The organism is Cellulophaga sp. L1A9, assembly GCF_009797025.1.
GTDB lineage: Bacteria > Bacteroidota > Bacteroidia > Flavobacteriales > Flavobacteriaceae > Cellulophaga.
Genome location: NZ_CP047027.1, coordinates 57,672 through 173,014, shown reverse-complemented (window position 1 = coordinate 173,014; position 115,343 = coordinate 57,672). Strand labels below are relative to the sequence as shown.

The window sequence follows — 115,343 nt, the reverse complement described above, 5'->3', positions numbered from 1 at the left end:
AATCTTGATTAGATACTTTTTTTATCAGCTTATTGTTTTTGAAATAAAAGTGATTCTCTACTGTAGGCAGCGCTTTATCTTTAGGTGACTCTTTCTCTATGACTAGTATGGTCTCCATAGTTTCACTCATGTAGATTTCAAAGTCATTTTTTGTAGTTTCATCTTCGTTTTCTACCGAAATCATTATCGGGATACTTTCTGCAGAATTATAGACTATTAAGTGTTCATTACCATGAACTAATTCAAGTTTAAAACTAGGATTTTCCTCCCAAAATGAATAATCTATCTGTTCGTAGATTTTAATGATGGCATTAATTTCTGGAGAAGCTTCATTTCTGTAAGAAAAATTGTTTAGGGGCACGGGCACTTCAAGTGCAGCTAGTTTTTCTAGTGCCTTATCTCTTTTATTCAGTTCTTCCTGTACAGATTTTAGTGGCGTGTTTTGTTTTGGTACTTGATCATTACATGAAAATGCTAATGCAAGGCATGATAATAGTAGGGTTTTTTTAATCATTTGTAAATCAATTTGGGGTGTGATTCTTAGTGGATTATTTCTAGGTTGGTGTTTGCTTTTAAGGTTTCAATTTTGGCAGTAGTAATAGGGTTGTTGCTTAGAATAATTGTGGTTAAACTGTCCATTTTCGATAGTTGAGATAGGTCTATATCAGTAATGTTATTATAGGTGAAGTCCATCCGCTTTAGGTTTTTCATCTTCCAGACAATTTCAGGAATCTGGTTGAGGTAATTATTACTGAAATCTGCCGAAACATAGTCTTCTAATTTTTCTTCTCCAGTAACCCTCAGAGTAGTTTCTAATTGTTTTAAGGTACTCGTTGTGCTGGAGGTCATAGTATAGTCTCCTGTATTAATTGTTTTAGAAACTAAAGTAAATTGGTCTGTTTTGTTATTGTATTCGTTTCCTAGGTTGGGTTTTACATAAAATTGAAACAAAATGAAGAACCCGAAAATAATAAGTCCTATTCCTAAAAAGCCATAAAAAACTCGAGCGCCATCAACCCCTAAGACATTTTGAATAATTCTGTGTTTTAGTTTTCGATGCGAATAGTCTTTATGCTTATTTTTAATGGAGGCATAGACCGTATAGCTCCCGGCTAACAGGGCAATTATGGCGAGTAAGAGCAGTACGGTTTTCGGTTCCATAAATTATGTGTTTTAACGCAATGACACCAAATGATTGGACGTTATTCGTCTTCGCAAATAAGGTGTTCCTATTTGATGATCTATAATTTTAACGCAAAACTTCGTATTAAATTCTATACAAGACACTATTTAGTCGCAGTATCCACTGGAAATAATTTCCTGAATCGCTCTGGGAAATTAGCTGTTAAGCTCATTTCTTTTTCCGTAAACGGATGAATGAACTGCAAGGAGTAGGCGTGTAGGTACATGCCTTTACCATTCAAAATTAAGGATGCTGTGCCATATTCTTTATCTCCTAAAATGGGGTTTCCAATACTAGCAAGATGTTTGCGCAATTGATGCCTTCGTCCGGTTTTAGGATCTAACTGTACTAAATTAAGCATACCAAAGCGTTCAGAAGGCGCGGATGCTATCACGGAGTATGTAGAGCAAGATGGTTTGTCATCTATTGTAGTGCTTATTTCTCCTTCCGCATTCATAGTGCCTATGGTTACGGCATAATAGGTTTTAGCTACTTCTTTATCTTCAAACATTTTGTTTAAAGCACGGATGCTACTGCTTGTTTTTCCGGCTAATAAAATACCGGTGGTGGCATAATCTAAGCGGTGAACCGGTTGTGGTTTTGTAGCATCAGGGAGGGCGCTAGGACTAAGATTTTGCACCAGTGCATTCGCAATGGTTTTAAAGCTATTGCCACTCACTAAAATACCTGCTGGTTTGTAAATAATGGCCAAATAATCATCTTCAAACAGGACCTTTAATGGAAAAATTAATGTTTTGCTCGCAGTAGTTTCTTCAGGAATGAATAATTCTATACGCTCGCCGCCATGAATAAAGGTAGCGGTAGTTGCTACGGTACCATTAATAGTAATGTACTTTTTTTTGATCGCTTTTTTTAAGGCAGATTTGGTCAAGGCAGCACTAAATATTCCCACGCCATATTCTTGAAACCGAATAGGAGTAGGGCGTGGCGGGACGATATGGATTTCTGTTGGTTTGATAATTTAGTTAACCGTTAGATTCATTTACTTTATAGACATAATTTCTAATGCTATTTACACAGCAAATTGCCAATATAAGATCAGCAAAAGTATCGTTTTTAACATCAATTTCTGTTGTTCTAATCCTTCCGATAAAATTGGAATTGCAAGATAGCATTAATCCGAAACCATTAGGGCTTAAACGTAATTTAAGATTCTTGTGTGCATAGTATGATTTATCGGAGGTAGCTATACATTTTATGGGATTGATAAATCTCCAATACTCCTCTTTTTCAGTATCGATAATATCAAAATCTAAATAATTATTTCCTTGTAGGGTGATTTTTTTATGGTGAAAGTCTAGCACAAATAACTTTTCTTTTATGTTCTGCTTTGAAATGTTCAGAGAAGCTATTTCCTTATTAAAATCATTGGTAATTTCAATTCGTTTCAAATTTCTAAGAAAGACATTTCTATATACCAATTTAAGCTTAAAATGATGTAAATCGTTCAATGCTATAATATTTGACATCGTAGGGTATTATATAAATTGAGAACGTTTTTAAGTTTAATTAAAGGAGGTAAAGCAGTCTTTCTAATCAATTTCAGAATTGTAAACTAAAAACAAAAGCAGATTACAGTTTAGGAATTAGGTTCATCTAGAGCCAAATTTTCGTCATCAAGTACCATTTCATGCGCTACGTTTTCGTGTAATTCCTTTAATAATGAATACGTAAAAGCCATATTATTTTCTTTGCTGCGTCTTGCCCAAAAACAGTAGGTATTAATAAGTCTACTATCTACAGTAGACCTAGTGTTTTCATAGTACGTGGTGTAGTTTTCGTCACTTAAAACCGCTCTAATTTCATCAGTAGTTTTTTCTGAAATCGCATTTAGAAAGTCTCCATTACTTTCTTCATAATAATATACATCATTAGCCTTTTCGGCTATTTTATATATAGTAGCTAAAAAATCTTTATCATCTTTTATATCTTCATACGATAATAATAGACCTTTAACTGCGGCATAGGCGCCAGAAGCTTTATACAGGTTATTTTTTCTTAATAAAGAATATGCCATTTCTTTTAGTTCTGGAGTACACAACTTTTCTAACGATTCAGGACTTCTATCAATTTTAGAAACCATATGAACTACAAAACTTGATTCCGAATCAAAGATATCTAGGACATCATGAGAGGCAGGGTAGAGTACGCTACTATTTTCAATACCTCTATAGACGTCATACTCTTTTAGATTAAAGTCATCAAAAAAATATTGAACTAGCTTTCTATTGTTTAAAGAAAACCAGGACGTGCCTTCCAAAAGAAATAAAAGCTTATCCTTATCCAGATAATAGGTCTCTCGTTCATTCTTGAAATAATCTTGAAATCCAATCAAACCTTGATTAAAATTCTTTAAGGAATCTATTAGTATTTGTTGGTCTTTGGTTTCTAGTTTTAGTTTAGCTATTTCGTCTTTAGTTGCTTTAGACTGACAAGAGAGTAGGAAGACAACGAATAAAGCAATACTTATTTTTTTTATCATTTTGGGGGACTATTAGAGTTATGTGGTTCTGGGCCACAAGGATCTCCTAATGTAAACGTAATTTAGAAAAAAATAGTATATGATGCATTTTAGCGCTTCCAAAGTTACAGCTTAATCAGATGTTTAGCATTTAGAACTCAGCTTTGGTAATTTGAAGCCTGTTATTTTATTTAATTTATATACCATATCGTTTTAACATTCTCTAATTTTACCGCTCAACATATTTAAGGCTTCATGATACAATACAACCCCAAAGATTGGATAACATTTATTTTTAGATTTCACAAATCAGATACCTTTAGAAAACTCATCCCTATGATGATTTTTATTGGCTTTTATACGTATGGAGTTGGGTATTTAGAATTAGAATACTGGAAATTGTCCAGTAAAAACCATTTGTCCAATATAACCGTGATGCATAGTATGTTGGGGTTCGTGATATCTTTATTGTTAGTATTTAGAACCAATACGGCCTATGACCGTTGGTGGGAAGGCAGAAAATTATGGGGAGCCTTAGTGAATAATAGTAGAAATTTAGCGCTTAAATTAAGTGTAATTTTAAAGAATGACCAAGACCGGTTTTATTTTAAACGTACCATACCTAGTTATGCCGCTATCTTAGTAAAACATTTAACCAACAAAGAAACGGGCTTACAGCTTTATGATGATTTAGACCTAGAAATAGATCACCACAAACACCGCCCTAACCAAGTGGCGAAAATGATTTACCAGCGCGTGTATGATTTGTACGAGCAGAAAGTAATTACGGGCGACCAGCTTATTGTTTTAAATAGCGAAGTACAATCGTTTACGGATATCTGTGGCGCATGTGAGCGTATTAAAAACACCCCTATCCCGTATTCGTACAGTGCCTTTATTAAAAAGTTTATCTTTTTCTATGTGATGACCTTGCCTTTTGGTTATGTATTTAGTTTAGGGTATTACGCCATTCCGGTGGTTATTTTTGTGTTTTATGTATTGGCGAGTTTAGAATTAATTGCAGAAGAAATTGAAGACCCCTTCGGGTTTGATGCCAATGATTTACCGATTAAAAAAATAGCGGAGAATATTGAAAAACACGTCGGTGAGGTGCTTTAAAGAGCCTATGCCACATTTAGTATTTTTATAAACTTGTTTTTAACGGTGTCGTCATATTTCTCCATATAGTTTAGTCTGGATAACTAGTACTAAAGAGTATGGAAATCGTATGTTGACTAAAAAAGATATAATGAAAACGTATACAATCACAGATCAAAGGAAAATTAAGGAATTAGCTAAAAAAACGAAAAAAGTCACGATTATTTCTACAGGAATTATATTGACTTTGATTATAGGTTTTACCGTTTTTTTATTCTCAGAAGACGGAGCGAAAATCCCTGTGATTCCCTTAATTTTAGTAGTCTTATTATTTGCGGTGCTTTTTTCTCTATTAGTAAAACAAATAAATGATATGTTGTTTAAATTAAGCAAACATAGATTTGTTACCATCGGCGATGAAGCAATTACCATAGGTACAAGTGCAAGGTTTATGGAGGAGCTTAATTATGTGCAAAAGTATTTTTACAATCGGGTAAACCGTTTTGGTACGCATGATGATAAAACCTTTTATGCGCGTAAAATTAAATCGATCAATCAAACAAGGAAAGGACTTCGGTTTAAGGTTTCTGGTTTAATAGGCGATGTGGTAACCATACCCAATGAAATAGATAAGCTTCACGAAATTAAGCAAGAAATTAATAAGATGATGTATGCTTCCAATAATGCATTGAAAATAAAATAGCTTTGTTCTACTTAATAACCTTTTTTTATTGTAAAATTTGGAAGAACATATGATGAAACCTACGTTTCTATATTGTCTAAGATTAAAGAAGAATTTTCTTGTTTTTAGATTCAGTTCTTGGTTGGCAGTTGTTTTTTAATTTTTCTATACTTTTCTTTAATCCGCAATTTTCTAATGTGTTTAAAACCTCATCTATTGTCTTCCTTGGGTTTTTAAGTCTTTTTACCATTTTGCTAAAAGCTTTACAGGCTAGTTTGGGGTTGATATCAATTAAATTCGAAATCAGCTCGTCAGGATTTTGTATTTCTATATCATATTTTGATAGTTCTTTCTTAGGAAAATCCTTTATGTTAAATGTAACTATTAAATCAGCATTACATCTTATAGCACAAGCCACTACGTGTCTGTCATCTTTATCTTTGAGTTTAATACTTGGTATTAGGTCTTCAAAGTTTTCAACGTTGGCATCAGGAAAAGCTTGATTCATAGCTTTAATAGTTTGATTTAATTGTGCTTTTTTCAAATCTGCCCGATTTTTCAAAAGATTTCGTAGCCACTCATCCTGAATTATATCAGACCATTTCGCTTTAAACAAACCCTCTGCTGCGAGAGATAATAAGATATCTCTAATTGGCGCTGGATATAAAACACAGGCATCTAATACAACAGTAAATCTAGGTGAATGTATCATTCGTAACCAAGGTTTAAATCTTGCGCTTGATTGGATAAGAAATCAAGTTGAGCCTCTCTTTGTTTAGCGAGTTGTTCTTTATATTCCATAATATCATTTAATAAAATTCTTCTATGACTACCTACTTTATTAAAGGGGATTTTTTTAGCTTCAAGAAGTTTTATTAAATGAGGTCTTGATACATTCAACATATCAGCAGCTTGTTGTGTACTTACTTCCGAATTAGAAGGGACAATTGAAATTGTTTTTCCTTCAGCCATATTTTGAATTATTGCAGAAAGTAATGTCAGAGCCTTTTTAGGGATAGTAATAAATTCTCCGGTCTCTTGTATTTTTATTTTAACCCCTTTTTTACGAGAAGATTTTATTCTTTGTGATACAACTTGAAAACCTTGTAAAGATTTTAATGCAATCTTTTGGTCATCTTTTGTAGTTCTTCTGATTAAAGGTTCCATAATAATTAATTTAATCAAAATTAATCGAAATAAACGAAATAAACAAAATATTCGAAATGTTTTTAATAACTGCTAACGCTTGAGCTAAGCGAAGGGAGGGGGGAAGGAAACTTTTCGATATAGTCTTAATACGAAGCTAAAGCTTTTTGTTTTGATTTATTTTTATTTTCCAGAGCAAAAGCGGAAAGATTTTGCGGACATAGTAAATATACGCAAAACATTAAATTAAATACCATACCTCGTATTACTTCATTGGTATTGTTAGGCAACGTATTTTGTTTTTTCTAACTGCTGTTTTGACCCCTATAAAACAAGAGTAATCTTTTAAATTTCGTTTTCAACTTCAGCGTCAGAGAGTTTAGTATTAAATTCGCCTGCTTTAAAGAAAGCCGAATCATAACTAAAACTCCCGATGTCCGTTATTCGTTCAGTTTTGTTGTCCAGAATAAAATTTAACGTTTCACTCATAGCGTTGGCAGAGTTCAAAGCTAAAGAACCACTAACTTCTTCAAAATCCTCCATATCAGGTGTGATTTCTTCAATTCTAGATATCAGTCTTTCAACTGTCTTTACATCGGAGTCAAGTCCATTTGCGTTCTGCTTACACAAGATGAGTCCATCTGTGAGTAAATCTAAGTCTCCCCATTTACATTCATTGTAGAAAGTTTTATAATCAGGTAGAAGTTTTTCACAAATTTTAATAGCAAAATCTAATCTATGTTCTGAAGAAAGAACAACTATATTTTTTATTAGTTGTTCACGGTATTCTGTCCAGTTCATTTAGTTTGTTGATATGTTGCCTAACATTAAATATAAGAAATCGTAGGGCAGGTGATAAGCACTCTCGTTTCGGTTTGTTATTAGCTAAATATAAATATTTTGAGTTTACCTTTTCCTTTATAAACGCCAAATTTTATCTTTAGCGGCCTTTGTTAATATTCACGGACCTTTCGGCGAGCACAAACGCCCTATGTTTTTTATACCGCGTTGTAGGGCGTGTTTATTTTTTTTATTTTTTTTAGTCTTTTCAAAAAGAATCCTTTTTTAAATTCCCAACCATATTCTATCACTTCATTTAATTTTAAATAAGTCAAAATCAGATTTGAACCGTCATTTTTAAGTATTCTAGCCTGGTTATCAAAGTATTCTTTTGTGTTAATTTGAATTTTATTGAGCTCAGGAATTATTTCATTAAAACTGTTTTTTGCATCTATATCAAATTCAATAGGGTACTTAAAATCAAAAGGGACGTCAGGAGTGTTTTTACAAATTAGGTCACCGTACATATGTCTAAATCCATAACCAAAGAACCATTTATTTTGTTCTATTAAATCATCTTTTTTGTAAAATTCAGGGTTTTTTCCAGTTTTTCTACCCCAAAAGAATTCAAAATCTCCTAAAAATTCAGTTTCAAATCTAATTCTTGCATAATTAAAGTCAATTTTATCAAGTAAATATTCAAATTTTAAAATGAATTCAGACCAATCATTTCCACCACTTAAATTTTTATAAGTAGTCCCAAAAGTTGTTATTGGATTCTCGTAATAATATGGGGATTCAATTGATTTAGTGTTAAACATCTCAGCTCTTATCCAAGGATAATTTTCGTCAGGTTTCATATCTAATATGGTTTTATGAAATGATTTAACATCATTCAATTTAATCATTCCATAAACTATTGAAATATGTCCCATTTTGTTTTTTATGCCCTATAACAGTCTTGTGTATGAATAGTTGCGATTTTTAAAACGCAATTTTCCAATGTTTAAGGTTCGTATTTTTATATTTTATACACATTCTATATTGTTGAATTTAGCAATTTTTTATATGAATTGCTGGTAATAGTTTTTCAATTTATTAAAGTCTCTTTTTCCAGCTGTAAGGATTGTTTATTTCCGTTTCTTGAAAAAAGAATATTCATTGAGTCCATTTCCTTGATAGGATTATTAAATAAAATATTACAAGCATCTTTCGATATCAATTCTGAAAAATTCAAATCATTAACGCTTACTATTTCATCGCCCAATTGAACTCCTTTTTTTTCAGCGTTAGAATTTTTATACACGAGAGAGACAATTGCTTTTTGGTCAATTATACCAGTTTGAAAACCAAAATTTTCCAATACTGTATTACTGTATTCTTTTTGCTTTATCATATATATGTTATTCTCATCATAGCTTATGATAATTTTGAAATTTTTAAAGAATTTATTGCCAATTTTTGGAAAGTTTTCGTCAAAGGTCACAATCTGATTTTGCAGTTGTAAATCACCTATTTCAATAGAATTTACTTTTGAATCTACATAGTTTTTGTTTTCGCCTTTACCATATATTGCAGTAGAAGCCTTACCATAATATTCAACACTTTTATTGGTGTCAAGAACATTTGAGTAAAAATCCAATGGTAATTTAATTCCACCATTAGAGCCAGTGTCAAATTTCACACCTTTTCTTTTTATTTACTTTAACATCTATATTAGGCGAATAATATCCTTTTTTTTCATTTGTTTTGAACTTAATAATATCAGCGCTTTCGGGAATTTTAAAATTATCAATATTGTCAGTGAGGCGAATTACCCTTTTTTCATAATCTATTTCCCAAATGGCATTCTTGATTAAATTATTTCCAATTACTCCATCTAAATTTAGACAACCAATTTCGAAACCAGCGCTTAAATCAGTTGTAAGGGTTTCAATTTTTTTAAAACTAATTCCTCCAACAATAATTTCATTAACTATAACATAACTTTCCTGTTTTTTGTTACCATTAACATCCATTCCCATTGCAGTACGAATACTTTCTAATTTAAGCTCTTTAGTTATGTTTTCTGAAAGAACAGTTGGCATTCCTGTATCAAATAGGAAGTTGTATTCTATATCATTAATTGAGGCTTTAATAATTGGTACTCCGTAATCAAAATTGAACGGAATCTCTTTAATATAGTTAGTTTTTAACAATTCATTTCTTGGAGTAAAACTAGATAAAACAAAAAATAATAGTAGATAAGTAAGTAATTTATTCATATGTTTTTTGGTTTCTTTTAAATTATTTCCAACAGCTCGTATATCAAAAGTAGCGCTCAAATAACTGATTACTTTTCGGATTAAACAAAAATCGGATTTTTAAATTTATTATTTATTTTATTTTTGGGAAATCGTCAAATTTAAAAATTTGGCTACTTCCTAAAATGCTTAAACCTTAATGTTTGCAAAGACTTGCGCTATTTTTTATATACACGGTTACCTGCTGGCTTTTCCATTGCTTAATTCCGTTTCGTAGTCGTTTAAGGATTTCCAAATTGATTGTATTTCTGGCCACACATTATCGGTAAAATTCGTGTCCGTATTTACAATTAATATCTTTCCAATTTCTGTTTTAGGATTGAAATACATAGCTGTCATTACTCCTGGGTCAGAACCATTATGACCAATCAGTTCTTCCTTCACACCCAAGAATTCATCTCTAAACTCCATAAAGATTCCAAATTCTCCGTCAGTTTCTTCACGCGAAAATTTTTGTTTTTCAAACAATTTATCATAACTGTCCTTTTTTAGCAAAACTCCTTTGCCTTTGTAACCCTTAATTAATTCAGATAAGAATAATCCCAAATCTTCACTTGATGTAATAAATCCACCATCAGCATAAGTAATTAGTGAATAATCGGCTATCATCATTTCCTTGTTCGCAAACAATTTAGAACGTTTTGCGATGTCGATATCTTCTGATGACCAACCAGAAGCTAGCATATTTAATGGGTTTAGTATGTTGTCCTTTGTAAAGGACTGATAATTCTGTCCAGTTGCAGATTCTATTATTTGTGCACAAAGAGCAGCAGCAATATTTGAATATTCCCTATGTTCTCCCGGTTTTGTGTCAGAAAATGTGTCTTTAGTGTACCACTTTCCGTTTTCAGTCAGGCTATTTTGAATAAACTCTAACAATGAAATCTTTGTTTCGGGTTTGTTAAAGTAATCAAATACTCCTTCATTATCTGCGTGTTCAGATTTTTCTAAAACATATGATTTTCCGTAAATCTCGTCTAGGTCAATTATTGAAGATGTATGATATGCCAGATGCTTAATTAAAATTGGATTTTCAGGATAATTTGGATTGATAATTTCAAAAGGCAAATATTTATTGATAGGGTCATTAATATTTAATTTTCCCAATTCTTGTGCTTTTAAAATGGAAATCCCTAAAAGTGTTTTTGATATTGAGGCAATGTTTTGAATTGTACTTGATTTGTAAGAATTATGTCCCTCAATATCTGTAAATCCAAATCCTTTATCATAAATTAATCCATTTTCGCCTACCACAGATACTGAAAACCCGATAATTGCATCTTTATCGTAAGCTAGTTGCAAGTTGTTAGTCAATGTATCGTTTATTGCAGTATTATTTTTTTCGGTCGTGTTTTTGGTCTCATTTTTCTGTTTACACGAAAATATAATTGTAAAAAGGAAGATTATTAAAAATAGCTTTTTCATTTTTGGGTTGACTGTTTGATTTCTTATTATTTTTTTCAGCTTGCAAGTAACTTATATATATAGTTAATTACTCCTAATATACTCCCTATAAAAGTAATTGCTATTTTTTATAGTTGTCCGCGGTTTTCCACATGGAGCGTAAGAAATTGGTTATTTTTCTAAGAGTTGTTTATTTTTACGGTTGTCGTGCAGCTTTTTTAGTGTTCATTTTTTCATTAATAAAAATCATAATAAATACTCCATTCTTCGGTTTCCTTGTTTTTTGCAAACATAAAACTACCACTGTCTACCACATTTAAATTAGCTTTTCCGTCAGAAGAGATTTGAAAAACAAATTCAAAACCTTCACCAAAACCATCAGAATCGCCAATTCCAGGTTGGCAAAAAGAAGGATAACCACCTATTTTATGTTCGTAAGTGTGTTCAGTTATATCATAATAACAATCGATAAAACCGTCATTTTCCAATTTGATTATTTCATCTTCCAATTTTCTTGATAGTCCACCACCATCCCAAATGGGGAAATCTTTTTCAATAAATTGAGGTTTTAACGGAAATGGTTTTAAAAAAGATTCAGGGTTCTTTAAATCTTTAATTTTTATTCCTTCTAGCGTCTTATATTCTCTTAGTAACCAATTATCTCCCATTTTTTCAAGACAGTCGGGAAATTCCTTAGATATAAATACCGTAATTAATTTTGTGTCTTGAATATTTTTATGAATTAAAGGAAGATTTTGGATGTGAAATTGTCCCAATGGAATCATTAAATCACCATTTTTATCAGTCGGGATATCCTCATCTTCATAAAAAGCAAAAACGCGTCCAATCCAACTTTCTTCAATCGTGTTTTCAGGTCTAAATCCACCAGTAGTAAACTTCGTTATCGGTTTTGCTATCTTATTTTGAATTTCCTCTAGTGTCATTTTTTCGTAATTACTGGCAATATATGGATAAACGTATTGGTACGTTTATCCACACTTTATGTATACTAATCTATTGGATTTGTTTTTGATTTAAATGTAGGCATACCACGCGGTGAATATTCTAAGTTCAAGGCTATTAAATGATTGTATCTTAAATAAGAAATCCCATTCTTTTATTTAGACTCTAACTATACTTATTTTTCGATTCTAATCAATGTATCTTTTTACATTATTTTGAGAAATATAATTGGACAGAATTTTCAAAACAGCCTCCATTGCTATCGAATGAAACCAAACTAGAAGTTAAAATCAATCCGATACCTACCGTATTATTTTCTTTTTAGATTCTAGCACTAGGAGTAAAACCATTGTTAATGCCGCAGGGTAAATACAAAAAAAGGTTCTTACTAGTACGTTAAAGTGTTGTACCCATTTGCTTGTAATTGAAGCATCCGTACTGAGGCCGTTGAGGTAACATTGAGACCTTCAAAAAGCATCTCTTCTGATACTCCTAATTTTTCCATGGCGACGCTGCATACGCTTACCTTAACTTTTCCCTTATATTTTTGAAACAATTCTTCTAATTCAGAATCTTTTACCAATTGGGTAACAACCTTACCTTTGACCACAATCTCATAATCTTCGATTAAGACACCATTTTCAATGAGCAAATCATACATACTTAATACCCCCTTAAAATGCTTTTCTGTAGTAAGGATAAAAGCATATTTAGGTGTCTTTTGTAAATCTGTAATAGCTTGTGGGTCTAATTTTTTCTGACCATGGGCTACTTTAACAGTAGCAGCCATTACCATGATGATGAATAGGGTTCTAAAAATATTGCTCATGATTTCTTTTTTAAGTACATGTTAGTTTATCTAAAAATACAGAATTAAATTACCTTTCTTTAGCTAGGAGAAATATTATAACACAGCATTTTACGTTTCCATTGGGGCGTCTACGCGATTGTAGTACGTTTTTATTCGATCGTTTATTATATCACTTACTTCTTTTGCTTTATCAACTATCATAAAATGCGCTCCATTTTCAACTAAAATTGTGTTTTCTCCTTTTGGTGGAAGTAATTTATCTTTCGTCCCGCCTATTTTAATCAAATTATTCAGTCGCGATTCGTTACTCCAATTCATTAATTCTCTAATTGCCCATTTTGTAAAATTCAAATCTGTATCGTCTAAAATTGAGTTCAACAATTCTTTGTTTTCAGTTCCGAACATAAAATGAGCAGCTGCCTTTGGTGGATTTAATAATTTTTCAGGAATTAGGTCAATCAATTTAGATTTTCCAGCAAGCTTAATAATTCCACTTAATTCGGTTCTTGTTTCTACAGACGATATTAAAATGGTGAGTTTGGGCTTTGTTAGTTTGCTTATTTCTGTTGCAATTAATCCTCCGAAACTTACTCCTAGAATACCAAACTCTGCTTCATTTCCAATTTCATATTCTTCAATCAACCGTTTTGAATACCCAATCAGAGTTTCATTCTTCTTTGGCTTAATCCAATCAACTGGAATTAATTCGTGTTCAAGAGTTAAATATCTAAACACTCTTTTATCAGCACCAAGTCCACTAATTCCATATATTTTCATTCAGTTCTGAAGTTGTTTTAAATGTTCGTTAAAGGACATGGTTTACAGAAGTTAAATATAAGAAACGTAGGCTAGGAGATAAGCACATTCGTTTTGGTTTATTATTTGGCGGACTTTGTAAGCAAGTACAAACCTTTTTGAAAGCCTTAGCCCTATGTTTTTTATACACTGCTGTAAGCCGTTTTTCTATGTTTTGTTTCAGTTCAATAATTCATTTAGCCCTTCTTTGTCAAATAAAATTCGCCCAACTTTAATGTCCGACCAACCTTTTTTAAGTTTATAAGTAAAGGTTGGTTTGTCCTCTATAAGTTCGCAATCTATGTAATAATTTGATATTTGGTTACTAGAAACATTTTTCAATTCTTGAATGTGAGTTGATATAAAAAAATATGAATTTTTAAATTTACTCAGACCATTTATGGTTGTTTGGCAAATTTCGTACGCATCTTCTACATTTGTACCACTAAATAGTTCATCGAAAATCGCAAAACATTGTTTTCCATTTGAAGCGTTTTGAACAACATTTTTTAGATTCATTATTTCTGTCATAAAATGACTGTAACCATTTAGAATATCATCACGTCTATTGATTTGTATAGAAAAGTGATTACAAAACGGAATTTCTCCAAAAGATGCAGGTATTCCGATTCCTAAATGTCCAAAATATATGCAAATACCAACAGCTTTCAGAAAAGTTGACTTACCTGACATATTAGGTCCGTTTAATAAAATTACGTTGCTCTCGGTCTCAAAATCGTTCTTTACAGGTTTATTGATTAATGGATGATAAAAGTCCTTTAATTTAATGTGTTTCTTGTCAAAATTTGGAAATTTAAAATTATTTTTATTAATTCCTAAATTGATTGATAGATAAGCCTCAAACAGAAATAAATTTTCCCAAAAAGGCGCTATCAATTCCTTTTCTTTCAGGTCATTAATTTTTTCAGTTAACTCTATTACATGTTTATCTTTTAGCCTGTCTTCTCTAATAATATGTTCGTATTTGTGAAGTTCGAAATTTGATAGAAATTGTAAAATCTGGTTTATTTTAGAGCTATATTCTTTTGGGAATTGTTCTAAATCTAGTCTTAAAAAATATTTTGATTGTAGACGATGAAAAAATAAGACTAATTGATTGAATCTACTTATGTATCTAGTTTTTTCTTGTTTAGAGGCAAATAATTTGTACTTAAGTTTCTTTTGCGATAAGTCTTCTATTTTTTCTTCGTCGAGAAAATAATATACTTCATTTAAGTATAATACAGTATAGGAGTAATCTTTTAAAACCTTATTGTTTGCAGTAAAACCTTTTAATATGTTTTGACGTTTGATAATCTCGTTCGTCGATTGTAAAGGTGTTTCTAAAATTTTAAGAATTTTATTCTTAGCGAACTTATTCAGAGAATGGTCGAACAATGGCAAAAGTTCTTTTTCTATATTTAAGTCTTTTAAATTGTTCATTCTATTGTTGGTAGGATGTTTATCATAGTCGCATTTAACGTTCAGTATAAGAAACGTAGGCTAGGAGATAAGCACTTTCGTTTCGGTTTATTACTTAGCTAAATATAAATATTTTGCTACATTACAAATATACATAGACCTTTAGATTTAGTACAAACGCCCTATGTTTTTTATACCTTATTACCTATAATATTTTTAATTTTTCTGCTATTTCAAGTTCCCATTTTTTATTATCTTTAAATTTTTCATTTAATTCTTCAACGGATAAATCCCTAAGATTAAACAATTCAGAAGATTTTTCGAAACCTATTTTGTTCCCAATCTCAATAAATCTATTTTCACTTATTTCATCTTCTAGATATTGGTCAAATAGGTCAATCATAATACTTAGTAGTAGCAAATTCCAATTTTGTCCATAATCAAAATAAATTTCATCATTTTCAAGTTCAAATTTGACTATTTTGCTCATATTATTATTCTCAAATAATGCATAAAACGTCTCACCAGAATCGAAAATTGGTGTAATCTCAAAACCAGAAAATATTTTATAATCCATTGTAGGGAAATAGAAATAAGCTCCTTTAGGGTCTTCAACCAAAAATTCTAATTCATCAATGTTTCCAATGTTAGATAAAAATTGTTTTGAAATTCCAAAGCTTATCAATCTTTCATTTCTTTCTTCTCTAGATATCAGTTTTTTCATATTGTAGGTAACTTAAAAATATAGCAGGTACTCCCTACAAAAGTAATTGCTATTTTTTATAGTTGTCTGCGGTTTTCCACATGGAGCGTAAGAAATTGGCTATTTTTTTAAGAGTTGTTTGTTTTTACCGTTTTACTACAGCTTTTTTAGTGTTTATTTTTAGTACGTAAAGTAAACTAAGTAGCATTATACACCTCGAAATTACTTTTTAGCATCAAAATTACATCAAATATAAAGCCTGCAATGTACGGTAGGTATTTTAGAAGGCCAACAACACCATTATGGTTGAAAATAAAGAATAGTACTATGTCTTAAAATCTAATTTTCATTCCATAATATTTGAAGTTTTGTCTTCTACTAAGGCATCTTTTTTTATCAGTTGAAAAAACACTTTTTCATCACCACGTTGAAAGGACCAAAATAATAACGTACTCATAATTACTATCATTGCTACACCGTAAAAGTTACAGAGTAGCAGTATTAAAAAGACAGAAATGTAGAGCAGAAATTCATACCTGAATTTAGTTTTCATAGTAACTTTTATCACATGATTTTTTTGTTCCAATTCTACATAGGCTATATAAGGTTTAAATAGCCCTTGATTTATAAACTTACCTAAAGAGAAGTTAAATAGGTTTAATGGGGTGGAGTCAATTGTTAAGCTGCTTTTATTGACTTGTATAATTTCATAATGTTTATGATGGATTAATCTTTCTAGAAACTCATCTTTGGTCATCTTAATTTCAAAATCATCTTGCAGTATTAATCTAGAATGGAAGTTATTGCTTAATCTTTCAGTTTCTTCATCAATGCCTTCAAATTTTTCTATTTCATTAAATATTGGTTTTGTTAGAAAAACAGAAAGTTTCTGGGCTACTTCCATGACATTTTCACGTTTTTTAAAAGTTGCTATAGTATACCTTTTATAATTTTTCATAACAACATTTAACTGAAAATAGGTAAAAAGACCTTTTATACTTCCTGATGCTCCGCTAGGAACCTTTTGATGTTTTTGATAGCCTATAATTTGTATGCCTATAATTTTTTTAATTTTTTTCTCTTTCCTTGAGAAATCAATACTACTCAATTTAAATTTCCCATTATTTTTATTAAAGTATCGTTTGGTGCTATGATCTGTATAAGCGAACAAAAAAGTAATAGATAGTAGCAAACTTATACAAATGTAAATCACATAAAACCAGAAAGAGTTTGACATCTTCAAGTCTTCTATAAAAAGGTCATAAAAAAGTACACCCCATACCCCAAGCAACAATAGTTTAAAGCATAAAATAAGAATCTTAATACCTATTGTTGGTTTTAAATACGCAACTCCTTGCTCCTCTATATAATGAGTATTACCATCACTAACCCTTAGTGGTTGTTTATCTATAGTGGGTGTGTCTTGGGATTTTACTTTTTTGCTTGTTGAAGTACTGAACATATAAGAAACGTAGGGATGGTGTTAAATTAGAGGTTATAAATGTCAACTAGATCAACTATAAATTTTTTATTCTTTTTAAATAATACTCCAAGGATCAAAACCCGCAGCTTCAATGGCAGGAGCTATAACCTCGCTTAAAAATTCTTTTTCCTCCGTATCCAAATCGTCCCAAGGGAGCTTATCAACGATATTCTGGATAGCTGTAAGCTTAGATTCTTTGGGGGTGTTAGCGTTTACAATTGTGCTGAGTTTGTCAAGAAAATCATTGGTTGAAGTCCGTAATATATGAACTACTTCGGCATCAGATTGGTTTAATCCTCTTTCTTCCCAATACTGTTTCTTTTCATAAACAGCAGAGTTTTTTATGTTTTCTACGGTCTCTTTAAATTCTTTTGCCATATCAAAGTTTAAGTTAGTACTACTGGTTTCTGTAGGATAGCGGATGGTAATTTTTCTTCCATAAAAATAAACAAAATCAGTTTTCTAAGGACCTCTGCATATGGCGGAATTACAACTTCTGCGAGCGAGTCATTAAGCCATCGCATATTTATGTTGCTATCTTTATCAGAAGTTACCTCTAAAAAACCGCTACCTCCTTGTTGTCCTTTTTGCTTTAACCAAGTAGTTAGCGCCGTGTGTATTTTGTTACCACTAATCACGGAGCTTTGATAAATTAGTACTTTTTTATTTGGTAGAACTCAAGGGCTATAAAAATTTATTTCAAGATTATATATTTTCGCAGCAGCTGTTTTCTAAAAACAACCCTACGCTAAAAAGAAAGCACTTAGCATTGGCTTACTCAATAAATAGGAGCTGCGTATCACTACTATAACTTTCTTTACCGTCATAGGGAATGGCAATTTTTTCGGTTTTAGTTTTAAGATTATAGGTAATTAAGCCTTCTTTCGCATAAAAATATAAAGAGCCATTATGTATTTGAATATTCGAGCTAGGCTGGTGATTGACCTTTATTTTGTTCAAGACGGTATCTTCAGTAGCCATAGAAAAAATCAGCTTATCGTTGGTATACCCATATAAGGTTTCATTTATTTTTTCAAAATGTTTGATATCGCCCTCAATTGTTTTTTTCCAAGTTAGGCTGCCGTCAGTTGCATTTAGACAATATATGCCGGATTCATCCCCGTTAGTTTCTGTAGCAAAATAAACGGCATTGTTCGCTACAAAAATCTTATCGCCTACTTTATAGTATTCTTCATCAAATACAAACTCCCATTGTTGCTCAAATGCTTCAGGCAATAGACCAACTATTTTATCACCGCGACTAAAAGGAACAATAATTAAATTTCCGTCTGTGGCTGGTTTTCCAAGGTTGGTACTAAAATTCTTTTGGTATAAAGCTTTACCGGTAGCTAGTTCAAAAGTATTTATTAGCGGATCATTGTTTATGGATACTATATCATTTACAATTAACCTTGGTTCATAGCTATGCGGTGATCCTAAGCTATAGTTCCATGCTAATGTACCGTTAGAAGCATTTATCGCATAGACGTTACTATTGGTTCTAGAGGTAAGTACTAATTTGTTGTTTACCGGAGTTAAGGATTGAGAGGTAAAGTGTAATTTTTCCTGGTCCATACCTACTTTATCTTCCCAGAATAGTGTACCGTCTGTTGCCTTTATGGCATAAATATATCCTGTCATATAGGCGGTAAACACAACGCCATCTTTATAGAAAAACTGATTGCCACCGTTGCTAAGTCTTAACGTATCTGCAGGCGTAAAAGACCACTGCCTGTCTAAATTTAAGTTGTAGCATTCCAAAGTGCCATCATACCTATTTATAAGTAACAACTCTTTAACTGCTGTATTGTAGGTTAGTTTTTTGTGGGAAGTATTATGCAACCAGTCTTCTGCGGTTAAAATAGTGTTGTTAGAAAAATTTGATTCATCGGGTTCATTTGATTCAATAGCAGCCATAATTTCTTGACCGAAAGAATAATTAGTGTATGTGACAATGAAGAGAAGAAGGATTAGTTTTTTCATGGGTTGTTTTTAAGTTGTTGCTATGATTATACTGGACGTTTACAATGTTTATTTTTGGTTATTTATTTGGACTATTTTTTTCAAGATCATATTCAGTAATGAATTCCTTATACAACTGTTCTAATTTAAGTTCACTATTTAGTAAGTTTTTGAGATGTAAGACAATTAGTTTTTTACTTTCTTCAGAAGCTACAAAAAGGTTTGGATACAAATAATCCATAAGCTTGTCCATTTTGGTATCTATAAGTTTTGAAGTAGATTCTATTTCTATGAGTCTAGACATCATTTTAAAATCAATTGCATTTATTTGATTTTTCTTGTAAAATTCCAATCCGGAATTACTCAGCGTAATCCCTTGAATACCTCCACCTTTTTCAATAATAAGATCGCTAATCGTGATTGTATCAGCACTATATTTCTTAATGGAATCTATTAACACGTTCTGTGTTTCTATAATACTTTTTAAATTTGAGAAATTGGATTGCACTTCGTTGATAACGGTTTCTACAGATGTCCTATAATACGCTCTCGCTTGGCTATTTTCTTTATAGTTGCTAATAAGTAATGCAATGAGCACGCCAGCCGTAATTATCGTAAGTTCTTTTAGGTAGCCTTTGATTTTTGATGCTATTAATTTGATCTTCATTTTAATGTTTAAAAATAGATGTTTAGGTTAATGATTTTATTCAGAAATTAGTTTTCTATTCACATCATACATATCAAAATTAGGATGTTTCCAAAATTTTTCAAGACCATTTTGGTTGATATACGCTATTTCAGAAGCATAGATTGGATAAAGGCCGGCAATGGTAATATTATAATCTAATCCAACGTCTATATTCGTGAAGTCTTTTTTATCTAAAATTGATGGCGCAAAAACAAGAAATGAATCCATATTAGATTCTTCAGATATTTTTTCTCTAAAGTTGATGGTATTATTATAACTAAAAGGACAATTACCTCTTAAGCTATTTGCTAAATATCCAGCCACTTGTGCCCAAGTCGTGTCTTTAGAATCAACCGTTATAATTAATTCTGGTCTTCCAAATTTCCAGGCAGGATGATCTACGAGGGAAAGGCCATAGGTAATTCCAGTGATCATTCCTTTATCAGGAACATCTTTATACACTATACTCGTAACACCCGCAATTCCATCTATTTCAGATACGTTTCTAAAGTATTCGGGTTCGACCTGAAAAATTCTGTCTAGATGATCCATGAATTTTTCAACAGGAGTTTTATTCTCAGGTAATTCTTGTGACATAACTAATAGCGTCTATTTTTTAAAGTAGTACTCTTAGATGAATTAACATCGAGGAGCAAAAGCTGCTTCTAAAAATAACTATTATTTTCTTTATTAATTCAGCATTTAGACGAAGAAATTGAATTGTTTTCTATAGTTGATTTATTTAGGGTCATTCAGAACTAAGGCTATAATGGGTATATGCCGTAGTTGTAGATCATCAGAGTATTGTATATTTCCATGGTTGAAATTATTGCCGCATAAAAAAAGTGTTGGCTGTAGTTCGTTTGACAAAACAAACTACAGCCAACACTTTAGAATACGTTACCCTAGAGAGGGACTCATAACAGCTATCGTTTATAGCTTATGCACTTTCCGCATTTAGCTCTTGCATGATTTCCGCAAATAATTGATACGATTTTATACGGTCTTCTGCACTGTAAATATTGGTCACCGCAATAAGCTCATCAACCTTCGTTTGGTTTAAAAATTCGGCTACCTGTTTTTTTACAGTTGCTTTACTGCCTATAAAAGAATATTTAAGCATCTGGTCTACTGCAGGGTGTTTTGCCATTTCTTTTAACTCGGGCGTCATAGCAGTAGGCGGTTGCATAAAATCTCTTTTTCCAGAGAGCAAGCCAATAATTATTTTGTATAGCGAGGTAGAAATACGTTCTGCCTCTTCATCGGTATCTGCTACAATAATATTAACCCCTGCCATAGTGTAGGGTTGTGCTAAATATTCTGAAGGCATAAATTCTTCATGGTAAATTTTTAAGGCATCAAATAACTTAGCGGTAGCAAAATGACTCGCAAAAGCATAGGGTAATCCTTTTTTTGCCGATAAATGCGCACTATCTGTACTAGAGCCTAAAATATACAATGGTACTTCTATACCTTCGGCCACCGTAGCACGTACTTTAGCATCTAAATTATCGAACGAAAAGTATTTCTGTATTTCGGAAATCTCCTCCGGGAAGGTAAATGCTGCTTGTCTATGATCTGAACGTATGGCGTGCGCGGTTTCTTGATCGGTTCCTGGGGCTCTTCCTAAACCCAAGTCTATGCGGTTAGGATAAAGCGCACCTAGAGTTCCAAATTGTTCTGCTACTATAAGCGGGGAGTGGTTTGGGAGCATAATACCCCCAGAACCTACGCGAATAGTTTTGGTGCCTTCTGCTACATACCCAATAAGAACAGCGGTAGCCGAACTGCCAATGTAGGCGGAGTTGTGGTGCTCTGCTAACCAAAAACGGGTGTAGCCAAATTCTTCTGCTTTTTGAGCCAGCTTAAGGCTATTTTTAAAGGTCTCCTGTAAAGTACTGCCTTTTGAGAGTATCGCAAGGTCTAATACGGAGTATGCTATAGGTGTTGTGGACATAATGTTTTTTGTTTTGTAAAAATGATACAAAGGAATAGATTCTTCAAAAGAAAATCTAATGATAATTTCATTGAATTTAGTCGTTTTGAAGCCTTAGAAATTACAACAAAGGTCTAAAATGTATTTAAGAGAATACCTTAGCTAGGAATATATTTTTCTGTTTTTTTTGTAAACAGATGACCGCTTGGTTATGAGTGTGTTATAATTAATTTTTTGTTCAAAATTCAATCAATACTATGGGTGTCTAATAGGTATTCTAGGGCGGTATCTAATACCTTATCTTCTTTAGCGGCAATATCTTCTGCTGTATTTTTTACGTACATGTCCGGGATATGCCCAACACCGTCTAAGCTTTCGCCATTTGGGAGTAAAAATTTCTGGATAGAATACCTATAATGCCAACCGTTGGGTAAAAAGCGCATATTGCTTACCGTAGAGAAATCGCCCGCGGTGGTATCACCAATTTGAATTACATTTTCGAAAGATTGCATATGTAGCAAAAAGATCTCTCCTGCACTAATGGTCTTCCTATCCGTGAGCACTACAATAGGTTTAGAAAATGTTTGGTTCGCATCATAGGCAGTGTAATAGTTCTTTTTTGCATCAAAATCATCATGGTTTGGTCCATTTCTGGTAGCTACCGAATAAATCAAATGCTCCCCATCTGAAAAAGCTTTTGCAATTGCGGCGGCATACCGATCATCTCCTCCTGTATTTTGCCGTACATCTAGTAGAATAGCCTCCACATTTGAAAATTCCTCTATAATGGTATGGATAATTGAGGGGTTTTGGCCATCCATTGCGCCTAAGTAGATATATCCTATGTTTTTGCCCTTTATCATCCCGTACGCCAATTGCTCTTCAGACCTAACTTCTTTTAGCGCTTCTACATAGGTAGAGCGTATCACTTCTTCACTAATTTCAGCAATAGATTGCTCGTTTAAAGCATAGCCAGAACGGTAGCTATGTCCGTTACCATCATACAAGACCGTATGACTATCGTCTAAATTTTCAATGAGGCTAGAGAGTAGGTCCCAAAAATCGGTTTCCGAGAGTTCTTCATTTACCCTAGGTTGATAGCTGCTGTAGAGGGCATCCCAATCTATATTTCGGATGTCAAATAAGCTATAGTGCTGGTCAAAATCAGTCCAGAAAAGTTCAAAAGTAGTGTTATTGGTCAGTGGTTCTTCCTTGGGTAAAAAAGTTTTGGCACAAGAAACGAGTAGTACTAGAGTAGCTATTAGGATGGTCTTTTTCATATTAAAATTTATAAAGTACACTTGTAGAAATGCGGTTAGAAATGCTTTTGTATTCTTGTTCTTGGTCTACCTTTTGAAGACGGAGGTCATAGTTTACATTCCAATTAAAATGTGCTAAAATTTCCCTACTATAATTGATGTTCCAGGTAATGGCCTTGTAGCTTTCAAATGAAACTAATTTTCCATTAAAAAGAATAGCTGCAGGATTGTCTTGGTGTGCTATGATAAACTCGTCGATGCCATTGTATGGAGGTCTACTCAAAAATTGTACTACAGGAATAGCCACCGTAGTTCCTATTCGTTGTCTGTCCTTTATTTTGGTTTCTACTGCTCCAGAAAGCGATAATCCATTAGTGGCGATATAGCTAAAAGCATCTTGGTCTTTCCAATCTAAATAGGTTATTCTCAAACCATAGGCACCACCTAAATAAAATTTTGTTACAGCATCTGGAGCAGCTAAATTTTTTAAGTATGAGATTCCTACATCCACAAAATAGTGAGCGCTAGTGAAGTCATTATTAGCGCCAGATTTTAAAGAATTATTTCCGTAGGTAAGGGCAATTTTTAAAATATTTTCCTTTCGTTGTTCATAAAATAAAGTATAAAATAGTCCTTGACCTTTCTGGTGTAAAGGCGAGAAATTCTTATCGCTGATATGATCAAAACTATAGCCTATACCTATGCCTATATAATGGGTAGGAAAAGAATCTTGGGCTTGTGCAAATACACTAGTGTTTTTATAGAAGAGTAAAAAGAATAAGGTAAGCGCTGTTTTCATGAGTTCTTAAGGTTTTGATTGATAGCTCAATAGTACGATCAACCAAAACATTAGGAGTCCCAAAAAGTTAGAATATGATTAATTAGGACTCATTCTTTAGCGCTTTAAACTGATTGGGAGTATATCCTGTATGCTTTTTAAAGGCAGTGTAAAATGTAGATTTAGATTTAAAGCCCGCCTCTAAACCAATGGCAACAATGCTATACTTGTCAAAGTCTGAATCTAGTAGCATTTGTTTGGCATCGCTAATGCGATAATCGTTAATTAATGAAGTGAAATTGGAATGAACGGATGCACTTATTAATTGTGAAAGATAGCCAGGACTAACCTTTAGTTTTTCGGCAATCAGGTCCCTGCTTAATTCCGGATTTCTATATAATTTCTCTACTGTCATTAATGCGGTAAATTCCTGAAAATAGTTGTTTTGAGGTTCAATGGAAGGTTCAGAGTTCTCCGTAGCGATAACGTCATTAGGTACTAATTCTGGACGTTTGCGTAATTCATGAATTTCTGATTTATCTTGAGAGAGTTTTAATTGTAGTAGTCCTCTGAATATGAGCCAATACACGTAAAATGAAACCCCTAACCACACAGGGTAAGTAATATCACTATGTGGAATAGGGTATAGATCATCGGGAATAAAAGTATTAATTACCCAAATGAACAATAGACCAGCATTAAATGCCCATATATTTTTTAACCATTTTTTTTCATCAGGACTAATCGCGCTTCTCTTAATAATAAAATAGGATATAGTGATCAATGCGGTATTGAATAGGATAGACGTATAAAATTCGGTTTCATACACCAGTCGGTAGTTATTGGCAATCAAGTCCCATTCTAGAAGCTGAAAATCTAATTGCAAATCAATAATAGAATACAGGAGCCAAAAGAAGAAAAATGGTACGGTAAGAATCCAAATTTTTTTGCTCTTCGCATAGCTGTTTTTTGTAGATTTTAAAAAGTAAATCAACATGGGAATATAAAAGAGAAAAAGCCATGGGATATCATCTCCAAAATAATCAATGAAATAATATTTTTCATCAAAATCTTTTGCGACCAAAAGTTCTACCACGCCAATATAGGATAACAAAAAAGTACTGTACGCTAGATATTTATTTGCTTTAACGCGGAAGGTTTTCTGAGTTAAAAGAACTACAGCGAAAAGCAGACCTTGTATTAAGCTTACAAAAACTAGAATTTCTAGCACATTTAAATTCATTCCGATGAGGTGAAATTTTTATACTTTTTTTAGTGTGATGTGTTTGTGTATGAGATGGACGATCTTCAATTTTTCATTATTACCTCATAACGATATTTGAAAATGAAGTTCCATAGTTTTATTCATTTTTCGTGTTAAATGCTATCTCTCTAAAAGCTTCAGGATCCTCTTCTGCAAAAGGTTGAGGCTCAAGATGCGCATGCCCTTCGTCATACATTTTTCCCGTATCTTTTTTTATCTTATACCAAGACTCTTGCGTTTCAGAAACCAAACGAACAGCATAATGATCTTCTTTTTCACGGATGATCAATGTACCTTCATAATCCTTAAGGGCAGACGCATCTAAATTAGGGATGGCTTCCAGAACAAAAGAACTATTTTTCTTAGCGACTTCCGTTTCTTGGTAAAACGGAATAGCATTTGTGTTTGTAAAATTTTCAGGATTTGCAACAGTATTAGAAAACTGTGCGCCCGTCATAAGGTTAACACCCATCGTATATTGAAAAATAGAATTTATGGGCAAGTAGAGTACAGGATTAGAAAACACTACATAGACTTCTTTGCCGTTGGTTTGTAGGCTAGTCGTAGAAAAATTAACTAGGCTAGCTTTTTTATCTAAAGCTGTTAATGCTTGTTGGATGATAGAATCTTTCCCTAAATTCACCAGTGTTCTGACCTCTTTATTCATTTTAACTTTCTCTCTTTTAGGGGATTGGGCATTGCAACAGGAAAAAACCATGATGAAGAGAATAAGAAAGTGGACTGTAATTTTTTTCATGACTTGGTTTTAAAAAGCAGTTGCTATGGTTTGAACGCTAGCGTATGAAAATAAGTATTTAAAATAACATATGTTTTTTAAAGAAATAAAAGGCCCTTCTATAGACAATATGCCTCGTTATTCTTGCGGTAATTGACCATTTTTATGCGCTGCTGCCATCTCAGAAGGAGATACTTCTCCGTCATGATTGGCATCTATCAAATCAAAAAACTCATCTAAGCCCATTTGGCGGTACAGTCTATCTTTAACATAATCTTCTACTTCGTTTTTAGACACACTCCCGTCTCCATTAGCATCAGTACCATCAAAAGCAAAAGAAGGTGTAACTTGGGCTAATTCTGCGGAACTTAAAGTGCCATTTTCATCGGTATCAAATTGATCAAAATACGCGACTAAACCCACTTTTCTTTCTGGTCCCATAGCAATAAACTCGTTCATTTCTGCTTTGGTAACGGTGCCATCTCTATTAAAATCCGAAGCACTTAAAGGACCATTTGGGCCAGGACTTCTAGGACCGTCTTTTAGCTTATTGTTTTGATTTTTACATGCAGCAAATGAAATAACGATAAGGGCTAGTACTATGTTTTTTAATATGGTCATTATTAATTTTTAAAGAGTTATTTTCTTCGTAAAGATTGTACAAGAATATACAGCACAATGAGCACCGAAGGAATGAATACTAAAACTACGGGAAGCAGCAGCAATGTAATAAGACAGCCGTCTCCAGACCAAGCTCTGTTCCCTTTTAGGGTATGATACCTGAAAAAATAATACCAATAATGGCTTATGCAAATAGCAACCAACTTACCAATCTATCTTTCATACTTATGTTTGGATTCTTAGCGTCCAATACACGGAGCGAATGTACTATTAAAGATAGCGCTAAAAAATCAATTAGATTCCCAATTTGGTGTTATGAAAAGGCTAAAATAAGGTATAGGCTACGCTTTAAGATCTAAAAAATACTTATTGATGAAGAATTAGTGTAAGCTAATCACTTTAGTGATTTTCCAAGTATCGTTGGTGTGTTGCCACATGATTATAAATTTACTGGGTATAGAAATAGCTTCTGGTTCCTGATTGTTGTAGAATTTATGATAGCCTATTTCTACCGCGCCATAGTCTTTTATAGGATATACTTCAATACTACCTTCAACTAAGGTTCTAGTTACTTTTCCACATATATTTTTTTCTGTTCCTTCAATAATTTTTTCCTTGGACGTCATCAAGCCCCCTTTATCGTGGTAAAATTCAATATCCTCCGAATATATAGAAGCTTGTTTTACTAAATCGCAGTTGTTGTAGGCGTCAAAAAAAATAGCATCGTGTGCAACAATACTTTGGTACAGCGCAGCGTCTACAGGAGAATATTTAGGAATAGTAATGGAGTTGCCTTCTATTTTGGTTGTTTTGCAAGAAATAAGGAAGAGTAGGGGTAGTGCACTACTCCATAAAAATTTTGCGGTGTTCATAGGACATCTTATTTTCTTAAAGACGAACTAAAAGTGTAGTTGTTACAGTAGGTTTTAAATTACCATGAATGTATAGGGTTGACCAACCTCTAGCGGCTTTTTAAAACTAAAATATGATGCAATTTTCACCCTTTGGGACTGTTTTTATAGGTGTAAATTCTCAAAAAAAAATTAGTGTTCTGTTTTTAAATTTCCAAAAACTAGAGCAGTCAATAGCAGTCCTATTCCAGTTCCAGTACATAAACCTTGAACTAAATCTGATAAGCTTATATAATGAGAAAATACCTGAGAAGCCGCAATTGCAAACATTCCAAGGGCTATTAAAATAAGTATTTTTCTTTTGGATATTTTTTTCAATGTAATGGATTTTACAGAATTAGTATTCCTTTTTTAATAATTGTTACCGTATGACTCTCAATTTTGTTACGATACTAGTATTTAATACTCAATTTACTAAAAAAAAAGGAGACAAATACTATTCCTCTCCTTTTAACATTAATTTTATTTTAAGGTATTTATCTTGTCAAAGAATAGCGTCCCAAATTTTAAAGGTAGAAGGGTTCCTCTCACTATATCATCAATAGTTTGGGTCATCGATAAATTTCCAACGCTGTTTTCAACTTCAAAACCAGCACCAAAACCTATCATATTGTAAACGAAAAACTCATATTTTTTTCCTTTACTTTCAAAGGATAATTTATGTAAATCACTATTTTTAGTAGCGTCACCGCTTTCTCCGCCACTTTTTAATTGAAAAGACATTGATTGTTTAAGGTTGTCAGTTAATTTTCCTTTTTCAAACTCCAACGTATTGATATTTTGTTGGTCAAACTCCCAATGCTCTGCTGAAGTTTTGCTATTGGAATTGTATTCTATATAATGAAATTTATGATCTTGTACTACTAATAAATGATGATTGGTATTTTCAACCACGATACCAGTAAGCATTGTTTTTGTGGTGTCTGCAACTGCACCTAAAATACTTTTAGGTTTTTTACAGGCTGCAATAGCATTAAAATCTCCTCCAACAATAGCAACAATAGGCTTAAAAGTATGCTCATCTGCTTTAAAGTCTTTAAAATAGGTGTCAAAATTTTCTGTGACATCTTTCTCCGCTTCTACATAGTTATTTGCTAAAGCATCGAATTTACCTGTTTTTTTCATGTAAAGAAAGTACGCACCAATGCATACCATGATCAGTAATGGAATAATGTAAGTCATAATTTTTAGGTTTATTTGATTTTTTTAATGGAATGGCTATTCAATTTTTTTTTATTTATCAATGTGGACATTAATAAGTAGCCCAAGAAACAGCCGATAAATAGGATTAGAATAGGGGAGGTATACTTGATACCTTCTTTGAAATATAGGAATATGGAAAAAACACCAAATACAATGGTTCCTTTCCCGAACAAATATTTCAATCGTATTCTCATATTTTTTTTAGGTGTATTAAATAACTATAACACAGTAAACGTGTTTATAGAAGATTAGTTGTGCCAATTTTATGGAATTTTATAACTAGAAATTACATAGAACATAAAGAGCCCTTGATAGTTAAGGAGCTATAAGAAACCTTTAATGAGCAAGATTCCGTGTAATTAAAAACTGAAATACGCAAAAGGTGTATTGAGGAATTGGAAGGATATGGTTTAAATCAACACTAAAAACAAATACTATTTTCTAATACTACCTGAGTACCCAATCTCATCTATGTAACGAATGCGCTATAATCCACATATTCGCTTCTTAATTGGTGAGGTGTTTCTTTTTTATTCGTTAGGTTCAATATGGATTAAAACGTGCCCTAAATTTGGTATTTCTTTTCGTAAATAGTCTTTTAATTTATGAGCAATATCGTGACCAGATTTTACGGTAATTTCACTATTTACAATGGCATGTAAGTCTACATGAAATTTCATTCCAGATTTTCGGATAAAACATTTTTCGGTACCTAAGACTCCTTCAACTTCAGTAGATTTAGCTCTAATCTCTATAATTAGGTCATCATAAAGTTGCTCATCCATCACTTCGCCTAAGGCGGGTCTTAAAATTAAGTAGCTATTGTATAAAATAAATACGGAAGCAAATAGTGCAGCCCAATCATCTGCAGTTTCATAACCTTCACCGAATATGATGGCTATAGAAATTCCGATAAATGCCATGATTGAAGTTATAGCATCACTTCTATGGTGCCAAGCATCTGCTCTTAATGAAGAACTATTTGTTTGCTTACTTTTTTTAATGACAATTTGATAGGAGATTTCTTTCCAGATTATGATTAAACTAAGCACAATTAAAGTCCAAGCTTTTGGAGTTTTATGAGGTGTTTGTATGTTTTCAATGCTTTCAGAAGCAATTATTGTGGCAGAAACAACAAGAAAAGCAACGACAGCAAATGTAATTAAGGGCTCTATTTTTCCGTGTCCATAAGGATGGTTTTCATCGGCAGGTCTTTTTGCATATTTAAAGCCTAATAAAATCATGAAAGAAGTGAAAATATCAGTAGCCGATTCAATAGCATCTGCAATTAGCGCATAAGAATTCCCGAAAAATCCGGCAAACCCTTTTATCAAGGCCAATGCTGTATTTCCAATTATACTGAAATAAGTGGTTCGTATTGCAGTCTCTTCGTTATTCATTCCTATTGAGGTATATCAACTCAGAGAGTCGGTAGCAGATTTACAGTTCACTGCCTGTTTGAAGTACGAAATTAGGTATTTTAAAGCCTAAAGAGAAAGGTAATCTATTAGAGTTATAAAGATTGGATATGTTTTTTTACTTGAGTGATGTAATTGCTTGGGAATAAATATTTTACGGATAGCACGTTTATCAAGAAACCAAAGTACTTTGTTGGACATTAACTTTGTTAAAGTCTAAATTCTGTTTTGTTTTCATTCGTATCAAAAATATGTGGGTAGTGTTCTTTTATATTTTTTTTCATAAAATTAAGTGGCACATCTTCAAAATAGCCGTAATCGTCTGTGTATTCCATAAACCGAGATCCTTCGCTAGTATACAGTTGTAAATAAGAATTGTTTTCTCCGTCAAATTCTAAAGGTTCCACCTTCAATTTCTCACATAATGATTTGTTAAATGCGGGCGACATTTTTAACCATTTATTCCCGAGATAGACGTTAACCATTCCGTGTGGTGTTAATTCATTTGAGCCAAATTTTTCGGTTAACCTATCTACGGCGATATGATTTTTAACTTTCCCTAAATGCAATCTAGCAGGTATTTCTAAGGCACGAAGACAAGCAATTAATAGTATTGATTTTTCAACACAATTTCCTGAATGCTTTTTAGCAATATGACTTGAAGTGTACTTTTCTTTTGAAAGACTTATACTGTAAGGGTCGTATTTCCAATAATCACGTACTTTGGTATATATTCCAATTGTTTTTTCTTTATCAGATAGCCTGTCATTTTTAAATTCAGAGATCAACTTTTGAACGGATTCATTTTCAAAGTCAAAATAATAGGTAGCTGCTAAATATTTCATTTTCGTTGAAGTCAATTTTTGCTTGTAGCTAGCGTTAACTATTATTCGCGCAATACTATTTTAGGTAGATTTTTTCATCAGTTTCTTTTAATTAAAAGCTGAATACCTAATCCGATAAACACATATCCGCTTACTTTTTTCATTATTTTTCCAATCTTGTCATTTTTCCTTAGTGTATCTGTCATAAAAGATGCAGAATAAGCCAGAAATAAGCACCAGATGGTTCCGGTCAATAAAAATGTACCGCCAAGAATAAGAAAAGGGATAGCACTATTTACATGTTCAGGTTTAATAAATTGAGGTAATAGCGATAGGAAAAAGATAGCAATTTTTGGGTTTAGTACATTCGTTAGAAACCCTTCTCGATATATTTTCCATAAATCTACCTTTTTAAATTCAGCTTTTTCACGGTCAAATAAATTAGATTTATCCATAAGCATTCTAATACCTAAATAGATTAGATAAGCAGCTCCAGTCCATTTTACAATAGTAAAGAGTATAATTGATTTGGCTAATAGTACTGATAACCCAAATGCGGCAAGTATAATATGAATTACAGCACCACTTCCAATTCCAAGGACAGAATATATACCTGCTTTTTTTCCTTGAGCAATACTGCGCGTAATTATATAAATAGAATCTGCTCCTGGTGTCAAATTCATAATAATTCCAGCCAATAAAAACCCCAAATAGTTTTCAATTCCGTTCATTTCATTTTTTAGTTTTTACCCGCTTGCAGTGAACAGTTTTATTCGTGTGTATGTGATATAGTTTGAAGATAGTATTTTTTAAGAAAAAAAAGCTAAAATTTTCTTTCGAACTTGCTATCCAATTGCATAGTCTAATTGAAATGTCGTTAAAAAATAGTTGGTATTCCTTATAGGAATTTTTGGATCACCAATGTTGTATAGTATTTGAATTACTGATAATTTGGGTGCTATTAAATGCCTCTAAATTGTTTTTTTTGTAGTATGCTATTTATAAGTTTTCCGTTTAGATAGTAATGTGTTTTTATATCCGTTGCATTTTTTAGCCCCTCGCCAGCAAAGTATAATGCTAAAGATTTGAACTTCAAATGGAGCATCAGGGTATTTCTTTTGAATAGCTGCGAATAGCTCTTTGGTGTTTTAGTTAGTAAGCTCATGTATTTTTAATACTTTACTAATAGCAGCATAGCTAATAAAAATTATCCTCAAAATTATGAACACTTCAAATACAATGATTTCTGTAATTTTTGTTTAGAAATTTTTGAACAGTAAAGTATTTAAGTTGATTTCCGTACTACTAAAATTTTGTAAATAGTGCCTTAATTTAATTTCTTATAAATTTCAATGTTATGGAAAATGGTGTCATTGTGGCTATAGGTATTTACTTGTTTGTATGAATTTTCAGTGCGTTCTATAGGGATAATATAGGTGTCATAGTCACTTTTCATAGTATAAGACATAGAGGTTAAGACTTCGGTAATGGTGTCATTTTTAAAAGTGTAGATACCATATCCGTGCCACTCAGAAGCATCCGCAGCAGGGTTTGTATTCCAAATAACGTGTCCGTCTAAATAAATTTTATGTTGCACCTTAGAGGTATCTGTAATAAGGGTGTCTCCATTTGCAACGTGATAGAAATGGCTTAATTCCCATACGCCTTCAATTGGATCAATGGGTGCTACTTCTTTGTCTTTTATAGGGGAATTACAAGAAGTACAGATGATGAGCATACCTAAGAAGTACAAAAGGATGAATTTTTTTAAAGAATTGATTTTGGTCATGTTTAGTAGGTTTTTAGGGTGAAAATTGAAATTTTAAGGTATTTTCTTATAGATAAGATTTAGGATAAATATTTGATAAAGGACAAGGGGGCTCTAAATAGTTATAATACAGGTATATTTACTTCATCTGATGTTAACTGTATTGTCTTAGTATCGTAGATAGGTTTTCTAAAAATATCGTACGTACCACTTAAATATTTAAACTGAATTTCCATATTCACTGGGTTAATAATTATAGTTCCTTTCTTTTTAGGCTTTAATACTGTTTGTTGCCAAGTTGATGCCCTAAATTCTTTAGCGTTATATATTACATTCTCCACCTTTAATTTTTTAATTTCAATAGTATTTGAAGTACAGTTAGAATACGAGGGCTTAGCTATTAATTTCCAATCCATAATACCAACATCCGGTGAAACATAAACCTTGTAGGAAACAATAAGGGAATCTTTTAGTCTTATTTTTTCTTTTGAAACTTCAGCAATCAAATAAATGTTTTCATGAGGAGCACTAGGCACACTAGTACTATTAACCGCTTCACTAACGTTTATGGTAATAGGGACTGTCTTATAATTTTTTTCCTCAATAGTAATTTGGGCAGCTCCTATAGAAAAAGTACCTAAAGCTTTTGGATTAATGATATAACTATAGACTGTTTCTAAATTCTTCACGCCATTTATTATGGTAGTACTCATTGCTCTCATGGGACCTCCAACTACTTTAAAGTTTTCAAATTCTGGAGGTGTAAATGTACTCGCATTTTCTTCTGCGTTAATGGAAAATTCGACCCGCAAATGCTGATCTATACCTATTGCTTTTTTATCAACTTTAGCTATAAACTTTATTTGTGCAGATAAAAGACCCGTAAGAAGTACACTTATTAAGGTTAAAAAATGTAGTAATTTCATTTAAATTTTTTAATAGTTTGTTTTAAATTAAACAGATCTAATGTGCTTTGTTTTTTGGATGTTAGGAGTATAGAAATAGCACAGGAAAACCGAAATAAGAAAAAATAATACAATAATGGGAAGTATACTATTGGCGAATCCAAACATTCTACTCAACATAAAAGATTCGCTATCTGCTGTAACAGTTATCCATCCTAAAAAATGTAACATGCTATCCGTTATTTGATGTTGCCGGGTATAGTTTGAATCATAATATTCTAAACCCATCATTGCTATCGCAGATAGGAGGTAGGTAATAAAAAAGAAGCCAAGAACATCTTTGTTTTTCTTATTTAGGATTGTAGCAAATAGAATATTTAAAGCGGTGATAACCAATAACAGTACAATTCCCGCGGTAACACTATACTGTTTAGTACCCGCTGTAATTGCAAATGACATGTAACCATAAAATAGCGCAAAAAATAGGAGGTTAAATAATCTTAATAAATTTTGACGGTACTTTTTAAACATAATTCAATATTTCTTTACTTTTTATAAGGCCACATTTTTACGAATAACATCTGGTTGTACCGTATTATTTTGATCAAATTCAAAATACACTTCTCCTTGGTTTAAATAATCAATTAATTCTGGATGCGAATTCTTTAAGATCTCAACAGGACCTAGAACTAAACTGTCTGGGATAGTATTAGAAGGGCTTATCTCTTTTAAATACCTGCTAAATAAGGCTTGACTAATTTTTGTGGTATCTACAAAAGTATGGGCATACAAAGTAAACTCTTTTGGTTCTTTGTAATACAAATATTTGTTTTTTGAGTTTCTATCTAATCGTTTTTGTGCTTTAGAATAAATTTTAACAAAAGTATTGTTTTTGCCATGGTAAAAATTTTCATAAAGCTCTTTTCTATTATAATTAAAGTTTACAGCACCTAATGTTTTTCTTAAAAAATTCTGGTTTGTTAGCGTAGCTTTTAAGGGGATGTCAATTCTCCAAATTTCATTGTACTTTTGGCTGTATCTTATGATTAATGGATGTTCAGAAGTTTGTAGTGCAATATCCATGTTTTTGTCCGTCGTAGGTGCATTACATGAACTACATACAATTGCAATAATAAAGATTACGATAGGCTTCATAAATCGATGATCAGGCATGTATGCTTACTATTTTAAACGTAGTACTACGAGTTATTAAAATAATTTCTACCTATAGAAAAAAGATAGTATAAATACTAAAACTCTACATTTAGACTTTTAGTATTTATACTCATACCTAAGTCTTTGAACTTTTCAATTTTAGATAAATTGAGGAATTCATTTTATTCAAGTTTTTTTTCAGCTTCCTCAAAAAAAAACATCACCGCCTTGATTGGGGATTTCTCTAGTTTTTTGATTAAAAAAATGAATACTTGTTTCGCTGTATGCTATCGGGTTATCAGTACTAACAGGATCATAGCCGAGGAGTGTAAATGCGGACTCTTGAAGTTTAAAGATGAACCTCCAATGTTAGGCTTGCTATTTTTGGGTTAGGTTACAGTTTGTACTAGAGAATGCAGAAGCATTAATCTATGGCGATTCCGCAATAGTAGACTACCGGAAATATTTTTTTTAATAAACGGTAGTCTACGAAAATGTGTTTGTCTTCAATAAGAATAGATAATAAAATACGAATCACCTTAAAATTAGAGTCATAAATATAGCAAAGATCTGGTAAGGCATATTTTCCATTGCCGAAAAGAATCCAAATCCAATAATGTTAACAGTACTGCTAGCAAAAAATGACGCTAAACTAATTTGTTTTTGAGCGATATTTCAATAGCGTACTTAATTAATCATTTTTAGTAAAATAACCTTCATTAGATACGGCAGCATCACTTACAACGATACTTGCTTTTTTAAACCAAACTTCAGCATAGTTTCCGTCTTCATATTGTTTGTGAATGTCGCCTCCATGCGTTTCTGCACCAGAACACCAGTTTTTATTTACTTCGGGAGACTTTCCGTTGGTTTGGTTGTATGCACCAAGCTTAAAGAAACAGCCTTCGCCTGTGTACGCCTCTTTGCGTTCTACTCCGTCTTGACCAATGGGTACAAATAATTTTTGTGTTTGTTCAGGAATAGCTGCTGTGGTTGTGTATTCAGATTCGATTAAGTTTTTTGTAAACGTTTTAGTATCATGTCCTTCACTAGTAAATGTTAAGTTCATAATCCCATCTTTAACTTCAATCTCATAACTAAATTCCTCACCTAAAGCTATTCCGTCCTTAGGTTCTTCTGGGTAAGTGTTTTCTTCACTACCAACAACAGAAAAGTCATTGCCCCAAACAGCTGTAGAATAATCCCATCTTTTAGAATTATCATCACCAGCCGTATTAATTTCATAATGCCAAAAAACGGAACCTTTGGTATGACCAGGGAATTTTTTGTAAAATATTTTAAGCGGTTCATTTTCATAGGCATCAGCACTATGAATCTGACCTACTACTACGGCATACGAAGCAGCTACTCTGGCATCACCGGTTGCAGACACATTCATAACTTTAAGCGTAGCTGTTAATTTATCATTAGCAGTCTTTGGATACCATTTTTTTATTTGTGCCAATTCCGTTCTTGTATTATTTGATGTGCCATGCGTGCTTCCTGCATTAGGGGCCTTAAAAACAATCCAATCACCAGCACCATCGTTTTCGGTATAAAAGAAATCTTTGTTTTCAAAATTATTTGCAATCCCTGCATTTGAACCGTCACCTAAAACTAATTTCCAATCATTAAAAAAGGGAATAACGTCACTTGCATAAACGGTTTCTTCAACGACAACTTCTTTAGTCTCTTTATTTTTTTTAGGGGAATCACCACAACTATTTAATATAGAAAATGAAGCAAGAATTAAGAAGGTTGTTACTGATGTAATAATTTTTTTATTCATTTTATTTTTGTTTGATTTTTGACTTTGTTTAATTGAATATAAAAGTGAACTCGTAATCCGTAGCGCATTTAAAAGTAGTGAACTTTTAATTAAAACGGAACCGAAGCTTTTAGCGGAATTCATAAACAGCGATAAAACCTTCTGATTAAGCCCGAAGCCCTTTTTTTATAGGTTATAAAATTAATTTTTAGAGTCTTGCAATATAACGAGATGTATATTTTAGGTTCAATTATAAAAGGGATTATGATTTTTTAACGTCAATATAAAAATTACGCCCTACTTTAAACGCAGCGATATCTCCTTTAAGTTTACTCGTATTCCATTCCGTCGTAGGTTCAATCCAAAGCGTTTTATCTCCAGCAGAAACTTTTAGGGGTAATGCAAAACCATTAACCACATGCGTGTAACGGTATTTTAATTTTTTACCATCATAGTGGTATTCTAAAACGGGTATTTCAATAGTTCTCAAATACTGATCAAACACGGTGCTAAAGTCTATACCTGCCATTTCAGAGATATAATTTTCTATTTGAGCAGTGGTAACTGTTTTATGGTAGAAATCTTTGTTTAAGCCTCTTAAAATACTACGCCATTTTTTATCATCATTTAGTACTTGGCGGATGGTATTTAATAAGTTAGCCCCCTTGTAGTACATATCACTACTTCCTTCATTATTCACATTATAGGCACCAATAATTGGTCGGTCATTTTGTATTATTTTTCGGGTGCCAATAACATAGTCTTCTGCGGCTTCTTTCCCGTAATAATATTCTATAAATAGGCTTTCGGAATAGGCGGTAAAGCTTTCGTGAAGCCACATATCTGCAATATCTTTATAGGTAATATTGTTGGCAAACCATTCGTGACCAGCTTCGTGAATAATAATGAAATCAAACTTCAGTCCCCAACCAGTATCTGATAAATCGCGGCCTAAATACCCTTTCATAAATTGGTTTCCATAGGTTACAGAACTTTGGTGTTCCATTCCTAAATATGGTACTTCAACCAACTTAAAACTATCTTCATAAAACGGATAGGGGCCAAACCAGTGCTCAAAGGCTTTCATCATTTTTGGGGCATCTTCAAAATGAATTTTGGCTTTTTCTAAATCGTCCTTTAAAACATAATAATCCATATCTAAAGTACCCTTTTCTCCTGGGTATTTTTCGCCAAAATGCACATAGTCGCCCACATTAACATTCACCCCATAATTATTTATTGGGTTTGCTACGTACCAGTTGTAAGTAGTAGTGGTTTCATGCTCTTGAACAGATTTTAACCTCCCGTTAGATACATCCATTAAACCCTTAGGTACAGTGACGCTAATAGCCATACTGTCTACTTCATCATACATGTGGTCTTTATTAGGCCACCAAACGCTAGCACCTAAGCCTTGACATGAGGTAGCAACAAAATCTTTCCCATTGTTATCTTTCTTCCATGAAAAACCACCATCCCAAGGTGCATTTTTAGCTTCTCTCGGTTTTCCAGAATAATACACGGTGATTTCATTTTTGTCTCCTTTTTTCTGCTCTTTTTTTAAGGTGATGAAATGTGCGTTTATTTTTGATGAGACAATTAATTCTTCTCCATCCTGAGTTACCTTTTCTATTTGTAACGGTGGTTGTAAATCTATTTGTAAGATTTGATGTGCTTCTAAAACCGTATATTTTATGGTGTTACTACCTGATATAAATTTATCTTCTGGTTTGATAGTGACTTTTAAATCATAGAAATTTAAATCCCACCAAGCACGTTCAGGGGTGATGCTCCCTCTTAAGCTGTCTTGTGCTGTAAAATAATCTTTGGCCTGTAATAAGGCTTGACTATGGCTTGAGATACTAAGGAAAAGGAAAAAAAGTACTACTGTAAAATGTTTCATGGTACTACGCTGCTATAATTATGTGGCTAAAGTTAAGCTAATTTTTAAAATTTGTCGGCTTTGTCCTACAGGATTGAAATAGTATTAGAATTTTTAAAAATTGCTTTCGGAATAAGTACCTTTACTCTTCAACTTAAACATAACTTAAAAATGAAATGTTACGCTACAACATTAGCAATAGGTTTTCTATTCCTTTTATCATTCGCATCTACTCCCGCAACCGCACAAGATAAAAGTCCGTTTATTGGCAGATGGGATATGATCATCCAACAAGAGGGCAAAGCATTACCTTCTTGGTTAGAGATTACAAAATCGGGAAGATCTACATTAGTAGGGCGGTTTGTATATGCTTTTGGGAGTGCTAGACCAATTGCCGAAGTAAACGTAAAGAATGATGTCTTTAGTTTTGCTATTCCGCGCCAGTGGGAGCCGGGAGATAAAGATATGAAGTTTGAAGGGGCATTAACTGGTACCACACTTTCCGGAACTATGGTGTATTCTGATGGAAAAAAATACAAATGGACGGCTACACCAGCAAAAGTAGCGGTATATAATGAAGCTATTGTTTGGGCTGCGCCAAAAGCACTTTTTAATGGAACCAATTTAAACGGGTGGAGCGCTATGGGCGATAACCAATGGGTGGTGAAAGACGGAATTTTAACGAGTCCAAAATCAGGGTCTAATTTGGTGTCTGATGAAAAGTTTTTAAATTTTAAATTACATCTAGAATTTAAATATCCCTCAGGAAGCAATAGTGGGGTGTATTTACGTGGTCGCCACGAAGTGCAAATTGAAGATAATATAGGTTTAGAGCCTTCTGCTATTTTATTCGGAGGTATCTATGGATTTTTAACGCCTAATGAAATGATGGCTAAGCCAGCAGGAGAGTGGCAATCCTATGATATTACATTAAATGGAAATCGCGTGAGTATTGTCGCAAATGGGAAAGCTATTATAACCGATCAAATTATTCCAGGAATTACGGGTGGTGCTTTAGATAGTAATGAATCTGAAGTAGGGCCTTTGTTGATTCAGGGTGATCACGGTCCTATAGAGTTTAGGAGCATCGTGATTACGCCAGAACTTAAATAAGGCATATTGCTGACTTAATTGAAAACAAAAAACCACGCCTGAGCGTGGTTTTTTGTTTTTGATTTTTTATAATTAACGCAGGATAGCGTTCGGGAAAACCACAGGGCTTTCAAAACCATCTTTTCCTACTGATGAAATTCCGAAGAAGAAATTATCAATGACAATACCATCTAAGAGAAACTCGGTTACATTACCTACATAGCGGCTATGATCCCAAGTAGGAGAGGTAGTATCTCTCCAATATATTTTATAGCCTACAGCGCCATCAACCTTACTCCATTCAAATTTTGCCGCAGGGGCTACAATACCGCCAATTTTCACTTCTTTTGGTGCAGGAGGTGCCCACGCCAAAGAAGCAAGGTTTATTGCATTAACAGCCGTTAATTTTTTAGCATAGCCAAAGTTTACATGTTCAAATACGTCTCCATAATTAATGCCATTTTCAGTTCTTATATCTTGGTGTTGTTGGGTATAGTTTTCATGAGCTTCCATAATACGGATACCCGCAAAACCGGCATCGTTAAAAGGTCTATGGTGTCCGCCACGCCCAAAACGATCTAAGCGGTAAATCATCATTGGATTCATTTCTGGCATGTAGGTTTTTACATTTTTGTGAATGTAACGCGCTAATTGTCTAGAAATTCCGTCTACTTCTCCGCCATAAAAACGACGCATTTGACGTTGTTTATCTGTTTCTGTAGCAGGAACAGGCTCTGAGAAAATTCTAAAATCACGATTGCTTACCACGCCATCTACTCCAGTGATATTACCAATCATATCATTATTGAAAATTCCAATAATATCCCAACCTTTTTCTACTGCATATTTTGCTAGTCCGCCACCGCCGAAAAGTCCTTGCTCTTCTCCGGATAGTCCTACATAGATAATACTATTCTCAAATTTGTATTTAGAAAGCACACGAGCAGCTTCGATTGTACCTGCCATTCCACTTGCATTATCATTAGCACCTGGGGCATCCGTCGTAAAATCCATCGTATCACTAGCACGAGAATCAATATCACCGCTCATAATAATATAGCGGTTTGGGTATTTGGTCCCTTTTTGTATGGCCACCACATTTACTACCCAAGCATCTTTAGGTACGCGGGTACCCATATCTTTGGTTACAAAATCTTTCTGATAAAAGACATCAATACAATCGGAGCAGTTGCTTGAAATTTCACTGAATTGAGATTTAATCCAGCGTCTAGCAGCACCAATTCCTCGTGTGTTAGAAGTAGTATCGCTAAAAGTATTTCGGGTACCAAATTCGGTTAGCGTTTTTACATCTTGTTTAATTCGGTCTTCAGATACGGCATCAATAATAGCATAGATACGTGCATCTGTTTGCGCTAAAATAGGGAGAGTCGCAAAAACGGTAAGGAGGCATAGAAGTAATTTCTTTTTCATTTTTTGAGTGTTTGAGTTTGTTTAATCGTGTATGGTTTTCTTAGTCATAAAAAATAAGCCAATGAGTGGCCCAATGCTTAAAAATAAGAAAATTAAAGTTGGATTTATTTCTGCTGCTAAAACGGTAAGCAGTTGAATACTAATAATACTTATCGCAAAACCAAAGCAATTAACAAGTGTTAATCCTGTTCCTTTTAATTCGGGGGGTGCAGCGTTTGCAATTAAACTAGAAAACTGAGGAGAATCTGCGGTTACCGCCATACCCCAAAGACTCCACCCTATTAAAAATAAGAGGGCTGGTAATTCAAAAAGCAAGGGAGAGACGACGCAAAACACGCCAGAAAGCAATAAGGCGTAATAAGCTATTTTACGACTTCCAAATTTATCGGCCACATAACCGCCCAATACACAGGAGAGTCCGCCTAAAGCAATAATTACAAAAGTGAGTAGGGGAATTGAAAATGTGGAATTGTTAACGGTCAAATAGGTTTGTAAAGCAAAGGGAGTAAACGCCCAAAAAGCATATAACTCCCACATATGGCCAAAATAACCTAGTGCCGCTTGCCTAAATTTTGGAATTTTAAAAAGCGAGATACCTGCTTTTATTTTGATGTTGGTACTTCTTTTTCTGAAAGGGCCATTAGGAACAAATAAAACCACTAATAAGCCACCAATTATAGCTATAGTAGACGTGATGATCAAAACAGTATCCGAATTACTATTTAATTCTAACCCCTTTAACAAGTAGGGAAATGAGGTTCCTAAAACTAGGGCACCCACCAAAAAGCCTAAAGCTTTCCCGAGTCCATTTTCATAATAATCTGCTGCAATCTTCATCCCGATAGGATAAATGCCAGCGAGAAAAAAGCCTGTTCCAAACCGCGCAAAGAGTAATTGCCATTTAGAAAGCACCTCTGTAAAAAGACTCAAATTACAAGCAGCAGCAAGCAGGGCGCAGATAAAAAATACTTTGGAAGGAGAAAACCGATCTGCAATCATTAAAAAAGCAAAAAGTAATGTTCCGGTAATAAAACCAAATTGAACAGAGGATAATACGTATCCAATAATTTCAGGACCTAAACCTGTTTTTAAAGCAATATCATCTATAATAGCATTGCCTGCAAACCATAAAGAGGTGCAGGCAAATTGTGCTAGAATTAAAATAGGTAAAATATGCGGTTTATGCTTCAAAAGTCATGATTTGATCATTTTAGTCGTAGAAAACTTAAAAACTAATCAATAAATCGCTTTAATAATTTTCGAACATCTTTGGTGCCATCTACATAATATTTAGCAGATGTTTTTTGAAGTCCAACTTTTACGGTTACGGCAGATTCTGGTAATTCTTGAAACATAAATTCATCGGTCCAATCATCACCAATAGCAAAAACAAAATCATAATCATGTTTCCCATACATACGTAAGGCGGCACGACCTTTGTTGACATTACTACTTTTAATTTCCATTACTTTATTGCCGTTTAAAACACTTAAATCATCATTAGCAATTAAGCTTGTAAGCACCGTATTTAACTCTGTTGCTCTTTTCTGACCAAAATCAGGATCTGTTTTGCGGTAATGCCATGCTAAAGAATAGTTCTTTTCTTCAATAAAACTACCAGGAGTTCTATCTACAAAAGATTCTAGTACGGGTTGAATTTTTTCCATCCAATCTTTCTTTACATTCTCTAGTAAGCTAAAGTCAGCACCATTTTCGGAGATCCACACCCCGTGTTCTACAATCATGTTGTATTTCTTAGGCAAGAACCATTTGGTAAAAGTTTCTTTATCACGACCACTGATTAAATACATATCTGTATTTTCCTGAGAAGAAATAGCATCTAATAATTCATATAATTCTTCGTCTGGACTCGCTTTTTGCGGATTGTTGTGAAAGCCCGCTAAAGTGCCATCATAATCAATAAATAATAACCTTCTTTTGGCATTTTTATAATTATCGGTAATTCTATCTAATAATTTAGCCGAAAGTTTTCTAGAGACATAGCTACTACTATTGTCTTTTTGTTCTTTTAAGGAACTCATAAAATCATTTGCCCATCGTTCTACATTATAGCGTTCTAATCTTTTTTGTAGAATATCATTCCGTTCTTGTTGCTCTTCTATAGGCATCTGTATGGCTTGATGAATAGTATCTGCAATTTGTTCAAAATTATTTGGGTTGATCAATAAAGATTCATTCATCTCATTTGCCGCTCCCGCCATTTCACTCAAGATTAATACCCCCGTTTTATCTGTTCTAGTAGCTACATATTCTTTTGCCACCAAATTCATACCATCACGGATTGGTGTTAACCATGCAATATCACAAGAGGTGTATAAATCGATTAAATTTTCAAAAGGCATTGATCTGTAGAAATACCAAATAGGCGTCCAGCTTACGGTAGAAAACTCTCCGTTAATTCTACCGACAAGTTCATCTACTTCTCTTTTTAGCAATTGGTATTGTGGCACATTACTTCGTGAAGGCACGGCAAGTATAATTAAACGCACCTTTTCCTTGTATTGAGGGTATTTAGTTAGAAAATATTCAAAAGCGTTCAAACGCTTTGCAATACCTTTAGTATAATCTAAACGGTCAATAGAAAGTAAGAATTTTGCGTCTGGAGTAGATTTTTTATGTTCGTTTAGGCGTTGCTGTAATTCAGATTGATTTTCTGGTGTCAGTTGTTCATGTTCTTTGGCAGCTTCGCTGAACTTTTTGTAATCTATTCCCATTGGGAAAGAATCTACTTTAATGATTCGGTCTTCAAGGTATACGTCATTAAAACTAACATCTAGGCCTAGAATACGACGCACAGAACTTAAAAAATGACGTTCGTAGTCGTAGGTATGAAAGCCAATTAAATCAGAGCCTAACAAACCTTCGAGAACTTCTTTACGCCAAGGTAAGGTTCTAAATATTTCAAAAGAAGGGAAGGGGATATGTAAAAAGAAACCTATAGAGATATTAGGTAGTTTTTCACGAACCATTTGTGGTACTAACATTAACTGGTAATCATGTACCCAAATAGTGTCATCGTCTTCTGCTTTTTCTACGATAGCATCTGCAAATTTCTGATTTACTTTTTTATACGTTTCCCAACTATCTATTTCGAATTCTGAATATTCTAAAAAATAATGGAATAAGGGCCAAATGGTTCTATTGCTAAATCCATAATAAAAACCATCCACTTCTTGTTGCGATAAATTGACCTTTGAAGATCCGTGTTTGGCTAAGGCTGCATCAATATCGCCCACCAATTCTTCAGGAATTTCTTCATCGGTTAAACCACTCCAACCAATCCAAAGGCTATCTCCACCAGAGTGTACAGATTTCATTCCTGTAGCCAATCCCCCCACACTTGGTATAGCGGTTATGCCTCCATTATGAATTTGTAATTGTATCGGTAGTCTGTTTGAGATTATGATAGTTTTGCCCATAATTCGGTTCTTTTTGCTGTTTTTTAGAATTAATTTCTCTAAATTTCGTGAAAAAGAAGGGCAATGCCAATTTTATTAGCCTTTTGAGTTAGCAATTTATTGATATGGATAATTTAGACTACGGAATAATAGGAAATTGCAGGAGTGCAGCATTAATTTCTAAGAATGGTTCAATGGATTGGTGCTGTTTACCAGAATTTGATTCGCCATCAGTGTTTGCGAAACTGCTCGATGAAGAAATAGGAGGGAGTTTTGGGATTGAGGTAGAGGACTCTTATGAAATACATCAGTTTTATGATGCAGAAACAGCAATATTAATCACGAAATTTACGGAAGGCGAAGAAAATTGTTTTGAAATTCATGATTTTATGCCACGCTATCATAAAGATGATGATGCATTTTTTGCGCCACCAGAAGTGATTCGTTACATAAAACTTGTAGCAGGGCAACCAAAATTTAAGGTGGTTTATAATCCCAGGTTAGAATATGCACAAGGAAAAACAAAATCATACATCAAGAAAGATTTTATAGCGAGTTTAACACACGATGTAAAATTTGATACGGTATTTTTATATACATCTTTTGATAAAGAAAAAGTACTTAATGGAGAAGAAATAACCTTAGAAGATAATGGTTTCTTTCTTTTAGCTTATAATGAAAAAATATTTACACCTACAACGGAAAAAGTATTTTTAAACTTAGAGCGTACACGTATTTATTGGATGGATTGGTCACAAAAAACACCAACCTATAAGAAGTTTGACAAAGAAATTAAACGTAGCGCATTAACTTTAAAATTACTTAGTTACGATAAAACAGGAGCTGTATTGGCTGCAGCAACAACGTCCTTGCCAGAAACAATTGGAGAGGTTCGTAATTGGGATTATCGGTTCTGTTGGATTCGTGATGCCTCCATGGTGATAAAAGTAGTCTCTCAATTAGGACATAAAAATGTAGCCAAGCGATATTTACAGTTTATTATAGATTTGATTCCTGATAAAGATGAAAAGCTACAGATCATGTACGGGATTAACCGAGAGAAAAAGCTAACAGAGCAAACCTTAGAGCACTTAAGTGGTTACAAAGGCTCTAAACCTGTTAGAGTAGGTAATGCAGCCTACGAGCAGGTTCAGAATGATATTTATGGGATTCTAATGGATGTAATCTATGAAATGATTTCTCAATTCAGTATAGACATCCAAAATGGCGAAGAACTTTGGGGAATTACCAAAGGTATTGTTTGGATTGTAGAAAAGCACTGGGAAGAACCAGATAAAGGTATTTGGGAGTTTCGTTCAGAAGATAGACACTTTACTTTTTCTAAGGTCTTATGCTGGACAGCCATTGATAGAGCGATAAAAGTTGCGGAGCTGTTAGATAAGAAGCATAAGATTGATAAATGGAGGCCTTTAGAACAAAAAATTAAAAAGGATATCATGGACAATGCTTGGAATGAAGAAAAGCAAGCTTTTACACAATCCTATGGTTCTACAGATATGGATGCTTCGGTATTATTAATGGAATCTTATGGGTTTATAGATGCTAAAGATCCTAAATACGTAAGTACAGTTTTAGCGGTAGAGAAAGATCTGTGTAATGACGGTTTATTGTATCGTTATAAAAATGAAGATGATTTTGGAGAACCTTCATCATCCTTTACAATTTGTACGTTTTGGTTTATCAACAGTCTGTTTAAAATAGGGCAGGAAGAAAAAGCATTGAAAAATTTTGAGCAATTATTGAGTTACAGTAATCATTTAGGATTGTTTAGTGAGGATGTAGATTTTAAAACAAAACGTTTGTTAGGGAATTTCCCGCAAGCATACTCACATTTAGCATTAATAGAATGCGCAATAAACTTTTCTAATAAAGCATCCGAAGAGAGCGTATTAGAATCTATGCGTGATTAATTGAAAAAAGTATACTTATAAATAAACTAGTTTTTGATGTTGCACATGCAGCGGATAAAACTAGTTTTTTTATATCGTAATTTGTCGATTAGGTAAAGGATTACAATGGGGATATAAGAATATAGGGTTATGAGGTAGCGTAGCACCTCGAAATTATTGAAAATAAAAAAACCGCTCGATTAAGAGCGGTTCTTCCTTCTGTATTAAAAAACAAATAATAATCAGAATTAGTCAAAGGTATAACCGTTGTCTGCAGCTACTTTATCCGCAATTTTTGTGCGTAAAGCTACTACGTTAGGATTATTGGTATATTTTGTAAAACGCTTAAGGCCCATTAACATCATACGTTGCTCATCTCCTTCAGCGAAAGAAACGATAGCTTCTTTACCTTTCTGAATGATAATTTCTGTAGCGTTGTATACATATAATTGAGTCATTGCAATTTGAGTAGCTTGCGCATCTTCTCCAAATCGTTTTGCATTTTTCTCTGTTCTTAGTATGGTAGATTCTGCCATATATACTTCAATCAAGATATCAGAAGCAGCCAACATCAATTGTTGGTGGTTTTCTAATTCAGCGCCATATTTTTGAACGGCAGAACCAGCAACCATTAAAAATACTTTCTTCAATCTCTTTAATAAATCTTTTTCTTCTGCAAAAAGTTCAGAAAAATCTGGAGTATCAAAAGATGGGATACCCATTAATTCTTCACCCACTTTAGTTGCAGGACCTAAAAGATCTACATGACCTTTCATGGCTTTTTTAACTAACATCCCTACTGCTAACATTCGGTTAATTTCGTTAGTACCTTCATAGATTCTAGAAATTCTAGCATCTCTCCAGGCAGATTCCATTGGCGTATCAGCACTAAAGCCCATTCCACCAAATATCTGGATTCCTTCATCAGCAGTACTTTGTACGTCTTCAGAAACGGCTACTTTAAGAATAGAACATTCTATAGCGTATTCCTCAACACCTTTAAGTTCTGCTTCTTGATGAGTATTTCCTGCAGCTTCACGCATAGCAATTCTATCCTCGATGTTCTTTGCAGCTCTGTAAGCAGCAGATTCATCAGCATAGCAATTGGTCGCCATAGTTGCTAATTTAGATTTAATAGCACCAAAGTTTACGATAGGTGTTTTAAACTGAATACGCTCGTTAGCGTATTTAGTAGCTTCACCAATAACTCTACGTTGTGCATCTAAACAAGCTGCTGCTAATTTAATTCTACCTACGTTAAGCGCATTCATCGCAATCTTAAATCCGTTTCCTCTCTCGGAAAGCATGTTTTCTACAGGAACCTTAGTTTCATTAAAGAAAACTTGACGGGTAGAAGAAGAATGAATTCCTAATTTTTTTTCTTCATCACCTAAAGAAATACCATTACTAGGGTCATTCTCAACGATGAACCCTGTAATATTTTTGTCGTCTTCAATTCTAGCAAAAACTATGAATACACTACAGAAACCTGCATTAGATATCCACATTTTTTGACCAGTAATGTTGTAATGTTTACCATCTTCAGATAAAACTGCCTTAGTTTTACCAGAGTTGGCATCAGAACCTGCACCTGGTTCAGTAAGGCAATAAGCGCCAAACCATTCCCCAGAAGCTAATTTAGGAACATATTTTTGTTTTTGCTCCTCAGTACCATATAAAGTAATTGGCATAGTACCAATACCTGTATGTGCACCAAAAGCAGTACTAAAGGAACCTGTAGCACCGGAAATATAATCACATACTAACATGGTAGATACAAAACCCATACCCATTCCTCCGTAAGATTCTGGAACGGCTACGCTTAATAAACCAAGTTCACCCGCTTTACGCATGGTTTCCTCAGTATATGCATAATCTTTTTTCTCAAAACGTTCCCAGTGTGCCCAAAGTTCGCGGTCTACGAATTCTTTAGTGCTATCACGCATCATTTTTTGCTCTTCCGATAAATCTTCTAGCGTAAAGATATCTTCACAATTCGTTTCTTTTACTAAAAACTGACCGCCACGTAGTATTTCTTTTTCTGCCATTGTTATTAATTTTCTTATCTCTAACCCTTTCCAAAGGAAAGAGAACAGATAGGTGTTATTTTAAGTTAAGATTTTTTTATTTTTCTCAAAAGTCTTCCTTTTGGGAAGATTTAGAGGGGATGTATTATTTCAAAAATTCATAGATTCCTGCAGCACCTTGCCCAGTACCTACACACATGGTTACCATACCATATTTTCCTTGCATATTTCTCTTACGCATTTCGTCAAAAAGTTGTACGGAAAGCTTAGCTCCTGTACATCCCAATGGGTGGCCTAGTGCAATTGCACCACCATTTACGTTTACGATATCTTGATTCAATTTAAGTTCGCGCATTACGGCAAGCGATTGTGAAGCGAAAGCTTCATTTAACTCAATTAACTCAATATCTTCTTGCTTCAATCCGGCTTGCTTTAAGGCTTTTGGAATTGCTTTAACGGGACCAATACCCATGATACGTGGCTCAACACCAGCCGCAGCATAGTTTACCATACGTGCAATTGGTTCAATATTTAATTCTTTGACCATTTCTTCACTCATCACCATTACAAATGCAGCACCATCACTCATTTGTGAAGAGTTACCAGCAGTGACGCTACCGCCAGCAGCAAAAACAGCTCTTAAGCCAGCTAATGCTTCTTTACTCGTTCCTTTTCTAGGTCCTTCGTCTTTGTTAACGGTATAATTTCTTGTAGCTTTTTTACCGTTTTCATCCACGTAAATTTGTTCTACATCAATAGGTACAATTTGGTCTTGAAAACGATCTTCCGCTTGCGCTTTTAAAGCTTTCATATGAGAGTTGTAAGCAAACTCATCTTGATCTTCACGAGATACTTTAAATTGGTTCGCTACAGCTTCTGCCGTATTTCCCATTCCCCAGTAATAATCTTCATGACCAGATTTTACTAAGTCATAATTTAATTCTGGTTTATTTCCTGTCATAGGAACCGAACTCATACTTTCTGCACCCCCTGCAATAATACAATCGGCCATTCCCGCTTGTATTTTTGCTGTTGCAATACCTATGGTTTCAATACCAGAGGAACAAAAACGATTTACCGTAACTCCAGGAACATCTACAATATCTAATCCCATTAAAGAGATTAAACGCGCCATGTTTAGTCCTTGAGAACCTTCTGGCATTGCATTTCCTACAATAACATCGTCAATTCGTTTTTTATCCAATTGCGGCAGCTCTTTCATCATGTATTGGATGGTCTCTGCAGCTAATTCATCTGATCTTTTGAATCGGAAGACCCCTTTTGGAGCTTTACCGACTGCTGTTCTATATGCTTTTACTATATATGCTGTTTTCATAATCCTCTCCCCAACCCTCTCCAGAGGAGAGGGAGTTTGTTCGGGATATTTTAAAAGTTATACTTCATTTAACTACTTAAAGGTTTCCTTTATTCTCCCCATAGAGGAGATGCCGTTAGGCAGAGGGGGCCTTAGTTTCTTAAAGGTTTTCCTGTTTTCAACATGTGTTGAATTCTTTCTAACGTTTTGCGTTCTGTACAAAGTGACAAGAAAGCTTCACGCTCTAGATCTAATAAATATTGTTCTGTAACAAGTGTTGGTTCTGATAAATCTCCACCAGCCATTACATATGCTAATTTATTTGCAATTTTTTCATCATGTTCACTGATGTATTTACTGTCTTCCATAGAATCAGTACCTACTAAAAACATTCCTAAAGCTTGCTTTCCTAAAACTTTAATGTCTTTGCGTTTTACCGGTTGTGTGTATCCACCTTCTGCCATTAATTTAGCATGTGCTTTTGCAGTTGCAATCTGACGGTCTTTATTCACTACCACGATATCTTTACCTTTTTGTAAAATACCTAAATCAAAGGCTTCGTATGCTGAGGTAGATACTTTAGCCATACCAATGGTTAAGAAATACTCTTGAAGTACATTTAATTCTACATCATTTTTATGGAATTGGTCTTGTGCTCTTACTGCAAATTCTTTAGAACCACCACCTCCAGGGATGACGCCGACACCAAATTCTACTAAACCAATATAGGTTTCTGCTGCTGCAACAACCATATCTGCATGTAACGAAAGTTCACAACCACCACCTAGTGCCATTCCATGAGGAGCCGCTACTGTTGGTATTGCAGAATAGCGCATACGCATCATAGTATCCTGGAACATTTTAATCGCCATATTCAATTCATCATACTCTTGCTCTACAGCCATCATGAAAATCATTCCGATGTTAGCTCCTACAGAGAAGTTTGGCGCTTGATTTCCAACAACTAAACCTTGGAAATCTTTCTCAGCAATATCAATAGCTTTATTTAAACCTGCCAGAACATCTCCACCAATGGTATTCATTTTAGATTGAAATTCTACATTCAGAATTCCGTCTCCTAAATCTTCTACTACAACACCGCTGTTTTTGAAAACTTCTTTAGATTTTCTAATGTTATCTAAAATGATAAATGAATCCTGACCAGGAACTTTTTCTATAGATTTTTTAGGAATATCATAGAAATAGGTAGCGCCATCTTTTACCGCGTAGAACGATTTTGTTCCGCTCGCAATCATATCATTTACCCATGCAGCAGGAGTCTCTCCTTCTGCTTTCATAATTTCAAGTCCTTTTTCAATTCCGATAGCATCCCAAATTTGGAAAGGTCCGTGTTCCCATCCAAAACCAGCTTTCATAGCATCATCAATCTTATAAAGCTCATCGGTAATTTCAGGAATTCTATGTGATACGTAAGCAAACAATGCAGCAAAACTCTTTCTGTAAAATTCACCAGCTTTATCTTTTCCAGCAACCAATACTTTAAATCGATCAGCTACCTTATCAATAGTCTTTGTTAACTCTAAAGTAGCAAAACTTGCTCTTTTACTAGCACGATAGTCCATCGTATCTAGATCAAGCGTTAAGATTTCTGTTTTCCCTTTCGCATCTTTAGATTTCTTGTAAAAACCTTGACCTGTTTTACTACCCAACCATTTGTTTTCCATCATGGTATTGATGAAGGTTGGAAGTTTAAATAGATCTAATTTCTCATCGTCCTTGCAATTTTCTGCAATTCCATTGGCAACATGTACCAAAGTGTCTAATCCTACCACATCAACAGTTCTGAATGTTGCGGATTTAGGACGACCGATAACTGGTCCTGTTAATTTATCTACTTCCTCAACTGTCATTCCTAAATCTTTTACCATATGGAAAAGACTTTGGATGCTGAAAATACCTATTCTGTTACCAATGAAAGCAGGTGTATCTTTAGCGATTACAGAAGTTTTTCCTAAGAATTGCTCACCGTAACCATTCAAGAAATCTAATACTTCTGGCGACGTTTTAGGTCCAGGGATTATTTCGAAAAGTTTTAAGTAACGTGCAGGATTAAAGAAGTGCGTTCCACAGAAATGCTTCTGGAAATCTTCACTACGCCCTTCACTCATAAAGTGAATTGGAATACCAGAGGTGTTTGAAGTTATAAGTGTACCTGGCTTTCTGTATTTTTCTAAATTTTCAAAGACCATCTTCTTAATGTCAAGTCTTTCAACCACCACCTCAATAATCCAATCTACTTCTGAAACCTTTGCAATATCATCTTCAAGGTTCCCTGTAGTGATACGATCAGAAAATTTCTGATTGTAAATAGGAGAAGGTTTAGATTTTAGGGCTGCGATTAATGAATCGTTTACTAATCTATTGCGAACCACTTTGTCTTTAAGCGTAAAGCCTTTAGCTTTTTCTTTTTCATTCAGTTCTCTAGGGACAATATCTAGTAATAATACTTCAACTCCGATATTAGCAAAATGACATGCTATGCCACTTCCCATAATTCCAGAACCAACAACTGCTACTTTCTTAATGTGTTTATTCATCGAATTCATTACGATTAAATTGTTTTTGAATCTTTAGTGTAAATTTTCTTGTCTATAACCAATTTATTAATGGTATCCATAACTTGGAAAAAACCATTTAATTGATCTTCTTGAACGTTGTCTTTAACCACTTCATTAAAGCGAAGTACAACATTTTTTGAGTCCACTCTTTTTTCTAAGCCAAATGGTGTTAAGTGTATTAAAACACCTCTTCCATCATTCGGATTGGGTTTTCTAACAATTAGCCCTCTTTCTTCCATACTTTTTAGTATTCGAGAAAGACTAGTTGCCTCCATTCCCATTTTAGGGCCTAATGCAGTAGAAGGGGTTCCTGTTTTGGGATCAATGCTTAACAGCGTGAAGCCTACCGCCATAGTAGTTTCGAAATTTTTCGCTTCTTCGTTGTACATTCTGGCAACTGCTTGCCATGTAGCTCTTAAAGCATAATCTATTGTAAGCTCCTTCATACATTATTTATAGAACTCAAATATAGTAAAATTTATTATGCATGCATAATAAATTTATGTAAATTTTTTGATGTCGAATGTTATTTTTTTAAACCACAATCTAAAATAATACAATACGATAAGGTTTTAACCTACTGTAGCCTAATTAATTATAAAGTTTGATTTCTTTTTGTGATAAATTTCTCACCAATAACAATAGGGAGGAACACACAAAATTCATTTTATCGTTTTATCCTAGATTTTGGTAAAAAAATGAATTTATTGAACAGGGAAGGGGCGTTAAAATGCAAGGTTTCCATGTGTTCATATATTTTACACTAAAACAAAGCGTATAGCATCATCTTAAGGTAAAATAAAAAAACAGTGCCAATACGAAGTCAGTTTATATTACTTACGGTATTGACACTGCCGAGTTTTTCTGTTTTTAGAAATGATACAAACGATTAATGTTCGTAAATGTCATTGTACAATGCTATGTATTTCTCTTTAACAATTTTACGACGTAACTTTAAGGTAGGTGTTAAATGACCGTTTTCAACGCTCCATGCATCTGGAGTAAGTCGGAATTGCTTTATAGTTTCCCATTTGGCAAAGTTCGTATTGGCTTCATCCACTTCTTCTTGAATTCTGGCAATAACCTTTTCATTCTTAACAAGGTCTTCATTATTCTTTATTTCGACATTATGGATTTTAGCCCAATTTTTTACAAATTCAAAATCTGGTTGTATAAAAGCTGCAGGCATTTTTTCGCCTTCACCAACAACCATAATTTGATCTATAAATCGAGATTGTTTAAATCTATTTTCTAATAACTGGGGAGCAACATATTTACCACCAGAAGTTTTAAACATTTCTTTTTTCCGATCGGTGATTTTTAAGAATCCTTCAGTGTCAATTTCACCTATGTCTCCCGTATGGAAATAACCATCGATGATTACTTCTTTGGTTTTTTGTTCATCTTTAAAATAGCCCATCATTACTTGAGGCCCTTTGATGCAGATTTCGCCATCACTAGCAATTTTCACTTCGGTTTTATCTATTGGTTTTCCAACAGTTCCTATTTTGAAACCATGATTACGCATATCGTTCACAGAAACTACCGGAGAAGTTTCTGTTAGACCATAACCTTCCATAACGCCAAATTCTGCGGCATTAAAGATACGTGCTAATCGAGGTTGTAAAGCTGCACTTCCGGATGCCATTACAGATAATTGGCCTCCTAAAGCTGCTTTCCATTTACTGAAAATTAATTTTCTCGCTAAGGCTAATTTTTGCTCGTACCACCATCCATTCTGCCCGTATGGCTCATATTTTAAACCAATGTCTACGGCCCAAAAGAATAATTTCTTTTTAATACCAGTTAACGAAGTTCCTTTTGCAATAATCTTGTCATACACTTTTTCTAATAGCCTAGGAACCGCAGTCATCACGTGTGGCTTTGTTTCCTGAGCATATTCACTTATTTGGTCAATAGGGGCGTAGTAAATTGCAGATCCACAATATTGGTATAAATAGATTAGCATACGCTCATAAACATGGCACAAAGGTAAAAAGCTTAAGGCTCTTGACTCACCAAGTTGAATAGGAATTCTCTGGAAACTACCCAATGCATTACTCACAATATTTTCATGAGAAAGCATTACCCCTTTAGGTTTACCTGTTGTTCCCGAAGTATAAATTAAAGTGGCTAAATCTGTAGTCTTCACAGCTTTCTTTAGTTCATCTACTTCATTTTGATTGGAAGTATCTTTTCCTAAGTCTAAAATTTCAGACCAGTTTTTACAATCGTCTAATTGATCAAAAGAATAGACTTCTTTTAAATTAGGGACCTCATGCCTAATTGCCTTTATTTTTTTATATACATCTGCACAGGAAACAAAACAGTATGTTGCCTCTGAATGATTTAAAACATAGGCGTAATCTTCTTCCGATATTGTTGGGTATATTGGAACGTTTTGGGCTCCCAATTGAAGAATACCAATATCCATAATATTCCATTCCGTCCTGTTCGTAGAAGTTATAAGTGCAATTTTGTCATTAGGTTGTACACCTAATCGTAATAAAGCTCTACTAATGGCATTCGCCTTGTCTAAATACTCTTTTGTTGATGTTACAACCCATTTCCCATTTGTTTTAGTAACTAGAGACTTTTCAAGGTCGTACTTTTCTAGTTGATAATAAGGAAAATCAAAGAGTCGGGTTATGTTTTGCATAGGTTTAATCTGAATTTGTATTGCAAATTAAGAAAAAAAGCGACTTTAAAATTGAGAATCACATAAATATTAACGTTTGTACCACAAAATTTAATAAAATAATTTTTCCCTATTCTTAAAATTAATTCTTTCTTTCATCTACAATATTCTGCAATTTAACTAGTTATAACTGTAAACTAACTAAATGTAGGAAAAATCTTTCCTAATTTTCGTATATTTGATTTATTCCATACTTAAAACCCGAATCGATGAAAAAACGCTACCCTAAGCTAAATCCTACCTATTTTATAATTTTAATGGTGCTCACTTTTAGTACTACGAAAGCACAAACACCATTTGAATGCGATTTTAATGCGTACCTATTTCAATATAATGATATTTATGCGGTTGATCTAGCTTCAGGCGGATCTTACATAGTAGCAGAAGATATAACTCCTGGCAGTATAAATGCAGCAGCATATAATTCTGCAGACGGATATATATGGGGTTATTTATCTTCTCCAGCGAAGTCAATTGTCCGTATTGGAAAAGATTTTTCACCCGAAATTTTTGAGATTCCAGAATTACCGGACACGAAAAATAAATATGTAGGAGATATTAGTATCGATGGTATTTATTATTTCAAAGCAGGTGGTACTTCCTATTATGCCATAGATTTAAATCCAACATCTGATACCTACCTTGAATATCTTGGTTCTTTTACTTTAAATAAAAATATTAGTATACATGATTGGGCCTTTAATGCAGTGGATAACAAATTATATGCGGTTGAAAAAGGGTCCAATATTTTGTATAGGATTTCTGTTGATACAGGAAATGTTGAAGAATTGGGTGTTGTGCCTATTCTTTCGGGATTCGATTATACGTATGGAGCGGTGTATTTTGATGTGGATGGTAATTTCTATATCTCAGCCAATCAAACTGGTTCTGTGTATAAAATAAACAATGTACAGGCGATATCAAATAGTACTATGGTTTCCAATATATTCGCTTTTGGCCCAGCGAGTGCAAGTAATGATGGTGCACGTTGTCCTACAGCACCTGTGCCGCAAGAAGATTGTATAAATGGCGTAGATGATGATGGTGATGGATTGGTAGATTGTGATGATCCTTCCTGTTCTGGAATAAGCTCTTGTCCGACAATTACCAGTACTTCAGGAGGTAATGACGGAGGCTTAGAAAGTAATGATCGCTTATCGAGTGTAATCAATAAAAGAAACTTTGATAGAGCAAATACAAATTATAAGTTTGATAAGGCTACAGCCAAAACAATTAAAAAAGGTTTTAATTATAAGCGAAAAGGTGGGTTTGTGAGTAAAAAAATTCCTTTAAAAGCTTTAGTTCCATTGGGTATTATTGGAGAAACCTCTACCATAGAATCTTCTCCGGCCGATTTGTTAGCATTGACAAATGCTTCAGATATATTTTCTGTAGATTATTTAAAAGATTCAGAAACGATTAGTGCTTTAATGGTTATAAAAACGGAAGACAATGTGTATGAACACAGCAAGTTTATTTGTGATCGTTTTCTTGGGGCGCAATTATTATCTGTTTCTACGATTCAATTGCGAGAAAAAGATTTTATTAAATCTATCATCAAACAAGCAGATGGAAGCATAGAATTTGCATTGACATTTTCTGCAAGAGTGAATGAAAATGATGAATTTATGATAGAATCTCATTGGAATATTGATGCTTATGAAAAGAATACAGCCTATTATAATTTTCAAATATGGTCTAATTCGGTTGATGATTTATTAAAATTAGGAGACGAAATATTAAACCTTTTAGAGGCGAATGGTGCAATTGCCGATTACAAGGGATCTACACCACCTCCAGTTTTTGTAAGAAGCGCTAGTTACACTAATGGTACTATAAACTTACAGCTTACCAACAATAATAATAGTACGTCTATTACTATGGATGGTGGAATGAAAAAGACGGAGACCAGTGGTACAGATAACTTAAACTTAGCGACGACTATTGCTTCAAGGGTAGAAAGTATTACCGTAGAGACAGGAGCTTTGTTTGATTTTGGATTTAGAATACAAAATGCACAAGGCGATACGCCAGATGATCTTTTTGTTGCAGATGCCCCTTGGGGTTTAGATGATTCTTCAGATAATACGACTATCGAAACATATGAAGTACTGCAAAACGAAGTTAATTATGCTTATACTGGCTATAGAATTGAACGTAACATTCATGCGAAAGGCACAACGGCAAACTATTTGGGTGTATACCGTGCATTTGACACCGCGCTTTCTTTCAGGCAGTAGATTTATCTGAATATCAAAAATTATCTTTTAATGCCTCAGGAACAGGAACTGTAGAAGTGAAAATTTTGAAAGGTGATGGCGCATTTTATACTACTGAAATTGAATTAAATGAAGAAGATAAAACGTTTGAAATTCGTGCTTCAGATTTTAAAAATGAAGCAAATAATTCGGCAGACTTTACAAGTCTAAAGGTGGTGTTGTTTAATATGCATTCCACAGACGGTAGTGTCCAAGAAAAAGAAATGACTATTTCAGAGATCGATTTTAATAATAGATCAGAAATAGAAGAGGAGGTCATTATAGAAGAAGAAACAACTACAAAAGCATTGGTATATCCTAATCCTTTAGAGGCTTCTACGAACTTGTATTATACATCAAATACAGATGACACCTATACTTTAGAATTATTTTCTTTAAACGGAATTTTATTGGGGAATCATACACAAGAAGGAACAAGTGTAGTAGGACAGAATGAAATTACGATACCGCGTAAGAATCTAAGTCCGGGAGTATATTTTTATAAATTAGCAAGTAGCAGTCAAATATGGAGTGGAAAAATTGTTGTTAAATAAGGAAGGATTGATTAATAATTGCTATGAATAGGAAGAGCCATCAGGCAACTTTTGGCTTTTCTTTTTAGTTTAAATACTCTTTTAATTTTAAATAAAATGTATTCTGAAATTTTTAAAAATGAACCCTTTATATATTCATAGTTTATGTTAACTGTTAAAAGAATAGCAGCCATAGATTAACAGAAAAAAGTGCCTAAATACTAACCCTATTTAAAAAACAGGCCGTCTAATTTATTTAGACGGCCTGTTGCATTTTATAAGTTTTTAATTACTGTTTTTCAATCCATTCTTTTGCATTTACAAAGGCTTGTAACCACGGGCTCACTTCATCTTTCCTGTGAGAAGGATAATGTGCCCAGTTCCAAGGGAATGTAGAGCGTTCTATATGCGGCATAGTCACTAAGTGTCTTCCTGTTTTATCACAAAGCATAGCGGTGTTAAAATCACTTCCGTTAGGATTTGCAGGATACCCTTCATGACCATATTTAGCTACAATTTCATAATTAGATTCTGAAAGAGGTAAGTTGAATTTACCTTCTCCATGAGAAATCCATACGCCTAGTTTTAAACCTTCTAAAGAAGAAAGCATTACAGAATTGTTTTTCTGAATTTCTACAGATGTAAAATTGCTTTCGTGTTTATGAGAATCGTTATGCGCCATTCTACCATGGGTATGATGTTCAGGATTAATCAAATCTAGCTCCATGAATAACTGACAGCCATTGCAAATACCTACAGATAAAGTATCTGGCCTTGCAAAGAAATTCTTTAAAGCCGTATTTGCTTTTTCATTGTATTTAAAAGCTCCAGCCCAACCTTTAGCGCTTCCTAACACATCTGAATTAGAGAAACCACCAACCGCTCCAATAAATTGAATTTCCTCCAGATTTTCACGTCCCGAAATTAAATCGGTCATATGCACATCCTTTACATCAAAACCAGCTAAATACATAGCATTAGCCATTTCGCGTTCAGAATTGCTTCCTTTTTCTCTTAAAATGGCGGCTTTTGGCCTTTTTCCTTCAATTTTAGGCAATTTGCCTTCATAGCCAATTGGGAAAACATACGCTAAAGCTTGATGCTTGTAATTGTCAAATCGATCTTTTGCTAAACCATTTGCAGTTTGCTTATTGTCTAATAAATAGGATGTTTTAAACCATGTATCCCTTAAAGAAACAATGTTTAATCCCATTTCCATGTTTCCATTTTTAATAGTCAAAGTACTTTCTTGGGTTACCGTTCCTATCTTTTTAAAGTCGATACCTGCAGCGGTTAATACCGTTTCAATAGCGTCGTTTTTAGCTTGAAATATAATTCCTGCATTCTCAGCAAAAAGTAACTTTATGGTATCTTCTTCACCTAAACTAGATAGGTCTAGTTTAGCTCCTAAATCTACATCAGCAAAACACAATTCTAAAAGTGTTGTAATTAATCCGCCTGAAGCAACATCATGACCTGCAGTAATTTGATCTTCTTTTATTAATGTTTGTAACGTATTAAAAACAGTTTTTACGTACTCAGCATCTGTAACCGTAGGCGCTTCATTACCTATTTTATTTAATACTTGAGAAAAAGAAGAACCTCCTAATTTATAGTTATCTTTAGATAGGTTGATATAGTAAATAGCGCCACCGTCTTTTTGTAAAACAGGTTCTACTACCTTCGTAATATCATTACAATTTCCGGCAGCAGAGATAATAACGGTGCCGGGAGATATAACATCTCCGTCCTTATATCTTTGTTTCATGGAAAGTGAATCTTTCCCAGTCGGTACATTAACCCCTAAAGCAATAGAAAAATCTGAAATAGCTTGTACCGCTTCGTATAAGCGCGCATCTTCACCTTCGTTTTTACAAGGCCACATCCAGTTTGCAGATAGTGAAACCGATGCTAACCCATCTTTTAATGGCGCCCAAATAAGGTTTGTAAGCGCTTCGGTAATACTATTTTTACTTCCTGCCGCAGGATCAATCAAGCCTGAAATAGGAGAGTGGCCAATAGAGGTAGCAATACCTTCTTTACCTTTGTAGTCTAAGGCCATTACACCACAGTTATTCAAAGGTAACTGTAAGGGGCCTGCGCATTGTTGTTTTGCTACTTTACCACCTACACAACGGTCTACCTTATTGGTAAGCCAATCTTTAGACCCTACGGCTTCTAGTTGTAATACATCGTCTAAATAGTCGTGAAAAAATTCTAATGAATACTGTGCGTTATCGTAATTTCTTGTAACCGTTTTATCGGTCATTACTGTTTTTGGAGAACTACCAAACATATCTTCCAAAGCTAAATCCATAGGTTTCTCACCTGTTGTTTTAGATTCAAAAGTAAAACGGTCATCTCCTGTAACATCACCCACTTCATACATTGGCGAACGTTCCCGTGCTGCGATGCGTGCTAGTAAGTCGATATCTTTTTTTCCGATAACTAATCCCATACGTTCTTGAGATTCGTTACCTATAATTTCTTTTGCTGATAAAGTAGGATCGCCAACCGGCAATTTGTCCAAATCTATTTTACCACCAGTTTCTTCTACTAATTCTGATAAGCAATTTAAATGTCCACCTGCACCATGATCGTGAATTGAAACAATGGTATTTACATCGCTTTCTACCATACCACGAACGGCATTGGCAGCACGTTTTTGCATTTCAGGATTAGAACGTTGTATGGCATTTAATTCTATGGATGAGCTAAATGCACCAGTGTCTGCACTAGAAACAGCTGCACCACCCATACCAATTCGGTAATTGTCGCCACCAAGGATGACAATTTTATCTCCAGTTTCTGGTTTGTCTTTTAGGGCTTGATTCGCTTTTCCATACCCAATACCGCCGGCTTGCATGATTACCTTATCATAGGCTAATCTTCGGTTATCTTCAGTATGTTCAAAGGTTAAAACAGAACCTGTAATTAAAGGTTGTCCAAATTTGTTACCAAAATCTGAAGCTCCATTAGAAGCTTTAATTAAAATATCCATTGGGGTTTGGTACAACCATTCACGTTCTGGCATTCCTTTTTCCCATGTTCTATTTTCTTCTAAACGAGAGTAGGCCGTCATATATACTGCAGTCCCAGCTAAAGGTAAAGACCCTTTTCCCCCAGCTAATCGATCTCTAATTTCTCCACCAGCACCAGTTGCAGCGCCATTAAAAGGCTCTACTGTGGTTGGAAAATTGTGAGTTTCTGCTTTTAATGAAATAACAGAATCAAAGTCCTTTTCTTCGTAGAAGTCGGGTTTATCTGCATTTTTTGGTGCAAATTGTACCACTTTAGGTCCTTTTACAAAAGCAACGTTGTCTTTATAAGCAGATACAATCGTTCCTGGATTTTCCAATGAGGTCTTTTTAATTAACTTAAAAAGAGAAGATGGCATTTCCTGACCGTCAATAACAAAAGTACCATTGAAAATTTTATGTCGGCAGTGTTCTGAGTTTACTTGACTAAACCCGAATACTTCAGAATCGGTTAGTTTGCGGCCTAGTTTTTTAGAAAGTGTATTTAAATAGCCCACCTCTTCCTCACTTAATGCTAAACCTTCTTTTTGGTTATATGCAGCAACATCTTCAATTTCAAGAACTGCTTCTGGTGAAATATCAATGGTGAAAATGGTCTGATTTAAACCCTTATATTTTTGTAAGAGCATTGGGTCAAAGGCGGTATCTGCTTCGTTTGAAGCAGAGAACTCTTCAATTCTAAGGATACCTTCGATACCCATATTCTGAGTTATCTCGGTAGCATTAGTGCTCCAAGGTGTGATCATCGCTGCCCGTGGGCCAACAAAAAAGGCGTCAAGAGACGCCGTATTTATTTTAGGTTGGTTGCCAAACAACCACGATAATTTTGAAATATTTTCTTCTGATAGTTCGTTTTTGGTTTGTACTGCAAAAACGTTACTGGTGACATCCCCGAAAAAGTGAATCATGTGCGGTCTAAATTGTTCGTTTTAAGAAAGCACAAATTTACATTTTTTTCGTTAATTTATTTTCAGGAATAGTTAACAGTTTTCAGATGAATTGTTGATTACTTTTTAATAGTGTTTATGCTGGTTTTTCAGCTATTTTTTCTAACAGTGCCATATAAAAGCCATCATACCCACTTTCTGAAGCGTAAATCTTGTTTTCTTTGATTAACCTAAAGTCTCTTCCTTCCTCAGAGGCTAAGAACGATTTTACTTGTTCATTGTTTTCTTGTGGCAGAATAGAGCAGGTAGCATATACCATTTTTCCTTCTGGTTTTAGCATTCTACTATAACTACGTAAAATTTCTTGCTGTGTTGCTTTTATTTTTTCTAAAAATTCTGGCTGTAGCTTCCACTTTGCATCTGGATTTCTACGCAAAACTCCTAAGCCTGTACATGGGGCATCAATCAGAATACGATCTGCCTTGCCATATAGTTTTTTTATTACTTTGGTAGAGTCTATAACTCTAGGTTCTATATTGAAAGCGCCATTACGTTTTGCTCTACGCTTTAATTCTTTAAGCTTGTTCTCATAGATGTCCATGGCAATTAATTGCCCTTTATTCTCCATTAAGGCAGCAATATGCAATGTTTTACCACCAGCACCAGCACAAGTATCGATTACTCGTTGCCCTGGTTTTACATCTAAAAATTCTGCAACTAACTGCGAAGAGGCATCTTGTACTTCAAACATTCCATTTTGGAAAGCATCCGTTCTAAATACATTACCACGCTCTGCTAATTTTAGCGCATCTGTATAGCCGTTTATAGGCTCACAATCTATACCGTTTTCTAATAAATTAGCTCTTAGAGCTTCTTTTGTTGTTTTTAAGGTATTGGCTCTTAAAATAACATCAGCTTGTTGGTTTAAGGCGTGAAGCTCTTTAGTCCAACGTTTTTCTCCTAAAGATTTTTCTCCTATTTCATCCATCCAATCAGGAACAGATTCTTTGAATTTTCTAATTTTGGAAAGCTCATCAAAACGCCCCTTAATCTTACGAGTAGGCACTGTTTCTATCTGCTTCCAATCTGGGAGCTCTATACCTCTTAATACAGCCCAAACAGCAAACACTCTAAACAGATTAGGTCTACTAAAAGGTGCTTTAACTTCTGCAATTTCTATATATAATCGTTTGTAACGTACAATTTCATACGTGGTTTCTGCAATAAAACCTCTATCGCGAGCACCCCAACGTTTATCAAACTTTAATACTTTCTGAACTACTTTATCAGCATATTCCTCTTCATTGAAAATGAGGTTTAAGGCATCAACAACAGCAAATACCAAATTTCTATGTAGCTTCATTTATTTAAATCTTTTTGTTTTAACTAAAAATTAAGGCTGCAAAGGTATTGTATTAGAACCGATTCCCTTTAATTTTGATTAAAATTATCGTTACCAGAGTCTAGATTAGATATTAATCGAAAAAAAGAACCATTACCTCTTGGTTTTTATAAAATTTGAGTGTTATGAAATACGTATTTTTTGTTTTATTGTTTATGGTGTTGGCGTCTTGTAATCAAGAGGTTACGTCTAATCAGTTTTCTTCGGTCACTGTTGAAACTATTTATGAGGATTCTTTGAGTATTAGAGCCATAGAAATCATAGATCATACCCTTGCTTTTTCTGCAAACAAGGGATTTGTCGGAACGGTAGATTTAAACTCAGGGAAAGTATTTGGTACTAATATTCAATATGATTCTATTCGTCCCGAATTTAGAAGTATAGCACACACTTCTACAGATGTTTTTGTGCTCTCTGCAGGAAACCCTGCCTTGTTATATAAAACAGGAGATAATGGCAAGTTTGAATTGGTATATAAAGAAGAGGATGAAAATGTTTTTTATGATTCGATGACTTTTTGGAATGATAAAGAAGGAATAGCTATTGGCGATAGTATGGAGGGTTGTCTCTCAATTATTGTAACCCGTGATGGGGGATTAACATGGAAAAAGCAGGAATGTTCAGTTTTGCCTAAAGGAATAAAAGAAGAGGGCGCTTTTGCTGCTAGTAATACAAGTATAAAAGTGATTGGTACCAAAACATGGGTGGCAACTACAAGCGGGCGCATTTTTTATTCGGACGACAAAGCTAAAACTTGGCAGTTTATAGAAACACCTGTAATTAATAAAGAGGCCACTGAGGGTATCTATTCTCTTGATTTTTATAATGAAAAAATAGGTTTTGCAATTGGTGGAGATTATACGAAACCCGAGGAAACAATAAAGAATAAAGCTTTGACTATCGATGGTGGCACTACATGGTCGCTCGTTGCTGATGGGGCTGAACCAGGATATAAGAGTTGTGTGCAGTTTGTTCCTAATTCAGGGGGTAAAGGTTTAGTTGCTATAGGTTTTACAGGAATAAGTTATTCTAGTGATTTGGGAGCTACTTGGAAGAAATTATCTGATGAGGGCTTTTTTACGCTTCGTTTTAAAAATGATTCTGTAGCCTATGCTGCGGGAAAAGGAAGAGTATCTGAATTAGTTTTTAACTAAAAAAAAACCGCTTTGAGTTACAAAGCGGTCTATCAATTTTAGTTTAATTCTTTAAAATGTATACCTAGCAGTAAGTTGATAGTTTCTTGTTTCACCAGGTAATGCTCCAGCAAACATTGCTTTTATATAATACCTTGTATTAAAAAGGTTATCGACATTCAGTCTTAAATCCCAGTGTTTACCAATTCCGTAACCTAAAGCAGTATCGAAAAGTACATAACTATCTACATGAGCATCAGTTAAACTATACCCATCAATTGTTCTTTTACTTTCATAACTTACTCCAAAATTAAAACTTAATGGATTTTTTTCTTTTCCTAATAAGTGCTTGTATTGACTCCAAATACGAGCATATGTTTTTGGCACACCTTTAGTTTGTTCTGTTGTAACATCTTCTCCTTCCAATGTTTTTGGATCCTGAAAAGTTGCATTAGCATTGAATGATAAGAAATTTGTAAACGAATAATTTACATCTAGTTCAATTCCTTTAGTTCTGTTTTCTTGATCATAAAAATATTGAGTAACATCTACATTATAACTGCTAGAATCAGGATCATCATCATAATCATCATTTGTATATTGTAGGTTTGTTGTTGCAGTCTGGAAAAACACTAAAGAGGCCAATAGGTTGTTGTCAGTGCTTTTATAACGTACACCAAAATCAATAGACGCTGATTCGGAATCAGGACGATCATCGCCATCTAATGATTCCGTAACACTATAGACTGTTCTGCCTACAGCGTAATTTCCGTATACAGATAATTGATCCATAGCTCTATAGTTTAAACCTAGATTGTATGCAAAACCAGAATCATCAAAATCAATAAGTTGTCCGTCATCATATAAATTTTGATATTCTTGTTGCGTGCCTAAGTAAGCACCTCCTAGGCGAGCAGTAAATTTATCATAGTAAATAACTTCTTGGAACCCAACACCGTAACCTTGTACTGTTTTTTCATACTGAGACCTTAAAATAGGATCGTAATCCCATATATTTCCAGAATCCCAGTTAGGGTCTCTAATATCAAGAATATAAGGTACAGGTGTAGTTGCTCTACTATCATCGGCATCCCAAGTAGAATATTGACCATAGTCAATAGTTCTATTTTCGTAATTTATACTTAATAAATGTTCACCACTTACTGCATTATCTGCTCCCCAAGTTTTTTGAAAATCACCAAAATATTGAATCATTTTTTCTTGAGCATCAACAATTCTATATTCTTGACGTCTTGCAGCGTACGGATAAATTATATCGTTTAAAATTAATGGAGAACGAGCACCGTCATGAATTAAACCACTATTTTGATAATAAGAATAATTTAGAGCACCAGTTTGTCTAACGTAATCAGAATTGTATTTTCTATATAGAAATTGATTTGTAATATTCAATGTCTCTGATGGTTGCCAGTTATGACGGAGTTTTATTCTAAATTCAGCTCCTTGATTTGGTGTAGCTAAAGGAGATACTAATGTAGCGTCACCTATATCAAAAGGTTCATACCCATCCGTAGTTAATAATGAGTTTGCTAAAACTTGTCTTTGCTCATCTGTTAGTTGTATACCTGCAAATTCACCATCACTATCTAGTGCAGTGTCATTTACTAAGTTTTCCCAATCATAACCACCATTATTAGGGTCACCTAATAGATCTGTAGTTATTAAGCGAACAGGGTTACCTGTAGCATCTATTTGAATAGCATCTTTTATGTACGCACTTGATAATGTAAATTGATGTTTAGCTGTTTTATAACTTAAAGCGCCATAAGTCTCATATCTTTCCGTAGATACAGCTCTATAGCCATTTTCGCGTTCACTAGCGCTTACAAAACGATAGCTTATTTTATCAGAAAGAGGGCCAGTTAAATCTACCATAGCGCTATAATGATTCCATTGACCAATCCGTGTTTCAATGATATATTGCTCAAAATCTAAGGGCTTTTTCTCAATTAAATTTATAACACCACCTGCAGCTCCCATACCGTAAAGACCTGCTGAAGGACCTTTTAAAACTTCTATTTTTTCAATATTTGTTTGTGAACGAACGGGGTTAAATGTGTTTCCTAAACTACCACCGCCATACATTCCGTCATACGCGTAGTTAGCATCTAAGCCTCTAATAATTAAATTGTCTCCAATACCATAGTTATTACCAGCTTGTGTAACGCCACTTATGTTTCTTATGCTTTCTTGTATAGTACTATTTGCTTGTTGTGTTAATAATTCACCACTAACAACTACGACAGGTGCTGGTGTGTTCATTAAACTAATATTAGACTTAGTGGCTGTTTTAGAGGTTAAGATAATATGTTCCTTATCATAATGACCTTTGACAACAACTTCATTTAATTCTTCAGAAGTTTCTATCAATGTAAGTTTTAACACTAAAGGTTTTTGAGCTGTTAATGTTATATTTTTTTCTATTTTTTTATGTGTTAAGGATGAGGTAATGACCGTGTAGTCTCCAATAGGAACATAAAAGCTAAAATGGCCATCAGGATCAGTAGATGTACCATAGGTTGTATTTTTCAACATTACAGAAATACTAGATAAAGCAACTCCATCTTGAGATGTAATAGTACCTTTTATTTCATTTTTTTGATTTCCATTTTGTGCTGTCAATACTTGTGATTGAATTAATAGGGTAATAAAACAGACGAGTTTTGAAATTGTTAAAAATATTGTTTTTCCAATTTTCATATTAGATTCTTTTTGTTGCTTTAAAAAAGCTTTTTTAGATGTAAATAATTAATTTTATTTCCCTTTTTTTTATTCTTTGAAATTAAAATCGGGGGCAAATATATCACTTCATTTTTATTTAGACTTATTAAAAATAATATTTTTTGACAAAAAAATCTCTTAATTTTTTAAGAGATATGATGGCATGTATGAAGTGCTTAAAACAAGAATGTTAACGAATTTTATATTTAAATTTTAATATGTTTTGTATCGTGGATTATGAATGTGTAAAATTGTTAAGTTAACTTTTAGTCAAAAAAAATCCGTTAAGTTAGAACTTAACGGATTTTGAATTATTTATCGCCTTTATGCTTATCTCTATATTGTTTGATCAATTTTCGTTTAAAGTCGCCTTCAGAGCGAATTAAAAGTAAGGTCTTCTTAGCGGAGATTACTTTGGTTATCTTTCTAAGGTAGGTTTGTTCTAGCTCTTCCTCTTCTTTTTCATACTGAAGATATTTGTCTAATAGTTTTGCAGAATCACTTTCTGATAGTTTTTCAGACTCGTCAAATTTCTTTCTAATTTCGTCGTGACCTTTGATGTGTAGTTCTTCTCTTTTTGATTGGTATTCATTATAAATAGGCCAAAAAGTCTGAGCTTCTTTACTTGAAAGGTTTAAGCGTTCTGTTATAAAAGCAATTTTTAGCGTTTTTATTTTATCCCAATCTTTTTGTTGACCAAAAGAAAGCGAACACGCAAACATAAGTAGTATTAAGGGGATTATTTTTTTTAATTTATTCATTGTTGTCAAGATTAAATTCGTCAAAGTCATCAATATTATTTTCTAAATAGTCCATCACATTTTCATTGCTCAAATGGTTGTCTATAACATCGTAAATTTCTAATTCGCCTACAGGAATAACCTCTGCAATATCATAACTACTTAAGCTAGATTCATTACTGTCAAAATAGCTTTCGATATCTGCGTCTGCTAAATCATCAAAACTTAATTCCGGAGTTTTATTTAAGTTTAAACCAATGGCGATAGTAACCGCTGCTGCTATTGATGCTGCAGCGTAATAATATTTTTTGTAAGATTTTAAAGTGATAACTTTAGGTTCTTTAACGTCTAGTCTATCCTCTAATTCTTTATTAAATTTCTCAAAATAGCCTTCAGGCACTTTAAAACCTTCATTATTAGATGTAATAGTTTCTTCCTCAGGTAAATTATCGAATAATTTAGCTGTGAAGTTATCAAAATAACCTTCTGGAACCTTGAAACTATTTTCTGTTTTTTTCATTGCTATAGTTTGACTATCAATTTATTAAAAGGTTTAATCTTCTTTTAAAAATGCTTCTATTTTTTTTGATGCTAAGTGGTAGGATGCTTTTAATGCCCCTACCGATGTTTCAAGAATCTCTGACATTTCTTCATATTTCATTTCTTGATAATATTTCATATTGAAAACTAACTTCTGTTTTTCTGGTAATGTTGCAATTGCTTTTTGTAATGCTAATTCAATATAATCACCTTCAAAATAAACATCAGATTCTAAATTGGCAATCATTTTTTCTTGAATTTCAGAACTACCAATATTTAGTTTTTTGCTTTTCGAATTCAAAAATGAAAGTGCTTCATTCGTTGCTATGCGATACATCCAAGAATACAGCTTGCTTTCTCCCTTAAATCCTTTAATGTTTTTAAACACTTTTATAAAGGTGTTTTGTAAAACATCATCAGTATCATCGTGATTTAAAACAATACGCCTAATATGCCAATAGAGTTTTTCTTTATAAGTATTCACCAACAATTCAAAAGCCCGTTTTTGCGTGGCCTCTGTTTGTAATTGTTCTACTAAGAGTGCTTCTTCTATCAAATTTTAATTCCTTAGACGTTAATAGGACTCTAAATTTATAAAAAGGTTTAATGGAGAAGAGTTTATTTTTGAAAAATTATAAAGATTGATTATTTCTAATTATCTCTATTCTAGGTTTTAACCTCCTTTTTTCATTATAAAAATGTGTGCAAAATTCTTTTTTAAATTTTAAGATATCATTGTTTAAGTCTATGAAATCTTCAATTTTTTTGTCACTAATATTATGTATGATATTTTGGTTTTGACCATTCTTGTAATAAAACGACTTGTATTCTTTTGTATTATCGGGATTTTCAAGAACTAGTGCATGAACGATTTCATTTCGTTTAATTCTTATTTGATCTAATCGGTGAAGTAATTCAATGTAAATTTCTTTTTTTTCTATTTTGGATTTTCTGAATTTCTTTTTCATATCAGAAATTTTCTGCCCAGTTCTAGAGTTTGCAAAAAATTCCATTTTATCTTCTGTAAGCCCTAATTGATAACTTATGTCAGATATAATAAATTCGACTTCAACAAAATTCACTACAATTTCACCAATTTTCTGTGTAATGCTTTCTGAATTCATTCTGTAACCATATTATTAATTCTACCCCAAGGATTGCATCGTCACTAACTTTTTATAGGTTCCGTCTTTGGCGATAAGTTCGGCGTGTGATCCTTGCTCTACGATTTCTCCTTTTAGTAATACGACAATAGTATCTGCGTTTTGTATGGTAGATAAGCGGTGTGCAATAACAATAGAAGTACGATTGCGCATCATTTTCTCTAACGCATCTTGAACCAAACGTTCGCTTTCTGTATCTAAAGCAGAGGTGGCTTCATCTAGAATCATGATGGGCGGATTTTTTAATACAGCTCGTGCAATAGATAAACGTTGTTTCTGCCCGCCACTTAATTTATTTCCGCTATCTCCAATGTTGGTATCATAGCCTTTTGGTAAATCCATAATGAAGTCGTGTGCGTTTGCAATTTTTGCGGCCTCCATAATTTCTTTATCTGTAGCATTCTCTTTTCCTAAGCTAATGTTATTTCTAACCGTTTCATTAAAGAGTATAGAATCCTGTGTCACTAAACCTAAAAGTCCGCGTAAGGATCCTTTGGTATAGTCTTTAATATCAATTCCATCAATAGTAATACGGCCTTCGTTAACATCGTAAAAACGAGTAACGAGATTAGCAATGGTACTTTTTCCACTCCCTGACTGCCCTACAAGGGCTACAGTAGACCCTTTAGGAACGTTTAGACTGAAGTTTTTAAGTACGTATTCATCATCATACTTAAAGCTAATATTTTGTATTGCCACGCCAGTATCAAAGGAGCCTTTTTCCACGGCATTGTCTTTTTCTGTAATCGGATTTTCTGTTTCTAAAATTTCAAGAATACGTTCTGCAGCAGCATCCCCTTTTTTAACTCCGTAAATTGCTTTACTGATGGCTTTAGCTGGTGTTAACACCCCATAAGCTAAACTCATATAGGTAATGAATGAAGGTGCGTCTAATGTCTTATCAACTAAAACCATTTTCCCTCCAAACCATAATAAAACACCAATAGTTAAGATTCCTAGAAATTCTCCTGTGGGTGACGCTAAGTTTTGTCGGTTTAATAATTTATTTGAGAAATTGTAAAAACGTGTGGTAGATGCAGAGAATGTTTTGTAAAAACGGGATTCTGAATTGAAAGCTTTAATAACTCGCAAGCCACCAAGAGTTTCTTCAACAACAGATAAAAATTCTCCTTGTTCGCGTTGTACATCGTCAGATTGTTTTTTTAGGGACTTTCCTATCAAAGAAATAACATAACCAGAAAGCGGAATAAAAATAAAAACAAATAAGGTTAGTTGAGTACTTATTATAAACATTACCGTAATAGTGAAAATTATGGTTAAAGGCTCACGAACAATCAACTCTAAAACAGATAAGAATGAATGTTGAATTTCTAAGACATCAGAGGTAATCCGAGCAATAACATCTCCTTTTCTCTTTTCTGAGTAAAATGAAATAGGAAGCTCCGTAATTTTTTTATACATCGCATTACGAACATCTTTTAAAACGCCATTTCTTAAAAATGTAATGAAATACATGGCAAAATAATTTGCCAAATTTTTTAATAGAAATAATACAATTACAAGGCTAATCACTAATACTAAGGCTTTCATTTCATCCTCTGCAGCATATTGAGTTACTTGATAATTCATGTAATTCATGTAATAATCTTTCAAGTTGCTGATTCCTGTGTATACTGGAAGAACTGTTACTGCTTCATTTTTATCAAATAAAACATTAAGCATTGGCATCAGCGCGGCAAAAGATAGCGCGCTGAACAATGCATATAATATGTTGAAAAATATATTTAGATAACCGTAAGTACGGTAAGGCTTCGCATAGCGAAGAATCTTTTTGTAATTCTCCATTAATTCAATTTAAGTTCACTCAGAATACGAGTGACTTTAGCTTCTAATTGGGCGTTAACTTCTTTAAAATCAGAAGCTTTTTCTAAGTTTGTGTTGATGCTAAAATAGAATTTAATTTTAGGTTCTGTTCCACTAGGTCTAGCAGCCATTTTGGTACCGTCTTCTGTAGTATAGATTAACACGTTAGATTTTGGAATATCAATGGTTGAAACTTTGCCTGTCTTAAGGTTTTTAGAGGTTGATGTATTGTAGTCATCCACAATAATAACCTTTGAACCATCAATAGCCAATACAGGGTTTTCTTTAAAATCAATCATCATTTGTTTGATTTCCTCTGCGCCTTGCATTCCTTTTTTGGTTAAAGAGATTAGTTTTTCTTTATAAAAACCATAAGCTACATAACAATCAATCAAATCTTTATAGAAAGAGCTGCCATTGGCTTTTGCGTTTGCAGCAATCTCACAAGCTAATAGGGTAGAGGTAACGGCATCTTTGTCACGAACAAAATCGCCCACCATATACCCGAAACTCTCTTCACCTCCACCGATAAAATTTTGGTTCGGGAAATCTTTAATCATTTTGCCTATCCACTTAAATCCAGTTAAAGCAGTTTTGTATTCTACGCCATAGGCAGTAGCCATAGCTTCCATCATAGGAGTAGAAACAATAGTAGAAGCAACAAATTCATTGCCTTTAAAACCATCTTGTTTTGCTTTTTCTAAAAGAAATTTGGTCATTAAAACCATGGCTTGGTTTCCGTTTAGGATCTCCATTTCACCATCAAGGTTACGCACTGCAATTCCTAGTCTATCACTATCAGGATCTGTACCTACAACCATATCTGCTCCAATAGCCTCGGCTTTTTTAATCGCCATAGAAAGCGCTTCTGGTTCTTCTGGGTTTGGAGATTTTACGGTTGGAAAATCACCATCGGGCTTTGCTTGTTCCTCAATAATTGTTACATTTTTATAACCAGCACGTTTTAAAACTTCAGGAATAGCGGTAATTGAAGTACCGTGTAAAGAAGTAAAAACTATTTTAAAATCGTCTTTACCTTTGGCGTTAAAACTACCTTTTGCAACAGATTCGGAGATAAATGCTTCATCTACTTCTTTATCTATTAACTCTATTAAGTCTGGATTGGCCTTGAAATTAATATCCTCAAAAGAAAGCGAATTAATTTCAGCTACGATTTTTCCGTCTTGTGGTGGTACAATTTGTCCGCCATCTGTCCAATATACTTTGTAACCGTTGTATTCAGGAGGGTTGTGAGAGGCAGTAAGTACAATACCAGCGTGGCAATTTAAATGCCTAACCGCAAAAGATAACTCTGGAGTAGTTCTTAATTCTGAGAATAAGAAAACTTTAATGCCGTTAGCAGAAAATACTTCGGCCACTGTTTTTGCTAAAGTGTCACTATTATGTCTACAGTCAAAAGCAATAACTACTTTCAGCTCTTCGCCTTTATAAACTTCGTTTAGGTAATTGCTTAGTCCTTGTGTACTTTTCCCTAAAGTATATTTATTTATTCTATTGGTTCCAGCACCCATTACACCGCGCATACCTCCAGTACCAAATTCCATGTTTTTATAGAATCTATCTTTTAGTTCTTCGGTGTTATTGTCTATTAAGTCTTGAACCTCTTTTTTTGTGTCAGCATCAAAGAAATCGGTTAACCAGGTTTTGGCAGTATTTAGTATGTTGTCCATAAAAGTATAGCTTTAGGTTGTGTCGTAAATTTATTTAGAATATTCGTTTAAAATTGTTTTATTTAATTCTTCTGCTATGGTATAGCGTGTTTCATTTGTTTTTGATCGTACCATTATTTCACCTAAAAAACCAGCTAAGAATAATTGTGTGCCAATAATCATAGCGGTTAATGAAATGAAAAATTGTGGTCGATCTGTAATCAATCGTCCTGTTTTATGGATAAATAATTTATCAATACCCAAATATAAGGCAAAAGCAAATCCTACAAAAAACATTAATACACCTAATGCGCCAAATAAATGCATAGGACGTTTTCCGAATTTGGAAACAAACCAGATGGTAATTAAGTCTAGAAAGCCGTTGATGAAGCGTTCCATGCCAAATTTTGTTTTCCCGTATTTACGGGCTTGATGTTGTACTACTTTTTCTCCAATATTAGAAAAGCCTGCATTTTTTGCTAGTACAGGGATATAGCGGTGCATTTCTCCTGAAACCTCAATATTTTTTACCACTTTACTATTGAAAGCTTTAAGTCCGCAATTAAAATCGTGAAGTTTTACCCCTGACGTTTTACGAGCAGCCCAATTAAAAAGCTTAGAGGGCATGTTTTTACTTAAAACGGAATCATACCTTTTTTTCTTCCATCCAGAAACAAGATCAAACCCTTCTGTTTTGATGGCATCATATAATTTTGGAATTTCATCAGGGTTGTCTTGTAAGTCTGCATCCATGGTAATAATAACCTCACCTGCTGCTGCTTTAAAACCAGCATGCAATGCTTGTGATTTCCCATAATTACGTAAAAAACGGATGCCTTGTACTGCGGGATTAGTGACAGATAAAGCGGTGATTTCTTTCCAAGAAGTATCGGTGCTTCCGTCGTCGATAAAAATAATCTCGTACGAAAAATTATTGCTTTCCATGACAGAAACAATCCAATTGTGTAATTCTTTTAAAGATTCTTCTTCATTAAGAAGAGGTATAATAATAGATAAATTCATGCAATACTTCTGAAAATCTTTTCAAAAGTACGGATTAATATAAATTTTCAGTCTTTTTTAATATCAGACCTGCAATTAATGCCGTAAAAAATCCAACGATAAGGTTCATTACAAAAATAGCAGGGTACATAATCCAAGTGAATTTGCTTTGCATTTCTAAAGCATTTCTAAAGCATTTTCAAGGTCTTTTGAAGACATTGATGGATTGCTTTCTAACATTGTTGTTTTAGTGATCTGTGCAGTGTGTTCCCAAAAGTCAGGGACTATGACCGTCGTAAGTAAGTAGTTGAAAAGCATAACAATAATACTGGCAACTACTGCTGTTATTGCTCCTATTGCCAAGGCTTGTCCCAAAGATAAATAACCATCCTTGCTTTTTTAAAATTGTAGATAGCAAGAACTACAATGACAATAAATATTGAGGTTTGAAAGATGGGTTTCAGAGGAGTGGGGTCATAAAGTAAATCGCCAGCCATAAGCATTAGCGTAAAAATGATACCTATAAGGACTTCTAGAGTACCATAAATTTATCCGAATTTTCCTGTGGTCGATTTGTTTGATTCCATTTCGTCTCGTTTTAAGTGGTTCTACTAATCAGTGTTACTTTAAAGAGAAATGTTAGAATTTATGCAGCTATTTTTAAGTTCATTCTAAATATTAAAAACAGTAGCACTGTTTACTTAGTTTTTAAGACAATACCACTAAGAAGTGAAACTACAAAGCCAATACATAGGTTGAAAAGTAAAATGACAGGATATCTAATCCAAGACATTTTGCGTTTCATTTCAATATTGTCATTTACTTGTTCAGGAGTTATTGTTGGGTTTTGTTCTAAGAGCAAAATTCGATCATAGACTTCCGTTTTATCCCAGAAATCAGAAAGGATAAAATTAGTGAGGAGGTAGGTAAATAATATAGTTACGAGCGCAGAAACCAGTGCCGTGATCACGCCAACACCTATTGCTTGTTCTGTAGTTAAAGAATTATTTTTCTTTTTAAAAATGTAAATACTTAGGATAATGGGAGTAATTAATACAAGAAGTCCAATTAAGGATATTTCTACAGATTGATTATAAAGCATATTTAAGGAAATCAACACCGCTGTAAAAATCATCCCTATAACTCCAGTTATGATGCCATATTTAGTTCCGAATTTTAAAACTTCAATTTGATGTGGTTTCATGCGATCCTGTATAAAAGTGGGTGATTTTTTTGATTTAGCGGTTTCTAACTATGGTTCCTACAATAAATGAAACTAAGATGCCAAGTAAGGAAAACTTAAGAATGCTACTGATAATGCTAAAAATAGAACTCGTTGCCTGGATACGGTCACCTTCGCTCATCATTTTTTCTACATCACCACTTTTTCCATATAAATTAGCCCATTCTAAAGCTGTTTTTCTTTGGAATTCAGGATCTATGTATAGGTCGTATAAATAAGATTGAATAGCGTATAAACCACCAACAATAACCATAAACATAACACCAACAATTAAGGCTTCTTTTAAATTAATACTGTTATTTTGACTTTTCTTATACTTTTTTATGGTATAAATGATAGCTAAAACTTCAAAAACAAATGCAATTAAAAAAGTGGAGTAATACACTTTACTATTAGCATCAGCTAATTTCGGAATTAAATCGAAGATAATTCTTCCGGCCCCGAATATTAGGGCTATTGGTAAAACTATTTTTTTAATTGCACTAGAATTATCTGCTTCCAAAATTTAATTATTTTTGACTTTAATAGCGCAAAAATAGGCTTTAATTTTTGGGAAAGAATGACCAAGAATATTTTTTATTGAATTTTTACTGATTAATAATTGTAAGTTTAAGAAAAAAACATAAATTTGCAATCTCTAAAAATAGAAGTTATTAAGTTTTTTAAAAATGAAAAAAGATATACACCCACAGAATTATAGATTAGTTGCTTTTAAAGACATGTCTAATGAGGATGTTTTTATTACTAAATCTACTGCAGATACGAAAGAGACGTTAGAATTTGAAGGTGTAGAGTATCCTTTAATTAAATTGGAAATTTCAAGAACATCTCACCCTTTTTACACAGGTAAGGCTAAATTGGTTGATACTGCAGGACGTATTGATAAGTTTAAGAACAAATACAAGAAGTTCGAAAAATAATATTTTTGCTAATTTTAGCAATAAAGTCACGTTCCGTTAAACAACGGAACGTGACTTTTTTTATTTTTACCAAAAAAATACTAACTGATGAATTATATTCTTTTTGATGGTACTGTACGGAACGCGCTTTTGCCTTTTACTTTTACAAGGCCTGTAGCAGATATTAGGGTAGGTATTTTTACTATTCGTGAAAAGTGGGAGAATTATCTAAAGAGTACAACCACGACGATAACGGAAGAATATTTATCAGATAAATATCCAATGGTAGAATTGGAGGAGAATGTATTGATTAATGCATCATTTCTTCCTAATGTGGAATTGGCGAGTATGGTTACTGAGCTATCGGAAAACCAAGCTATATTTTACGACGAAGAAGTTATTGCATTTTATACGAAGGATTCACAAGAAGAGGTAGATCTAAGTGCTTACGAGGCTATTGAGTTTGAAGGCGAGATTATTCGTATTGAAAATACATGGGATATTTTTTCTAAGAATGCAGCAGCCATTCAAGAAGATTTTGATTTTATCCTCCAGGAACGAAGTAGTCAGCCAATTTCTAAAACAAATACGGTCATCAATCCAGAGAATATTTTTTTAGAAGAAGGTGCAGTAGTAGAATGTAGTATTTTAAATGCATCTTCAGGCCCTATTTATATTGGGATAAATGCCGAGGTCATGGAGGGTTCTATGATACGTGGGGCATTTGCACTATGTGATCATTCTACAGTAAAAATGGGTGCTAAAATCTATGGAGCAACAACTGTTGGTCCGCATTCACGCATTGGGGGAGAAGTTAATAACTCAGTACTATTTGGTTATTCCAATAAAGGGCATGACGGATTTTTAGGGAATTCAGTGCTTGGAGAATGGTGTAATCTAGGAGCGGATACAAACAATTCTAATCTTAAAAACAATTACGATGAAGTTCGTTTATGGAGTTATGAAACAGAAAGTTTTGCTGAAACGGGACTTAGATTTTGTGGCTTAATGATGGGGGATCATAGTAAATGTGGCATTAATACCATGTTTAATACCGGTACGGTGGTTGGTGTTAGTGCTAATGTATTCGGATCTGGTTTTCCTAGAAATTTTATTCCTAGTTATAGTTGGGGTGGAGCTTCTGGTTTTACCACTTACTTGACTAATAAGGCATTTGAAACGGCTAAAATTATGATGTCTCGTAGGGAATTGGAGTTTGATGAAAAGGAAGAAGCTATTCTAACCCATGTTTTTGAAGAAACCAAAAAGTGGAGAAATTACTAAACGATGAAAAAGAAAGTTGCATTTTATACTTTAGGATGTAAATTAAATTTCTCAGAAACATCTACAATTGCGAGAGATTTTCAAGAAGAAGGTTTTGATCGTGTAGATTTCTCAGAACGCGCAGATATGTACGTGATTAATACCTGCTCCGTAACAGAAAATGCTGATAAACGTTTTAAAAGTATAGTGAAACAAGCTCAAAAGATCAATCCTGATGCTTTTGTGGCTGCTATTGGTTGCTATGCGCAATTAAAGCCAGAGGAATTAGCGTCTGTACATGGTGTAGATTTAGTTTTGGGAGCAACCGAAAAATTTAAAATCACTGATTATATTAATGACTTGTCTAAAAATGATTTTGGAGAAGTGCATTCTTGTGAAATTGTTGAGGCAGATTTTTATGTAGGTAGTTATGCGATAGGAGATAGAACCCGTGCCTTTTTAAAAGTGCAAGATGGTTGTGATTATAAATGTACATATTGTACCATTCCTTTGGCGCGTGGAATATCACGTAGTGATACTTTGCAGAATGTCGTGAAGAATGCCAGGGAAATTGCTTCACAAGATATCAAAGAGATTGTATTAACAGGAGTAAATATTGGTGACTATGGAAAGGGAGAGTTCGGGAATAAAAAACACGAGCACACTTTCTATGATTTAGTAGAAGAGTTGGATACTATTGAGGGGATTCATAGGCTTCGGATTTCAAGCATAGAGCCTAATCTATTAAAAAATAAGACCATAGATTTCGTGGCAAAGAGTAACTCTTTTGTGCCACATTTTCATATCCCATTGCAGAGTGGTAGTGATGAAATCTTAAAATTAATGCGGCGCCGGTATTTAAGCGGATTGTATGTAGACCGTGTTGCTAGAATTAAAGAAGTGATGCCGCATGCTTGCATTGGTGTAGATGTTATTGTTGGTTTTCCAGGAGAAACAGATGAGTTGTTCTTGAAGACGTATCACTTTTTAAATGATTTGGATATTTCATATTTACATGTTTTTACCTACTCAGAACGCGATAATACTGTTGCGGCTGAAATGGAAGATGTGGTTGCTAAAAATGTACGAAGCAAACGAAGTAAAATGTTACGTGGACTGTCTGCTAAGAAAAGAAGGGCTTTTTATGAAAGTCAGTTAGGTTCGCTTAGAACCGTACTTTTTGAAGGAGAAAACAAGGAAGGGTATATTCAAGGGTTTACAGAGAATTATGTAAAAGTAAAAGCTCCTTGGAATCCGGAATTAGTAAATCAATTAAAGCAAGTAGAGCTTACCAGTATTGATGAAGATGGTTTAGTGCGCTTTGTATTTGTCGATGAAAAAATAAAAGCATAAAAAAACCGCTCTGTGTAAGAGCGGTTTTTTTATTAGATACGAATACCAATTGGCAACATATCTTTATATTTCCTGCTATTTTTTCTGAGAAATCCAGCAATTTGCGGACTTGTGGGTACAACACGTAAATTTCTTTCTTGAATTACGTTTAACACGGCTTCAATGAATTGTTCTTTAAAGCCTTCTTGAGTTATCATTTCAGGGATAATCAATTTAGTTAGAAAAATCTTTCGTTCCTGAGCAGAATATTCAATCTTTGCTAAGTGCCCATTAACTGTTGTTTCAAATTGACGTAAGAAACTATTGTCTGTAATGTTTACTTCATTCATATAGTTTTGATTTTAGTTCATTAAAAATAACCCATACAAGGTTCTCAAGTTGTAAAGGTTGATTGGTGATAAGTTCTTAAAATAAATGTTTAATATAAAAAATTAGCAAGAGCATAAAATTACTTTATTTTTAGCTAATTTCCTAGTTTTCTGATAGTTTACTTTGTTATGACTCAAATAAAAATACCTGTTTATTTAATGCCTGGAATGGCAGCTTCTTCTTTAATTTTTGAACATATAAAGTTACCTGAAGATTTATTTACGATTCACACCTTAGAATGGTCTATTCCCGAAAAGGGGATTTCCTTAGTAGATTATGCGAAATTAATGTGTGCGCAAGTAACAGCACCTAATCCGGTATTGATTGGGGTATCGTATGGTGGTATTTTAGTTCAGGAAATGTCAAGATTAATAAGCACTAGAAAGGTTATTATAATTTCTAGCGTAAAATCGAGCTCAGAGCTGCCGAAACGCATGCAGTTTGCTAAGTATACCAAGATTCATAAATTGCTACCTACGGGGCTTGTAAACAATGTTGAGTTGTTGGCAAAGTATGCTTTTGGGGAAACAGCTACGAAGCGATTGGAATTATACGAACGTTATTTGTCTATGAGAGATAAATATTACATTGATTGGTCTATAGATAATACGGTAAATTGGAAAGAAGGTGCGCCAATTCCTAATTTGGTTCATATTCATGGAGATAAGGACCCTGTTTTTCCTTTGGCAAACATTAAAAGATGCATTCCAGTGAAGAATGGTACACATACCATGATTATTCACAGATATAAATGGTTTAATGAGCATCTTCCTACAATTATTTTACAAAACGAAAGTTCTATTTAATATCTTTGATGTATAAAACTATGGTAGCTATGAAATTTTTAAAAAATACGTTGATGCTTTTGGGAGTATTGTTTGTGGTAAGCACATTAATATTTGCAGTGCAAAATTCTGCTGATGAAAATCAGCTATTAGATGAACAAGTGGCTACGTCAGAAATAGCGACTGGTTATAAAATAACAGCAATAGATATTCCAGAAGATTTAAATTTCGCGGGTGAAATAGTTCCTTTTGACGATCCTGAAATCATGGAGCGTGTAGATCGTGAATTTTTGGTGAATACCTACTGGCAGTCTAATGCACTTTTATTAATGAAACGTGCCAATAAATATTTTCCAATTATAGAACCTATTTTGGCCAAAAATGGAATTCCAGATGATTTTAAATATTTGGCAGTAGCAGAAAGTGGTTTGGAGAACGTGAGGTCTCCGGCAGGTGCTTCCGGTTTTTGGCAAATAATGAAAACCACAGGTAGAGAGTATGGCTTAGAGGTCAATGACAATGTAGATGAGCGTTATCATATTGAAAAGGCTACAGAGGTTGCTTGTGATTACTTAAAAAAATCAAAAGCTAAATTTGGTACTTGGACTTTAGCTGCGGCATCGTATAATGCGGGATCTTACGGGATACAGAAATATATGGATGCTCAGGATGTAAATGCCTATTACGATTTGCTTTTAGGACAAGAAACAGGACGTTATGTGTTTCGTATTTTAGCAATCAAAGAAATTCTTTCTCATCCACATAAGTATGGTTTTGATATAGCGAAAGAGGATATGTATACACAAGTGCCAACATTTAATGTAGAAGTAGATGTACCTGTTACTAATTTTGCGGATTTTGCGAAGCAATATGAAATCAACTATAAAATATTGAAACGTCACAACCCTTGGTTGCGTGAGCCACACTTGAACAATAATTCTAGAAAGAAATATATAGTTGAAATTCCGAATAAAGGATATTACAAGACTTCTAAATAAACCGGAAGTTTACTATTTAAGCATAAAAAAAGCTTTAGCACCTGCTAAAGCTTTTTTGTTTTCTATTAATATTGAAGATTAAATTTTCTTCAATTGCTCTTTCATCATTTTAATTTGATCTGAAAGCATATTCTGTTTGTCTAATTTTTTAGCCTCGTTTAAAAGCATTGTAGCTTCTCTTTTTCTTCTTTTCTGCATAGAGATACCAGCAAGGCTTAATTTAGCCATAGCAACGTCGTAATCCATCGTCAAGCCAAGTTTTAAAGCTTTTTTAAAGTATTTCTCAGCAGTAGTTAAATTTGTTTGGGAAAAAATGATCCCATGCAAGTAATTGTAATACCCTTGTTGCTTTAATGTTAACGCTGCTTCAGGGTTTTTAATTTTAGATAACCATTTCTCCGTTCCTGCTAAATCTTGCTTACGCATTCTTAAAAAGGCTAAGAGAATAATTTCGTTTCTAAAATAAAGGAATATAAAAATTAATGAGAACAGGATTAAAAAGATACCATTACCAATGTTACCCTCTATAAATTGGTATACAGCATATGCTATAATTAAGCCTGCAATTATTAATTTAAAAATTTTATTAAACATGTTATTTGTAAATTTGTAAAGGAGTTAGTTTTTGCTTCTTTTATATATTTTGGCAAAAGTAATAAAAACAAACTAAAATATTTTTTAAATTAGATTTGTCAATGCGAAAAGTCTTTGTATATTTGCGCCCAGTTTTGGATGAGCGATCAACAAAACGAAAATTGAATTAAAAGGATACTAAAGATATTATAAGATGCCCGGACAAAAAAGAACATATCAGCCATCAAAGCGTAAAAGAAGAAACAAACATGGTTTTAGAGAACGCATGGCGTCTGTAAATGGAAGAAAAGTTATTGCTAGAAGAAGAGCAAAAGGAAGAAAAAAATTAACTGTATCTTCAGAAACAAGACATAAAAAATAATGATTCATTTGTTATTTTAGATATTAGGTGTTACTTTTTTATAAGTAGCACCTTTTTTTTTGCCTATTTTTAAAAATTATTAGCGAACACTATATAATACAAGTACAATGCCTAAGAATAAAAATATCAAATCTGTTTTATTAATTGGATCTGGACCAATTGTAATTGGACAAGCATGTGAGTTTGATTATGCTGGTTCTCAATCGCTTAGATCTCTACGTGAAGATGGAATAGAAACTATTTTAATTAATAGTAACCCAGCTACGATAATGACTGATCCGACAATGGCAGATCATGTTTATCTAAAACCGTTAACCACAAAATCTATCATTGAAATTCTAAAAAAGCATCCAAATATAGATGCGGTGTTACCCACAATGGGAGGTCAGACAGCACTGAATTTATGTATTGAAGCTGATGAAAAAGGGATTTGGAAAGATTTTGGAGTAGCACTTATTGGGGTTGATATTGATGCTATAAACATCACAGAAGACCGTGAGAAGTTTAGAAATTTAATGATTAAAATTGGTGTGGGGATGGCACCACAGGCAACAGCAACCTCTTTTCTAAAAGGAAAAGAAATTGCGCAAGAATTTGGTTTCCCGTTAGTTATTAGAGCTTCCTATACTTTAGGAGGGGCAGGAGCATCTATAGTATATAAGCCAGAAGATTTTGATGAATTATTAAGTCGTGGGTTAGAAATTTCTCCAATTCATGAAGTAATGATTGATAAAGCCTTAATGGGCTGGAAAGAATATGAATTAGAATTATTACGCGATAAAAATGATAATGTCGTTATTATTTGTGCGATTGAAAATATGGATCCTATGGGGATTCATACTGGAGATTCTATTACAGTAGCACCGGCAATGACTTTATCAGACAAAACGTATCAAAAAATGCGTGATATGGCAATTCACATGATGCGCAGTATTGGCGATTTTGCCGGAGGATGTAATGTGCAGTTTGCAGTAAGTCCTGATGAAAAAGAAGATATTATAGCGATAGAAATTAACCCAAGAGTATCGCGTTCTTCGGCTTTAGCTTCAAAAGCGACAGGGTATCCCATCGCAAAAATTGCTACAAAATTGGCAATTGGGTACAACTTAGACGAATTAGATAATCAAATTACAAAATCTACATCGGCGTTATTTGAACCTACTTTAGATTATGTAATTGTAAAAATACCACGTTGGAATTTTGATAAGTTTGTAGGTTCAGATAGAACGTTAGGCTTACAAATGAAATCTGTTGGAGAAGTAATGGGAATAGGGCGTTCTTTTCAAGAGGCACTTCATAAAGCGACACAATCTTTAGAAATTAAAAGAAATGGCTTAGGGGCAGATGGAAAAGGATTGAAAGATTACGATAAAATCATTAGTAAGCTTACAATTCCAAGTTGGGATCGTGTGTTTATTATTTATGATGCAATTCAGTTAGGTATTCCATTAAGTAGAATTCATGAAATAACTAAAATAGACATGTGGTTCTTAAAACAATATGAAGAACTACATATATTAGAAAAGGAAATAGAAACTTTTACCATTGAATCTTTACCTAAAGATATTCTGTTGGAAGCAAAGCAAAAAGGTTTTGCGGATCGTCAGATTGCACATATGCTAGATTGTTATGAAAGTGAAGTGCACAAAAAGCGTACGGAGTTAAATATCAATAGAGTATTTAAATTAGTAGATACATGTGCGGCAGAGTTTAAAGCATTGACGCCATACTATTATTCTACTTTTGAAGAAGAAATAGAAAGACCAGACGGAACAAGGTATGTTGCAAATGACAGTATTGTTACGGATAAAAAGAAGGTTGTAGTCTTAGGATCAGGACCTAACCGAATAGGGCAGGGGATTGAGTTTGATTATTGTTGTGTTCATGGGGTTTTAGCAGCTGCGGAATGTGGGTATGAAACCATCATGATTAACTGTAACCCTGAAACCGTATCGACCGATTTTGATACGGCTGATAAATTATACTTTGAACCTGTTTTTTGGGAACATATTTACGATATTATTCTTCATGAGAAACCAGAAGGAGTTATTGTTCAATTGGGTGGGCAAACAGCACTTAAATTGGCTGAGAAATTAGAAAAACACGGGATAAAAATTATCGGCACCAGCTTTAAAGCACTTGATTTAGCAGAGGATAGAGGAAGTTTCTCTAAAATGCTTGAAGAAAATAATATTCCTTTTCCTCAATTTGGAGTTGCAGAAACAGCAGAGGAGGCATTAGCACTTTCAGAAGAATTAGATTTTCCTTTATTGATTAGACCGTCCTATGTTTTAGGAGGTCAGGGGATGAAAATTGTAATCAATAAACAAGAATTAGAAGAGCACGTTATTAACCTCTTAAAACAGATACCAGGGAATAAGCTTTTATTAGATCATTATCTTGATGGCGCTATAGAAGCAGAAGCAGATGCAATTTGCGATGGAGAAGATGTCTATATCATAGGGATCATGGAGCATATTGAGCCCTGTGGAATTCACTCAGGAGATTCAAATGCAACGTTACCTCCTTTTAATTTAGGTGAATTTGTAATGCAACAAATTAAAGATCATACCCGAAAAATTGCGTTAGCCTTAAATACGGTAGGACTTATAAATGTTCAATTTGCAATAAAAGACGATATTGTATACATCATTGAAGCTAACCCTAGAGCATCACGTACGGTACCATTTATAGCTAAGGCATATAAAGAACCTTATGTAAATTATGCGACTAAAGTAATGTTAGGAGAGAAAAAGGTAAAAGATTTTAATTTTAACCCTCAACTAGAAGGTTACGCAATTAAGCAACCTGTTTTCTCTTTTGAGAAATTCCATAATGTAAATAAAAACTTAGGTCCAGAAATGAAAAGTACTGGAGAAAGTATTTTATTTATTGATAGTTTAAAAGATGATGAGTTTTACAACTTGTATTCTCGTAGAAAAATGTATTTAAGTAAGTAATAAAAAATACTTTTAAATTTAAAAAAAAGCTTGAGCAACCTGCTCAAGCTTTTTTTTTGCTCAATCTCTTGATCACTACTGTTTATCTGTGCTTTCAGGAGTTATGTTAGTATCCATCATATTTTGGATCTCTTGATCTGCGATGTTGGGGATTACCACATAAAAAGTAGTTCCTTTTCCTGTACCTTCAGATTTAGCATAAATAGTACCGTTATGTGATTCAATAATCTGCTTAATCATATAAAGACCTAAGCCGGTTCCTTTTACGTTGGCATGAAATCGTTCAAAGGGAGAGAAAAGCTTTTTTAAAGATTTTTCATCCATTCCAGAACCATTATCTGAAACGGAGAACTGTATGTTGTCTTCGTTTTCTTGTGCTTTAATATGAACTACGGGTTCCTTTTGGTCACCCATGTACTTGATAGCGTTATCTAACAGATTACCAAAGACTTGTATAATTCTATTTCTGTCACCATAAATATTAGGTAGGTCTTCTTCTACAATGAGTTTTACCTTGGCCACTTTTAATTTTCCTTTGACTAAGGTGGTGGATAATGCTACAATTTCATTAACATCAAGTATTTCATTTTTGTTTTCAATTTTACCAATTTTCGCAATTTTAGTAATATCTCCAATAAGGTTATTCATCGTATCACATGAAATATTAATCATCTCTAGGTACTGCTCTAATTCAGGATAGTCTTTCATTACAAACTCCATAGGAATAAGGCTTGCAATACCTTTAATACCGCTTAACGGACTTTTAAGATCGTGCGAAACGGCAAAAGTAAAACGTTGAATTTCTTCATTTTTAGTGGTTAACTCATCAGCTATTTTTTTAAGTTCTTTCTTTTGTAGTTGTAATTGTTGCGTACGCTCGTCTATCTCTTTTTCCAGTGTTAATTGATATTTTTTTATGTTTTTAATCCGAAGATAGAGGACTAAATAGATGCCTGAAATTAACAGCACTATTAGGAGTAAGCGAAACCACCAGGTTTTCCAAAAAGGAGGTGTAATTGTAATATGTAGGGTAGTTTCATTGTTATTCCAAATCCCATCAGAATTACTAGATTTTATGCGGAGTGTATAATTACCTGGCTCTAAACTGGTGTAAGTAGCATTTTTTTGGTGCCCTACATAATTCCAACTCGTTTCAAAACCATCAAGAAAATAAGCGTAGTTAACCTTATCATGATGACGAAAAGTTAAAGCGTTGAACTCAAAAGTAATTACATTTTTATCATACGACATGGTAATAGAATCTACTTGTGAGATGTACTGTTTTAAAATTTTAGATGCATCACCTGCATAAACAGGTTTGTTGAATATTTTTAGACTGGTAATATTTACTTTAGGGGTGTCTACCCTTTTTTTAATGTCTTTTGCTTGAAATAAATTGAAGCCATTACTACCACCAAAAATTAACTCATTGTTTTTGGTTTTATAGAAAGAATTGGAATTGAATTCGTTGCCTTGTAAACCATCATTACTATCATAATTTATAGATACCTCACTTTCAGGATTGTATTGAATAATTCCAAAACCCGTACTTAACCATAATAAATGATTTTCGTCTTCTATAATTCCTTTTACGGCATCATTTTTTAATCCATTTTTACGGGTGATCGCTTCAAAATAACCAGTAGTAGCATTGTATTTATTTAACCCTGCTTGAGTACCAACCCATAAAGTACCCTTGCTGTCTTCTACAATAGCATTAATGAAGTCGTTACTTATGATGTGTTCATTCTCTTGACTATTATAACTGGTGTATTGCCACTCTTCATTTATTTCAGTGAGTTTAAAGAGCCCAGATATTTGTGTTCCAACCCATATATTTCCATTTTTATCTTCGGTTATAGTGGTGATGGTAGAGACTGTATTTTTACTGACGTTATTTTTAAGGTCAATGTTTTTATGTGTTTTAGTTTCTGGAGTATAGCATTGTAATCCACCGTGAAATGTTGCAATCCATATTCGCCCTTTGCGGTCCATCATTAGATTAAATACATTGTTTGACAGCAAAAAGGAATTTTCTTTTGTCAATACCTTATACTTTTTATTCTTAATATCAAATACGGTAATTCCTTTACCCCAAGACCCTAACCATAATTGACTTTTTTTATCTTGTAGTATACTGAGTACTATGTTGGTATCGAGATTTTTATTGTCTAAACTATATTTTACAAATGTATTGGAGGTTCTGTCCCAGTAATTTAAACCACCTCCATCCGTTCCAATCCAAAGGTGATCATTAGGATCATTTATATCTTGAATAAAACAGTTTACATTATTATTGTTTAAAGACAGAGAATTAAAAGGTTGGTTTTTTATATGTTTAAATTTATGATAAATTGGATCGTAAAAGCTTAGGCCTTTTTTGTAGGGTCCTAGCCACATAATTCCTTTACTATTGTATATAGACCAAATAGAGTTGCTAGAGATTGAATTTATATTTGTATTGTCATATTTTAAATTTGTCACTTGTTTGGTCCTTTTTGAGTAAATAAAAAGACCATCATTTTCACTGCCTATCCAATAATCACCATTTGGAGCAGTTGATAATGATAAAATAGGATAGCCATTGCTTATTTTTTTTCTTTCTGTGTTTAAGGAATTGTCATTTTTGATCTTTAATTCAATTAGTTCACCATTATGTAAACCAATTAAAAACTGAGATGGGTTTTGTTGTAGTACACTTCGTATTCTCTGACTTTCGTGAAGTTTTGATAAAACCTTTAAGTCATTATTTAATATCCAAATGTCGTTATCGATGATGACTAAAGTTTTTTCATTATTTAATTTTGCAATTTTTACAACATAATTGCTTATTATTACCTTGTTTGTTACTTCTTGATATTTGAACTCTTTGGTTTTACCGGTCTTAATATGGTACTTAAATAGGCTGGTAGTGGTTCCTAACCAAAGAAAATCTGTGGATTTAATAATAGAATAAAAATGTTCCAATTCTAATTTTTTGCCCTCACCAATGAATGGATAAGGCTTTAGGATATCCATGTCGCGGTGATAGATATTTAAACCCTGAACGGTACCTATATATAATTGTCTATTGTCGTCTTCGTAAATATCTTCAATATACCCATTGGTAAGGCCTGTTTTATTATCAAGAGCCTGTTCGTATATTTTAAAATTTTTACCATCGTATTTATTGAGTCCATTTCTAGTACCAATCCATAGGTAACCATAACTATCTTCATAAATTACGTTAGCAGAGCTTTGAGATAAGCCTCCAGGTAAGTGTTGAAAAGATATAGAGGTTTGATTGGATTGCGCAAATGCAATCTTACAACATAGTAATAGTAGAGATGACCATAACACTAGTGTAGCTGATTGCTTGGATAAAATCATAATAACAGTATAGAATTATTTACTAAGTAAGTTAAAACCTACAATTTACGGATGTTCGCTGTATGATATAATTTTTTGTTGCCTATCAATGCTATGTTGTGGTAAAAAGCTGGTTTATAGAAGAGTAGGTGATCAGTATTTTTAAATGTATTATACTAAAATAGCCAATGCTTATTTGGCTATGGTTAGCCATTGTTGGCTAACTGCATAAAACGGAGGTTTTTCCCTATAAAAAAGGGAAGCTCTATTCGCGTAAATAGACATGAGTTTCATTCCATTTGGTACGACCATTTTTTATAACTGGTTTTACTCATAAACTCTTGTCGTTTTTTTTATCAAATTTGCCTACGCTAGTGCTTGGGTCTTGATGAACAGGGGTTTGATTAGTAGGTATTTGTTTTCTTAAAATGAAGAGATAAAAATCTTTAAAATCGGCATCTGAAACCACCTTGTTTTTAGTTGTTAGAACGATTACTGCTAAGGACCTTACGGTTTATTTTTCGTTGGATATAGCTTTTTAAGCCTTGGGTGTGGCATCAATGAAGATTCTAATGCAAGCTTTAGCTCTTTTTAATTTGAGTTAATTGGTACTGCCGCAAATAAAAGGTTACACGAAAATAAAATGAAGGAGGCAGAGTTTTATTTATAGTTCAAAAGATGATGCGTTTTACAACTCGTATTCTCGTATAAAAATGTATTTAAGCACCTAGTATTTTAAGAATACCATTAAAAAGAACTCCTATTTACAACTATGTAAGCGGGTTTTTCTTTTTGTATTAAAATTGACTTATTTTTATTCGAGGCAATTTTTTAAATGAATGATATGAGGAATGGTAAGTATGTACTGATGCAGTTGATGTTGTTGTGTTTTGTAGCACTCGGCAATAGCCAACATCAAGAAAATGAACAGGTAAAACCTAATATTCTTTTTATATCTATCGATGATCTTAGACCAGCTCTAGGCGTATATGGAGATACTGAAGTTATCACTCCGAATATAGATGCCTTAGCGTCTGAAGGAATGACCTTTATGGAGGCCTATGCACAAGTTGCTGTTTGCGCACCATCTAGAGCTAGTTTAATGACGGGTTTACGGCCCGATGCTACACGAGTTTGGCACTTGGGAGATAAGTTTAGAGAGATAAACCCTGAAGCTGTAACTATGCCCCAATATTTTTCGAAGAATGGTTACCATACCGTGAATATGGGTAAAATTTTTCATAATTATATGCCTGATTCGATATCATGGGATGAACCAGATTTAAGGCCTTCTCGATATTTGAAAGAAGAATGGCTTAAAAGAGATGGAGAAACTTTTTACATTAGCGAAGCGGTAAATAAATCACAGGCTATAAAAAGAGATTCTCTATTAAAATTGCGACCAGAACGTTATGCAGATGGTTGGAATACTGGACCCGCTTGGGAAGCTGCCGAGGTGCACGATACCATGTACTATGATGGGGCACAAACAAAATTAGCAAAGCAAACTTTAACTAGACTTTCTAAAACTAAAACTCCATTCTTCTTTGGATTGGGGTATTTTAGACCACATTTACCATTTGCAGCGCCCAAAAAGTATTGGGATTTATACGATCGGGAAAAAATTCCTACTGCTATAAATCCTGAAATTCCGGAGGGGGCTCCGCTTTATAGTATGAACTCCATGTACGAATTAAGGCATTATGATGGCTTTAATCATATTGGCCACCCTACGTCCTCAAAACGTATATCAAAAGATACGATCCAAACCTTAAAGCATGGGTATTATGCCAGTGTAAGTTATGTAGATGCTTTGTTGGGTGATCTTATTGCCCATATGAAGACGATTGGTATCTATGATAATACCATTATCATTTTATTTGGAGATCATGGTTGGAAATTAGGAGAGCATAATAGTTGGGGTAAAATGACAAACTATAACATTGATTTAAAAGTACCTATGATTATTCGGTATCCAGATCAGAAACTTAGAGGAGCAAAGAGTTCTGAAATTACAGAATTAATAGATATGTTCCCTTCTCTTTGTGAGCTTTCGGGGATTCCTATTCCTGAGAATATGCAAGGCACTAGTTTTGTTCCTTTATTAAAAAAACCCGATTTATCTTGGAAAAAGGCTGCTTTTAGTCAGTTTCACCGCCGACCAAAAGTATCTGCAGATGGTAAACGCTATATGGGGTATTCTATGAATACGGAGAAATATCATTATATAGAATGGTATGGTTGGAATGAAAAAACGGGTACTAAAAAGGCGTTTGTGTCGGCAGAGTTATACGATTCAGAAAATGATGCTTTTGAAACTATTAATCTCGCAAAAAATGAAAATTATACCAAAGTGATTTCAGCCTTGTCAAAACAACTTTTGGCAGGATGGGAAAATGCGAAACCAAATTCAGAACAGACCAGATAGGTAGGGCTAGTACGAGACAACGTATGGGGTTTTTATAAACTAAGTTTACGGTGTAATTTTAGGTTATAAATGCCCCAAAGCATAAAAATAAATTCTAAAATAAAGCCAACAGTAAATTGTGGAGATACCCCATCAAGTAGCGTGCTTACAAGTCTACCAAAAGCCAAACCACCCATAAATAGAATGTTTACAATCGTTGCAGACTCCCAATAGTTCTTATTCCATATTCCGTAAACCCAAAAGCCACCAATAGCAAGGTATAGCCCCATTATAGCTCTGAATATGTTTTTTAAATCAATATCAATTACATCAAAACCAAAAACATAGGGAAGTACAACACTTGGGTTTCCGCCATATATAAAGCTCACACTTATCACTACAATAGCAGAAAGGACGAGTTGTAGGTTTTTGTATTTAGGGTTGTTGTAAAAAGGCATGTTCTGCTTTTGAAAGACAAGGAAAGATATTAAATAAAAAATCCATTACAAGTTGTAATGGATTTAAATTTCTTAAAATTAATAACTCTGAATAAGCTCCTGACTCATTTTAGGATCTTCACCGTAATTATTGGTTCCATGTGTTCCTTCTGTAACTTCTAATACAAGCAACCAAATACCCCCAACAAACGGAATTAACGCTACAAAAATCATCCAGCCACTATTGTTGGTGTCATGTAATCTTCTTATGGTTATTGCTATGCTAGGAATTATAATAGCTAAACAGTAGAGCGTAGTTACTAAAAATAGAGGGAAATCTGCTAAATAAGATATAATCCCGTCTATAATTAAACTTGCGAACATAAACAAGATAGAGAAAAGTCTAAACATCCAATATTCTTGTCTTCTTGAACGTCCATCAAATTGTGCATATTTTTTCAATGCGTCTAAATACCATTTCATACTTAAGTAGGTTAAATTTATATCGTATTAAACCTAAATTTCATGATATTATTGTGGTAAAACAGCCTCAATTTAAAATGAAAAAGCCCCATAGTGAACTAAAGGGCTTTTTACTAAAGTAGTAATTATGAGGTTATACTCCCCATTCTGTATGGAAAATACCTTCTACATCGGTACGTTCATACGTATGTGATCCAAAATGATCTCTTTGTGCTTGAATTAAATTTAAAGGCAATTTACTAGAAGTATAGGCATCAAAATAAGTTAATGAATTTGATAGCCCTGGCATCGGAATTCCGCTTGTTGCAGCATAAGCAACTAATTTTCTAGAAGAAGGTACTGCTTTCTGTACTTTAGGAACAAAAGAGGGTGCTAGTAATAAATTCTTTAAGTCTTTATTTGCTACATAAGCACTAGAGATATCGGCAAGTAAACCAGCTCTAATGATACAACCTGCTCTCCATATTTTTGCAATCACAGATAGATCTAATTCATATTTATATTCTTTTGAAGCATCGGCTAATTGATGTAATCCTTGTGCATATGTTGTAATAAAAGCAAAATACAAGGCCTCTTCTGCCATTGCAATTAATTCTTCTTTTGCAATTGGAGCAACATCAGGTCTGTCATATAATTTATCTGCTTCTACGCGTTCTTCTTTTAAAGCAGAAATCTCACGCATACTTACAGCAATATCAATGGAAGGAACAGGGATACCTAAATCCATCGCATTTTGCGAGGTCCATTTTCCTGTACCTTTTTGTTTTGCTTTGTCTAAAATTTTATCCACCAAACGACCATCACCCTTATCATCTTTCTGATTGAAAATTTCGGCCGTAATTTCAACTAAAAAGGACTGTAATCTCCCTTTATTCCAAGTATCAAAAACAGTATGTAATTCATCATTAGATAATCCGCCAGCTTTTCTAAGGATATCATAAATCTCAGAAGTAAGTTGCATCAAACCATATTCAATACCATTATGAACCATTTTCACATAGTTTCCGGCAGATTTAGGGCCTAAATAGGCTACGCAAGGCTCACCCTTGTATTTCGCAGAAACGGCTTCAAAAATAGGTTTAACATGTGCATACGCTTCTTTATTCCCTCCGGGCATAATGCTAGGGCCTTTACGTGCCCCATCTGCACCTCCAGAAACTCCAGAGCCAAAAAAGTGAATTCCTTTTTCTTGTAAATATGCTTCTCTACGGTCTGTATCTGTAAAGAAAGAATTTCCACCATCAATAATGATATCATCTTTTTCTAAAAAAGGCAAAAGGTTTTCTATTACCGCATCAACAATTTTACCAGCAGGAACCAATAACATTATTTTTCTTGGGGTTGCTAAGGCAGCTACAAATGTTTTTATATCTGTTGCAGCGTTCACACGCTCTAAATTTCCACCTTCTGTTTTAAGGGCGTCTACCTTTTCTTGATCTAAATCATAACCAAAGGCTTTAAAATTATTATCGGCGACATTCAATATAAAATTACGTCCCATAACGCCAAGTCCTACTAATCCAAAATCATAATCTGTATGCTTCATGCTTGTGTATTTTTTATTACCTAACATTAGGTGTCAATATTGTGTAAAGTATTCGACTAAACTGTTAATTGATGTAAAATAGTCTTAATTTAGCCAAAGAATTACATCAAAATTAATTTAAAATATTCAATTAGGCGGGTTATACGGAAGAAACTAACCAAAGTCTTGAGAAAAATTGGAAATACAACATTCAGATTAAAAAAAAGCTAGGATTTATGAACAAGACGGCAAATCAAATGCTTATTATTTTTGGAGCTTCAGGAGATTTAACCGCAAGGAAGTTAATTCCTGCTATTTATAACTTATACAAAGGAAAACATCTCCCAGAAAATTTTGTTGTTTTAGGGGCAAGTAGAAGTTCTATTACCGACGGTGAATTTAGAAAAAAAGTAGTTCATGAAAGTGAACACCTAAAATCGAGCCTAAAGGAAGAAGAACAAGATTTTATATCCACTTTTGCGGATAAATTATTTTACGAAGATTTAGGGGATGATTACGATACAGATTATGACCGCTTAAGCAAGCGTATAGGGGATTTGAATAATAAATATCATACAGAGAATAATTATATATTTTATCTTTCGACACCACCAAGTCTATATGAAGCCATTGCAAAAAACCTTTCAGACAAAGGGTTAAACAATGAAGCAAACGGTTGGAAGCGTATCTTGGTTGAAAAACCTTTTGGATATAGCTTACAAACCGCTCGAGATTTAAATAAGGGCTTACAGAAATATTTTCATGAGAAACAGATTTACCGTATTGATCATTATTTAGGGAAAGAAACTGTTCAAAATTTATTGGTGACTCGTTTTGCAAATTCCATTTTTGAGCCTTTATGGAATAGAAACTACATTCACCATATAGAAATAACAAATGCAGAGACGGTAGGCGTAGAGAAACGAGGCGGGTATTATGATAAGTCTGGAGCACTCCGCGATATGTTTCAAAGTCATTTGTTACAAATAGTTTCTTTAATTGTTATGGAGCCGCCAATTAATTCTAATGCGGAGGAGATTAGAAACGAAAAAGTGAAAGCTTTAAAATCGCTTCGAATCATGACAGACGAAAAAACACTGTTTGATCATACCATAAAAGGGCAATATGTAGCTTCAAAAATAGACGGAGAACAAGTAAAAGGATATAGAGAAGAAGAGGGGGTAGATCCTAATTCTAAAACAGAAACTTTTGCAGCTATTAAATTCTTTGTAGACAATTGGCGTTGGAGTGATGTTCCTTTTTATGTGCGTACCGCTAAACGTATGCCCACTAAAGTTACTGAGGTGGTTATTCATTTTAAAACACCACACCATCAAGTATTTAATGAACAAGATATTAATAACAAGCATAATAAATTAGTCATTAGAATACAACCAGATGAAGGTATTTTAATCAAATTTGGGGTTAAAGTTCCTGGACAAGGGTTTCAGGTAGAACGTGCCAATCTTGATTTCTATTATTCTAGTTTGGTAGACACAAATGTGATGCAAGCGTATGAACGTTTATTATTGGATGCCATGCAAGGTGATGCTACATTATATGCTAGAGCAGATGAAGTAGAGGCTGCATGGGCATTTGTAGACCCTATATTAAACTATTGGGAACATAGTGAAGACGTAAAAACTTACGGGTATTCTGCAGGAGTTTGGGGTCCAGAAAATTCTGATGATTTGATTGAAGGAAATTTTGTTTGGCGCAATCCAGGGCCGCATTTGGTAGATGATTCTGGTTTCTGTGTAATTTGTTAAAAGACTTTTTAGAATGCAAGTAAGAATATATAGTACAAAACAACAGGTTGCAGAAAAATTCTCAGCCTTTTTTAAAGATGAAGCAAAAAAGCATGATGCATTTCATGTAGCACTTTCAGGAGGTAGTACTCCTAAAATTGTTTTTGATTATCTAGCCGCACATTTTGGTACTGAAATAGATTGGTCTAAAGTGTTTTTTTATTGGGGAGATGAACGTTGTGTTCAACCAACCGATGATGAAAGCAACTATAAAATGACGGTAGAACATCTGTTATCTAAAATAGAAATTCCTGCGGGGAATATTTTTAGAATTTTAGGGGAGAATGATCCTAAAACAGAAGCGATACGCTATAGTGATGTTTTAGCCAAAAACTTACCAAATGAAGGTGGGGTTCCAAAATTTGATTTGGTGATTTTAGGAATGGGAGATGATGGACATACGGCTTCTGTTTTTCCACATGAAATTACCCTTTGGGATGCAAAAGAAAATTGTGTGGTAGCCATACATCCTGAATCGGGACAAAGACGTGTTTCTATCACCGGAAAAATTATCAATAATGCTGAAACTGTAGCCTTTTTGGTAACAGGAGCAAGTAAAGCAGATAAGGTGAATGAAATTCTTAGGCCAAAGGCAGATACGACAGTATATCCAGCAAGTCTAGTAAAGCCAAGTGCTAATAAGCTTATTTGGTTTTTAGATAAAGATGCGGCAAAAGGACTCTAGTTTATTTGCTTAAATCTATTTGAAACAAGCATACTGGTTGATCCTGATAATGATCAGGTAACAAATCTGTGTTTTTTAAATCGAACATTCCCAAAAACTCGAATCCAGCGTTTTGGTAATGTTCGATTAGTTTGGTATTATCCCCTAAAGTATCCAAGCGTATAAATTGTTTTTCAACAGAGCGTGCGTAGACTTTTGCCCAAGCTACAATTTTAGCTATATAGTTGTTCCCTCTAAATTTAGGGTGGGTTGCAATTCTATGGATGTAAATAGATTTTGTATTGTCCCGTTCTTCCCAGATTTGTTCGTCATTAAAGGTAATAGCCCAAAGACATGCTATTTCACCATCAATCAACATTTTAAACTGTCTTTTTTCTGCTATTTCCGTTTCTACCAATGTGCGTTTAAAATCAGACCAAACAACAACTTTTTTTTTCTTTTTGATAGTCTGATGCTATTTTATAGCGTCGGAAAATTTCGTCAATATTATTAATGGAGCTATTGGTTATTTGCATGATTATTGTAGTTTGGTTATTTCAATAGGTCCGTTTGCAGGTCTTCACCTAGTTTAAAATTATAGGTGTCAAAGAGTACAGACCATTTTTTTTATAAAACCGAATAGCTCTTTTGTTTGCTTCCCAGACTTCTAGCCAAATTGGAGTAGCTTTATTTTGTTCAGCGCTATCTAGTGCCATTTTATAAAGAAGCCGACCTATTTTTTTGCCATGGAATTCTTTTAGAACGTAGATTCGTTTTATTTCAAGACTGTTCTTATCTGTCGTTGCGGTCTGTGCTTCTCCAAAATTTACTTTTATATATCCAATAAGTACCCCTTAAGTTTGGCAAAATAGAATGCTGAATTAAGGTCACATAATTCTTTTGTTATTTTCTTCGTGGAAAAGCTATGCTCTAGATAAGCATTCATGTTTTCTTTGCTGTTCTGTGACGAATAGGTATCTTTAAAACATTTTCTGCCAATATCTTGAACGTTAAAGAGATCAATTACAGTAGCTTATAGTATACTAACTCCCTCCGTTTTTTATAATGTTACCAGTGGTGTAAGGTAAGGAGGCTGAATTATTTTAAATTTAACTTTACATTCTCGTTTTCTAAATGAGAAATGTATTCTTCAACTTTAAAGTTTGAAGAATCAAAACGACTTGTTCTCGAAGAAGCTTCAGATTTGCGTTGAATACTTCTTGAAAATCGTCTTACATCTTCTGTAGAATCAATTATTAAGCCAGGAACAGGAATGCTTTTACCTTCCAAATCTTTTGCAACCATGGTAAAGTAAGAAGAATTACAATGCTTCTTTTTACCTGTTCTTATATTTTCCGATTCCACTCGAACTCCTACAACCATTGAGGTTTTACCTGTATAGTTTATAGATGCTTTTAAGGTCACTAATTCACCCACTTCAATAGGATTTAGAAAATCTACTTTATTTACGGATGCAGTAACACAATAGCTTCTAGAATGCTTAGAAGCGCATGCAAATGCTATCTGATCCATTAAGTTTAAAATGTGCCCTCCGTGAACTTTACCTCCAAAATTAGAGTGCGCAGGGAGCATTAATTCTGTTATGGATACTCTAGATTCTTTAGATGTTTTAAATTCTTTCATAATTAATTGCGGTAACCAGGTGAATTTTCTTTTTGTACTTTAGTTACGAAATACTTAGAATCTCCTAACCAAAAGAATGTTCTGTAACGTTCTATATAGTCTAGCTTCACATACTGACCTTGATAGTCTTTTAATTGTTGAATGACTTCTTTGTCTTTGTCTAAAACAGAGAATTGAAAAATTTGAGCTCCAGAAATACCTTGACTAATTTCTCCTTCCCACGTCTTAACAGCCATACCTTTATAGCTTATTTTTATAAGCTCCCCAGAACGTATGCCTTCACTATAGGGTACAAAATATATAAAAGCGTAGTAGGCTGCAAAAATTGCTAGTATTCCAACAATTATTAATCCAATTATTTTTTTCATTCTTTTTATTTGTTAGTTTTTTAAAAGCATAAAGCGATTTCTTTTCTTTAGGCTAATTTTCTGGTAATATATTACAAATTGACCTTAGATTCCTCAATACCTCCGTTTTCTTCTTCGTCATCAGAATTATCACTAGCCCTTTTTAGTAAAGAATCAGGAATAGACTTCTTAGCTTTAGCGCCCATTTTTTTTAATTTCTGAATACTGGTCACAATATTTCCGCGCCCATCTACCAATTTATTCATAGCTCCACGATATTCTACTTTAGCCTCGTCCATTTTTTTTCCAACCTTCATTAAATCGCTCACAAAACCTTCAAACTTATCATAAAGCGCACCTGCTTGTCTGGCAATCTCTAAGGCGTTACGTTGTTGTTTTTCATTGTTCCACATGCTATCAATCGTACGTAATGTGGCTAATAGCGTAGAGGGTGTTACGATGATGATGTTTTGTTCAAAAGCTTTGTTGTACAAAGTATTGTCGTTATTGATAGCGACAGCAAATGCAGGTTCTATAGGAACAAAAAGCAAAACAAAATCGGGGCTTTCCATTGCATATAAATCTTCATATTTTTTAGCAGAAAGCTGGTCCACATGGCGGCGTAGTGAATTAATATGATCCTTTAAGTACTTCTCTTTTAAGCTGTCATCTGCATTTACATAACGCTCATAATCTGTTAAGGAGACCTTAGAATCTACAATCATTTTCTTACCATCGGGCAGGTTAATGATAACATCAGGTAATACTCTAGAACCGTCTTCTCGGGTAAAACTCTGCTGTACAGAATACTCTCTATCTTTTTCTAATCCAGATTTTTCAAGCACACGTTCTAAAACCAGTTCCCCCCAATTTCCTTGCATTTTACTATCGCCTTTTAATGCTTTCGTCAGGTTTTCTGCTTCTTGGGTAATCTTTAAATTTTGTAATTGTAAGGTGGCCAATTGCTCTTTAAGCGCAGAATGCATGCCCACACTTTCTTTTTGACTATCATCTACTTTTTTCTCAAATAACAGTATTTTTTCTTGTAATGGGTTCAGAATATTTTTGATATTCTCTTTGTTTTGCTCCGTAAATTTGCTGCTTTTTTCTTCAAGAATTTTATTCGCAAGATTTTCAAATTCTTTGGTGAATTTTTCTTGAAGTTTTTCAACTTCTTCTTTCTGTTCTGTATGTTTAAGTTGAAGATTCTCTAAGTCTGCTTGGTATCGGGTAATTTGATTTCCTAAGAGTTCTTTTTCATGCCGAAGTTCATTTTTATCCAAATCAGATAAAGCCCGTACTTCTGCAGTAGTTTCTTCTGCTTTGGTAAGTTTTTTCTCTAAAGAAGAAATGCTGCCATGCAACTGTTCTTCACGTGCTACTAAAGCACTTAGTGAAGCAGTAGTTTTAAGCTTTTGAATATAGTTTCCTAAAAAGAATCCTATAGCGATACATGCAATTCCAATAAGTAAATAGATGATGTACTCGTTCATTTGTATTTTAATTTTAACGTTGGTAAAAATAGATAAAATTACAAGGGAATTACTTTTTACTTACGTTTGTTACATTACTAAAATCATATTTGTTTATTGTGTTTTGTAGTATTTTCCAATGATTTCTAACTTGTCTTTTAATTTCAGGTGCTTTTAATTCATCTGATGCATTGTAAGCATATCTTAAATAGTTACCTCTAAATTTTCTATCGAAACTTGTTGTCAAAGCTTTTCCATTTAAAAAGGTTGTTCTTTTTGTAGGAAGATTTCTTGATTTAACACCTTTAAAGCTGTAAAGTCTATACAATTTTCTTTTGAATAGGGGAGCATCGTCTAAAAGATGCTTTTCTTTAATACTTTCAACTCTTTTATGTTTTCTTTTAGCTGTTTGCTTCATTTCTCTGTAGAAACTGGCAAGATTTTTAGATTTCAATAATGTTTGATACCCATAAAATTCGAAGCCCAAATAATTTAAAGGAACATTCTCTTTTAACTCATCAGTATTTATAATTCTAAAAGATTGTAATCTGTTATTATGTAATTTAAATAATGTTCTTTCTGTCTTTTCAAGAGAAACTTTAAGTTCAATTTTTTCAATTTGATCTTTGATAAAAGATTCTACAAAATTTATCTGATTTTCCTTACATAGAAGTATTATATCATCAGAATATCTTCTGTAAAAAACATCATATTTTAAAGTCAATTCATTGATGACAGCCTGGTCAAATGCTAACATGTATATATTAGCAAGTAAAGCACTTATAGGTAGCCCTTGAGGAATCCCTATTAATTCTTTTTTTTCGTTTCTTTTCTGATTTTTATGAATAATAATATCCGATTCAATCAAGTCCTTTATCTTTTCAAAAAAAGTATTTTTACCAGATTTTCTAAGTATTGACAATTCCTTTTCATCAAAGTGACCTTTTTTTGTTTTCAAATCATCAAGCTTCACATAAGAAAAACGTGTTATGGCTTTAAACAAATTAAAATGATCTTTAGGTAAACTTTTCTTTTCTAAAATTTTTGCCCAAGCTAATTTTAAAAGTTTATGATTTAAGGTAGGGAAAAAATTTTCGATGTCTAAAACTAAGGATACACAGTTTTCTCTTTTTCTAATTTCTTTAAAAGCGTCTTTAGCAAAATGCACATTATTCTTAAACTTTAAACCGTCGCCCGTTTTAATTTGGCGGTATGCCGATATTGAATTGGATAATAATTCATTGGAGGACAAGTAGCACTCATACTTCGGAGTAATTTTTTTTTGAGCATAATAAGAATATATGTGGGCGTCAATGTGTGTAGCATACATGATATTTCTAACTTTCGTGTTTGAAATAAGCTTTGCATTTTTTTGTTTTTTATGAGATTTTTTTAGGTTTCCATTAAAAGAAGATTCTTTGTAACGTCTTTGCCTTATTTCCTTAAATAATAAAGGGAGAAAAGAATGTTTAGCAACTTTAATTGGATTTGAAGTATAAATCTCAATATTTTTTCTAATGGATATTGGAGTTTTGTTAGAAAAATGAGGATATCCCCTGTCTTTAAACCAATCCTTTTTTCTTCTCATAGATGAAAGTAAGAGAGTCTTCGTGAGCTTTATAGCGAAATATTACGTTACATCTTAAATTTTAGACTGAACCATAGGCCGAATTCTCGACCCTCACATATGTTGTACGTTAACCTTAATGAAAGAACTTATGTTAAATTCAAATCACTTGGTCGTAATGTTCATAACTGTATACATTATAGTATCATATTTATCCTTGAAGAATAGATATAATCACTATCTTGTATTACAGAACTTAATATGTGTTCCAGTACTGGAAGAGATATTAAGTGTAATCGATACATTAATCTTAATCGCCGTATTTGTTTTCCCTTTTATTTATTCTTAAAAGGTCGGATTAAGTAATTAATCAAATGATTAATTAGTAGTTCTACAAATGTAATATTTCTTCAATTTAAATTAACTCCCTTACTTACGGTAAATGTAAGATATTTTTCTATTTTTATAGAAAAAAATAATGGGTTTATTGAATGAATTTAAAGTTGGTGATATTGTTACATTTAAAACTCATCCTTTACTTTTTAATAAAAGAATCAAAGGTGATGGCAAATATGTGCCTCCAATGTTGATAATTAGCGAAGTTCATATAGAAAATAAAGATAAACGCATGTTCGATGAAGCATCGGGGAATAAGATTTCTGATAGAATTAAATATAACTGCTTTTATTTTGACGATAATAAAAGTGAATTTAAGGAAGTTATGATGTATGAACCAATGTTAAATACTTTTAGAGATATTATTATAGAAAGAATTTCAAGGAAAGGTGATGTTTTTGATGGTGCTCAGAGTTTACATCAAGAGATAGATTCTTATGATATCGTTAAATATGAATTTGGGAAATTAGTTCGTTTTAAAACCAAAAAAATAGAAATTTTTAAAAAAAGATCATCAAAAGAAATACCATCAAAGAATAATGTAATTGATAAAAAGGAAATCAAAGAAATTATACAATATGTAGTTAATTATAGTTCTCCAGATTTTTTAATTAGTGGTTACAAAAAGAATGATAAAGAAAATTTATTTTATCCAAATGGGGATATTAAACAAATTGTAGCAGAGAACCTTTTAAAGGTTAAATGGTTTAATCCATTTCAACTTAAATTTAGTGAGATTTACCTCCCTGAGATATTTTTCACAGATAAAATGTTCTTTAGTTCTAAAGAATTTGAAAGTCCATCAAAAATCGACTCTTAAAACGATTTTGCTTTAAACTTATGAACGAGTTTATATGTTTTTCTAAATCAATTCAAGAATTAGATCATAGCACCATTTGCGCCAATTACTTGGCCAGAGATCCATTTAGAATCATCACTAGCTAAAAACAAGACAATTTTAGCGATGTCTATAGGGTCAGCCAACCTACCAAAGGCATTCATGCCCTTAAGTCGATCCATAAATTCCTCTGATTTTCCTTCTAGAAATAGTTCAGTTTTTGTTGGACCAGGAGCTATAGCATTTACAGAGATACCGCGTCCTACTTCTTTGGAAAACACACGGGTCATTTGTTCTACAGCAGCTTTAGTCGCAGAATAAATACCATAAGTAGGCAACATCAGTTTGGTAGTAGTCGAAGAAAAATTTAGGATAATCCCATTATCAGCTAGTTTGTGAGCTGCCTCTTGCATCGTATTAAAAACACCGCGCACATTAATATCAAATTGAGAGGAGAAATCATCCTGACTAAAGTCTTTAAAAGCTTTGTTTTTCATGATACCCGCGTTGTTAATTAAGACATCAACCTTACCAAATGCAGCAATAGTTTCATCAAACAAGCGTATTACCGCTTCCTTTTTGCTCACATCGGCTTGTAATGCAATAGCAGTACCTCCATTTTTACTTATCTCTGCAACAGTTTCTTCAGCAGCATCCTTACTGCTGGTATAATTAACGACCACTTTAGCGCCATTTCTTGCTAGGAGTAATGCTATTTCTTTTCCAATTCCTCGGGATGAACCTGTGATGATGATAGATTTCTGCTCTAATTTCATGTTCCTTGTTTTGAAAACTAAAATTAAAAAATAAATATGGAGTGTTTTTTAAATTAAAGTTAAAAAGCGCAGCTCGTTATACTATTTTAAAGCTTCCTGTAGTGGCATCAAACCTAACCATATTGGAGGGGAATAATTTTTCAAAATGCTGAGCCTGAATTAACGAAGCTGGCGTTCCAAAATAGCTTTCTTCTTTTTTAAGTAAGAGCATCTTATCACATAACTGCAATGCAACTTCTATTTCGTGGGTTGTGAATAGAATTGTTTTTTGTGTTTGGTGCGCAATATTTTTAAGGAGCTTTAGTATTTGTACTTTGTGGTATAAGTCTAAATGAGAAGTAGGTTCATCTAATAGAATTATTTGAGTGTCTTGCGCTAAAGCACGGGCAATCATGACCCGTTGTAATTGACCATCACTTAATTCATAGCATTTTTTATGTTGAAGTCCAGCTATTTCTACTAATTGAATCGCTTCTTTTGTTTTGGCCTTGTCTGTTTCGGTCAGGGTACCCAGCCAATTGGTGTATGGTTGTCTGCCTAAAGCAATGAGCTCTAGAACCGTCAAATTTTTTGAGGCGATGGGTTCTGTGAGTACAAGACTAATTTTAGTAGCTAAAGCTAAAGAGGAGTATTTATCGAGTGCTAAGTTCTCAATACGGACTTCTCCTGAGAGTGATTTTTGAACCGAGCCAATAGTGCGCAATAGGGTAGATTTCCCTACGCCATTAACGCCTACAATAGCACCTAATTCTCCTTGGTTTAAAGCAAAGGAAATAGCTTTAGCAACAAGCGTTTCTTGCTTTTTGCTCTGGTAGCCAATACTAAGATTTGCTACTTCTAGGGCGATATGTTTTTCTGGCGTTTGAATACTATTTTAAATTAAAAAATCATTTTTCGTTTTCGAACTAATAGCCATACAACAACAGGAGCACCTACTAAGCTTGTGATGGCGTTAATAGGTAATACACTTGCAGATAGTGGCAATTGCGCAATGCTATCACAAATTAACATTAAAATGGCGCCATAGACTAATACAGCGGGTACAAGTATTTTATGATCTGTGGTATTAAATATTTGTCGGGTTAAATGTGGTACCGCCAAACCTATAAAAGCAATAGGTCCTGCAAATGCTGTAATGCCTCCAGCTAATAAACCCGTAGCGATGATGATAATGAATCTAGATTTTTTTAAACTGACTCCAAGACTTTTAGCATAATTTTCACCTAATAAAAAAGCATTTAATGATTTGATAGAAAAAATACTTAGCAGTATTCCAATACCGGTGATACCTGCAAGTAATCCTAATTGCGGCCACGATAAATCTCCTAAACTACCAAAGCTCCAATAGATGTATTGCTGTAATTTTTCTGAAGTAGTAAAATAAGAGAGCACACTTACTAATGCTCCAGTAATGCTCCCAAACATTAACCCTATAATTAATAGCGACATAGTGTCTTTGACTTTCATGGCAACAGAAAGAACAGCGAGTAAGACTAGAAAGCTTCCTAAACTAGAAGCAATGGCTAATGAAGCATCATTAAAAAGCGATACACTGAACACTGAGGAAAATAACCCAGCACCCATAATTAATAAGGCAGCTCCTAAACTAGCACCAGAACTGATTCCTAAGACAAAAGGCCCAGCGAGTGGGTTTCTGAAAAGCGTTTGCATTAACAAACCACTTAAAGACAATCCGCCACCAACAAGTATTGCTGTAATTGCTTTAGGGACTCTATAGTTCCAAATAATGTAAAGCCATGATTCCTTTACTCCAGCACCACTTAAAAGGGTGTTAAAGGTGCTTTTTAGGGGGATGTGTACAGAACCTAAACTAATATTTATTAAAAAAAAGACACACAAAAGTAAGGCTAGGAGCAAAAAATAGAGGGTATACTTTTTTGAATTTGGCACTTAATCTAGAGGTTTAAAAAATATTGGCGTATAGTCAGGTAGCAGTTCAGGGTGAAATATATGAATTAAATCTTTAAGCACTAAATCGGGTCTATTAGGAGCCAATTCGTAATACAAAAGTCCGCCAGTCTCCCCAATTGTGCTCGCAAAAGAGTATACTTCTTTCTTCTTAAAAGCATCAAACTGTCTATAATGCAGACTGTTTTCTGTCATATCCTTATAGGTTGTAAACTGAGAGGGAGAAATCCAGAAATCCGCTTTTTTTCCTTTTTCTAAAACACTTTCCCAACTCAAGGATAAACTACCTGTTTCATCCGTGTCCTTAAAAATATAATGGGCATTCGCATCTTCAATAAATTTTGAAGCCCAGCTTTTCCCGCCGGGTAAATACCAAACATCGTTATATATAGCACCACTTATTACCGTTGGTGTTTTTGTGGCATTTTGCGCCAATTCTTTTGCGGCAAGATAGTCGTTGGTCATGTTTTGAAAAATAGAATCGGCTTTCTTTTCTAAACCATAGAATGGAGCAAAAAACTTTATCCATTCCGCTTTCCCTAAAGGGGTTTCCTCGGTCCAGTCGCCATTATAGACGACAGGAATGTTTGCACGTTGAATGGTCTCGTACATTTTATTTTCATTATGAATGCTAAAGCCTACCACCAAATTTGGTTGTAGCGCTAAAAGCAATTCGGTATTTATTGTTTCATTTTGGCCTAATTCTTTTATCTGTCCTTTCGCAATTAATGCTCTTGTTTTTTTTGATGAGATATATTTGGTATCAGGAAAGCCCACTAAAGTATTTTCAACAGCTAAGGCTTCCAAAACAGGAATATGAGTGGTAGACGTTACCACAATGTTTTCTATAGGAACGGTAACAATAGCATCATATTCATCCCTGTTTAACGTCATTGATGCTGCTTTTTCTTTAGGAATTAAGGCATAGGTGAAAACCGCTTCTGCATTGGGCCAAGGAGATGTAATTTTGATAATAGTTACACCACTAGGCTGCTTTTCTACCGTAAACCCTTTGGCGTATAAAATAGTTGAACTAGGAATTATATTTTCTACAATATCTGGTATTTTTTTTGTTTCCTCTTTACAAGAAAGGAGTAGAATAGAGATAAATAGAAAAAAATATTTCATTGGTTTAAGTATAGAATGTTTTGCAAGGTAACAAAAGTCATATTTTTTATGGTTTTAAGGACCTAATTTTATGAAAATTTAAACATGAGAGGAGATTCTAATCTTACAATTTATATTGTTGCAGGCATTGTAGTACTTCATTTTGTGGTCGGTTTTATATGGCTGATTGTTAAGATGAACAAAAAAAATAACGATGATAAGTAATTTTTTTTCTACTTAAAGCAATATCTTCGCGCCGAATTTTGGTTTAGAGGAGTGCGTTTAGCACTTATCTGATTAAAAGGGAATCTAGTGTAATTCTAGAGCTGTTCCCGCAACTGTAAGTTATGCCGAATCGGCACTGATATTTATATCGGTTCGTAATAGGTGGCTATCAAATCTTCAAAATACCACTGAGTATAAACTTGGGAAGATGATTGATAGTACACAAGTCAGGAGACCTGCCAAATTCAAAACAATTAATACGAGTCTTCGGGATAAGGACTTATTGAATTATGGTGCAAAAAAATTTTCTATTCTATTTAATTTACGTTTCTGCTGGAGTGTTCTCAGTATTTGCTCAAGAGCAAAAAGAGAGTGTTGTAGTTTTAAAAGAGGTGATTTTAACTGATGCTAAACTGGTTCGATTTTCTAATGGAATCAAAATCAGTAAAATTCCTGATAGTGTTGCACAGCTTAGTAATTCATCGCTTACAGATTTATTACGATATAATTCCAATATTTATTTTAAAGAGAATGGGTATGGGATGGTTTCTTCTGCATCTTTCAGGGGAACTTCTGCGCAACAAACTGCGGTTGTTTGGAATGGAATTAATATTAATTCTCAACTGACCGGTCAGACAGATTTTAATACTTTAATTCCTGAAAATTTTGGAGACATTTCCGTAAGATCGGGAGGCGGGAGTGTTCAATATGGAAGTGGTGCTATTGGAGGTAGCATACACTTAAATGATGAATTAAACTTTAAGCAAAAAATAAAAAATAGACTATTACTTTCGGTAGGGAGTTTTAATAGTCAGAAAGTTAGTTTTAACTCTAATGCCGGTGGAGAAAAATGGTCTTATGATGTAGGAGTAAATTATATGGAATCGGATAACGATTATAAATACTTAGGAACTGATCAAATCAATGAAAACGGAGCGTTTAAAAATGTGAATGTTAATACTAATTTCGGGTATTTTATTTCTAAAAATCAATTACTTAAGTTTTATCACAATACTTTCATAGGTAATAGAAATTTTTCGAGCACACTTACGGCTCCTTCAAATAGTAATTATGAAGATGTAAATTCTAGATCATTGCTAGAGTGGAACCATTTTAATTCAATTAGTTCAGGTAAATTAAAACTAGCATACCTTACTGAAGAATACAAGTATTTTGCCAACAAGGATACTGAAAGATTTACTTTTGGTCAATCTAAGAATATACTTGCGAACTATGACTATAAGCAATATTTAGGTGCAATAACTCTAAATGGAATAATTGAGTATAGTAATATTAAAGGCAAAGGAACTTCTCTAGAGAATATAGAACGGAATCTTTTTTCTACAACACTTTTAATGTCACATAAACTAAATGATGATTTTAAATATGGCTTAAGTCTTAGAAAGGAGTTTGTAACTGATTATGATAGCCCCTTTATTGTTGCAGTTGATGCTAAATATAAAATTTCATCAAAATATAGTTCTACTATTAATTTTTCAAAAAATTATAGAGTTCCTACGTTCAATGATTTGTATTGGGTTGGAGCAGGAGCAAGAGGAAATAAAGAGCTTAAGCCAGAATTATCTAAACAAGTTGATTGGGGGCATATTCTCAAGTTTGAAAATGTATCTTTTAAACTTAACGGATTTTATATAGTTGTAAACGATTTAATTCAATGGAGGCCTATTGAAGCCGTTTGGACTCCTGTGAATATTACAGAAACAGAACATTATGGAGCTGAACTAGAATTTAATATTAAAAAATTATTTGGTGCACATACAATTAATTGGATTACGGGAGCTTCTTATACCATTGCAATTAATAAAGTTACAGATAAGCAGTTGCTGTATGTTCCTAAAGAAAAAATTTCTTCAAATTTAAATTATGATTATCATAAATGGGGAGTATTCTATCAGTTTTTATATAATGCTAAAGCATTTACTACCACTGATAATACCGATTTTGTATCATCATACACAGTTTCTAATATCGGAATTCAAAAAGAAATAAACGTCAATAAAAAAGTTGCATTGCAAATGGTTCTTAAAGTTAATAACCTTTATAATACATCTTATCAAAACGTATCCTATAGGCCTATGCCAAATAGAAATTATCAATTACAACTAATAACTAAATTTTAATAACTCATGAAAATTAAACACGTAATAGCAATTGTTGCTTTAGGAATTTTAGGAGCTTCATGCTCCGATGATAATGATACAATTAAATTGCCGGAAGGAGACTATGCTAATGGAATATTAATTGCTAATGAAGGTCCATTTAATAATGGTACGGGTACAATTTCATTTTTACAGAATGATTCTACAAGTGTACAAGCATCTATTTATAATGCTGTCAATAATGAAGATCTAGGAAATATAGTTCAATCTATAGCATTTACTAGTGATAAAGCTTTTATTATAGCAAACGTTTCTAATAAAATTACTGTTGTAGATCGCTATACATTTGAAAAAGAAGCAAGTATAGAAACAGGTTTAAGCAACCCACGTTATATGGTAATAGTTGATGATAAAGGCTATGTAACTAATTGGGGTGATACTGGAGATGAAACAGATGATTATGTTGCAATTATTAATTTAGAATCTAATACAGTAGAGGGGACAATACCTGTAGTTTTAGGGCCAGAGGCTATTGTTGCAAAAGATAATTATGTGTTTGTAGCTCATCAAGGAGCGTTTGGTACTAATAATAAAGTATCAGTGATTGATACAGATGTTCAAGATGTAGTTGCTACTATAGCTGTAGGAGATAATCCTAGCAGTATGCAACTAGATGCTTCTGGTGATTTATGGGTATTGTCTACTGGAGATTGGGGATATGTAAATGAAGAAACAACAGGGTCATTATGGAAAATTAATACTTCTAATTTTGATGTAGAAAATAGTTTGGTTTTTACAGGCATGGAGCATCCTTCAAAATTAAATATTGATGATGATAAATTATATTATAGTTTGTCTGGAGGAGTTTTTGAAATGGAAACAGCAGCAACAACTCTACCAGATACTGCATTTTTAACGGATGTTTACCCATATGGAATGGTGGTAAATGATGGGAAATTGTATATTACAGATGCTGGTGATTATGTTAGTAATGGCAGTTTAATTATTTATGATATTGAGACAGTAGTGTCATTAGAAACTTATACAGTGGGTATTTCTCCAAATGGTGTATACTTTAATTAAAAATATTAAGTAATAATGAACAGAAAAGGGTCAACAATACTGTTGACCCTTTTCTGTTTACAATTAAGAAGAAAAATTTTCGTTATATTAAGGTCCTTAGCGTTTGCTAGAATCAACCTATACCAAGACCTTATGCAAGCTATAAAGCATCCATTGATCCGTAAAGCTTTTATGTTAGTGCTTTTAGTAAGCCTATGCATTTCGTGTACCAAGGAGGTCAAATTATTTACGGAGGTAGAATTTGAATTGATCACCTCTCACACCAATCAAGGGTATGTAAACGGACTATTGACCACAACTATAGAAGTTATACCGGAAGAGGTATTGGATGATATTAGTTATGGATTTTCATATAGTGTTAAGAATGGGGAAGGATACTTTGTAGATGCGAATGGAGTACTACTAGCTGAGAACTCTAAAATCACCTTGAGTCCACTCGCCACAAGTCTGTCGTATATAGGAACAAGTGTGGGCGATCATGAAGTGAAGATTATAGCATCAGATAATTATGGGGAGGAAAAAGAGGAAACCTTACTGTATACTATTGATGAGATTTCTGTCATATGGACCGCTACAAGCACCTCTACGCAGGTAGAACTTGGTAAAACAGTAGCTATTGTTGTCAATTTTGAAATAGATGATACAGAAAGCGGAATCAGCTTTGTGCGAAATTACCAGTTAGAAGCCTCCCAAGGAGAATTAAAAGATAATGATACGGAAAATAGTATTGTTTTAAATGAGGATGTTCAAATTGCTCCAGGGAAGTATACGGTAGACTTTACACCGAGTACTTTAGGAATTGTACCTATAAACTTTGTTTTAATTGACAGCAACAATCAGGAGCGGAATGCTATACTAAGCTTTGAGGTAGTTGAAGATATTATTGATACTATGGCTCCAGAGCTTACTATTTTAGGCGATAATCCTATTGATGTGTTTCTGGGAGTTACCTATCAAGATGAGGGAGCAACGGCTTTAGATGATATTGATGGAGATATAAGCTCTGAGATAACGGTTGATGTTTCTCAGGTGGATACTACAGTAGAAGGTACGTATGAAGTAGTGTATACAGTTTCTGATGATGATGGAAATACTGCCACGGCTTCGCGTATGGTAAACGTTGTTCGTGATCCTAATGGCAATCAGCCTCCAATGGCGAATGATATCACTAGAGCAGGTACCAATACAGAAGCAACAATTTTTTCTGTTATGGACGCTACCAGTGATCTGGAATCAGATCCAATTGCTATAATAAGTCTTGGAAGTGTTATTCCAACGGAAGCGGGTACGGTTTCTTTTACAGGGGCAAATATTAGTTTTAGTCCTTCAGCTGGTTATGTGGGTACTGCGGAGTTTACCTACACTATAAATGATGGCAAGGTATGGAATGAAGCCACAGGAACTGTCGTGTTAACAATAACGCAAGGGAACCGTAAACCGGTGGCGGTGGCAGAATTGTTACCAGATTATAATCCAACAACATTAACGCGAAACTTTAGTGGTGCTGGCTCGTCTGATCCTGATGGTGATACATTGAGTTATTCTTGGAGTTTTGGAGATCCTTCTAATCCTATTTCAGGATCAATTGGGGAAAATGCATCTTGGCCTTTTACCGCTGCAGGTACTTATCAAGTAACCTTAACGGTATTTGATGGTAACGGAGAGCAAAATTCAGATACGATAGAGGTGGTCGTTGAAGAGCCTTCCAATATTATTTTTTCTGATGGGAAAATAGCACAATCTATCTATGTTCAGGAATTTGGAGGGATAAAAACAGATGGTACAGTTTCTATTGTGAATAATTCGGCTAGTTTTATAATTAGAGCTCAAGGTTTACAAGCTAGTACGGTATTTATAATAGATGGAGTAGAATACTCCGTAGGATCTTTTGGATTTGGCAGTGATAAAACTGTAGAGACCCCTGTTTTTCCTATAGGCACTTATACTTATGAGTTACAAGTTTTTAATTCTTCGGGAATTGGCGGTGATGCATTTGGGAATGTTAGTGAAAATAAATAAATTCTTCACAAAATAGAAAAAAAGGGTCAGCAGAAATGCTGACCCTTTTTTGTTTGTGCTGAAATTAATTAAAATCTCGAATTAAAACCATTTTATTGTTTTTTCTTAAACTTAAGGAACTACCTATAACTTCTGTTTTCAAACTTTCTGGAACTACTTTCTTTAAACTCTTACTAGTAACTCCAGTAATATCTTCAATAGCCTTGGCTAATAAAGGTTCTTCAGGGTCTCCTAATTCTCCTAAATTGTCTAAAGTTTCTATAATAGCTATATCTGGTACTAAACCATCTGCAAAATCATTGAAACCGTCTGCATTGGCATAAGTTCCGCATATTGGTTGTAGCGCATATTTGTGATTCGGATTTATACCATCTAAACTGACAGTAGCTCCATAGTAAGCATATGGAGGATACCCATCTGAAGTTTGTTGGGTATTGTCCACAAGCGGTATAGAAAATTCATTTTTACCAACAGTTGTTTCTCCCACTTGAACTACAGTGATATAAGGTTTTAAATTGTTAATAAGCAACTCACTGGCAGATGCTGTATTATCAGTAGTTATAATATAGACTTTAGTTAAACCTAAGCTAGTTAAAGGAATATCGTTGTAAGTAGATTCAAAAGGATCAGTAGATCCAAAATTTCCATTTCTTTTTGAATTATAGATATATTCAATAAATGGCTGCCCTGCAAACTGACCTGTAATTCTTCCTGCCATTCTATTAGCTACTGCGGTAGATCCTCCAGGGTTGTATCTAAGATCAATAACTAATTCAGTGGCACCTTCACTTTTTATTTGGGAAAACGCATCATCTATAATTTCTTCATTATCTCTGGTAAAACCATTATACATGATATAGCCTATTTTTGTGCTATTAACATCTAAAGTCTTAGCAATTAAAATTGGATTTTCAGTAATTTCTAAGCTATTCACTTCTATAGTTACGTCATTGGGGCTAAATAATTCATTTTCTATAGATCCAAAATTCAAAGTAAAAGTGCTAGCACTGAGTAAATCTAAATTACTATTAGTGATATAACCTTCTGAGTCGGTATCGGCATATAGTTCTGTACCATTAACTGCGTAAAAAATATCTCCTCTTTTTATTCCTTTGGCGGCTGCATCAGAATTTGCCCAAACGTAGCGTACCACCCCTAAAACTCCATTTCCACTATCTGAAGGAAGTCTTCGCAATGTATATTCGATTCCTGTTGTAGTTAATGTTCCTCCTAAAGCGTTGATTAAATTATCATAATTATCGTACATAAAACTAAATCTGTCCAGTGAGGACTGTACAGCTTCATATAAATCTTCAGGTTCGCTAAAACCATTTAAAAAACTATAAAATTCATCTGTCGTAGAAAATCTATCGTCGGCTAAATTTGCTTGTTCCGGTTGCCAATAGTACCAATAATTCATGGCCTTCCAAACAAAATCATTCACTTCACTATTTAATTCTATGGTAACAATTTCTGAAGGTTCATCATCTTTATCAGAACAGGAAACAGCAAATAGGCCTAAGCCTAAAAACAAAAGGAGAAACTTTTTCATATTTTTTTTCTTTAAATATAACACTAATTATACCAAAGTATACCCTACAGTATGCCTCTTGCAGTCCTATAAAAGCCGTTTGTATCTTAATATTATGGCACTAAAATAGACACATCTAAAAAATAAAAGAAATTATTTGTAACAAAATTCGTTATACTTCGTCTTCCTAGTATAAACCACTTAATACTGGTTTACAACAACCCAACCACAATGAAACAGGTAGAATTTTTAAATGTTGTGATGCCCTTTAAAGACAAGCTCTTTCGGTTAGCCAAAAGATTGTTGGTTTCCACAGAGGAAGCAGAGGATGCAACTCAAGAAATATTACTGAAGTTATGGACTAAGAATTCTGCCATTGAAGAATATAAAAATGTAGAAGCTTTTGCCATGACCATGACTAAGAATTTTTGTTTAGACCGACTAAAGTCGAAACAAGCAGGGAATTTAAAGTTAGTGCACAGTAATTATAAGGATGAAAACACATCATTACAGCGACAAGTAGAAGCAAATGATAGTGTCTTATGGGTAGAAAAAATTATGGAAGAATTACCAGAACAGCAAAAACTGGTATTACAATTGAGAGATGTAGAAGAATATGATTATGATGAAATAGCTAAAATGTTAGACATGCAACCCACCGCAATACGGGTCGCATTATCAAGAGCTAGAAAAACGGTAAGAGAAAAATTATTAGAAAAACACAGTTATGGAATTGGATAATATAGATAACATACTAGAAAAGTACTTTGATGCAGAAACAACTATAGCAGAAGAGAGAGCATTAAAAGAATACTTTGTAAATGGCAGCGTAAAACCAGAGCATGAAAAATATGCGCCGATGTTTACGCACCTTACAAATGCTAAAGAAGAGAAATTTACCAAGCAAATACCTTTGCAGCATAAGAAATCAAAAACCAAGTGGTTTTCGGCAGCAGCAGTAGCCATGTTATTATTGGGTTTGTACTTAGGTAATAATTACATAGAACAAAAGCGTATAGAGAAAGAACAGGCAGCATATGCCTATCAAGAAACAAAAAAAGCTTTGAATTTATTGGCACAAAACTTTAATAAAGGAAAAGAAAAGATAGCTTATTTAAAAGAGTTTGAACAAACAAAACAAAAAATTTACAACGATAATTAAAAAAAAAATCATGAAAAAGTCCCTTATACTATTATTCTTAGCCGTTACCCCTTTTATAGGTTTTTCGCAGTCCTTATTTGATAAATACGAGGATTCTGATAATGTATCTGCTGTAATTGTGAACAAAAGCATGTTTAATCTTTTAAGTAAGATTGATGTTGAAGTAGATGATCAAGATGCTAAAGATTTTATGGACATCGCCAAGAGCGTAAGTAGTCTTAAAGTTTTTACCACAGAAGACAAAGCAGTAGGAGCAGATATGGCTGTAAATGTGGCGAAGTATTTGAAATCTTCTTCAATGGAAGAGCTAATGCGTGTAAAAGATAAAGATGCAAACGTAAAATTTTATATCAAAGCAGGTAAAGATGATGACCACGTAAGTGAGTTACTTATGTTTGTTACCGGCGTTAAAAACATACAAGCAGGAGGTAGAAAGGTAGAAACGGTACTGCTTTCTTTAACAGGGGATATCGATTTAAATAAAATTGGTTCCTTAACAAGTAAAATGAACTTACCGAAAGAATTAAATAATGCAGGTAAGAAAAATCAATAATTAATCAATCAAAAATCATCAATCATGAAAACAATCAGTTTATTTTTAGTAATCGTAGCTTTACCTTTTTTTGGATTTTCACAATCTATTTTCGACAAATATGAAGATATGGATCGCGTGTCATCTGTAATCGTCAATAAGAGTATGATAAATTTTGTTAGTTCTCTCGGGATAGATGAAAGTGATCAAGAAGCCAAAGACTTTATGGAGATAGCCAGTGGCCTTAAAAGCTTAAAGGTGTTTATGACCGAAGACAAGGCCACTTCGTCAGAAATGGCGTCTACAGTTAAAAAGTATTTAAAATCTTCTAAGATGGAAGAGTTGATGCGTGTAAAAGACGAAGATGTTAATGTGAAATTTTTTATTAGAGAAGGTAGAGATGCAGATCATGTAAAAGAGTTGTTAATGTTTGTAACGGGTATTGGTACGATGGAAACAGATTTAAATGGTAGAAATATTGAAACTGTTTTGGTATCAATCACAGGAGATATCAATTTAAATAAAATTGGAGCGTTAACGAACAAAATGAACCTTCCTAAAGAATTGAATAGGGCAGGAAAAGCAAAATAAAATAGAAGTTAAAGCGGCAGTTGGATATTCCTTCTGCTGTTTTTTAAATGATATAAAAATGAAAAAAGTAAAATTTAGTTTAGGAATAGCACTGATGGTGCTATTTATTAGTTGTTCATCTACCCAAAGTCTTCAGGAGTATTATGTAGATAATGCAGAAAACCCTAATTTCTTATCTTTTGATTTGCCAGCGAGTCTTTTAAATATAGATCAGGTAGATTTAACCCCAGAGCAGAAGAAAGCATATGCCTCGCTTAAAAAGTTGAATGTATTGGCTTTTAAAAAAACCTTAGAAAATGCAGCTGATTACGTAGCAGAGAAAGCAAAAGTAAAAGCTATTTTAAAAAATGATAAGTATCAAGAGTTAATGAAGTTGAATACCAGTTACGGTAAAGGTTCTATTAAATTTTTAGGAGATGATGATGCTATAGATGAGGTTATTATTTATGGTGATACCGATGATAAAGGGTTTGTTTTAGTGCGCGTTTTAGGCGATAATATGAACCCTGCTAACTTAATGCAATTAATAAAAGCGATGGAGAAATCTAATTTTGATGGCAAACAGTTAGAAGGTTTGCTAGGTGCCTTCAAATAGAAAATAATTAAAAAAAGGGAAGCCTCTTTGTCTACAATACGTAGATGAAGAGGTTTTTTTGACGCTAATGGTAAATGTTTTAACGCTAATAGATATTTTTTTGACTGATTATCCGTAATTTGCCAGTAACTATTAACGAATTATTATTTAAACACTAATTAGAATTATGGAAGAAA

105 protein-coding genes, 1 pseudogene and 1 riboswitch (2 of these 107 cut by a window edge) are annotated in these 115,343 nt (G+C 33.6%); of the genes and pseudogenes, 27 read left to right on the top strand and 79 right to left on the bottom strand.

Annotated features, from left to right (window positions below; all coding sequences use genetic code 11):
• From GQR94_RS00790 to GQR94_RS00770, 5 genes are all read right to left on the bottom strand, one after another.
• Window positions 1-514 carry the 5' portion of a hypothetical protein gene (locus tag GQR94_RS00790; RefSeq protein WP_158973547.1) on the bottom strand. Its footprint begins 107 nt before the window's first position, so only the first 514 of its 621 coding nucleotides appear in the window; the start codon lies at window positions 512-514; its stop codon lies off the left edge, out of view.
• A gap of 26 nt (window positions 515-540) precedes the next feature.
• Entirely contained in the window at window positions 541-1,161 is a 621-nt protein-coding gene (locus GQR94_RS00785; protein WP_158973546.1) for a leucine-rich repeat domain-containing protein, read from the bottom strand.
• Between the two features lie 125 nt (window positions 1,162-1,286).
• Window positions 1,287-2,096, bottom strand: coding sequence for an RluA family pseudouridine synthase (locus GQR94_RS00780; RefSeq protein ID WP_158973545.1), 810 nt, complete (start codon window positions 2,094-2,096; stop codon window positions 1,287-1,289).
• Window positions 2,097-2,169: 73 nt separating this feature from the next.
• Window positions 2,170-2,673: a hypothetical protein gene (locus GQR94_RS00775; RefSeq protein ID WP_158973544.1), complete on the bottom strand. Its 504-nt coding sequence runs from the start codon at window positions 2,671-2,673 to the stop codon at window positions 2,170-2,172.
• A gap of 110 nt (window positions 2,674-2,783) precedes the next feature.
• Window positions 2,784-3,686, bottom strand: a complete 903-nt coding sequence (locus GQR94_RS00770) for a hypothetical protein (RefSeq protein ID WP_158973543.1) — start codon at window positions 3,684-3,686, stop codon at window positions 2,784-2,786.
• Window positions 3,687-3,920: 234 nt separating this feature from the next.
• On the opposite strand from GQR94_RS00770, the gene GQR94_RS00765 reads away from it, so the two are divergent.
• Together GQR94_RS00765 and GQR94_RS00760 are read left to right on the top strand one after the other, a co-directional pair.
• Window positions 3,921-4,784 (top strand): bestrophin family protein, encoded by an 864-nt coding sequence (locus GQR94_RS00765; protein WP_158973542.1) that lies wholly within the window; start codon window positions 3,921-3,923, stop codon window positions 4,782-4,784.
• 130 nt (window positions 4,785-4,914) lie between these two features.
• A complete protein-coding gene (locus GQR94_RS00760) occupies window positions 4,915-5,466 on the top strand; it encodes a hypothetical protein (RefSeq protein ID WP_158973541.1) in 552 nt (183 codons plus the stop codon).
• A gap of 82 nt (window positions 5,467-5,548) precedes the next feature.
• Here GQR94_RS00760 and GQR94_RS00755 read toward each other — a convergent pair whose 3' ends face one another.
• From GQR94_RS00755 to GQR94_RS00580, 36 genes are all read right to left on the bottom strand, one after another.
• A complete protein-coding gene (locus GQR94_RS00755) occupies window positions 5,549-6,157 on the bottom strand; it encodes a putative toxin-antitoxin system toxin component, PIN family (protein ID WP_158973540.1) in 609 nt (202 codons plus the stop codon).
• On the bottom strand, window positions 6,154-6,612 hold the full coding sequence (locus GQR94_RS00750) for a helix-turn-helix domain-containing protein (protein ID WP_158973539.1): 459 nt from the start codon (window positions 6,610-6,612) through the stop codon (window positions 6,154-6,156). Before GQR94_RS00750 ends, GQR94_RS00755 begins: the two co-directional genes overlap by 4 nt.
• A 324-nt stretch (window positions 6,613-6,936) precedes the next feature.
• The gene (locus GQR94_RS00745) at window positions 6,937-7,392 is read right to left on the bottom strand and encodes a DUF416 family protein (protein WP_158973538.1); all 456 of its coding nucleotides are present in this window, start codon (window positions 7,390-7,392) and stop codon (window positions 6,937-6,939) included.
• Between the two features lie 197 nt (window positions 7,393-7,589).
• Window positions 7,590-8,306 (bottom strand): hypothetical protein, encoded by a 717-nt coding sequence (locus GQR94_RS00740; RefSeq protein ID WP_158973537.1) that lies wholly within the window; start codon window positions 8,304-8,306, stop codon window positions 7,590-7,592.
• Window positions 8,307-8,461: 155 nt separating this feature from the next.
• The gene (locus GQR94_RS00735) at window positions 8,462-9,055 is read right to left on the bottom strand and encodes a PDZ domain-containing protein (RefSeq protein ID WP_158973536.1); all 594 of its coding nucleotides are present in this window, start codon (window positions 9,053-9,055) and stop codon (window positions 8,462-8,464) included.
• Window positions 9,045-9,635 (bottom strand): retropepsin-like aspartic protease, encoded by a 591-nt coding sequence (locus tag GQR94_RS00730; protein WP_158973535.1) that lies wholly within the window; start codon window positions 9,633-9,635, stop codon window positions 9,045-9,047. The genes GQR94_RS00735 and GQR94_RS00730 overlap by 11 nt, the downstream gene beginning before the upstream one ends.
• Window positions 9,636-9,851: 216 nt before the next feature.
• Window positions 9,852-11,099, bottom strand: a complete 1,248-nt coding sequence (locus GQR94_RS00725; protein ID WP_158973534.1) for a serine hydrolase — start codon at window positions 11,097-11,099, stop codon at window positions 9,852-9,854.
• Window positions 11,100-11,314: 215 nt separating this feature from the next.
• On the bottom strand, window positions 11,315-12,022 hold the full coding sequence (locus GQR94_RS00720) for a DUF1963 domain-containing protein (protein WP_158973533.1): 708 nt from the start codon (window positions 12,020-12,022) through the stop codon (window positions 11,315-11,317).
• A 407-nt stretch (window positions 12,023-12,429) separates the two neighbouring features.
• The gene (locus tag GQR94_RS00715; protein ID WP_158973532.1) at window positions 12,430-12,870 is read right to left on the bottom strand and encodes a DsrE family protein; all 441 of its coding nucleotides are present in this window, start codon (window positions 12,868-12,870) and stop codon (window positions 12,430-12,432) included.
• Between the two features lie 90 nt (window positions 12,871-12,960).
• Window positions 12,961-13,629, bottom strand: a complete 669-nt coding sequence (locus GQR94_RS00710) for an alpha/beta hydrolase (protein ID WP_158973531.1) — start codon at window positions 13,627-13,629, stop codon at window positions 12,961-12,963.
• A 198-nt stretch (window positions 13,630-13,827) separates the two neighbouring features.
• Window positions 13,828-15,090 (bottom strand): hypothetical protein, encoded by a 1,263-nt coding sequence (locus tag GQR94_RS00705; RefSeq protein ID WP_158973530.1) that lies wholly within the window; start codon window positions 15,088-15,090, stop codon window positions 13,828-13,830.
• 184 nt (window positions 15,091-15,274) lie between these two features.
• Window positions 15,275-15,793, bottom strand: a complete 519-nt coding sequence (locus GQR94_RS00700; protein ID WP_158973529.1) for a hypothetical protein — start codon at window positions 15,791-15,793, stop codon at window positions 15,275-15,277.
• Window positions 15,794-16,118: 325 nt separating this feature from the next.
• Window positions 16,119-17,234: a hypothetical protein gene (locus tag GQR94_RS00695; RefSeq protein ID WP_158973528.1), complete on the bottom strand. Its 1,116-nt coding sequence runs from the start codon at window positions 17,232-17,234 to the stop codon at window positions 16,119-16,121.
• A gap of 75 nt (window positions 17,235-17,309) precedes the next feature.
• Entirely contained in the window at window positions 17,310-17,633 is a 324-nt protein-coding gene (locus tag GQR94_RS00690; protein ID WP_158973527.1) for a hypothetical protein, read from the bottom strand.
• 8 nt (window positions 17,634-17,641) lie between these two features.
• Window positions 17,642-17,893, bottom strand: coding sequence for a hypothetical protein (locus GQR94_RS00685; protein WP_158973526.1), 252 nt, complete (start codon window positions 17,891-17,893; stop codon window positions 17,642-17,644).
• A 136-nt stretch (window positions 17,894-18,029) separates the two neighbouring features.
• Window positions 18,030-19,238 (bottom strand): PQQ-binding-like beta-propeller repeat protein, encoded by a 1,209-nt coding sequence (locus tag GQR94_RS00680; RefSeq protein WP_158973525.1) that lies wholly within the window; start codon window positions 19,236-19,238, stop codon window positions 18,030-18,032.
• 58 nt (window positions 19,239-19,296) lie between these two features.
• Window positions 19,297-19,884, bottom strand: a complete 588-nt coding sequence (locus GQR94_RS00675; RefSeq protein ID WP_158973524.1) for a hypothetical protein — start codon at window positions 19,882-19,884, stop codon at window positions 19,297-19,299.
• Between the two features lie 36 nt (window positions 19,885-19,920).
• Window positions 19,921-20,502, bottom strand: a complete 582-nt coding sequence (locus tag GQR94_RS00670; protein ID WP_158973523.1) for a suppressor of fused domain protein — start codon at window positions 20,500-20,502, stop codon at window positions 19,921-19,923.
• A 343-nt stretch (window positions 20,503-20,845) separates the two neighbouring features.
• Window positions 20,846-21,862, bottom strand: a complete 1,017-nt coding sequence (locus GQR94_RS00665; RefSeq protein ID WP_158973522.1) for an LLM class flavin-dependent oxidoreductase — start codon at window positions 21,860-21,862, stop codon at window positions 20,846-20,848.
• A gap of 224 nt (window positions 21,863-22,086) precedes the next feature.
• Window positions 22,087-23,121 carry a S41 family peptidase gene (locus tag GQR94_RS00660; protein ID WP_158973521.1) on the bottom strand — a complete coding sequence of 345 codons (1,035 nt, stop codon included), beginning with the start codon at window positions 23,119-23,121 and terminating at the stop codon, window positions 22,087-22,089.
• A 1-nt stretch (window position 23,122) separates the two neighbouring features.
• Window positions 23,123-23,899, bottom strand: coding sequence for a hypothetical protein (locus GQR94_RS00655; RefSeq protein ID WP_158973520.1), 777 nt, complete (start codon window positions 23,897-23,899; stop codon window positions 23,123-23,125).
• An 82-nt stretch (window positions 23,900-23,981) separates the two neighbouring features.
• Window positions 23,982-25,121 (bottom strand): AraC family transcriptional regulator, encoded by a 1,140-nt coding sequence (locus GQR94_RS00650; protein WP_158973519.1) that lies wholly within the window; start codon window positions 25,119-25,121, stop codon window positions 23,982-23,984.
• 118 nt (window positions 25,122-25,239) lie between these two features.
• Window positions 25,240-25,899 (bottom strand): hypothetical protein, encoded by a 660-nt coding sequence (locus GQR94_RS00645; protein ID WP_158973518.1) that lies wholly within the window; start codon window positions 25,897-25,899, stop codon window positions 25,240-25,242.
• 117 nt (window positions 25,900-26,016) lie between these two features.
• On the bottom strand, window positions 26,017-26,499 hold the full coding sequence (locus tag GQR94_RS00640; RefSeq protein WP_158979424.1) for an EF-hand domain-containing protein: 483 nt from the start codon (window positions 26,497-26,499) through the stop codon (window positions 26,017-26,019).
• Window positions 26,500-26,879: 380 nt separating this feature from the next.
• Window positions 26,880-27,371 (bottom strand): nuclear transport factor 2 family protein, encoded by a 492-nt coding sequence (locus GQR94_RS00635; protein ID WP_158973517.1) that lies wholly within the window; start codon window positions 27,369-27,371, stop codon window positions 26,880-26,882.
• A 171-nt stretch (window positions 27,372-27,542) separates the two neighbouring features.
• Complete coding sequence (locus GQR94_RS00630) at window positions 27,543-27,728, bottom strand: hypothetical protein (RefSeq protein WP_158973516.1); 186 nt, start codon at window positions 27,726-27,728, stop codon at window positions 27,543-27,545.
• A 144-nt stretch (window positions 27,729-27,872) separates the two neighbouring features.
• Window positions 27,873-28,592 (bottom strand): hypothetical protein, encoded by a 720-nt coding sequence (locus GQR94_RS00625; protein ID WP_158973515.1) that lies wholly within the window; start codon window positions 28,590-28,592, stop codon window positions 27,873-27,875.
• A 551-nt stretch (window positions 28,593-29,143) separates the two neighbouring features.
• Window positions 29,144-30,013, bottom strand: a complete 870-nt coding sequence (locus GQR94_RS00620; protein WP_158973514.1) for a cation diffusion facilitator family transporter — start codon at window positions 30,011-30,013, stop codon at window positions 29,144-29,146.
• 227 nt (window positions 30,014-30,240) lie between these two features.
• Complete coding sequence (locus GQR94_RS00615) at window positions 30,241-30,876, bottom strand: transglutaminase family protein (RefSeq protein WP_158973513.1); 636 nt, start codon at window positions 30,874-30,876, stop codon at window positions 30,241-30,243.
• A 77-nt stretch (window positions 30,877-30,953) separates the two neighbouring features.
• Window positions 30,954-31,586 carry a LysE family translocator gene (locus GQR94_RS00610; RefSeq protein WP_158973512.1) on the bottom strand — a complete coding sequence of 211 codons (633 nt, stop codon included), beginning with the start codon at window positions 31,584-31,586 and terminating at the stop codon, window positions 30,954-30,956.
• Window positions 31,587-32,182: 596 nt separating this feature from the next.
• On the bottom strand, window positions 32,183-32,644 hold the full coding sequence (locus GQR94_RS00605) for a hypothetical protein (RefSeq protein WP_158973511.1): 462 nt from the start codon (window positions 32,642-32,644) through the stop codon (window positions 32,183-32,185).
• A gap of 101 nt (window positions 32,645-32,745) precedes the next feature.
• The gene (locus GQR94_RS00600) at window positions 32,746-33,549 is read right to left on the bottom strand and encodes a BatD family protein (RefSeq protein WP_158973510.1); all 804 of its coding nucleotides are present in this window, start codon (window positions 33,547-33,549) and stop codon (window positions 32,746-32,748) included.
• A gap of 27 nt (window positions 33,550-33,576) precedes the next feature.
• Entirely contained in the window at window positions 33,577-33,987 is a 411-nt protein-coding gene (locus GQR94_RS00595; RefSeq protein ID WP_158973509.1) for a hypothetical protein, read from the bottom strand.
• Window positions 33,988-34,080: 93 nt separating this feature from the next.
• Window positions 34,081-34,701 (bottom strand): hypothetical protein, encoded by a 621-nt coding sequence (locus GQR94_RS00590; RefSeq protein WP_158973508.1) that lies wholly within the window; start codon window positions 34,699-34,701, stop codon window positions 34,081-34,083.
• Window positions 34,702-35,374: 673 nt separating this feature from the next.
• Window positions 35,375-36,472: a polysaccharide lyase family 7 protein gene (locus tag GQR94_RS00585; RefSeq protein ID WP_158973507.1), complete on the bottom strand. Its 1,098-nt coding sequence runs from the start codon at window positions 36,470-36,472 to the stop codon at window positions 35,375-35,377.
• A 241-nt stretch (window positions 36,473-36,713) separates the two neighbouring features.
• Window positions 36,714-38,354, bottom strand: coding sequence for a M1 family metallopeptidase (locus GQR94_RS00580; RefSeq protein ID WP_158973506.1), 1,641 nt, complete (start codon window positions 38,352-38,354; stop codon window positions 36,714-36,716).
• A gap of 150 nt (window positions 38,355-38,504) precedes the next feature.
• On the opposite strand from GQR94_RS00580, the gene GQR94_RS00575 reads away from it, so the two are divergent.
• Window positions 38,505-39,446, top strand: a complete 942-nt coding sequence (locus tag GQR94_RS00575; RefSeq protein WP_158973505.1) for a DUF1080 domain-containing protein — start codon at window positions 38,505-38,507, stop codon at window positions 39,444-39,446.
• 72 nt (window positions 39,447-39,518) lie between these two features.
• On the opposite strand, the gene GQR94_RS00570 is transcribed toward GQR94_RS00575, so the two are convergent.
• From GQR94_RS00570 to GQR94_RS00560, 3 genes are read right to left on the bottom strand one after another with little or no spacing between them, the layout of a single operon-like run.
• Window positions 39,519-40,856: a M28 family peptidase gene (locus tag GQR94_RS00570; protein WP_158973504.1), complete on the bottom strand. Its 1,338-nt coding sequence runs from the start codon at window positions 40,854-40,856 to the stop codon at window positions 39,519-39,521.
• Between the two features lie 21 nt (window positions 40,857-40,877).
• A complete protein-coding gene (locus GQR94_RS00565; RefSeq protein ID WP_158973503.1) occupies window positions 40,878-42,047 on the bottom strand; it encodes a nitrate/nitrite transporter in 1,170 nt (389 codons plus the stop codon).
• 41 nt (window positions 42,048-42,088) lie between these two features.
• On the bottom strand, window positions 42,089-44,296 hold the full coding sequence (locus GQR94_RS00560) for a bifunctional alpha,alpha-trehalose-phosphate synthase (UDP-forming)/trehalose-phosphatase (protein ID WP_158973502.1): 2,208 nt from the start codon (window positions 44,294-44,296) through the stop codon (window positions 42,089-42,091).
• A gap of 104 nt (window positions 44,297-44,400) precedes the next feature.
• Between GQR94_RS00560 and GQR94_RS00555 the strand changes: the two genes are divergently transcribed.
• Window positions 44,401-46,206: a glycoside hydrolase family 15 protein gene (locus GQR94_RS00555; RefSeq protein WP_158973501.1), complete on the top strand. Its 1,806-nt coding sequence runs from the start codon at window positions 44,401-44,403 to the stop codon at window positions 46,204-46,206.
• 227 nt (window positions 46,207-46,433) lie between these two features.
• Here the strand turns inward: GQR94_RS00555 and GQR94_RS00550 are convergent, their stop codons facing one another.
• From GQR94_RS00550 to GQR94_RS00530, 5 genes are all read right to left on the bottom strand, one after another.
• Window positions 46,434-48,233: an acyl-CoA dehydrogenase family protein gene (locus GQR94_RS00550; protein WP_158973500.1), complete on the bottom strand. Its 1,800-nt coding sequence runs from the start codon at window positions 48,231-48,233 to the stop codon at window positions 46,434-46,436.
• Window positions 48,234-48,357: 124 nt separating this feature from the next.
• The gene (locus tag GQR94_RS00545) at window positions 48,358-49,548 is read right to left on the bottom strand and encodes an acetyl-CoA C-acyltransferase (RefSeq protein WP_158973499.1); all 1,191 of its coding nucleotides are present in this window, start codon (window positions 49,546-49,548) and stop codon (window positions 48,358-48,360) included.
• A gap of 131 nt (window positions 49,549-49,679) precedes the next feature.
• Window positions 49,680-52,085, bottom strand: coding sequence for a 3-hydroxyacyl-CoA dehydrogenase/enoyl-CoA hydratase family protein (locus tag GQR94_RS00540; RefSeq protein ID WP_158973498.1), 2,406 nt, complete (start codon window positions 52,083-52,085; stop codon window positions 49,680-49,682).
• A 14-nt stretch (window positions 52,086-52,099) separates the two neighbouring features.
• Complete coding sequence (locus tag GQR94_RS00535) at window positions 52,100-52,552, bottom strand: MarR family winged helix-turn-helix transcriptional regulator (RefSeq protein ID WP_158973497.1); 453 nt, start codon at window positions 52,550-52,552, stop codon at window positions 52,100-52,102.
• A 443-nt stretch (window positions 52,553-52,995) separates the two neighbouring features.
• Window positions 52,996-54,765, bottom strand: a complete 1,770-nt coding sequence (locus tag GQR94_RS00530; protein WP_158973496.1) for a long-chain fatty acid--CoA ligase — start codon at window positions 54,763-54,765, stop codon at window positions 52,996-52,998.
• Window positions 54,766-55,013: 248 nt separating this feature from the next.
• Here GQR94_RS00530 and GQR94_RS00525 point away from each other — a divergent pair, with 248 nt between their 5' ends.
• Both GQR94_RS00525 and GQR94_RS22555 read left to right on the top strand, forming a co-directional pair.
• A complete protein-coding gene (locus tag GQR94_RS00525) occupies window positions 55,014-57,044 on the top strand; it encodes a hypothetical protein (protein WP_233268577.1) in 2,031 nt (676 codons plus the stop codon).
• A 56-nt stretch (window positions 57,045-57,100) separates the two neighbouring features.
• Window positions 57,101-57,616 (top strand): T9SS type A sorting domain-containing protein, encoded by a 516-nt coding sequence (locus GQR94_RS22555; RefSeq protein ID WP_233268574.1) that lies wholly within the window; start codon window positions 57,101-57,103, stop codon window positions 57,614-57,616.
• Window positions 57,617-57,884: 268 nt separating this feature from the next.
• Here the strand turns inward: GQR94_RS22555 and purL are convergent, their stop codons facing one another.
• On the bottom strand, window positions 57,885-61,541 hold the full coding sequence (gene purL, locus GQR94_RS00520; RefSeq protein WP_158973495.1) for a phosphoribosylformylglycinamidine synthase: 3,657 nt from the start codon (window positions 61,539-61,541) through the stop codon (window positions 57,885-57,887).
• Window positions 61,542-61,656: 115 nt separating this feature from the next.
• A complete protein-coding gene (locus tag GQR94_RS00515) occupies window positions 61,657-62,883 on the bottom strand; it encodes an RsmB/NOP family class I SAM-dependent RNA methyltransferase (protein WP_158973494.1) in 1,227 nt (408 codons plus the stop codon).
• A 164-nt stretch (window positions 62,884-63,047) separates the two neighbouring features.
• On the opposite strand from GQR94_RS00515, the gene GQR94_RS00510 reads away from it, so the two are divergent.
• Window positions 63,048-64,076, top strand: a complete 1,029-nt coding sequence (locus GQR94_RS00510) for an oxidoreductase (RefSeq protein WP_158973493.1) — start codon at window positions 63,048-63,050, stop codon at window positions 64,074-64,076.
• A 51-nt stretch (window positions 64,077-64,127) separates the two neighbouring features.
• Here GQR94_RS00510 and GQR94_RS00505 read toward each other — a convergent pair whose 3' ends face one another.
• The 11 genes and pseudogenes from GQR94_RS00505 to GQR94_RS00455 all read right to left on the bottom strand — a co-directional run bounded on the left by GQR94_RS00505 (window position 64,128) and on the right by GQR94_RS00455 (window position 75,481).
• A complete protein-coding gene (locus GQR94_RS00505) occupies window positions 64,128-66,776 on the bottom strand; it encodes a TonB-dependent receptor (RefSeq protein WP_158973492.1) in 2,649 nt (882 codons plus the stop codon).
• A gap of 332 nt (window positions 66,777-67,108) precedes the next feature.
• On the bottom strand, window positions 67,109-67,558 hold the full coding sequence (locus GQR94_RS00500) for a hypothetical protein (protein ID WP_158973491.1): 450 nt from the start codon (window positions 67,556-67,558) through the stop codon (window positions 67,109-67,111).
• Window positions 67,551-68,057, bottom strand: a complete 507-nt coding sequence (locus GQR94_RS00495) for a hypothetical protein (protein ID WP_158973490.1) — start codon at window positions 68,055-68,057, stop codon at window positions 67,551-67,553. The genes GQR94_RS00500 and GQR94_RS00495 overlap by 8 nt, the downstream gene beginning before the upstream one ends.
• A gap of 33 nt (window positions 68,058-68,090) precedes the next feature.
• On the bottom strand, window positions 68,091-68,633 hold the full coding sequence (locus GQR94_RS00490) for an RNA polymerase sigma factor (RefSeq protein WP_158973489.1): 543 nt from the start codon (window positions 68,631-68,633) through the stop codon (window positions 68,091-68,093).
• Between the two features lie 76 nt (window positions 68,634-68,709).
• Complete coding sequence (locus GQR94_RS00485; protein ID WP_158973488.1) at window positions 68,710-69,201, bottom strand: hypothetical protein; 492 nt, start codon at window positions 69,199-69,201, stop codon at window positions 68,710-68,712.
• Between the two features lie 21 nt (window positions 69,202-69,222).
• On the bottom strand, window positions 69,223-71,046 hold the full coding sequence (locus GQR94_RS00480; protein ID WP_158973487.1) for an ABC transporter ATP-binding protein: 1,824 nt from the start codon (window positions 71,044-71,046) through the stop codon (window positions 69,223-69,225).
• Window positions 71,046-72,755: a phospho-sugar mutase gene (locus GQR94_RS00475; RefSeq protein WP_158973486.1), complete on the bottom strand. Its 1,710-nt coding sequence runs from the start codon at window positions 72,753-72,755 to the stop codon at window positions 71,046-71,048. Before GQR94_RS00475 ends, GQR94_RS00480 begins: the two co-directional genes overlap by 1 nt.
• Window positions 72,756-72,785: 30 nt before the next feature.
• A complete protein-coding gene (locus GQR94_RS00470) occupies window positions 72,786-73,757 on the bottom strand; it encodes a glycosyltransferase family 2 protein (protein WP_158973485.1) in 972 nt (323 codons plus the stop codon).
• Between the two features lie 156 nt (window positions 73,758-73,913).
• A pseudogene (locus GQR94_RS00465) lies at window positions 73,914-74,114 on the bottom strand (DUF4199 domain-containing protein); the annotation flags it as partial.
• Window positions 74,115-74,433: 319 nt separating this feature from the next.
• On the bottom strand, window positions 74,434-74,940 hold the full coding sequence (locus GQR94_RS00460; RefSeq protein WP_158973483.1) for a DUF4199 domain-containing protein: 507 nt from the start codon (window positions 74,938-74,940) through the stop codon (window positions 74,434-74,436).
• Between the two features lie 34 nt (window positions 74,941-74,974).
• Window positions 74,975-75,481, bottom strand: coding sequence for a DUF4199 domain-containing protein (locus GQR94_RS00455; protein WP_158973482.1), 507 nt, complete (start codon window positions 75,479-75,481; stop codon window positions 74,975-74,977).
• A gap of 166 nt (window positions 75,482-75,647) precedes the next feature.
• Here GQR94_RS00455 and GQR94_RS00450 point away from each other — a divergent pair, with 166 nt between their 5' ends.
• The 3 genes from GQR94_RS00450 to mtaB all read left to right on the top strand — a co-directional run bounded on the left by GQR94_RS00450 (window position 75,648) and on the right by mtaB (window position 78,494).
• The gene (locus GQR94_RS00450) at window positions 75,648-75,899 is read left to right on the top strand and encodes a type B 50S ribosomal protein L31 (RefSeq protein WP_158973481.1); all 252 of its coding nucleotides are present in this window, start codon (window positions 75,648-75,650) and stop codon (window positions 75,897-75,899) included.
• A gap of 87 nt (window positions 75,900-75,986) precedes the next feature.
• Window positions 75,987-77,162: a GlmU family protein gene (locus tag GQR94_RS00445; RefSeq protein ID WP_158973480.1), complete on the top strand. Its 1,176-nt coding sequence runs from the start codon at window positions 75,987-75,989 to the stop codon at window positions 77,160-77,162.
• A gap of 3 nt (window positions 77,163-77,165) precedes the next feature.
• Window positions 77,166-78,494 carry a tRNA (N(6)-L-threonylcarbamoyladenosine(37)-C(2))-methylthiotransferase MtaB gene (mtaB, locus tag GQR94_RS00440; RefSeq protein ID WP_158973479.1) on the top strand — a complete coding sequence of 443 codons (1,329 nt, stop codon included), beginning with the start codon at window positions 77,166-77,168 and terminating at the stop codon, window positions 78,492-78,494.
• Window positions 78,495-78,526: 32 nt separating this feature from the next.
• Here the strand turns inward: mtaB and GQR94_RS00435 are convergent, their stop codons facing one another.
• Window positions 78,527-78,823 (bottom strand): N-acetyltransferase, encoded by a 297-nt coding sequence (locus tag GQR94_RS00435; RefSeq protein WP_158973478.1) that lies wholly within the window; start codon window positions 78,821-78,823, stop codon window positions 78,527-78,529.
• A gap of 168 nt (window positions 78,824-78,991) precedes the next feature.
• Here GQR94_RS00435 and GQR94_RS00430 point away from each other — a divergent pair, with 168 nt between their 5' ends.
• On the top strand, window positions 78,992-79,669 hold the full coding sequence (locus tag GQR94_RS00430; protein ID WP_158973477.1) for an alpha/beta hydrolase: 678 nt from the start codon (window positions 78,992-78,994) through the stop codon (window positions 79,667-79,669).
• A 29-nt stretch (window positions 79,670-79,698) separates the two neighbouring features.
• Entirely contained in the window at window positions 79,699-80,646 is a 948-nt protein-coding gene (locus GQR94_RS00425) for a lytic transglycosylase domain-containing protein (RefSeq protein ID WP_158973476.1), read from the top strand.
• A 78-nt stretch (window positions 80,647-80,724) separates the two neighbouring features.
• Here GQR94_RS00425 and GQR94_RS00420 read toward each other — a convergent pair whose 3' ends face one another.
• Window positions 80,725-81,240 (bottom strand): DUF2892 domain-containing protein, encoded by a 516-nt coding sequence (locus tag GQR94_RS00420; protein WP_158973475.1) that lies wholly within the window; start codon window positions 81,238-81,240, stop codon window positions 80,725-80,727.
• 193 nt (window positions 81,241-81,433) lie between these two features.
• Here GQR94_RS00420 and rpmH point away from each other — a divergent pair, with 193 nt between their 5' ends.
• On the top strand, window positions 81,434-81,601 hold the full coding sequence (gene rpmH, locus GQR94_RS00415) for a 50S ribosomal protein L34 (RefSeq protein ID WP_013548937.1): 168 nt from the start codon (window positions 81,434-81,436) through the stop codon (window positions 81,599-81,601).
• A gap of 107 nt (window positions 81,602-81,708) precedes the next feature.
• Entirely contained in the window at window positions 81,709-84,561 is a 2,853-nt protein-coding gene (gene carB, locus GQR94_RS00410; protein ID WP_158973474.1) for a carbamoyl-phosphate synthase large subunit, read from the top strand.
• A 75-nt stretch (window positions 84,562-84,636) separates the two neighbouring features.
• Here the strand turns inward: carB and GQR94_RS00405 are convergent, their stop codons facing one another.
• Window positions 84,637-87,930 carry a two-component regulator propeller domain-containing protein gene (locus GQR94_RS00405; RefSeq protein ID WP_158973473.1) on the bottom strand — a complete coding sequence of 1,098 codons (3,294 nt, stop codon included), beginning with the start codon at window positions 87,928-87,930 and terminating at the stop codon, window positions 84,637-84,639.
• A gap of 823 nt (window positions 87,931-88,753) precedes the next feature.
• Here GQR94_RS00405 and GQR94_RS00400 point away from each other — a divergent pair.
• Window positions 88,754-90,337 (top strand): sulfatase, encoded by a 1,584-nt coding sequence (locus tag GQR94_RS00400; RefSeq protein WP_158973472.1) that lies wholly within the window; start codon window positions 88,754-88,756, stop codon window positions 90,335-90,337.
• Window positions 90,338-90,369: 32 nt separating this feature from the next.
• Here GQR94_RS00400 and GQR94_RS00395 read toward each other — a convergent pair whose 3' ends face one another.
• The 3 genes from GQR94_RS00395 to gndA form a co-directional block, all read right to left on the bottom strand.
• Window positions 90,370-90,774: a DUF4345 domain-containing protein gene (locus GQR94_RS00395; protein WP_158973471.1), complete on the bottom strand. Its 405-nt coding sequence runs from the start codon at window positions 90,772-90,774 to the stop codon at window positions 90,370-90,372.
• Window positions 90,775-90,852: 78 nt separating this feature from the next.
• Window positions 90,853-91,236: a DUF805 domain-containing protein gene (locus tag GQR94_RS00390; protein ID WP_158973470.1), complete on the bottom strand. Its 384-nt coding sequence runs from the start codon at window positions 91,234-91,236 to the stop codon at window positions 90,853-90,855.
• Window positions 91,237-91,369: 133 nt separating this feature from the next.
• Window positions 91,370-92,782 (bottom strand): NADP-dependent phosphogluconate dehydrogenase, encoded by a 1,413-nt coding sequence (gene gndA, locus GQR94_RS00385; RefSeq protein ID WP_158973469.1) that lies wholly within the window; start codon window positions 92,780-92,782, stop codon window positions 91,370-91,372.
• A 215-nt stretch (window positions 92,783-92,997) separates the two neighbouring features.
• On the opposite strand from gndA, the gene zwf reads away from it, so the two are divergent.
• Window positions 92,998-94,530 carry a glucose-6-phosphate dehydrogenase gene (gene zwf, locus GQR94_RS00380; RefSeq protein WP_158973468.1) on the top strand — a complete coding sequence of 511 codons (1,533 nt, stop codon included), beginning with the start codon at window positions 92,998-93,000 and terminating at the stop codon, window positions 94,528-94,530.
• A gap of 13 nt (window positions 94,531-94,543) precedes the next feature.
• The gene (gene pgl / locus GQR94_RS00375; RefSeq protein WP_158973467.1) at window positions 94,544-95,254 is read left to right on the top strand and encodes a 6-phosphogluconolactonase; all 711 of its coding nucleotides are present in this window, start codon (window positions 94,544-94,546) and stop codon (window positions 95,252-95,254) included.
• 1 nt (window position 95,255) lies between these two features.
• On the opposite strand, the gene GQR94_RS00370 is transcribed toward pgl, so the two are convergent.
• The 6 genes from GQR94_RS00370 to GQR94_RS00345 form a co-directional block, all read right to left on the bottom strand.
• Window positions 95,256-95,651 carry a GNAT family N-acetyltransferase gene (locus tag GQR94_RS00370; RefSeq protein WP_370458266.1) on the bottom strand — a complete coding sequence of 132 codons (396 nt, stop codon included), beginning with the start codon at window positions 95,649-95,651 and terminating at the stop codon, window positions 95,256-95,258.
• A gap of 166 nt (window positions 95,652-95,817) precedes the next feature.
• Complete coding sequence (locus GQR94_RS22550) at window positions 95,818-96,069, bottom strand: N-acetyltransferase (RefSeq protein ID WP_233268676.1); 252 nt, start codon at window positions 96,067-96,069, stop codon at window positions 95,818-95,820.
• A gap of 262 nt (window positions 96,070-96,331) precedes the next feature.
• Window positions 96,332-96,877, bottom strand: coding sequence for an acyl-CoA thioesterase (locus tag GQR94_RS00360; RefSeq protein ID WP_199271511.1), 546 nt, complete (start codon window positions 96,875-96,877; stop codon window positions 96,332-96,334).
• 2 nt (window positions 96,878-96,879) lie between these two features.
• Entirely contained in the window at window positions 96,880-97,245 is a 366-nt protein-coding gene (locus tag GQR94_RS00355; protein ID WP_158973466.1) for a 6-phosphogluconate dehydrogenase, read from the bottom strand.
• Window positions 97,246-97,316: 71 nt separating this feature from the next.
• Complete coding sequence (locus GQR94_RS00350) at window positions 97,317-98,717, bottom strand: DNA recombination protein RmuC (protein ID WP_158973465.1); 1,401 nt, start codon at window positions 98,715-98,717, stop codon at window positions 97,317-97,319.
• A gap of 49 nt (window positions 98,718-98,766) precedes the next feature.
• Window positions 98,767-100,284, bottom strand: a complete 1,518-nt coding sequence (locus GQR94_RS00345; RefSeq protein ID WP_158973464.1) for a reverse transcriptase domain-containing protein — start codon at window positions 100,282-100,284, stop codon at window positions 98,767-98,769.
• 466 nt (window positions 100,285-100,750) lie between these two features.
• On the opposite strand from GQR94_RS00345, the gene GQR94_RS00340 reads away from it, so the two are divergent.
• Complete coding sequence (locus GQR94_RS00340) at window positions 100,751-101,479, top strand: hypothetical protein (RefSeq protein ID WP_158973463.1); 729 nt, start codon at window positions 100,751-100,753, stop codon at window positions 101,477-101,479.
• A 59-nt stretch (window positions 101,480-101,538) separates the two neighbouring features.
• On the opposite strand, the gene GQR94_RS00335 is transcribed toward GQR94_RS00340, so the two are convergent.
• The 4 genes from GQR94_RS00335 to GQR94_RS00320 form a co-directional block, all read right to left on the bottom strand.
• Window positions 101,539-102,273: an SDR family oxidoreductase gene (locus GQR94_RS00335; protein WP_158973462.1), complete on the bottom strand. Its 735-nt coding sequence runs from the start codon at window positions 102,271-102,273 to the stop codon at window positions 101,539-101,541.
• 76 nt (window positions 102,274-102,349) lie between these two features.
• Entirely contained in the window at window positions 102,350-103,048 is a 699-nt protein-coding gene (locus GQR94_RS00330) for an ABC transporter ATP-binding protein (RefSeq protein ID WP_370458291.1), read from the bottom strand.
• Between the two features lie 104 nt (window positions 103,049-103,152).
• Window positions 103,153-104,184, bottom strand: coding sequence for an iron ABC transporter permease (locus GQR94_RS00325; RefSeq protein ID WP_158973461.1), 1,032 nt, complete (start codon window positions 104,182-104,184; stop codon window positions 103,153-103,155).
• Window positions 104,185-105,330: an ABC transporter substrate-binding protein gene (locus tag GQR94_RS00320; protein ID WP_158973460.1), complete on the bottom strand. Its 1,146-nt coding sequence runs from the start codon at window positions 105,328-105,330 to the stop codon at window positions 104,185-104,187.
• Window positions 105,331-105,556: 226 nt separating this feature from the next.
• A riboswitch (cobalamin riboswitch) is annotated at window positions 105,557-105,793 on the top strand.
• A 31-nt stretch (window positions 105,794-105,824) separates the two neighbouring features.
• Between GQR94_RS00320 and GQR94_RS00315 the strand changes: the two genes are divergently transcribed.
• The 3 genes from GQR94_RS00315 to GQR94_RS00305 all read left to right on the top strand — a co-directional run bounded on the left by GQR94_RS00315 (window position 105,825) and on the right by GQR94_RS00305 (window position 110,756).
• Entirely contained in the window at window positions 105,825-107,675 is a 1,851-nt protein-coding gene (locus tag GQR94_RS00315) for a TonB-dependent receptor (protein WP_158973459.1), read from the top strand.
• Between the two features lie 6 nt (window positions 107,676-107,681).
• Entirely contained in the window at window positions 107,682-108,737 is a 1,056-nt protein-coding gene (locus GQR94_RS00310; RefSeq protein WP_158973458.1) for a YncE family protein, read from the top strand.
• Window positions 108,738-108,869: 132 nt separating this feature from the next.
• The gene (locus GQR94_RS00305) at window positions 108,870-110,756 is read left to right on the top strand and encodes a DUF5011 domain-containing protein (protein WP_158973457.1); all 1,887 of its coding nucleotides are present in this window, start codon (window positions 108,870-108,872) and stop codon (window positions 110,754-110,756) included.
• Window positions 110,757-110,820: 64 nt separating this feature from the next.
• On the opposite strand, the gene GQR94_RS00300 is transcribed toward GQR94_RS00305, so the two are convergent.
• Entirely contained in the window at window positions 110,821-112,308 is a 1,488-nt protein-coding gene (locus GQR94_RS00300) for a S41 family peptidase (protein WP_158973456.1), read from the bottom strand.
• Between the two features lie 210 nt (window positions 112,309-112,518).
• Between GQR94_RS00300 and GQR94_RS00295 the strand changes: the two genes are divergently transcribed.
• The 6 genes from GQR94_RS00295 to GQR94_RS00270 all read left to right on the top strand — a co-directional run.
• Entirely contained in the window at window positions 112,519-113,028 is a 510-nt protein-coding gene (locus GQR94_RS00295; RefSeq protein ID WP_158973455.1) for an RNA polymerase sigma factor, read from the top strand.
• Window positions 113,015-113,449: a hypothetical protein gene (locus GQR94_RS00290; protein ID WP_158973454.1), complete on the top strand. Its 435-nt coding sequence runs from the start codon at window positions 113,015-113,017 to the stop codon at window positions 113,447-113,449. Before GQR94_RS00295 ends, GQR94_RS00290 begins: the two co-directional genes overlap by 14 nt.
• 10 nt (window positions 113,450-113,459) lie before the next feature.
• Window positions 113,460-114,002 (top strand): DUF4252 domain-containing protein, encoded by a 543-nt coding sequence (locus GQR94_RS00285; RefSeq protein ID WP_025614442.1) that lies wholly within the window; start codon window positions 113,460-113,462, stop codon window positions 114,000-114,002.
• A 24-nt stretch (window positions 114,003-114,026) separates the two neighbouring features.
• Window positions 114,027-114,572, top strand: a complete 546-nt coding sequence (locus GQR94_RS00280; RefSeq protein ID WP_158973453.1) for a DUF4252 domain-containing protein — start codon at window positions 114,027-114,029, stop codon at window positions 114,570-114,572.
• Window positions 114,573-114,630: 58 nt separating this feature from the next.
• Window positions 114,631-115,167 (top strand): DUF4252 domain-containing protein, encoded by a 537-nt coding sequence (locus tag GQR94_RS00275; RefSeq protein ID WP_158973452.1) that lies wholly within the window; start codon window positions 114,631-114,633, stop codon window positions 115,165-115,167.
• Window positions 115,168-115,333: 166 nt separating this feature from the next.
• Window positions 115,334-115,343, top strand: partial view of a mechanosensitive ion channel family protein gene (locus GQR94_RS00270; RefSeq protein ID WP_158973451.1) — the start only. Its footprint extends 833 nt past the window's final position; the window shows 10 of its 843 coding nt (coding positions 1-10); it begins with the start codon at window positions 115,334-115,336; its stop codon lies beyond the right edge, outside the window.

Coding starts and splice junctions, on each gene's coding strand:
- GQR94_RS00785 (WP_158973546.1), bottom strand. CDS start 1,161: ATGGAACCGAAAACCGTACTGCTCTTACTCGCCATAATTGCCCTGTTA.
- GQR94_RS00775 (WP_158973544.1), bottom strand. CDS start 2,673: ATGTCAAATATTATAGCATTGAACGATTTACATCATTTTAAGCTTAAA.
- GQR94_RS00770 (WP_158973543.1), bottom strand. CDS start 3,686: ATGATAAAAAAAATAAGTATTGCTTTATTCGTTGTCTTCCTACTCTCT.
- GQR94_RS00765 (WP_158973542.1), top strand. CDS start 3,921: ATGATACAATACAACCCCAAAGATTGGATAACATTTATTTTTAGATTT.
- GQR94_RS00760 (WP_158973541.1), top strand. CDS start 4,915: ATGAAAACGTATACAATCACAGATCAAAGGAAAATTAAGGAATTAGCT.
- GQR94_RS00755 (WP_158973540.1), bottom strand. CDS start 6,157: ATGATACATTCACCTAGATTTACTGTTGTATTAGATGCCTGTGTTTTA.
- GQR94_RS00750 (WP_158973539.1), bottom strand. CDS start 6,612: ATGGAACCTTTAATCAGAAGAACTACAAAAGATGACCAAAAGATTGCA.
- GQR94_RS00745 (WP_158973538.1), bottom strand. CDS start 7,392: ATGAACTGGACAGAATACCGTGAACAACTAATAAAAAATATAGTTGTT.
- GQR94_RS00740 (WP_158973537.1), bottom strand. CDS start 8,306: ATGGGACATATTTCAATAGTTTATGGAATGATTAAATTGAATGATGTT.
- GQR94_RS00730 (WP_158973535.1), bottom strand. CDS start 9,635: ATGAATAAATTACTTACTTATCTACTATTATTTTTTGTTTTATCTAGT.
- GQR94_RS00725 (WP_158973534.1), bottom strand. CDS start 11,099: ATGAAAAAGCTATTTTTAATAATCTTCCTTTTTACAATTATATTTTCG.
- GQR94_RS00720 (WP_158973533.1), bottom strand. CDS start 12,022: ATGACACTAGAGGAAATTCAAAATAAGATAGCAAAACCGATAACGAAG.
- GQR94_RS00715 (WP_158973532.1), bottom strand. CDS start 12,870: ATGAGCAATATTTTTAGAACCCTATTCATCATCATGGTAATGGCTGCT.
- GQR94_RS00710 (WP_158973531.1), bottom strand. CDS start 13,629: ATGAAAATATATGGAATTAGTGGACTTGGTGCTGATAAAAGAGTGTTT.
- GQR94_RS00705 (WP_158973530.1), bottom strand. CDS start 15,090: ATGAACAATTTAAAAGACTTAAATATAGAAAAAGAACTTTTGCCATTG.
- GQR94_RS00700 (WP_158973529.1), bottom strand. CDS start 15,793: ATGAAAAAACTGATATCTAGAGAAGAAAGAAATGAAAGATTGATAAGC.
- GQR94_RS00695 (WP_158973528.1), bottom strand. CDS start 17,234: ATGTTCAGTACTTCAACAAGCAAAAAAGTAAAATCCCAAGACACACCC.
- GQR94_RS00690 (WP_158973527.1), bottom strand. CDS start 17,633: ATGGCAAAAGAATTTAAAGAGACCGTAGAAAACATAAAAAACTCTGCT.
- GQR94_RS00680 (WP_158973525.1), bottom strand. CDS start 19,238: ATGAAAAAACTAATCCTTCTTCTCTTCATTGTCACATACACTAATTAT.
- GQR94_RS00675 (WP_158973524.1), bottom strand. CDS start 19,884: ATGAAGATCAAATTAATAGCATCAAAAATCAAAGGCTACCTAAAAGAA.
- GQR94_RS00670 (WP_158973523.1), bottom strand. CDS start 20,502: ATGTCACAAGAATTACCTGAGAATAAAACTCCTGTTGAAAAATTCATG.
- GQR94_RS00665 (WP_158973522.1), bottom strand. CDS start 21,862: ATGTCCACAACACCTATAGCATACTCCGTATTAGACCTTGCGATACTC.
- GQR94_RS00660 (WP_158973521.1), bottom strand. CDS start 23,121: ATGAAAAAGACCATCCTAATAGCTACTCTAGTACTACTCGTTTCTTGT.
- GQR94_RS00655 (WP_158973520.1), bottom strand. CDS start 23,899: ATGAAAACAGCGCTTACCTTATTCTTTTTACTCTTCTATAAAAACACT.
- GQR94_RS00650 (WP_158973519.1), bottom strand. CDS start 25,121: ATGAATTTAAATGTGCTAGAAATTCTAGTTTTTGTAAGCTTAATACAA.
- GQR94_RS00645 (WP_158973518.1), bottom strand. CDS start 25,899: ATGAAAAAAATTACAGTCCACTTTCTTATTCTCTTCATCATGGTTTTT.
- GQR94_RS00640 (WP_158979424.1), bottom strand. CDS start 26,499: ATGACCATATTAAAAAACATAGTACTAGCCCTTATCGTTATTTCATTT.
- GQR94_RS00635 (WP_158973517.1), bottom strand. CDS start 27,371: ATGAACACCGCAAAATTTTTATGGAGTAGTGCACTACCCCTACTCTTC.
- GQR94_RS00625 (WP_158973515.1), bottom strand. CDS start 28,592: ATGACTTACATTATTCCATTACTGATCATGGTATGCATTGGTGCGTAC.
- GQR94_RS00620 (WP_158973514.1), bottom strand. CDS start 30,013: ATGAATAACGAAGAGACTGCAATACGAACCACTTATTTCAGTATAATT.
- GQR94_RS00615 (WP_158973513.1), bottom strand. CDS start 30,876: ATGAAATATTTAGCAGCTACCTATTATTTTGACTTTGAAAATGAATCC.
- GQR94_RS00610 (WP_158973512.1), bottom strand. CDS start 31,586: ATGAACGGAATTGAAAACTATTTGGGGTTTTTATTGGCTGGAATTATT.
- GQR94_RS00605 (WP_158973511.1), bottom strand. CDS start 32,644: ATGACCAAAATCAATTCTTTAAAAAAATTCATCCTTTTGTACTTCTTA.
- GQR94_RS00600 (WP_158973510.1), bottom strand. CDS start 33,549: ATGAAATTACTACATTTTTTAACCTTAATAAGTGTACTTCTTACGGGT.
- GQR94_RS00595 (WP_158973509.1), bottom strand. CDS start 33,987: ATGTCATTTGCAATTACAGCGGGTACTAAACAGTATAGTGTTACCGCG.
- GQR94_RS00590 (WP_158973508.1), bottom strand. CDS start 34,701: ATGCCTGATCATCGATTTATGAAGCCTATCGTAATCTTTATTATTGCA.
- GQR94_RS00585 (WP_158973507.1), bottom strand. CDS start 36,472: ATGAATAAAAAAATTATTACATCAGTAACAACCTTCTTAATTCTTGCT.
- GQR94_RS00580 (WP_158973506.1), bottom strand. CDS start 38,354: ATGAAACATTTTACAGTAGTACTTTTTTTCCTTTTCCTTAGTATCTCA.
- GQR94_RS00575 (WP_158973505.1), top strand. CDS start 38,505: ATGAAATGTTACGCTACAACATTAGCAATAGGTTTTCTATTCCTTTTA.
- GQR94_RS00570 (WP_158973504.1), bottom strand. CDS start 40,856: ATGAAAAAGAAATTACTTCTATGCCTCCTTACCGTTTTTGCGACTCTC.
- GQR94_RS00560 (WP_158973502.1), bottom strand. CDS start 44,296: ATGGGCAAAACTATCATAATCTCAAACAGACTACCGATACAATTACAA.
- GQR94_RS00555 (WP_158973501.1), top strand. CDS start 44,401: ATGGATAATTTAGACTACGGAATAATAGGAAATTGCAGGAGTGCAGCA.
- GQR94_RS00550 (WP_158973500.1), bottom strand. CDS start 48,233: ATGGCAGAAAAAGAAATACTACGTGGCGGTCAGTTTTTAGTAAAAGAA.
- GQR94_RS00545 (WP_158973499.1), bottom strand. CDS start 49,548: ATGAAAACAGCATATATAGTAAAAGCATATAGAACAGCAGTCGGTAAA.
- GQR94_RS00540 (WP_158973498.1), bottom strand. CDS start 52,085: ATGAATAAACACATTAAGAAAGTAGCAGTTGTTGGTTCTGGAATTATG.
- GQR94_RS00535 (WP_158973497.1), bottom strand. CDS start 52,552: ATGAAGGAGCTTACAATAGATTATGCTTTAAGAGCTACATGGCAAGCA.
- GQR94_RS00530 (WP_158973496.1), bottom strand. CDS start 54,765: ATGCAAAACATAACCCGACTCTTTGATTTTCCTTATTATCAACTAGAA.
- GQR94_RS00525 (WP_233268577.1), top strand. CDS start 55,014: ATGAAAAAACGCTACCCTAAGCTAAATCCTACCTATTTTATAATTTTA.
- purL (WP_158973495.1), bottom strand. CDS start 61,541: ATGATTCACTTTTTCGGGGATGTCACCAGTAACGTTTTTGCAGTACAA.
- GQR94_RS00515 (WP_158973494.1), bottom strand. CDS start 62,883: ATGAAGCTACATAGAAATTTGGTATTTGCTGTTGTTGATGCCTTAAAC.
- GQR94_RS00510 (WP_158973493.1), top strand. CDS start 63,048: ATGAAATACGTATTTTTTGTTTTATTGTTTATGGTGTTGGCGTCTTGT.
- GQR94_RS00505 (WP_158973492.1), bottom strand. CDS start 66,776: ATGAAAATTGGAAAAACAATATTTTTAACAATTTCAAAACTCGTCTGT.
- GQR94_RS00500 (WP_158973491.1), bottom strand. CDS start 67,558: ATGAATAAATTAAAAAAAATAATCCCCTTAATACTACTTATGTTTGCG.
- GQR94_RS00495 (WP_158973490.1), bottom strand. CDS start 68,057: ATGAAAAAAACAGAAAATAGTTTCAAGGTTCCAGAAGGTTATTTTGAT.
- GQR94_RS00485 (WP_158973488.1), bottom strand. CDS start 69,201: ATGAATTCAGAAAGCATTACACAGAAAATTGGTGAAATTGTAGTGAAT.
- GQR94_RS00480 (WP_158973487.1), bottom strand. CDS start 71,046: ATGGAGAATTACAAAAAGATTCTTCGCTATGCGAAGCCTTACCGTACT.
- GQR94_RS00475 (WP_158973486.1), bottom strand. CDS start 72,755: ATGGACAACATACTAAATACTGCCAAAACCTGGTTAACCGATTTCTTT.
- GQR94_RS00470 (WP_158973485.1), bottom strand. CDS start 73,757: ATGAATTTATCTATTATTATACCTCTTCTTAATGAAGAAGAATCTTTA.
- GQR94_RS00460 (WP_158973483.1), bottom strand. CDS start 74,940: ATGAAACCACATCAAATTGAAGTTTTAAAATTCGGAACTAAATATGGC.
- GQR94_RS00450 (WP_158973481.1), top strand. CDS start 75,648: ATGAAAAAAGATATACACCCACAGAATTATAGATTAGTTGCTTTTAAA.
- GQR94_RS00445 (WP_158973480.1), top strand. CDS start 75,987: ATGAATTATATTCTTTTTGATGGTACTGTACGGAACGCGCTTTTGCCT.
- mtaB (WP_158973479.1), top strand. CDS start 77,166: ATGAAAAAGAAAGTTGCATTTTATACTTTAGGATGTAAATTAAATTTC.
- GQR94_RS00435 (WP_158973478.1), bottom strand. CDS start 78,823: ATGAATGAAGTAAACATTACAGACAATAGTTTCTTACGTCAATTTGAA.
- GQR94_RS00430 (WP_158973477.1), top strand. CDS start 78,992: ATGACTCAAATAAAAATACCTGTTTATTTAATGCCTGGAATGGCAGCT.
- GQR94_RS00425 (WP_158973476.1), top strand. CDS start 79,699: ATGAAATTTTTAAAAAATACGTTGATGCTTTTGGGAGTATTGTTTGTG.
- GQR94_RS00420 (WP_158973475.1), bottom strand. CDS start 81,240: ATGTTTAATAAAATTTTTAAATTAATAATTGCAGGCTTAATTATAGCA.
- rpmH (WP_013548937.1), top strand. CDS start 81,434: ATGCCCGGACAAAAAAGAACATATCAGCCATCAAAGCGTAAAAGAAGA.
- carB (WP_158973474.1), top strand. CDS start 81,709: ATGCCTAAGAATAAAAATATCAAATCTGTTTTATTAATTGGATCTGGA.
- GQR94_RS00405 (WP_158973473.1), bottom strand. CDS start 87,930: ATGATTTTATCCAAGCAATCAGCTACACTAGTGTTATGGTCATCTCTA.
- GQR94_RS00400 (WP_158973472.1), top strand. CDS start 88,754: ATGAGGAATGGTAAGTATGTACTGATGCAGTTGATGTTGTTGTGTTTT.
- GQR94_RS00395 (WP_158973471.1), bottom strand. CDS start 90,774: ATGCCTTTTTACAACAACCCTAAATACAAAAACCTACAACTCGTCCTT.
- GQR94_RS00390 (WP_158973470.1), bottom strand. CDS start 91,236: ATGAAATGGTATTTAGACGCATTGAAAAAATATGCACAATTTGATGGA.
- gndA (WP_158973469.1), bottom strand. CDS start 92,782: ATGAAGCATACAGATTATGATTTTGGATTAGTAGGACTTGGCGTTATG.
- zwf (WP_158973468.1), top strand. CDS start 92,998: ATGAACAAGACGGCAAATCAAATGCTTATTATTTTTGGAGCTTCAGGA.
- pgl (WP_158973467.1), top strand. CDS start 94,544: ATGCAAGTAAGAATATATAGTACAAAACAACAGGTTGCAGAAAAATTC.
- GQR94_RS00360 (WP_199271511.1), bottom strand. CDS start 96,877: ATGAAAGAATTTAAAACATCTAAAGAATCTAGAGTATCCATAACAGAA.
- GQR94_RS00355 (WP_158973466.1), bottom strand. CDS start 97,245: ATGAAAAAAATAATTGGATTAATAATTGTTGGAATACTAGCAATTTTT.
- GQR94_RS00350 (WP_158973465.1), bottom strand. CDS start 98,717: ATGAACGAGTACATCATCTATTTACTTATTGGAATTGCATGTATCGCT.
- GQR94_RS00345 (WP_158973464.1), bottom strand. CDS start 100,284: ATGAGAAGAAAAAAGGATTGGTTTAAAGACAGGGGATATCCTCATTTT.
- GQR94_RS00335 (WP_158973462.1), bottom strand. CDS start 102,273: ATGAAATTAGAGCAGAAATCTATCATCATCACAGGTTCATCCCGAGGA.
- GQR94_RS00320 (WP_158973460.1), bottom strand. CDS start 105,330: ATGAAATATTTTTTTCTATTTATCTCTATTCTACTCCTTTCTTGTAAA.
- GQR94_RS00315 (WP_158973459.1), top strand. CDS start 105,825: ATGGTGCAAAAAAATTTTCTATTCTATTTAATTTACGTTTCTGCTGGA.
- GQR94_RS00310 (WP_158973458.1), top strand. CDS start 107,682: ATGAAAATTAAACACGTAATAGCAATTGTTGCTTTAGGAATTTTAGGA.
- GQR94_RS00305 (WP_158973457.1), top strand. CDS start 108,870: ATGCAAGCTATAAAGCATCCATTGATCCGTAAAGCTTTTATGTTAGTG.
- GQR94_RS00300 (WP_158973456.1), bottom strand. CDS start 112,308: ATGAAAAAGTTTCTCCTTTTGTTTTTAGGCTTAGGCCTATTTGCTGTT.
- GQR94_RS00295 (WP_158973455.1), top strand. CDS start 112,519: ATGAAACAGGTAGAATTTTTAAATGTTGTGATGCCCTTTAAAGACAAG.
- GQR94_RS00290 (WP_158973454.1), top strand. CDS start 113,015: ATGGAATTGGATAATATAGATAACATACTAGAAAAGTACTTTGATGCA.
- GQR94_RS00285 (WP_025614442.1), top strand. CDS start 113,460: ATGAAAAAGTCCCTTATACTATTATTCTTAGCCGTTACCCCTTTTATA.
- GQR94_RS00280 (WP_158973453.1), top strand. CDS start 114,027: ATGAAAACAATCAGTTTATTTTTAGTAATCGTAGCTTTACCTTTTTTT.
- GQR94_RS00275 (WP_158973452.1), top strand. CDS start 114,631: ATGAAAAAAGTAAAATTTAGTTTAGGAATAGCACTGATGGTGCTATTT.